The sequence below is a fragment of the Stutzerimonas balearica DSM 6083 genome, from assembly GCF_000818015.1.
GTDB lineage: Bacteria > Pseudomonadota > Gammaproteobacteria > Pseudomonadales > Pseudomonadaceae > Stutzerimonas > Stutzerimonas balearica.
In genome coordinates this window covers 4,156,083-4,270,689 of the sequence record NZ_CP007511.1, presented here as the reverse complement: position 1 = coordinate 4,270,689, position 114,607 = coordinate 4,156,083, and the positions used below count along the sequence as shown (strand labels likewise).

At 65.7% G+C, this 114,607-nt stretch carries 103 protein-coding genes, 1 tRNA gene, 1 pseudogene and 1 other annotated feature (2 of these 106 only partly in view); of the genes and pseudogenes, 57 read left to right on the top strand and 48 right to left on the bottom strand.

From position 1 onward, the window contains the following. Nucleotides 1-232: the 3' portion of a homoserine kinase gene (locus CL52_RS19770; RefSeq protein WP_041108986.1), read on the top strand. 722 nt of this gene lie to the left of the window's left edge; 232 of the gene's 954 nt are visible here — the last part of the coding sequence; the start codon falls outside the window, past its left edge; the stop codon is at nt 230-232. Between the two features lie 176 nt (nt 233-408). Continuing rightward, nucleotides 409-1,782 (top strand): nucleotide 5'-monophosphate nucleosidase PpnN, encoded by a 1,374-nt coding sequence (gene ppnN / locus CL52_RS19765; protein WP_041108984.1) that lies wholly within the window; start codon nt 409-411, stop codon nt 1,780-1,782. A gap of 123 nt (nt 1,783-1,905) precedes the next feature. On the opposite strand, the gene CL52_RS19760 is transcribed toward ppnN, so the two are convergent. The 3 genes from CL52_RS19760 to bipL form a co-directional block, all read right to left on the bottom strand. Continuing rightward, entirely contained in the window at nt 1,906-2,604 is a 699-nt protein-coding gene (locus CL52_RS19760) for a TSCPD domain-containing protein (RefSeq protein WP_043222683.1), read from the bottom strand. 68 nt (nt 2,605-2,672) lie between these two features. Next, nucleotides 2,673-4,823: an adenosylcobalamin-dependent ribonucleoside-diphosphate reductase gene (locus CL52_RS19755; protein WP_041108979.1), complete on the bottom strand. Its 2,151-nt coding sequence runs from the start codon at nt 4,821-4,823 to the stop codon at nt 2,673-2,675. Between the two features lie 96 nt (nt 4,824-4,919). Then, complete coding sequence (gene bipL / locus CL52_RS19750; RefSeq protein WP_041108977.1) at nt 4,920-5,858, bottom strand: phospholipase BipL; 939 nt, start codon at nt 5,856-5,858, stop codon at nt 4,920-4,922. 107 nt (nt 5,859-5,965) lie between these two features. On the opposite strand from bipL, the gene CL52_RS19745 reads away from it, so the two are divergent. Continuing rightward, complete coding sequence (locus CL52_RS19745) at nt 5,966-6,535, top strand: DUF6436 domain-containing protein (RefSeq protein ID WP_041108975.1); 570 nt, start codon at nt 5,966-5,968, stop codon at nt 6,533-6,535. Nucleotides 6,536-6,571: 36 nt separating this feature from the next. Here CL52_RS19745 and CL52_RS19740 read toward each other — a convergent pair whose 3' ends face one another. From CL52_RS19740 to CL52_RS19705, 8 genes are all read right to left on the bottom strand, one after another. Next, nucleotides 6,572-7,474 (bottom strand): ABC transporter permease subunit, encoded by a 903-nt coding sequence (locus CL52_RS19740; RefSeq protein ID WP_041108974.1) that lies wholly within the window; start codon nt 7,472-7,474, stop codon nt 6,572-6,574. After that, on the bottom strand, nt 7,471-8,370 hold the full coding sequence (locus CL52_RS19735; RefSeq protein ID WP_043222682.1) for an ABC transporter permease subunit: 900 nt from the start codon (nt 8,368-8,370) through the stop codon (nt 7,471-7,473). Before CL52_RS19735 ends, CL52_RS19740 begins: the two co-directional genes overlap by 4 nt. Continuing rightward, complete coding sequence (potA, locus tag CL52_RS19730; protein ID WP_041108969.1) at nt 8,367-9,518, bottom strand: polyamine ABC transporter ATP-binding protein; 1,152 nt, start codon at nt 9,516-9,518, stop codon at nt 8,367-8,369. The genes CL52_RS19735 and potA overlap by 4 nt, the downstream gene beginning before the upstream one ends. A gap of 111 nt (nt 9,519-9,629) precedes the next feature. Then, entirely contained in the window at nt 9,630-10,715 is a 1,086-nt protein-coding gene (locus tag CL52_RS19725; RefSeq protein ID WP_043222679.1) for a polyamine ABC transporter substrate-binding protein, read from the bottom strand. 195 nt (nt 10,716-10,910) lie between these two features. Continuing rightward, nucleotides 10,911-12,008, bottom strand: a complete 1,098-nt coding sequence (locus CL52_RS19720) for a polyamine ABC transporter substrate-binding protein (protein ID WP_043222676.1) — start codon at nt 12,006-12,008, stop codon at nt 10,911-10,913. Between the two features lie 217 nt (nt 12,009-12,225). Continuing rightward, nucleotides 12,226-13,584: an aspartate aminotransferase family protein gene (locus CL52_RS19715; RefSeq protein ID WP_043222674.1), complete on the bottom strand. Its 1,359-nt coding sequence runs from the start codon at nt 13,582-13,584 to the stop codon at nt 12,226-12,228. A gap of 64 nt (nt 13,585-13,648) precedes the next feature. Continuing rightward, on the bottom strand, nt 13,649-15,007 hold the full coding sequence (locus CL52_RS19710) for a glutamine synthetase family protein (protein ID WP_041108962.1): 1,359 nt from the start codon (nt 15,005-15,007) through the stop codon (nt 13,649-13,651). Between the two features lie 33 nt (nt 15,008-15,040). Then, nucleotides 15,041-15,787, bottom strand: a complete 747-nt coding sequence (locus CL52_RS19705) for a gamma-glutamyl-gamma-aminobutyrate hydrolase family protein (protein ID WP_043222671.1) — start codon at nt 15,785-15,787, stop codon at nt 15,041-15,043. 253 nt (nt 15,788-16,040) lie between these two features. Here CL52_RS19705 and CL52_RS19700 point away from each other — a divergent pair, with 253 nt between their 5' ends. The 17 genes from CL52_RS19700 to CL52_RS19625 all read left to right on the top strand — a co-directional run bounded on the left by CL52_RS19700 (nt 16,041) and on the right by CL52_RS19625 (nt 37,976). After that, entirely contained in the window at nt 16,041-17,417 is a 1,377-nt protein-coding gene (locus CL52_RS19700; protein WP_041108958.1) for a glutamine synthetase family protein, read from the top strand. Nucleotides 17,418-17,513: 96 nt separating this feature from the next. Next, entirely contained in the window at nt 17,514-18,143 is a 630-nt protein-coding gene (locus CL52_RS19695) for a TetR/AcrR family transcriptional regulator (protein WP_043223354.1), read from the top strand. Nucleotides 18,144-18,270: 127 nt separating this feature from the next. Further along, nucleotides 18,271-19,152 (top strand): N-carbamoylputrescine amidase, encoded by an 882-nt coding sequence (gene aguB, locus CL52_RS19690; protein ID WP_041108956.1) that lies wholly within the window; start codon nt 18,271-18,273, stop codon nt 19,150-19,152. 95 nt (nt 19,153-19,247) lie between these two features. Next, on the top strand, nt 19,248-20,348 hold the full coding sequence (gene aguA, locus CL52_RS19685; protein WP_043222670.1) for an agmatine deiminase: 1,101 nt from the start codon (nt 19,248-19,250) through the stop codon (nt 20,346-20,348). 281 nt (nt 20,349-20,629) lie between these two features. Beyond that, nucleotides 20,630-20,764: a hypothetical protein gene (locus CL52_RS19680; protein ID WP_041108952.1), complete on the top strand. Its 135-nt coding sequence runs from the start codon at nt 20,630-20,632 to the stop codon at nt 20,762-20,764. Nucleotides 20,765-20,778: 14 nt separating this feature from the next. Further along, on the top strand, nt 20,779-21,972 hold the full coding sequence (gene tagH / locus CL52_RS19675; RefSeq protein WP_043222668.1) for a type VI secretion system-associated FHA domain protein TagH: 1,194 nt from the start codon (nt 20,779-20,781) through the stop codon (nt 21,970-21,972). 5 nt (nt 21,973-21,977) lie between these two features. After that, nucleotides 21,978-22,454: a type VI secretion system lipoprotein TssJ gene (tssJ, locus tag CL52_RS19670; protein ID WP_043222666.1), complete on the top strand. Its 477-nt coding sequence runs from the start codon at nt 21,978-21,980 to the stop codon at nt 22,452-22,454. A 4-nt stretch (nt 22,455-22,458) separates the two neighbouring features. After that, nucleotides 22,459-23,790 (top strand): type VI secretion system baseplate subunit TssK, encoded by a 1,332-nt coding sequence (tssK, locus tag CL52_RS19665; RefSeq protein ID WP_043222664.1) that lies wholly within the window; start codon nt 22,459-22,461, stop codon nt 23,788-23,790. A gap of 2 nt (nt 23,791-23,792) precedes the next feature. After that, nucleotides 23,793-24,659 carry a type IVB secretion system protein IcmH/DotU gene (gene icmH / locus CL52_RS19660; protein WP_043222662.1) on the top strand — a complete coding sequence of 289 codons (867 nt, stop codon included), beginning with the start codon at nt 23,793-23,795 and terminating at the stop codon, nt 24,657-24,659. A 25-nt stretch (nt 24,660-24,684) separates the two neighbouring features. After that, a complete protein-coding gene (gene tssM / locus CL52_RS19655; protein WP_043222660.1) occupies nt 24,685-28,224 on the top strand; it encodes a type VI secretion system membrane subunit TssM in 3,540 nt (1,179 codons plus the stop codon). Next, entirely contained in the window at nt 28,224-28,955 is a 732-nt protein-coding gene (locus tag CL52_RS19650) for a PP2C family protein-serine/threonine phosphatase (RefSeq protein WP_041108940.1), read from the top strand. Before tssM ends, CL52_RS19650 begins: the two co-directional genes overlap by 1 nt. Further along, a complete protein-coding gene (locus CL52_RS19645; protein WP_043222656.1) occupies nt 28,952-29,929 on the top strand; it encodes a serine/threonine-protein kinase in 978 nt (325 codons plus the stop codon). The genes CL52_RS19650 and CL52_RS19645 overlap by 4 nt, the downstream gene beginning before the upstream one ends. Before the next feature lie 21 nt (nt 29,930-29,950). Then, the gene (locus tag CL52_RS19640) at nt 29,951-32,047 is read left to right on the top strand and encodes a type VI secretion system Vgr family protein (protein WP_043222651.1); all 2,097 of its coding nucleotides are present in this window, start codon (nt 29,951-29,953) and stop codon (nt 32,045-32,047) included. Then, entirely contained in the window at nt 32,044-32,892 is an 849-nt protein-coding gene (locus CL52_RS19635; protein ID WP_041108933.1) for a DUF4123 domain-containing protein, read from the top strand. Before CL52_RS19640 ends, CL52_RS19635 begins: the two co-directional genes overlap by 4 nt. Before the next feature lie 14 nt (nt 32,893-32,906). Further along, complete coding sequence (locus tag CL52_RS19630; RefSeq protein ID WP_043222648.1) at nt 32,907-36,338, top strand: T6SS effector BTH_I2691 family protein; 3,432 nt, start codon at nt 32,907-32,909, stop codon at nt 36,336-36,338. 7 nt (nt 36,339-36,345) lie between these two features. Continuing rightward, complete coding sequence (locus CL52_RS20915) at nt 36,346-37,119, top strand: hypothetical protein (RefSeq protein WP_074519937.1); 774 nt, start codon at nt 36,346-36,348, stop codon at nt 37,117-37,119. Nucleotides 37,120-37,220: 101 nt separating this feature from the next. After that, nucleotides 37,221-37,976 (top strand): hypothetical protein, encoded by a 756-nt coding sequence (locus CL52_RS19625; protein WP_200290423.1) that lies wholly within the window; start codon nt 37,221-37,223, stop codon nt 37,974-37,976. A 721-nt stretch (nt 37,977-38,697) separates the two neighbouring features. Here the strand turns inward: CL52_RS19625 and CL52_RS19620 are convergent. From CL52_RS19620 to CL52_RS19595, 6 genes are all read right to left on the bottom strand, one after another. Then, the gene (locus tag CL52_RS19620) at nt 38,698-40,653 is read right to left on the bottom strand and encodes a DUF7844 domain-containing protein (RefSeq protein ID WP_043222640.1); all 1,956 of its coding nucleotides are present in this window, start codon (nt 40,651-40,653) and stop codon (nt 38,698-38,700) included. After that, nucleotides 40,650-40,970 (bottom strand): DUF2388 domain-containing protein, encoded by a 321-nt coding sequence (locus CL52_RS19615; protein WP_041109397.1) that lies wholly within the window; start codon nt 40,968-40,970, stop codon nt 40,650-40,652. Before CL52_RS19615 ends, CL52_RS19620 begins: the two co-directional genes overlap by 4 nt. A 41-nt stretch (nt 40,971-41,011) precedes the next feature. Further along, nucleotides 41,012-41,308 (bottom strand): DUF2388 domain-containing protein, encoded by a 297-nt coding sequence (locus CL52_RS19610; RefSeq protein ID WP_041109399.1) that lies wholly within the window; start codon nt 41,306-41,308, stop codon nt 41,012-41,014. 94 nt (nt 41,309-41,402) lie between these two features. After that, nucleotides 41,403-41,720, bottom strand: a complete 318-nt coding sequence (locus CL52_RS19605; protein WP_041109401.1) for a DUF2388 domain-containing protein — start codon at nt 41,718-41,720, stop codon at nt 41,403-41,405. An 89-nt stretch (nt 41,721-41,809) separates the two neighbouring features. After that, entirely contained in the window at nt 41,810-42,019 is a 210-nt protein-coding gene (locus CL52_RS19600; protein ID WP_043222637.1) for a DUF1127 domain-containing protein, read from the bottom strand. Nucleotides 42,020-42,188: 169 nt separating this feature from the next. Continuing rightward, nucleotides 42,189-43,178 (bottom strand): YeiH family protein, encoded by a 990-nt coding sequence (locus CL52_RS19595; RefSeq protein WP_043222634.1) that lies wholly within the window; start codon nt 43,176-43,178, stop codon nt 42,189-42,191. Between the two features lie 95 nt (nt 43,179-43,273). Between CL52_RS19595 and CL52_RS19590 the strand changes: the two genes are divergently transcribed. Then, nucleotides 43,274-44,161, top strand: coding sequence for a LysR family transcriptional regulator (locus CL52_RS19590; protein WP_041109407.1), 888 nt, complete (start codon nt 43,274-43,276; stop codon nt 44,159-44,161). Between the two features lie 62 nt (nt 44,162-44,223). On the opposite strand, the gene CL52_RS19585 is transcribed toward CL52_RS19590, so the two are convergent. From CL52_RS19585 to CL52_RS19575, 3 genes are read right to left on the bottom strand one after another with little or no spacing between them, the layout of a single operon-like run. Next, nucleotides 44,224-45,660: an NAD(P)(+) transhydrogenase (Re/Si-specific) subunit beta gene (locus tag CL52_RS19585; protein ID WP_043222632.1), complete on the bottom strand. Its 1,437-nt coding sequence runs from the start codon at nt 45,658-45,660 to the stop codon at nt 44,224-44,226. Nucleotides 45,661-45,663: 3 nt separating this feature from the next. Beyond that, complete coding sequence (locus tag CL52_RS19580) at nt 45,664-45,981, bottom strand: NAD(P) transhydrogenase subunit alpha part 2 (RefSeq protein ID WP_003284152.1); 318 nt, start codon at nt 45,979-45,981, stop codon at nt 45,664-45,666. Between the two features lie 12 nt (nt 45,982-45,993). Beyond that, nucleotides 45,994-47,115 (bottom strand): Re/Si-specific NAD(P)(+) transhydrogenase subunit alpha, encoded by a 1,122-nt coding sequence (locus CL52_RS19575; RefSeq protein WP_043222630.1) that lies wholly within the window; start codon nt 47,113-47,115, stop codon nt 45,994-45,996. 521 nt (nt 47,116-47,636) lie between these two features. Between CL52_RS19575 and gspE the strand changes: the two genes are divergently transcribed. The 9 genes from gspE (at nt 47,637) to CL52_RS19530 (ending at nt 55,221) form a co-directional block, all read left to right on the top strand. Beyond that, complete coding sequence (gene gspE / locus CL52_RS19570; protein ID WP_043222628.1) at nt 47,637-49,151, top strand: type II secretion system ATPase GspE; 1,515 nt, start codon at nt 47,637-47,639, stop codon at nt 49,149-49,151. Between the two features lie 90 nt (nt 49,152-49,241). Continuing rightward, nucleotides 49,242-50,456 (top strand): GspF family T2SS innner membrane protein variant XcpS, encoded by a 1,215-nt coding sequence (xcpS, locus tag CL52_RS19565; protein WP_043222625.1) that lies wholly within the window; start codon nt 49,242-49,244, stop codon nt 50,454-50,456. Nucleotides 50,457-50,460: 4 nt separating this feature from the next. Then, a complete protein-coding gene (gspG, locus tag CL52_RS19560) occupies nt 50,461-50,895 on the top strand; it encodes a type II secretion system major pseudopilin GspG (protein WP_041109416.1) in 435 nt (144 codons plus the stop codon). Between the two features lie 3 nt (nt 50,896-50,898). Continuing rightward, a complete protein-coding gene (gene gspH, locus CL52_RS19555; RefSeq protein ID WP_043222623.1) occupies nt 50,899-51,474 on the top strand; it encodes a type II secretion system minor pseudopilin GspH in 576 nt (191 codons plus the stop codon). After that, entirely contained in the window at nt 51,471-51,869 is a 399-nt protein-coding gene (gspI, locus tag CL52_RS19550) for a type II secretion system minor pseudopilin GspI (RefSeq protein ID WP_043222621.1), read from the top strand. The genes gspH and gspI overlap by 4 nt, the downstream gene beginning before the upstream one ends. A gap of 1 nt (nt 51,870) precedes the next feature. Continuing rightward, nucleotides 51,871-52,602: a type II secretion system minor pseudopilin GspJ gene (gene gspJ / locus CL52_RS19545; RefSeq protein WP_043222620.1), complete on the top strand. Its 732-nt coding sequence runs from the start codon at nt 51,871-51,873 to the stop codon at nt 52,600-52,602. Then, on the top strand, nt 52,599-53,570 hold the full coding sequence (gene gspK / locus CL52_RS19540; protein ID WP_043222618.1) for a type II secretion system minor pseudopilin GspK: 972 nt from the start codon (nt 52,599-52,601) through the stop codon (nt 53,568-53,570). The genes gspJ and gspK overlap by 4 nt, the downstream gene beginning before the upstream one ends. A gap of 2 nt (nt 53,571-53,572) precedes the next feature. Next, a complete protein-coding gene (gspL, locus tag CL52_RS19535) occupies nt 53,573-54,715 on the top strand; it encodes a type II secretion system protein GspL (RefSeq protein WP_043222616.1) in 1,143 nt (380 codons plus the stop codon). After that, entirely contained in the window at nt 54,712-55,221 is a 510-nt protein-coding gene (locus CL52_RS19530) for a type II secretion system protein M (RefSeq protein ID WP_041109427.1), read from the top strand. The genes gspL and CL52_RS19530 overlap by 4 nt, the downstream gene beginning before the upstream one ends. Here the strand turns inward: CL52_RS19530 and trhP are convergent, their stop codons facing one another. The 8 genes from trhP to zwf form a co-directional block, all read right to left on the bottom strand. Beyond that, nucleotides 55,222-56,592, bottom strand: coding sequence for a prephenate-dependent tRNA uridine(34) hydroxylase TrhP (gene trhP / locus CL52_RS19525; protein WP_043222614.1), 1,371 nt, complete (start codon nt 56,590-56,592; stop codon nt 55,222-55,224). Between the two features lie 121 nt (nt 56,593-56,713). Then, nucleotides 56,714-56,932, bottom strand: a complete 219-nt coding sequence (locus CL52_RS19520; RefSeq protein WP_041109431.1) for an HP1242/YdcH family protein — start codon at nt 56,930-56,932, stop codon at nt 56,714-56,716. 164 nt (nt 56,933-57,096) lie between these two features. Then, nucleotides 57,097-58,527, bottom strand: a complete 1,431-nt coding sequence (locus CL52_RS19515; protein WP_041109433.1) for an aspartate kinase — start codon at nt 58,525-58,527, stop codon at nt 57,097-57,099. A 174-nt stretch (nt 58,528-58,701) separates the two neighbouring features. Next, nucleotides 58,702-59,619, bottom strand: a complete 918-nt coding sequence (thpD, locus tag CL52_RS19510; RefSeq protein ID WP_041109435.1) for an ectoine hydroxylase — start codon at nt 59,617-59,619, stop codon at nt 58,702-58,704. Between the two features lie 55 nt (nt 59,620-59,674). Continuing rightward, complete coding sequence (locus CL52_RS19505) at nt 59,675-60,079, bottom strand: ectoine synthase (RefSeq protein WP_041109436.1); 405 nt, start codon at nt 60,077-60,079, stop codon at nt 59,675-59,677. 10 nt (nt 60,080-60,089) lie between these two features. Beyond that, the gene (ectB, locus tag CL52_RS19500; RefSeq protein ID WP_041109438.1) at nt 60,090-61,367 is read right to left on the bottom strand and encodes a diaminobutyrate--2-oxoglutarate transaminase; all 1,278 of its coding nucleotides are present in this window, start codon (nt 61,365-61,367) and stop codon (nt 60,090-60,092) included. After that, entirely contained in the window at nt 61,364-61,897 is a 534-nt protein-coding gene (gene ectA, locus CL52_RS19495) for a diaminobutyrate acetyltransferase (RefSeq protein WP_043222612.1), read from the bottom strand. The genes ectB and ectA overlap by 4 nt, the downstream gene beginning before the upstream one ends. 541 nt (nt 61,898-62,438) lie before the next feature. After that, nucleotides 62,439-63,881: a glucose-6-phosphate dehydrogenase gene (gene zwf, locus CL52_RS19490; protein ID WP_041109442.1), complete on the bottom strand. Its 1,443-nt coding sequence runs from the start codon at nt 63,879-63,881 to the stop codon at nt 62,439-62,441. A 158-nt stretch (nt 63,882-64,039) separates the two neighbouring features. On the opposite strand from zwf, the gene hexR reads away from it, so the two are divergent. Together hexR and CL52_RS19480 are read left to right on the top strand one after the other, a co-directional pair. Continuing rightward, nucleotides 64,040-64,903 (top strand): transcriptional regulator HexR, encoded by an 864-nt coding sequence (gene hexR, locus CL52_RS19485; protein ID WP_043222610.1) that lies wholly within the window; start codon nt 64,040-64,042, stop codon nt 64,901-64,903. A 152-nt stretch (nt 64,904-65,055) separates the two neighbouring features. Beyond that, on the top strand, nt 65,056-65,271 hold the full coding sequence (locus tag CL52_RS19480; protein ID WP_041109446.1) for a PA3496 family putative envelope integrity protein: 216 nt from the start codon (nt 65,056-65,058) through the stop codon (nt 65,269-65,271). Here CL52_RS19480 and CL52_RS19475 read toward each other — a convergent pair. Continuing rightward, complete coding sequence (locus tag CL52_RS19475) at nt 65,216-66,175, bottom strand: LysR family transcriptional regulator (RefSeq protein WP_041109448.1); 960 nt, start codon at nt 66,173-66,175, stop codon at nt 65,216-65,218. The genes CL52_RS19480 and CL52_RS19475 overlap by 56 nt on opposite strands. Before the next feature lie 226 nt (nt 66,176-66,401). Between CL52_RS19475 and CL52_RS19470 the strand changes: the two genes are divergently transcribed. The 6 genes from CL52_RS19470 to CL52_RS19445 all read left to right on the top strand — a co-directional run bounded on the left by CL52_RS19470 (nt 66,402) and on the right by CL52_RS19445 (nt 72,735). Further along, nucleotides 66,402-67,817: an acetyl-CoA carboxylase biotin carboxylase subunit gene (locus CL52_RS19470; RefSeq protein WP_041109450.1), complete on the top strand. Its 1,416-nt coding sequence runs from the start codon at nt 66,402-66,404 to the stop codon at nt 67,815-67,817. A gap of 11 nt (nt 67,818-67,828) precedes the next feature. After that, on the top strand, nt 67,829-69,634 hold the full coding sequence (gene oadA, locus CL52_RS19465; protein ID WP_041109452.1) for a sodium-extruding oxaloacetate decarboxylase subunit alpha: 1,806 nt from the start codon (nt 67,829-67,831) through the stop codon (nt 69,632-69,634). A 103-nt stretch (nt 69,635-69,737) separates the two neighbouring features. Further along, nucleotides 69,738-70,679, top strand: coding sequence for a sodium-dependent bicarbonate transport family permease (locus tag CL52_RS19460; protein WP_041109454.1), 942 nt, complete (start codon nt 69,738-69,740; stop codon nt 70,677-70,679). 1 nt (nt 70,680) lies between these two features. Next, nucleotides 70,681-70,983 (top strand): P-II family nitrogen regulator, encoded by a 303-nt coding sequence (locus CL52_RS19455; RefSeq protein ID WP_041109456.1) that lies wholly within the window; start codon nt 70,681-70,683, stop codon nt 70,981-70,983. 67 nt (nt 70,984-71,050) lie between these two features. Beyond that, nucleotides 71,051-71,959: a glutaminase B gene (gene glsB, locus CL52_RS19450; protein ID WP_043222607.1), complete on the top strand. Its 909-nt coding sequence runs from the start codon at nt 71,051-71,053 to the stop codon at nt 71,957-71,959. Nucleotides 71,960-72,036: 77 nt separating this feature from the next. Next, nucleotides 72,037-72,735, top strand: coding sequence for a carbonic anhydrase (locus CL52_RS19445; RefSeq protein ID WP_041109459.1), 699 nt, complete (start codon nt 72,037-72,039; stop codon nt 72,733-72,735). Nucleotides 72,736-72,745: 10 nt separating this feature from the next. Here the strand turns inward: CL52_RS19445 and CL52_RS19440 are convergent, their stop codons facing one another. Together CL52_RS19440 and CL52_RS19435 are read right to left on the bottom strand one after the other, a co-directional pair. Further along, on the bottom strand, nt 72,746-73,735 hold the full coding sequence (locus tag CL52_RS19440) for an asparaginase (protein WP_041109461.1): 990 nt from the start codon (nt 73,733-73,735) through the stop codon (nt 72,746-72,748). Between the two features lie 190 nt (nt 73,736-73,925). Beyond that, entirely contained in the window at nt 73,926-75,365 is a 1,440-nt protein-coding gene (locus tag CL52_RS19435; RefSeq protein WP_043222604.1) for an alanine/glycine:cation symporter family protein, read from the bottom strand. A gap of 172 nt (nt 75,366-75,537) precedes the next feature. Here CL52_RS19435 and CL52_RS19430 point away from each other — a divergent pair, with 172 nt between their 5' ends. Next, the gene (locus CL52_RS19430; protein WP_043222602.1) at nt 75,538-76,356 is read left to right on the top strand and encodes a helix-turn-helix domain-containing protein; all 819 of its coding nucleotides are present in this window, start codon (nt 75,538-75,540) and stop codon (nt 76,354-76,356) included. A gap of 4 nt (nt 76,357-76,360) precedes the next feature. Here CL52_RS19430 and CL52_RS19425 read toward each other — a convergent pair whose 3' ends face one another. Next, nucleotides 76,361-76,801 (bottom strand): GNAT family N-acetyltransferase, encoded by a 441-nt coding sequence (locus CL52_RS19425; protein WP_043222601.1) that lies wholly within the window; start codon nt 76,799-76,801, stop codon nt 76,361-76,363. A gap of 14 nt (nt 76,802-76,815) precedes the next feature. Then, nucleotides 76,816-77,448 carry an FMN-binding negative transcriptional regulator gene (locus CL52_RS19420; RefSeq protein WP_041109467.1) on the bottom strand — a complete coding sequence of 211 codons (633 nt, stop codon included), beginning with the start codon at nt 77,446-77,448 and terminating at the stop codon, nt 76,816-76,818. Nucleotides 77,449-77,541: 93 nt separating this feature from the next. Here CL52_RS19420 and pdxR point away from each other — a divergent pair, with 93 nt between their 5' ends. After that, nucleotides 77,542-79,014 carry a MocR-like pyridoxine biosynthesis transcription factor PdxR gene (pdxR, locus tag CL52_RS19415; RefSeq protein WP_043222599.1) on the top strand — a complete coding sequence of 491 codons (1,473 nt, stop codon included), beginning with the start codon at nt 77,542-77,544 and terminating at the stop codon, nt 79,012-79,014. Nucleotides 79,015-79,034: 20 nt separating this feature from the next. On the opposite strand, the gene CL52_RS19410 is transcribed toward pdxR, so the two are convergent. Together CL52_RS19410 and CL52_RS19405 are read right to left on the bottom strand one after the other, a co-directional pair. Then, nucleotides 79,035-80,294 (bottom strand): dicarboxylate/amino acid:cation symporter, encoded by a 1,260-nt coding sequence (locus CL52_RS19410; RefSeq protein ID WP_043222596.1) that lies wholly within the window; start codon nt 80,292-80,294, stop codon nt 79,035-79,037. A 61-nt stretch (nt 80,295-80,355) separates the two neighbouring features. Further along, nucleotides 80,356-81,780 (bottom strand): aspartate ammonia-lyase, encoded by a 1,425-nt coding sequence (locus CL52_RS19405; RefSeq protein ID WP_043222593.1) that lies wholly within the window; start codon nt 81,778-81,780, stop codon nt 80,356-80,358. Between the two features lie 159 nt (nt 81,781-81,939). Between CL52_RS19405 and CL52_RS19400 the strand changes: the two genes are divergently transcribed. From CL52_RS19400 to CL52_RS19355, 10 genes are all read left to right on the top strand, one after another. Continuing rightward, complete coding sequence (locus CL52_RS19400; RefSeq protein WP_043222590.1) at nt 81,940-82,854, top strand: LysR substrate-binding domain-containing protein; 915 nt, start codon at nt 81,940-81,942, stop codon at nt 82,852-82,854. 233 nt (nt 82,855-83,087) lie between these two features. Then, the gene (locus tag CL52_RS19395; protein WP_043222589.1) at nt 83,088-85,772 is read left to right on the top strand and encodes an AMP-binding protein; all 2,685 of its coding nucleotides are present in this window, start codon (nt 83,088-83,090) and stop codon (nt 85,770-85,772) included. A 30-nt stretch (nt 85,773-85,802) separates the two neighbouring features. Then, on the top strand, nt 85,803-87,713 hold the full coding sequence (locus CL52_RS19390; RefSeq protein WP_043222586.1) for a bifunctional sugar phosphate isomerase/epimerase/4-hydroxyphenylpyruvate dioxygenase family protein: 1,911 nt from the start codon (nt 85,803-85,805) through the stop codon (nt 87,711-87,713). Between the two features lie 123 nt (nt 87,714-87,836). After that, a complete protein-coding gene (locus CL52_RS19385) occupies nt 87,837-90,707 on the top strand; it encodes a hybrid sensor histidine kinase/response regulator (protein WP_043222584.1) in 2,871 nt (956 codons plus the stop codon). Then, nucleotides 90,700-91,794, top strand: coding sequence for an HD domain-containing phosphohydrolase (locus CL52_RS19380; RefSeq protein ID WP_052264606.1), 1,095 nt, complete (start codon nt 90,700-90,702; stop codon nt 91,792-91,794). Before CL52_RS19385 ends, CL52_RS19380 begins: the two co-directional genes overlap by 8 nt. 124 nt (nt 91,795-91,918) lie before the next feature. Next, nucleotides 91,919-92,410 carry a 5-(carboxyamino)imidazole ribonucleotide mutase gene (gene purE / locus CL52_RS19375; RefSeq protein WP_041109479.1) on the top strand — a complete coding sequence of 164 codons (492 nt, stop codon included), beginning with the start codon at nt 91,919-91,921 and terminating at the stop codon, nt 92,408-92,410. A 36-nt stretch (nt 92,411-92,446) separates the two neighbouring features. Next, on the top strand, nt 92,447-93,532 hold the full coding sequence (locus CL52_RS19370) for a 5-(carboxyamino)imidazole ribonucleotide synthase (RefSeq protein ID WP_043222581.1): 1,086 nt from the start codon (nt 92,447-92,449) through the stop codon (nt 93,530-93,532). A 192-nt stretch (nt 93,533-93,724) separates the two neighbouring features. Next, entirely contained in the window at nt 93,725-93,976 is a 252-nt protein-coding gene (locus CL52_RS19365) for a GlsB/YeaQ/YmgE family stress response membrane protein (RefSeq protein ID WP_041109483.1), read from the top strand. Between the two features lie 54 nt (nt 93,977-94,030). Next, the gene (locus CL52_RS19360) at nt 94,031-94,564 is read left to right on the top strand and encodes a DUF3299 domain-containing protein (RefSeq protein ID WP_043222579.1); all 534 of its coding nucleotides are present in this window, start codon (nt 94,031-94,033) and stop codon (nt 94,562-94,564) included. A 7-nt stretch (nt 94,565-94,571) separates the two neighbouring features. Next, nucleotides 94,572-95,255, top strand: coding sequence for a uracil-DNA glycosylase family protein (locus CL52_RS19355; protein WP_043222577.1), 684 nt, complete (start codon nt 94,572-94,574; stop codon nt 95,253-95,255). 4 nt (nt 95,256-95,259) lie between these two features. On the opposite strand, the gene CL52_RS19350 is transcribed toward CL52_RS19355, so the two are convergent. Together CL52_RS19350 and curA are read right to left on the bottom strand one after the other, a co-directional pair. Then, complete coding sequence (locus CL52_RS19350; protein ID WP_041109489.1) at nt 95,260-96,267, bottom strand: zinc-dependent alcohol dehydrogenase family protein; 1,008 nt, start codon at nt 96,265-96,267, stop codon at nt 95,260-95,262. Between the two features lie 81 nt (nt 96,268-96,348). Beyond that, entirely contained in the window at nt 96,349-97,374 is a 1,026-nt protein-coding gene (gene curA, locus CL52_RS19345; protein WP_043222575.1) for an NADPH-dependent curcumin/dihydrocurcumin reductase, read from the bottom strand. A gap of 138 nt (nt 97,375-97,512) precedes the next feature. Here curA and CL52_RS19340 point away from each other — a divergent pair, with 138 nt between their 5' ends. Together CL52_RS19340 and glgP are read left to right on the top strand one after the other, a co-directional pair. After that, complete coding sequence (locus CL52_RS19340; RefSeq protein WP_041109493.1) at nt 97,513-97,734, top strand: YgdI/YgdR family lipoprotein; 222 nt, start codon at nt 97,513-97,515, stop codon at nt 97,732-97,734. Between the two features lie 15 nt (nt 97,735-97,749). After that, entirely contained in the window at nt 97,750-100,257 is a 2,508-nt protein-coding gene (gene glgP / locus CL52_RS19335; protein WP_043222573.1) for an alpha-glucan family phosphorylase, read from the top strand. Between the two features lie 21 nt (nt 100,258-100,278). On the opposite strand, the gene CL52_RS19330 is transcribed toward glgP, so the two are convergent. From CL52_RS19330 to CL52_RS19315, 4 genes are read right to left on the bottom strand one after another with little or no spacing between them, the layout of a single operon-like run. After that, on the bottom strand, nt 100,279-100,908 hold the full coding sequence (locus tag CL52_RS19330; protein WP_043222568.1) for a CoA transferase subunit B: 630 nt from the start codon (nt 100,906-100,908) through the stop codon (nt 100,279-100,281). A gap of 2 nt (nt 100,909-100,910) precedes the next feature. Beyond that, entirely contained in the window at nt 100,911-101,606 is a 696-nt protein-coding gene (locus tag CL52_RS19325) for a CoA transferase subunit A (RefSeq protein WP_041109497.1), read from the bottom strand. Between the two features lie 27 nt (nt 101,607-101,633). Then, a complete protein-coding gene (locus tag CL52_RS19320; protein ID WP_043222565.1) occupies nt 101,634-102,404 on the bottom strand; it encodes a 3-hydroxybutyrate dehydrogenase in 771 nt (256 codons plus the stop codon). A gap of 46 nt (nt 102,405-102,450) precedes the next feature. Further along, the gene (locus CL52_RS19315) at nt 102,451-103,842 is read right to left on the bottom strand and encodes a GntP family permease (RefSeq protein ID WP_041109501.1); all 1,392 of its coding nucleotides are present in this window, start codon (nt 103,840-103,842) and stop codon (nt 102,451-102,453) included. Nucleotides 103,843-104,134: 292 nt separating this feature from the next. Between CL52_RS19315 and CL52_RS19310 the strand changes: the two genes are divergently transcribed. Next, on the top strand, nt 104,135-104,644 hold the full coding sequence (locus CL52_RS19310; RefSeq protein ID WP_043222563.1) for a SixA phosphatase family protein: 510 nt from the start codon (nt 104,135-104,137) through the stop codon (nt 104,642-104,644). 62 nt (nt 104,645-104,706) lie between these two features. After that, nucleotides 104,707-105,798 (top strand): DUF1615 domain-containing protein, encoded by a 1,092-nt coding sequence (locus CL52_RS19305; RefSeq protein ID WP_043222560.1) that lies wholly within the window; start codon nt 104,707-104,709, stop codon nt 105,796-105,798. 3 nt (nt 105,799-105,801) lie between these two features. On the opposite strand, the gene CL52_RS19300 is transcribed toward CL52_RS19305, so the two are convergent. After that, nucleotides 105,802-106,416 (bottom strand): DedA family protein, encoded by a 615-nt coding sequence (locus CL52_RS19300; RefSeq protein WP_043222558.1) that lies wholly within the window; start codon nt 106,414-106,416, stop codon nt 105,802-105,804. A gap of 424 nt (nt 106,417-106,840) precedes the next feature. Between CL52_RS19300 and CL52_RS21190 the strand changes: the two genes are divergently transcribed. Beyond that, nucleotides 106,841-107,758 (top strand): hypothetical protein, encoded by a 918-nt coding sequence (locus tag CL52_RS21190; RefSeq protein WP_139048013.1) that lies wholly within the window; start codon nt 106,841-106,843, stop codon nt 107,756-107,758. Here CL52_RS21190 and CL52_RS19295 read toward each other — a convergent pair. Then, nucleotides 107,674-108,827, bottom strand: a protein-coding gene (locus tag CL52_RS19295; RefSeq protein WP_139048014.1) for an IS3 family transposase whose coding sequence is annotated in 2 segments (ribosomal slippage) — nt 107,674-108,581 and nt 108,581-108,827 — 1,155 coding nt in all. Because the reading frame shifts where the segments join, the coding sequence is not laid out codon by codon here. The genes CL52_RS21190 and CL52_RS19295 overlap by 85 nt on opposite strands. Nucleotides 108,828-108,902: 75 nt before the next feature. Between CL52_RS19295 and CL52_RS19285 the strand changes: the two genes are divergently transcribed. Next, entirely contained in the window at nt 108,903-109,757 is an 855-nt protein-coding gene (locus CL52_RS19285) for a DUF3987 domain-containing protein (RefSeq protein ID WP_342006820.1), read from the top strand. Between the two features lie 994 nt (nt 109,758-110,751). Here CL52_RS19285 and CL52_RS19280 read toward each other — a convergent pair. Both CL52_RS19280 and CL52_RS21575 read right to left on the bottom strand, forming a co-directional pair. Continuing rightward, on the bottom strand, nt 110,752-110,979 hold the full coding sequence (locus CL52_RS19280) for a helix-turn-helix transcriptional regulator (RefSeq protein WP_020306873.1): 228 nt from the start codon (nt 110,977-110,979) through the stop codon (nt 110,752-110,754). A gap of 162 nt (nt 110,980-111,141) precedes the next feature. Next, a pseudogene (locus CL52_RS21575) lies at nt 111,142-111,408 on the bottom strand (integrase); the annotation flags it as partial. Nucleotides 111,409-111,457: 49 nt separating this feature from the next. Here CL52_RS21575 and CL52_RS20910 point away from each other — a divergent pair. Continuing rightward, nucleotides 111,458-112,680, top strand: a protein-coding gene (locus tag CL52_RS20910) for an IS3 family transposase (RefSeq protein ID WP_139048015.1) whose coding sequence is annotated in 2 segments (ribosomal slippage) — nt 111,458-111,743 and nt 111,743-112,680 — 1,224 coding nt in all. Because the reading frame shifts where the segments join, the coding sequence is not laid out codon by codon here. Beyond that, nucleotides 111,736-111,852: a sequence feature (AL1L pseudoknot), on the top strand. It overlaps the preceding gene by 117 nt. 1 nt (nt 112,681) lies before the next feature. On the opposite strand, the gene CL52_RS19260 is transcribed toward CL52_RS20910, so the two are convergent. The 3 genes from CL52_RS19260 to CL52_RS19250 all read right to left on the bottom strand — a co-directional run. Further along, nucleotides 112,682-113,782 carry a tyrosine-type recombinase/integrase gene (locus tag CL52_RS19260; RefSeq protein ID WP_080773413.1) on the bottom strand — a complete coding sequence of 367 codons (1,101 nt, stop codon included), beginning with the start codon at nt 113,780-113,782 and terminating at the stop codon, nt 112,682-112,684. Nucleotides 113,783-113,953: 171 nt separating this feature from the next. Beyond that, nucleotides 113,954-114,029: transfer RNA gene (locus CL52_RS19255), tRNA-Thr, on the bottom strand. Between the two features lie 43 nt (nt 114,030-114,072). After that, on the bottom strand, nt 114,073-114,607 hold the 3' end of the coding sequence (locus CL52_RS19250) for a methyltransferase (protein WP_043222554.1). The gene runs 689 nt beyond the window's last position; the window shows 535 of its 1,224 coding nt (coding positions 690-1,224); its start codon lies beyond the right edge, outside the window — the gene reads right to left on this strand; it ends in the stop codon at nt 114,073-114,075.

Sequence of the window (114,607 nt, the reverse complement as noted above, 5' to 3'; positions counted from 1 at the left end):
CGTCGAGCCGCTGCTTGCCGCCTATTCGAGCCTGCGGCGCTTCACCCCGGCCGAGGCCGAGCTGTGGCCGACCATGCTCCGTGTGGCCTGCCTGCGCTTCTGGCTGTCGCGACTGATTGCCCAGCAGCAGTTCGCCGGCCAGGCCGAGGTACAGGTCAAGGACCCCGACGAGTTTTGCCGGCTGCTGGCCGCGCGACAGCAACCGGATTGCCCGCTGCCTTTCGCTTTCTGACGTTCTGCGCCTTTTGGTGAGCTTGCCTGAGCGCCTGGGCAACAGGTTAAGCTCATGCCATCCGCGGTTGCATCCGACGCAACCGATCCCCGCCCGCCCCGGTCAAAGCCGTACGCCATCCTCTTTCCCGATGCACGGACGCAGACGCGGCGGCATCGTTTCACATGGAATCCCGCATGACCCAACGCCATGTCATCAACGCCTCGGTCAACCCCCGTGGCAGCCTGGAAACCCTCTCCCAACGCGAAGTCCAGCAGCTCTCCGAGATCGGCTCCGGCCGCGCCCACGAGCTGTTCCGCCAGTGCGCGCTGGCGATCCTCAACACCGGCACGCGCATCGACAACGCCAAGACCATCCTCGAGGCCTACGCTGACTTCGAGGTGCAGATCCTGCAGCAGGACCGCGGCGTGCGCCTGGAGCTGTTCAACGCACCGGCCGACGCCTTCGTCGACGGCGAGATGATCGCCAGCACCCGCGAAATGCTGTTCAGCGCGCTGCGCGACATCGTCTACACCGAGAGCGAACTGGGCAGCATGCGCATCGACCTGGATAGCTCCCAGGGCATCACCGACTACGTCTTTCACCTGCTGCGCAACGCGCGCACGCTGCGCCCAGGCGTCGAGCCGAACATGGTGGTGTGCTGGGGCGGCCACTCGATCAGCACAGAGGAGTACAAGTACAGCAAGCGCGTCGGCCACGAGCTGGGCCTGCGCAAGCTGGACGTCTGCACCGGCTGCGGCCCGGGCGTGATGAAAGGGCCGATGAAGGGCGCCACCATCGGCCATGCCAAGCAGCGCCTGGTCGGCAGCCGCTACCTGGGCCTGACCGAGCCGGGCATCATCGCCGCCGAGGCGCCGAACCCGATCGTCAACGAGCTGGTGATCCTGCCGGACATCGAGAAACGCCTGGAGGCCTTCGTCCGCGTCGGGCACGGCATCATCATCTTTCCCGGCGGTGTCGGCACGGCGGAAGAATTTCTCTACCTGCTCGGCATCCTGTTGCATCCGGCCAATGCCGAACTGCCGTTCCCGGTGGTGCTCACCGGCCCGCGCAGTGCCGCGGCCTACCTGCAGCAACTGCACGCGTTCGTCGGCGCCACGCTCGGCGAGCAGGCCCAGGCGCGCTATCGGATCGTTATCGACGATCCGGCCGAGGTCGCCCGGCAGATGGTCGATGGCCTGACCGCCGTGCGCCGCTTCCGCCGCGAGCGCAATGACGCGTTTCACTTCAACTGGTTGCTCAAGATCGAGGAAGGCTTCCAGCGCCCCTTCGATCCGACCCACGAAGCGATGGCCGGCCTGCAGCTGCGCCGCGATCTGCCGCCGCACGAGCTGGCGGCCAATCTGCGTCGGGCGTTCTCCGGCATCGTCGCGGGCAACGTCAAGGACAAGGGCATCCGCCGCATCGAGCAGTACGGCCGCTACGAGATCCATGGCGATGCGCAGATCATGCAGCCGCTGGACCAGCTACTGCAGGCCTTCGTCGAGCAGCACCGCATGAAGCTGCCCGGCGGCGTGCCCTACGAGCCTTGCTACCGCGTGGTGAGCTGAAGCCGCGACGGGCGCCGGACGCTCGTCACGTCGTTTCCACCTCTCGCCTCCTCGGCGACAGGCAAAGCAAAAGGCCCGGAGCGCAAGCCCCGGGCCTTTTCGTTTCGGTCAGCTACGAGATGCTCAGCCGCACTTCGAATGGCCGCAGTTCAGGCAAGTGGCGCAGCCATCGATCTGCACCACCGCCTGGGTGTTGCACTTGCCGCACAGCTGCGCGCCAGCGGGGAAGCCGTCGCCCGGTTCGACCGCCACTGCGCCCTGACTGGCCTCGTAGGCGGCGCGCTTCTCGGCCAGGTACTTGAGCTGCGCCTCGTCCAGCGCCTGGCCCTCGAGCATGCCGATGGCGATCAGATGGCGCTCCAGCACCGCGCCGATCTCGGCGACGATCGAAGGCATGTAGATGCCGCCCTTCTTCAGGTAGCCGCCGCGCGGGTCGAACACGGCCTTGAGCTCTTCGACCAGGAAGGTGCAGTCGCCACCCTTGCGGAACACCGCGGACATGATCCGGGTGAGCGCGACGATCCACTGGAAGTGGTCCATGTTCTTCGAATTGATGAAGATCTCGAACGGCCGGCGCTGCTCGTGCGGCGTGCCGGCGTTGAGCACGATGTCGTTGATGGTCACGTACAGGGCGTGCTCGAACAGCGGCGACTTGATCTTGTAGGTCATGCCGATGAGGGTTTCCGGGCGCTGCAGGCTTTCGTCCATCTCCACCACGGTGACCTTGGTGGTCTTGCCGTCGGTGGCGGCCGCCGCCGGGCGCTCGACGGTCTCGTCGACGACCTTGAAGCCCTTGATGCGCTGGGTGATCTTGACGGTCATTGCTATCTCTCTCCAGCCAGGCGGCATGCGCCCGGCGCAAAAACGGTAACGGTCAGGCCGGCATGGCGTCAGTACTTGCCGTAGTAGCCTTCCTTGAGGGCGTCGAACAGGTTGGCGGCGGTATTCACCTCGCCGTCGTACTCCACTTCCTCGTTGCCCCGGAGCTCGACCACGCTGCCGTCCTCGAGCACGAAGCGGTACTTGGTCTTCTCCAGGTCGGCTTCCTTGACCAACACGCCCTGGAAGGCGGCCGGGTTGAAGCGGAAGGTGGTGCAGCCCTTCAGACCCTGGCGCCAGGCATAGCGGTAGATGTCCTTGAACGCCTCGAACGGGTAGTCGGTCGGCACGTTGGCGGTCTTGGAGATGGACGAGTCCACCCACTTCTGCGCCGCGGCCTGGATGTCGACGTGCTGGGTCGGGGTGATGTCGTCGGCAGTGACGAAGTACTCCGGGAGCTTCTGCCCGGGCTCGCTGGCGCCCGGCGTGGCGTTGGGGTTGATCAGCGTGCGGTAGGCCAGCAGTTCGTAGCTGAACACCTCGACCTTTTCCTTGGCCTTGCGCCCCGGGCGGATCACGTTGCGCGCGTACTGATGGGCGAAACTCGGCTCGATGCCGTTGGAGGCATTGTTGGCCAGGCTCAGGCTGATGGTGCCGGTCGGCGCGATGGAGCTGTGATGGGTGAAGCGCGCGCCCTGCTCGGCCAGCGCCTCGATCAGGTCGGGGGCGAACTCGGCGACCTTTTGCATGTAGCGCGAATATTTGGCGTGCAATACGCGACCGGGCACCCGGTCGCCGACCTTGTACCCATCCTTAGCCATCTCCGGACGCTTGCGCAACATCTCGGCGGTGACCTCGAAGGTCTCGGTCAGCAACGGCGCCGGGCCTTTTTCCTTCGACAGCTCGAGGGCCTGCTCCCAGCCGACCAGGGCCATCTCGCGCGACACCTCTTCTGTGAATACGCAGGCCTCGGGGCTGCCGTAGCGCAGCTTGAGCAGGGTCAGGGTCGAGCCGAGGCCGAGGAAGCCCATGCCATGGCGGCGCTTGGTGAGGATCTCATGGCGCTGCTGCTCGAGCGGCAGGCCATTGATCTCGACCACGTTGTCCAGCATGCGGGTGAAGATGCGCACCACCTCGCGGTACTTGTCCCAGTCGAAGCGCGCCTCGTTACCGAACGGGTCGATGACGAACTTGGTCAGGTTGACCGAGCCGAGCAGGCAGGAACCGTAGGGCGGCAGCGGCTGCTCGCCGCAGGGGTTGGTCGCGCGGATCGCCTCGCACCACCAGTTGTTGTTCAGCTGGTTGACGCGGTCGATGAGGATGAAGCCCGGCTCGGCGTAGTCGTAGGTGGAGACCATGATCATGTCCCACAGGTGCCGCGCCTTGGCCCGGCCGTAGACCTTGCAGGCGACCAGGCCGTCGTCGCGCACCAGGTAGCCGTCGTGCACCGGCCATTCGCGCCAGATCACCTGGCTGTCGTCGGCCAGGTCCAGTTCGTCGGCCTCCTTGGCGTGCACCGGGAAGATCAGCGGCCACTCGCCGTCGGCTTCCACAGCCTGCATGAATTCGTCGGTGATCAGCAGGCTCAGGTTGAACTGGCGCAGGCGGCCGTCCTCGCGCTTGGCACGGATGAATTCGCGCACGTCCGGGTGGCAGACGTCGAAGGTGCCCATCTGCGCGCCGCGGCGGCCACCGGCCGAGCTCACGGTGAAGCACATCTTGTCGAAGATATCCATGAACGACAGCGGGCCGCTGGTGTGCGCTCCGGCGCCTGAAACGAAGGAACCGCGCGGGCGCAGGGTGCTGAACTCGTAGCCGATGCCGCAGCCGGCCTTGAGTGTCAGCCCGGCCTCATGGACCTTGCCGAGGATGTCGTCCATCGAGTCGGTGATGGTGCCCGACACGGTGCAGTTGATGGTCGAGGTCGCCGGCTTGTAGTCCTGCGCGCCGGCGTTGGAGATGATCCGCCCGGCGGGAATCGCACCGTGGCGCAGTGCCCAGAGGAAGCGCTCGTACCAGTGCTCGCGCTGCTCGGCCGGCTCGACATCGGCCAGGGCGCGGGCGACGCGCTGCCAGGTGGCATCGACGCTGGCGTCGATCGGCGTGCCGTCCTTGCTGGTCAGACGGTATTTCTGCGTCCAGATGTCCTCGGAAGCCGGCTGCAAGGCGATGCCGGCGGTGGTTTTGCTGTCTGCCGCGATGGTCCCGTCCGTCTTCGCCATGGGCTTAGCATCCTCGTGCCGATGAGAGAAAAATAAAGCGAGCAATTTAGGCGAATTCGCCTGGAGGTGCACCACCTCAGATCAAGGAAGCGACGGCTACTGCAACCGTTCGCGCAGGAAGTCGAAATAGCGCTGGCGCAGCGCGTCCGATTCGTTGACCAGATGGTGCCTGGCCTCGGGCAGCAAGAGGATTTCCGGTTCGGTGAACTTGGCTTGCAAGACCGGCAGGTTGTGTTGCCAGTCCACCGTCATGTCGGCCTCGCCCTGCACGATGATCGGGCTCTGGGAGCTGCGCTCGGCGCCCTCGATCCGCGGTATCCAGCGTGCCAGCGCGCCGACCCAGCGAGTCGGCAGAATGTCCGCCTGCAACGGGTCGCGGGTCTGTACGAAACGCAGAAAGTCGGCATCGCCGGAATTGTCGGTAAAGGTCCGGCGAATCTGCCGCACGAACGGCCGCAGCAACTGGTAGCTCAGCCGCGAACGCAGCCAGGCGCGCGGGCGCACCAGCGGCGCAAGCAGGATGGTCTCGCCGAGCTCGGCCGCTGTCGGCTGGTGCAGCAGATGGTCGAGGGCGATGGCGCCGCCGGTGCTCTGGCCGAGCAGGTGCCAGGGTCGCGGCAGATCCAGTCGGCGCGCCTGCTCGAAGAGGCCGAACAGCACCGCCTGGTATTCCTCGAATTCGTTGATCGCCGCCGGCGGCCCGCTGGACAGGCCATGCCCCGGCAAGTCGCAGGCCAGTACCGCGAAGCCCATCTCCAGGCCCCAGCGCACCACATGCCGGTACAGCCCCATGTGATCGTAGTAGCCATGCAACACCAGCAGCGTTGCGTGCGGCTCGCGCGGCCACCAGGCCTGCGCGACGATCTCGTAATCGTGCACACGGAAGCGCCCGAGGCGGCTGTGAATCGCTCCGGGGCGGGCCAGGTCGAGGCCGTAGAAACGCTGGTAGTGAAGGGCTTCGCTGCCAAGGTCGCCGGCTTCGCCGAGCGGAGGCAGCTGCTGTCGCAGCCGTTCGGGTTGGATACGCGAGGACATGGGCGTGCATCGACATCGATAGGACAGAGGCGGCCGGGCCGCTGCCGGGGATATTCCGCTCTGCCACGACGCATGGCAAGCTGGCGCCCCCATCTACGGGCTGCATCATGACCAAGCGTCACAAGTATCTTCTCGCCGTGCTGATCACCCTCGCCTGGGGTGGCGCCATGCTGCTCGCGTTCTGGTGGTTCGAGGCGCGTTACCTGCGCACCTTCGAGGGCGAGCGCGCCGAACTGTTCTCCGGCGATGCGCTGCGCCTGCCCGCGTCGCTGGCAGGCCCCGGGCCGGTGCGTTTCGTGCATTTCTGGGACCCGGGCTGTCCATGCAACGTCGGCAACCAGCAGCACCTGCAGCAATTGCTCGAGCGCTTCGCCGGGCAGCCCGTGGCGTTCTATGAGGTACGCAAGCCAGGCAGCCACGGGCGCCTGCCTGGGCCCCTGGCTGCGCTGAAGCCGCTCGAAGGCCTGGTCGGCGCCGACCAGCTGCCGGCGAGCCCTGCCGTGGGGATCTGGGATCAGCAGGGCGAACTCGTCTATATCGGCCCCTACAGCGAAGGCGCGGTGTGCAGTTCGGACAACAGCTTCGTCGAACCCATCCTCGAAGCGGTCCTGGCCGGCCGCCGGGTGCGCGCCACCCATTCCCTGGCGGTCGCCTGCTTCTGCGACTGGCAGCGCTAGAAACGCAACAGGGCAGCCGAGTGCCCTGTCGCGCCATCAGCTGTGCGCCGAGGGCGGCACCATGGTTTTGCGGCTGTCGATCACCTGGCGCCAGCTGGGCGCGCTGTTGCCTTCGTCCTGGGCCTGCTGCATGGCGCGTGCACGGCGCTTGTCCGCGCGTCGGCCGAAGTACCAGGCCAGGAACGTCGCTAGCGACACGACGAGCAGGATCAGGCTGGCCACCGCGTTGATTTCCGGCTTCACGCCCAGGCGCACCGCGGAGAAGATTTCCATCGGCAGCGTCGTCGAACCGGGGCCGGAGACGAAGCTGGCAAGTACCAGGTCGTCCAGCGACAGGGCGAAGGAGAGCATGCCGCCAGCGGCGAGCGAGGGCGCGATCATCGGCATGGTGATCAGGAAGAACACCTTCCACGGCCGCGCGCCGAGGTCCATCGCCGCTTCCTCGATGGACAGGTCCAACTCGCGCAGACGCGCCATCACCACCACCGCGACATAGGCCGAGCAGAACGTGGTGTGGGCGATCCAGATCGTCACCAGCCCGCGCTGCGCCGGCCAGCCGACCAGCTGGGCCATGGCGACGAACAGCAGCAACAGCGACAGGCCGGTGATCACTTCGGGCATCACCAGCGGCGCGGTGACCAGCCCGCCGAACAGCGTACGGCCGCGGAACACCGGGATACGGGTGAGCACGAAGGCCGCCATGGTGCCCAGCGCGACCGCGGCGACGGCGGTGTAGAACGCCACCTCCAGCGAACGCATCACGGCGCTCATCAGCTGCGTATTGTCCAGCAGGCCCAGGTACCACTTCACCGACCAGCCGCCCCAGACGGTCACCAGGCGCGAATCGTTGAACGAGTAGATGACCAGGATGACCATCGGCAGGTAGATGAACACCAGGCCGAGCGCCAGGATCAGGTTGGAGAAGCTCCAGCGTTTCATAGCTTGCCCTCCAGCTCGCGCGCCTGGTTGCGGTTGAACAGGATGATCGGGATCAGCAGGATCGCCAGCATCACCACCGCCAGCGCCGCGGCTACCGGCCAGTCACGGTTGTTGAAGAATTCCTGCCAGAGTACCTTGCCGATCATCAGTGTCTCCGGCCCGCCGAGCAGCTCGGGAATGACGAATTCGCCCACCACCGGGATGAACACCAGCATGCAGCCGGCAATGATGCCGTTCTTTGACAGCGGCACGGTGATCTTCCAGAACCTCGCCAGGTTGTGCGCACCGAGGTCGGCGGCGGCCTCCAGCAGGCTCGGGTCGTGCTTGACCAGGTTGGCGTACAGCGGCAGCACCATGAACGGCAGATACGAATAGACCACGCCGATGTACACGGCGATGTCGGTATTGAGGATCTGCAACGGCGCGTCGATCAGGCCGAGGTCCAGCAGCAGCCCGTTGAGCAGCCCGTTGCTGCTGAGGATGCCCATCCAGGCATAGACGCGGATCAGGATCGCGGTCCAGGTCGGCATCATGATCAGCAGCAGGAACACCGTCTGCAGATCCTTGCGCGACCGGGCGATGGCATAGGCCATCGGATAGCCGATCAACAGGCACAGCAGGGTGCTGAAGAAGGCGATCTTCAGCGAGCCCAGGTAGGCCGCCAGATAGAGCTCGTCCTCGCCGAGGAAGATGTAGTTGCCCAGGTTGATCAGCACCTGCAGCTGCTGATCGGCGTAGCTGAAGACTTCCGTGTAGGGCGGAATCGCCACGTCGGCCTGCGAGAAGCTGATCTTCAGGACGATGGCGAACGGCAGCAGGAAGAACAGGAACAGCCAGAGGAACGGCACGCCGATGACCAGTCGGCGACCGTTGTTCAGCACGGGCCGGCGCTTCATGCCTGCAGTACCACGCCGCTGTCGCTCAGCCAGTGCAGGTAGACCCGCTCTTCCCAGGTCGGCCACTTCACGTGCCGCTCGGCGTTGGCGACAAAGGCCTGCAGCAGCATCCCGGACTCCAGCTTGATGTAATACACCGAGTGGCCGCCGAGATAGGCGATGTCATGCACCACGCCTTCGACCCAGTTGTAGTCCTCGAGCTCCAGCTCGGGTTTTTCCAGGCTCATCAGCAGCTTTTCCGGGCGCAGGGCGTAGGTCACTCGCTTGTCCTGGGCGCGGGTACTGATGCCATGGCCGACGTAGATTGGCCGTTCCAGCTGCGGACAGGCGATTACCGCATGGTCTTCGAGATCTTCCACGAGCTCGCCGTCGAACAGGTTGACGTTACCGATGAACTCGCACACCAGCCGGCTGGCCGGGGTTTCGTAGATGTCCATCGGGCTGCCGACCTGGGCGATCCAGCCGTGGCTCATGATGGCGATGCGCTCGGCCATGGTCATGGCCTCTTCCTGGTCGTGGGTGACCATCACGCAGGTCACGCCGACGCGCTCGATGATCTGCACCAGCTCGAGCTGCATCTGCGAGCGCAACTTCTTGTCCAAGGCGCCCATTGGTTCATCGAGCAGCAGCAGCTTGGGCCTTTTCGCCAGCGAACGGGCCAGCGCCACGCGCTGGCGCTGGCCACCGGAGAGCTGGTGCGGCTTGCGCTTGGCGTACTGGGTCATCTGCACCAGCGAGAGCATTTCGTTGACGCGCGCGGTGATCTCTTCCTTCGCCAACCTGTCCTGCTTGAGGCCAAAGGCGATGTTCTGCTCCACCGTCATGTGCGGAAACAGCGCGTAGGACTGGAACATCATGTTGATCGGCCGCTCGTAGGGCGGCAGGTCGGTGATGTCCTGGCCATCGAGGAAGATGCGTCCCTCGCTCGGCCGCTCGAACCCGGCGAGCATGCGCAGCAACGTCGACTTGCCCGAGCCGGAGCCGCCGAGCAGGGCGAAGATCTCACCCTGATGGATGCTCAGCGAAACATCATCGACCGCCACCGTTTCGTCGAATTTCTTCGTGACGCGGTCGATCTTCAGCAGCACCTGCTTGTTCTTGCTCTCGCCGGTGAGGGCTTTCTTGTAGGCGCTGGAGGCAACGGCCATGCGCGAACTCCCGAATTGAAGGTTTGCCCCGGCGCTGCCGGGCGATGCGTTGGGTTGGGTGACATGGCAGATGCCCGTGAACCACGGGCACGCGCCTGGCCTTGACTGCGCTTACTGGCCGGACTTGACCTTGGTCCAGCTACGCGTCATCAGCCGCTGGATCTTCGGCGGCAGCTCGGCTGACACGTAGAGACGGTCGAGCACGTCCTGCGGCGGGTAGACCGACGGGTCCTGGCGCACCTCCTGGTCCATCAACTCCCCCGCCTTGAGGTTGGGGTTGGCATAGCCGACATAGTCGCTCACCGCGGCAATCACCTCGGGGCGCAACAGGTAGTTGATGAAGGCATGGGCCTGCTCGACGTTGCCGGAGTCGGCGGGAATGGCGAGCATGTCGAACCAGAGGTTGCCGCCTTCCTTGGGAATCGAATAGGCGATTTCGATGCCTTTGCCGGCTTCCTCGGCGCGTGCGGCGGCCTGGAACACGTCGCCGGAGTAACCGGCGGCGACGCAGATATTGCCATTGGCGAGATCGGAAATGTACTTGGACGAATGGAAATAGCGTACGTACGGCCGCACTTCCATCAGCTTGGCTTCGGCCTTGCGGTAATCGGCCGGATTCTCGCTGTTCGGGTCCAGCCCCAGGTAGTTGAGCATGGCCGGGATCATCTCATCGGCGGAGTCGAGAAAAGCGACACCGCAGCTGGAGAGTTTCTTGATGTTTTCCGGCTCGAAGACCATCGCCCAGGAATCGATCTTGTCCACGCCCAGCGCAGCCTTGACCTTCTCGACGTTGTAGCCGATGCCGTTGGTGCCCCACAGGTAGGGCACGCCATAGGCATTGCCCGGGTCGTTGCGTTCGAGCTGTTTGAGCAGCGCCGGGTCGAGGTTGTCCCAGTTGCTCAGCTTGGACTTGTCCAGTTTCTGGAATGCGCCGGCACGGATCTGCTTGCCGAGGAAATGGTTGGTGGGCACCACCACGTCGTAGCCGCTGCGCCCGGCGAGCAGCTTGCCCTCGAGGGTTTCGTTGGAATCGAAGACGTCGTAGACGGGCTGGATGCCGGTCTCCTTCTCGAATGCCTCGAGGGTTTTTTCGCCGATGTAATCCGACCAGTTGTAGATATGTACGGTGGCAGCCTGGGCGCTGGCGGCTCCGGCCAACGCGACGGCAGTGATCAGCGACTTGAGGGTCGAGCGCATGGGAAGGTCCTCTTCGTTACAGGCCGTGCGTTGCCCCGTGGGGAAAGGCCGGCTGTTTATTGTAAAAACCTCTGAAAATCAACAGTTGGCACAACAAATTCGTTTCGATTCAAACACGGGGTGCGGCCATTGCAGCACCCCGTATGCGACACGCAAGCGACCGGCCAGACAGGCCCGGCCGCCGCGTGCCGACGTTCAACGCCCGGACTTGATCTTGGTCCAGCTGCGGGTCATGGTGCGCTGCGTCTTGGCGTCCAGATCCGGGAAGGTGTAGAGCTTCTGCAGCACTTCCTGGCTCGGGTAGACGCCCGGGTCGGTGCGGATCGCTTCATCCACCAGCGGGGTGGCAGCGGCGTTGCCGTTGGGGAACTGCACGTAGTTGGTGATCGAGGCCATCACCTCCGGCTTCATCAAGTAATTGAGGAAGACGTGGGCGTTGTCGACGTTCTTCGCGTCAGCCGGAATGGCCAGCATGTCGAAGAAGCTACCGGCGCCCTCCTTGGGAATCTTGTAGCTGACGGTCACGCCGTTGTTGGCCTCTTCGGCACGCGCCTTGGCCTGGTAGATATCGCCGGAATAGCCGATCGCCACGCAGATGTTGCCGTTGGCCAGGTCCGAGATGTACTTGGAAGAGTGGAAATAGGCCACGTTCGGACGGATCTGCATGAACAGCTCTTCCGCCTTCTTCAGCTCGGCAGGCTTGCCGCTGTCAGGGGCATAACCGAGGTAGTGCAGGGCGGCCGGCAGGATCTCGGTCGGCGAATCGAGGAACGACACGCCGCAGGACTTGAGCTTCTCGATATTCTCGGGCTTGAACACCAGGTCCCAGGAATCGACCGGAGCGTTCTCGCCGAGCGCGGCCTTGACCTTGTCGACGTTGTAGCCGATGCCGATGGTGCCCCACATGTAGGGCACCGAGTACTGGTTGCCCGGATCGCTCGGCTCCAGCGCCTTGAGCAGGTCCTTGTTGAGGTTGTCCCAGTTCGGCAGCTTGGACTTGTCGAGCTTCTGGAACACGCCAGCCTTGATCTGCTTGGCCAGGAAGGGGTTGGAGGGCACCACCACGTCATAGCCCGAACCGCCGGCGAGCAGCTTGGCCTCCAGCACTTCATTGCTGTCGAAGACGTCGTAGACGACCTTGATGCCGGTTTCCTTGGTGAAGTTGTCCAGCGTGTCTTCGGCGATGTAGTCCGACCAGTTGTAGACGTGCAGCACCTTGTCTTCGGCCTGCGCAGCCCCGGCGAAAACGCCGGCCAGCGACAGGGCGAGTAGGGTCTTGGCGAAGGGTTTCATCCGTGCAGCTCCTGTTTTGTCATCGTTCGTATCGGGGCAGTTGGAGCAGGCCACACAGACAACGGCGGCCTGGCGGTTCAGGGTGTGCCGGCATCGACGCACCCCGCGGTAAGTCTGGCCGTCAGCACGGGCGCAGTCTGGCAAGGTCGAGGGCGTTTTTTCAACAGCCCGAACGGCCGACTTCGCCCCTGCATCCGGCAGGCCCCGACCGGAGTCATCAACCCAGCGCGTCGCGTGCCGTCGCGTCCAGACACAGCCGGACCTTGCCGATCAGCTCGTCGATCTCCTCTTCGCCGATCACCAACGGCGGCGAGATGATCATGGTGTCGCCCACCGCCCGCATCACCAGCCCGTTGCGGAAGCAATGCTCGCGGCAGAGCATGCCTACGCCGGGGTCGGCAAAGCGTTCGCGGGTCTTCTTGTTCTTCACCAGTTCCAGCGCACCGAGCATGCCGACGCCACGTGCCTGGCCCACCAGTGGGTGTTCGGCCAGCTCCTGCCAGCGAGACTGCAAATAAGGTGCCGTATGGGCCTTCACCCGCTCGATGATCTTTTCTTCGCGCAGGATGCGGATGTTTTCCAGCGCCACCGCCGCGGCGACCGGATGGCCCGAATAAGTGAAGCCGTGGTAGAACTCGCCGCCCTCGTTGAGGGTGCGCACCACTTCGTCGCGCACGATGACGCCGCCCATGGGGATGTAGCCCGAGGTGAGCCCCTTGGCGATCGGCATCAGGTCAGGCTCGAGGCCGTAGTAGTCGCTGCCGAACCACTCGCCGGTGCGCCCGAAGCCACAGATCACCTCGTCGGCGATCAGCAGGATCTCGTGTCGCGCGAGGATTTCCTTGATCCGCGGCCAGTAGCTGTCCGGCGGGATGATCACGCCCCCGGCGCCCTGGATCGGCTCGGCGATGAACGCGGCGACCTTGTCCTCGCCGACCTCGAGAATCTTCTGCTCCAGCTGATCGGCGATGCGAATGCCGAATTCCTCCGGCTCCATGTCGCCGCCTTCGCCGTACCAGTAGGGCTGGTCGATATGCTCGATACCGGGAATCGGGAAGTCGCCCTGGCCGTGCATCGCCTTCATCCCGCCGAGGCTGGCGCCGGCGACGGTCGAGCCGTGATAGCCATTCCAGCGGCCGATGACCACTTTTTTCTCCGGCTTGCCCTTGGTTGCCCAGTAATGGCGCACCATGCGCAGCACGGTGTCGTTGGCTTCGGAGCCCGAGCCGGTGAAGAACACATGTTGCATGCCGGGCGGGGCGATTTCGGCAATGGCGCGTGCCAGCGCCAACGCCGGCGGATGAGCGGTCTGAAAGAACAGGTTGTAGTACGGCAGCTCGCGCATCTGCCGGGCTGCGGCTTCGACCAGCTCTTCGCGGCCGTAACCGACGTTCACGCACCAGAGCCCGGCCATGGCATCGAGGATGCGGTGACCTTCGCTGTCCCACAGGTGAACGCCCGAGGCACGGGTGATCACTCGCGCGCCCTTGGCGTTGAGCGCCTTGTAGTCAGTGAACGGCGGCAGGTGATGGTCCCGGCTCAGCGCTTGCCAGTGCAGGGTTTGCGAATCGCTCATCAGTCACCTCGTTGCCAGTAAGTGTGTTGTCGGTGCGCCAGCGCCTGGCCTGCGCATCGTTGTCCTATACCGAGAGCATCAGGAACTCCCGCTCCCAGGAGCTGATCACCCGGTGGTAGTTCTCCTGCTCGGCGCGCTTGACCGCGATGTAACCGGTGATGAACTTCGGGCTCAGGTACTTGCGCAGTTCGCGGCAGTTCTCCATGCGCTCGAGTGCGGTCTCCAGCGTCAGCGGCAGGCGCAGGTTGCGACGCTCGTAGCCGCGGCCGCGGACCTGCGGGCTGGGGTTGAGCTCCTCGACCATGCCGATGAAGCCGCACAACAGGCTGGCGGCAATGGCCAGGTAGGGGTTGGCGTCGGCGCCGGCCAGGCGATTCTCGACACGTCGGTTCTGCGGGTCGGAATCCGGTACGCGCAGGCCCACGGTGCGGTTCTCCTCACCCCATTCGACGTTCACCGGCGCCGAGGTATCGGGCAGGAAACGGCGGAACGAATTGACGTTCGGCGCGAACATCGGCAGCAATTCGGGGATGTACTTCTGCAGCCCGCCGACGTGGTTCAGGAACAGCTGGCTCATCGAGCCGTCCGGGTTGGAGAAGATGTTGCGCCCGGTTTCCAGGTCCACCACGCTCTGGTGCAGATGCATTGCGCTGCCCGGCTCGCCGGTCATCGGCTTGGCCATGAAGGTTGCCGCGACATTGTGCTTGAGCGCCGCCTCGCGCATGGTGCGCTTGAACACGAGGATCTGGTCGGCCAGATGCAGCGCCTCGCCGTGACGGAAGTTGATCTCCATCTGCGCGGTGCCTTCTTCGTGAATCAACGTGTCCAGGTCCAGCCCCTGGGCTTCGCACCAGTCGTACATGTCCTCGAACAGCGGGTCGAACTCGTTGGCCGCATCGATGGAAAAGGACTGCCGGCCGGTTTCCTGGCGCCCGGAGCGGCCGATCGGCGGCTGGAACGGCAGGTCCGGGTCCTCGCAGCGCTTGGTCAGGTAGAACTCCATTTCCGGCGCGACGATGGGCTGCCAGCCCTTGTCGGCGTACATCTTCAACACGCGCTTGAGAATGTTGCGCGGCGACAGCTCAATGGGGTTGCCCATCTTGTCGTAGGTGTCGTGAATGACCTGGGCGGTCGGTTCGATTGCCCAGGGCACGAGAAACACGGCGTTCGGGTCCGGCCGGCAGAACATGTCGATGTCGGCCGGGTCGAGCAGCTCGTAGTAGATCTCGTCCTCGACGTAATCGCCGGTCACGGTCTGCAGCAGCACGCTCTCGGGCAGGCGCATGCCCTTTTCGCCAAGAAACTTGTTGGTCGGCGAGATCTTGCCGCGGGCGATGCCGGTCAGATCGCTGATCAGGCACTCGACTTCGGTGATCTTGCGTTCTTTCAGCCAGCCGGTGAGCTGGTCGAGCTTGATAGTCATGATGACCTCGGTTGATGAAGTTGCGCCGCCGCCTCAGCGCCGCTCGGCGCGTGCTCGACAGGCTTCGGCGAAGCCTTTGAACAGCGCCAGGTAATGCGGGTTCTGCTGCACCTGCCATTCCGGATGCCATTGCACGCCAAGGGCGAAGCTGCGTGCGCCTTCGACGGAAAAGGCCTCGATCAGCCCGTCCGGGGCCAGCGCCTCGATACGCAGGCCGGTGCCCAGCCGCTCCACCCCCTGGCCGTGAACGGAGTTGACCTGAATCTGTGCCGGCAGGCCGAGGCGCTCGAGCAGGCCGCCCGGCTGCACGTGCAGCGGGTGACTCAACCCATACTGTACTTCCAGCGGATCGTCGGGGCGCTCGCGATGGTCTTGATAGGGCCCGGCTTCGTGCACCTTCTGGTGCAGGCTGCCGCCAAAGGCGACGTTCATTTCCTGGAAGCCGCGGCAGATGCCGAAGACCGGAATGCCCGCATCGACCGCCGCGCGGATCAGCGGCAGCGTCAGGCTGTCGCGCGACGGATCGTGATGCGTACCGGCCTCGCTGGCAGGGCCGTTGTAGTGGTGCGGCTCGACGTTCGATGGCGAACCGGTGAACAGGAAGCCGTCGAAACGTTCAAGCAAGGTGGTCTGGTCGATCAGCTCGTCCAGCGCCGGAATGATCAGGGGCATACCGGCGATCGCCGCGGCGCGCAGGTATTTGTCGCCTGCAATATGGAAACCGTGATGACCGAGTTGACGGGTGCAAGCGGAAACGCCGATCAGGGGCATGCGAGGCATCGGAAACTCTTGCTAAAAAGTAGGAAGCGCCGTTGGAGAGTAGTCTTGTTCATTTTTATAGACAATAGCCGGCCAGGCGGCCAGGCGCCTGCTGGGTTGCAAGCGCCGGAAAAGCTGCGCAAACGCCCCATAAACGCCCACGCAGCGCATAAATGGGGCATTACATGGGCGCTATTGACAGCCTATGGCCTTTCGGATTGACTCCTAGCCATGCACCCGGTGATTGAAATTTTTAACAATAAGGTACGCCATCATGCTCCCCCCGCCACGTGCCGTTCAGCTCAACGAAGCTAACGCATTTCTCAAGGAACATCCGGAGGTGCTCTATGTCGACCTCCTGATCACGGACATGAACGGGGTCGTGCGCGGCAAGCGCATCGAGCGCGGCAGCCTGCACAAGGTCTACGAGAAAGGCATCAACCTGCCCGCCTCGCTGTTCGCGCTGGACATCAATGGCATCACCGTCGAAAGCACCGGGCTGGGTATGGACATCGGCGATTCGGATCGCTGCTGTTTCCCCATCCCCAATACCCTGTCGAAGGAACCCTGGCAGAAGCGGCCCACCGCACAGCTGCTGATGTCGATGCACGAACGTGACGGCGAACCGTTCTTCGCCGATCCGCGCGAGGTGCTGCGCCGCGTGGTGGCGCGCTTCGCCGAACTGGAGCTGACCATCTGCGCCGCCTTCGAGATCGAGTTCTACCTGATCGACCAGGAAAACGTGAATGGCCGTCCGCAGCCGCCGCGCTCGCCGATTTCCGGCAAGCGGCCGCACTCGACCCAGGTCTATCTGATCGACGATCTCGACGAGTACGTCGACTGCCTGCAGGACATCCTGGAAGGCGCCAAGGAGCAGGGCATTCCGGCCGACGCAATCGTCAAGGAAAGCGCTCCGGCGCAATTCGAGGTCAACCTGCACCACGTGGCCGACCCGGTGAAGGCCTGCGACTACGCAGTGCTGCTCAAGCGGCTGATCAAGAACATCGCCTACGACCACGAGATGGACACCACCTTCATGGCCAAGCCCTATCCGGGCCAGGCCGGCAACGGCCTGCATGTGCACATCTCGCTGCTGGACAAGCACGGCAACAACATCTTCGCCACCGACAACCCGCTGGAAAGCCAGCCGCTGCGCCACGCGATCGGCGGGCTGCAGGAGACCATGGCCGCCTCGATGGCCTTTCTCTGCCCGAACGTCAATTCCTATCGCCGTTTCGGCGCCCAGTTCTACGTGCCCAACGCGCCATGTTGGGGCCTGGACAACCGCACCGTGGCACTGCGCGTGCCTACCGACAGCGCCGATGCGGTGCGCATCGAGCACCGTGTTGCCGGCTCGGACGCCAACCCCTACCTGATGCTCGCCGCGGTCCTGGCTGGCATCCATCACGGCCTGTCCAACCGCATCGAGCCGGACGACCCGGTGGAGGGCAATTCCTATGAGCAGGTCGAGCAGAGCCTGCCGACGAACCTGCGCGATGCCCTGCGCCAGCTGGATGACAGCGAGATCATGGCTCGCTACATCAGCCCCGACTACATCGACATCTTTGTCGCCTGCAAGGAAAGCGAGCTGGCCGAGTTCGAACATTCGATTTCCGATCTCGAATACAACTGGTACCTGCACACCGTCTGAAGCCGACAGCACGCCATGGCACCGGCGCCTGCCGGTGCCGGTTGCATCGGAGCGGCTGGCTGGCTTCCAATGACGGCCCCGTCCAGCGAGTTCGTCATGGCCCGTCCCGCCACCACCCGCCGCCCCCGCGCCAGCAGCCAGGCGCGCATCGACAGCATTCTTGCCGCCTCGCGCGCACTGCTTGCCGAGCAGGGCGTTGCCGGCCTGTCGATCTACAGCGTCGCCGAACGCGCCGGTTTGCCGCCGTCCTCCGTGTATCACTTCTTCCCCGGCGTCGCGCAACTGCTCGAAGCCTTGATCGGCCAGGTGCATGCGGCGTTTCGCGATTGCCTGGCTCAGCCGATCGAAGGCCCGCTGACGCGCTGGCAGGAGCTTTCGAGGGTGATCGAGTTGCGCATGCTGGCGATCTATGCGCAGGACCCTGCCGCTCGCCAGCTGATCCTCGCGCAGCATGGGCTGGCCGAGGTGACCCGGGCCGACCTGTCCCACGACATCGAACTCGGCAAGGCCATGCGAGTCCTCTTTGAACAGCGGTTCGTGCTGCCCCCGCTGCCGGATGAACCCGATGTGTTCAGCCTGGCGCTGGAGCTGGGCGACCGCGTCTATGCGCGTTCAATCCAGCAGTACGGACGGATTACCGAGCGCATGGCCGAGGAAGGCATGCGGGTATTCGACGCCTATCTCGGGCTTTATCTGCCGCCGTTTCTGCCTGCCGCGCCGAATTAATGCCGATAAATATCGACAAATCTATCTATCACAAGCAGCTGTATCGAGATTGCATGGTTTTCAGGCCGATAAACATCGACTAGAGTGCGCTCATCTCAGCGCCCTTCCGCACCCGCGAGGTATTGCCATGACCCGTAACGTCACAGTCGCCGCCACCCAGATGGCCTGTTCCTGGGATCGCCAGGCGAACATTGCCAACGCCGAAAAGCTGGTGCGCGAGGCCGCCGGCAAGGGCGCGCAGATCATCCTGATCCAGGAGCTGTTCGAAACCCCGTATTTCTGCCAGAAGCCCAACCCGGAGTACCTGCAGCTGGCGACGCCGGTGGAGCAGAACCCGGCGATCCAGCATTTTCAGAAGCTTGCCGCCGAGCTGCAGGTCGTCCTGCCGGTGAGCTTCTTCGAGCTGTCCGGGCGGGCACGTTTCAATTCCATCGCCATCATCGATGCCGACGGCTCGTTGCTGGGCGTCTACCGTAAAAGCCACATTCCGGACGGGCCGGGCTATCACGAGAAGTACTACTTCAACCCCGGCGACACCGGGTTCAAGGTCTGGAACACCCGTTACGCGAAGATCGGCGTCGCCATCTGCTGGGACCAGTGGTTCCCCGAGACGGCGCGCAGCATGGCGCTGATGGGCGCCGAGCTGTTGTTCTACCCGACCGCCATCGGCAGCGAGCCGCACGATCCGAGCATCACCTCGCGCGACCACTGGCAGCGCGTTCAGCAGGGGCATGCCGGGGCCAACCTGATGCCACTGATCGCCAGCAACCGCATCGGTACCGAAGAGCAGGACGGTTACGACATTACCTTCTACGGCTCGTCGTTCATCGCCGATCAGTTCGGCGCCAAGGTCGAGGAAATGGACGAGACCAGCGAAGGGGTGCTGGTGCACAGCTTCGACCTCGACAAGCTCGAGCACATCCGCAGCGCCTGGGGCGTGTTCCGCGACCGCCGGCCGAACCTGTACGGCCCGATCCGGACGCTCGACGGCCAAGCGCCGTCGGCCTGAACGCAGGGGTGGAAAACCGCGCAGCGTTTTCCACCTGGGACGCCACGTGGTGGAAAAGGCCTGCGGCCGTTTTCCACCCCACCAGGACCTCAGCCATGACCACCCTCAGCTCCACGCCTCGCCAAGACGGCTACCACATGCCTGCCGAATGGGCGCCGCACAGCCAGACCTGGATGGTCTGGCCGCAGCGCCCGGACAACTGGCGCGACAACGGCGCGCCGGCACAGGCTGCGTTCGCAGCGGTCGCCAGGGCCATCGCGCAGTTCGAGCCGGTGACCGTCTGCGCCAGCGCCGAGCAGTACCTCGCCGCCCGTGCGGCGCTGGACGACCCGCGCATTCGCGTGGTGGAACTGACCACCGACGACGCCTGGGTGCGTGATACAGGACCTACCTTCGTCATCGACGGCCAGGGCGGCCTGCGTGGCGTCGACTGGACCTTCAACGCCTGGGGCGGTGAAGACGGCGGGCTCTATGCCGACTGGCAGCGCGACGACGAAGTGGCACGCAAGATTCTCGAGATCGAACACTGCGACCGCTATCGCACCGAGGGCTTCGTGCTCGAGGGCGGATCGATTCACGTCGACGGCGAAGGCACGCTGATCACCACCGAGGAATGCCTGCTCAACCGCAACCGCAATCCGCATCTGTCGCGCGAAGAGATCGAGACGGTGCTCACCGAGCATCTGGGTATCGAAAAGGTGATCTGGCTGCCGTGGGGGCTGTACAACGACGAAACCGACGGCCATGTCGACAACTTTTGCTGCTTTGTGCGCCCCGGCGAAGTGTTGCTGGCCTGGACCGACGACCCGGACGACCCGAACTACGAACGCTGTCACGAGGCGCTGCGGCGGCTGGATGCGGCCCGTGACGCACGCGGCCGCGCGTTGAAGGTACATCGCATGCCGATTCCCGGCCCGCTGCACGCCACGGCCGAGGAATGCGCCGGCGTCGTGGCGCTCGATGGCAGCCAACTGCGCGATCCCGCCATCCGCCTGGCCGGCAGCTACGTCAACTTCCTCATCGTCAATGGCGGCATCATCGCGCCGGCCTTCGGCGACCCCTGCGATGGCGAAGCCGAAGCCATCTTGCGCCGGGTCTTTCCCGAGCGTGCGGTGGTGATGGTGCCAGGGCGGGAGATCCTGCTCGGCGGCGGCAATATCCACTGCATCACCCAGCAGCAGCCACGCCCCGCCTGAACGCCGGACGGGCCGCCACGTCACATCGGTGACAGGGAGCGGCCCTTGGCAAGCCGGCGAGCACGGCGAACGGATTGCCCAGCGTCCGCGCTGCGTCCTGACGGCCGTCGGCGGCCATTACCGGTCGCCAACCTGACCTTACTCTCGTTTTTGCACCGCTCAGCGGTTTTTCCGTGAACCTCGTCACCCGGTGCAGTGGCGAACTGAACTCCAATGCGGCGATCGGGTCGCGCCTGGCTGGCGCGCACCTTCTGCACACACGACTTCAAGGAGGAAATCGCGTGCTAGCCCGCTATTGCGCTCTCGTTTCACTCATCGCCACGCTTCTGCTGACCGGCTGCGCCGGCAACTACCGCTTCAACGACGCCGACTACCGGCCACTGGGCGAACCCCAAAGCGCCAAGCGCGCCAGCTGAGCGGGGGAAGTCGCATGGAATTGGTTTTCGAAATGCTCGGTGCCCAGCAGTTCGCGCCGGGCGTGAGCGCGCGCAAGTCGTTCAAACAGGCCGGCGGTTTGATCGGCCGGGCGGAAAATTGCGACTGGGTGATTCCCGACCGCAAGCGCGTGGTGTCCAGCCGGCACGCCGAAGTCAGCTATCGGGATGGCGCCTTTTATCTCACCGACACCAGCAGCAACGGCATACGCCTGAAGGATAGCGGGGCGGCACTGCGCAAGGGCGAGCCACAGCGCATCGAGCACGGTGACATCTATTGCCTGGGTGATTTCGAGATTCAGGCGCGTCTGATCCGCGATCCGGCGCTGTTCGAAAGCGAGGTGGGTCGTCCGCAGCCGGCTGGCAGCATCATTCCCGACGACGCCTTTCTCGACCTTGACCCGATGCTCGCGCTCGAGCAGCAGGAACGCATCTATGCCGAGACCGACGAGCTGACCGCGGTGCTCGCGCCGGTGAGCGCGGCGGCGCTGCAGCCCGACTATGCACAGATCGACGAGGAGAACCTGCAGGTCCCGCGACTGGTCACCGAGCCGGTCGCCGACGCACCGCCCCCGGCAGCCGAGCCGGAGCGGCTGGGGGACGATTTCTGGGCGAGCTTTGCCGAGGCGCTCGGCCTGTGCCTCGATGGGCTCGACGAGCATGCGCGGCAAGCCCTGGCGCTGCGCACGGCGCGCCTGTTCAGGCAGAGTGTCGGCAGCCTGCAGCAGGCCCTGCGCACGCGCAGCGAGCTGAAGAACGAGCTGCGTCTGTCGTTGACCACCGTACAGAGTGCTGGCAACAACCCTCTCAAGCACAGCCCCGACACCGACGCGGCGGTCCAGGCCTTGCTGCTGGCCCCCAAGCCGGGGCAGCTGCCGGCCGAGCAGGCGATCGGCCGCGGCTATCGCGATCTGCAGGCCCATCAGGTCGCCCTGCTGGCCGCCAGCCGGGCCGCGGTCAAGGGCGTATTCGAGCAACTGTCGCCGCAACAGCTGACCCTGCGGTTCGAGCAGGAGCGCAAGCCATTGCTGGCCACCGCCGGCAGTCGCTGGCGCGCCTATCGCCGGTGGCACGAGCGGCTTCAGCGTGACGACGACTGGAGCGAACGCCTGTTCGCCAGGGATTTCGCCCGTACCTACGAGGAACAGGTGCGCCTGATCGCCACCCTCGACACCGACCTTCAAGGATGAACCTCATGACCCGACTCTCCGCTCTGCTGCTCGCTGGCGGGCTGTCGCTGCTTGCCGGCTGCGCAGCGCTTTCGCCTTACTCGGAGCTGACCAAGCTCGATCTCGCATTGGTCGGCAGCGACGAGCTGAACCCCGACCTCAATGGCCGGCCATCACCCATCGTGGTGCGCCTGATCGAGCTCAGGCACCCGGTGACGTTCCAGAACGCGGACTTCTTTTCGCTGTATCAGCGCCCCAGGGAAGTGCTGTCGCCGGACATGGTGGTGCAGGAAGAGCTGGAGCTGCGGCCGGGCGAGCGGCGCGAGCTGAAGCTGCACGTCGGCACGGACAGCCGCTACGTGGGTGTGCTCGCCGCCTATCGCGACCTGCCGGAAACGAACTGGCGGCAGGTCATCGCGCTGAGCCCGAAAGCACGCAACCACAGCCGCCTGGAGCTGGGCGAGCACGGTATTCGTGAACTCGACGAGCCCGGCCAGGAGTGATGCGATGACCATGAACAAGGTGGTCTGGCAGGAAGGCATGCTGCTGCGTCCGCAGCACTTTCAGCAGAACGATCGATACCACGACTTCCAGCTGAAGGCACGCACGCGACAGCTCGGCCTCTACAGCTGGGGCTTCTTCGAGCTGGAGATCGATCGCCAGTTTCTCAACATGGGCAAGCTGGTGCTCAGCCAGGCCCGCGGCATACTGCCGGATGGCAGCCTGTTCGAAATCGGTGCCGAGCGCGAGCCACTGGCACTGGACGTGCCCGCCAACACGAGCAATACGCCGGTCTATCTGGCGCTGCCGCTGGTGACCGCCAATCACATCGAAAGCCGACGGCTCGAACAGAAGGACGTATTGGCCCGCTATGTCGCCCATGATGAAGATGTCGCCGACTCCAATGCCGGCGACACCACGGTCAGCCAGGTCAGCACCGCGCGCCCCGACTTCCGGCTGCTGCTCGGCGAGCAGGACAGCGACCAGGCCTACGTGCGACTGAAACTCTGCGACGTGCTGGACACCACGCCCGACGGCGTGATCAGCCTCGACGCCGACTACATCCCGACCTATATCGACTTCCAGGCATCCGGCTACCTGCTCTCCTGCCTGAAGGAAGTGATCAGCATGCTGGCGCATCGCGGCGACATCCTAGCCGAGCGTATCCGCGCCACCGGCAAGGTCGGCGGTGCCGAGGTCGGCGACTTCATGATGCTGCAGCTGATCAACCGCTACGAGCCGGTGCTGCGGCACTACCTGGGCCTGGAGCGCGTGCATCCCGAACAGATCTACCGCGAGCTGCTCGGCCTGCTCGGCGAGCTGGCGACCTTTTCCAGCGAGACCAAGCGGCCCAGGCTCGATGGCCGTTATCTGCACGGCGACCAGGGCCAGAGCTTTCGCAGGCTGATGGATGCGATTCGCCAGGTGCTATCGATGGTGCTCGAGCAGCATGCCATCGAGATGCTGCTGCAGCAGCGCCAGTACGGCATCCAGGTCTCGCCGCTGCACGACCACAAGCTGCTCGGCAGCGCGTCCTTCGTACTCGCCGCCAGCGCGCAGTGCGACTCCGAAGAGCTGCGCCAACGTCTGCCGGCGCACCTGAAGGTCGGCCCGGTCGAGCGCATCCGCCAGTTGGTCAATCTGCACCTGCCGGGCATTCGTGTCCGCCCGCTACCGGTGGCCCCGCGGCAGATTCCCTTCCATTCGGGCAAAACCTACTTCGCGCTGGAGCTGAGCTCCGAGGAGCTGGCGCAGCTCGAGCGCTCGGGCGGCTTCGCCTTCCACGTGTCCGGAGAATTTTCCGGGCTCGAGCTGAAATTCTGGGCTATCAGGAACTAGCTATGACCACCAGGGACATGGACTACGGTCAGGACGACCGCACCGTCATCCTCGACCGCAACGGGGCAGCACCGGCGCAGAGCCCGCTGACCGACTTCAGCGAACCGCCGCGTTACGAGCAGCTGGAAGAGCGGATGATCTATGCCGCGCGCCTGCGCCCGGCGGAGTCCTTCAATGCCAGCCTCAACCCGCTGGTCGCCGCCGCTTCGGCGTTGCTCTCCGAAGTCGTGCGCCTGAAGCACAGTTTCGAGGCCGAGGACCTGCAGGCGCTGCACCGGCGCCTGTCGGCGGACCTCAAGCTGTTCGAGCATCGGTCGCTGCATGAGGGCGCCGAGAGCAGCCAGGTCATGGCCGCGCGCTACGTGCTCTGCACCGTGCTCGACGAGGCGGTGGTGACCACGCCCTGGGGTAACGAAAGCCAGTGGTCGCAGATGAGCCTGCTGTCGTCGTTTCACAACGAGACCTTTGGCGGTGAGAAGTTCTTCCAGCTGCTCGAGCGGCTCTCGCGTAACCCGGTCAAGCACCTGCCGATGCTCGAGTTGATGTACCTGTGCCTGTCGCTCGGTTTCGAGGGCAAGTACCGCGTGCTGCCGCGCGGCATGCTCGAGCTGGAGGCCGTGCGCGACAGCCTGTACCGGCAGATTCGCCAGTTGCGTGGTGATGTACCGCGCGAGGTATCGCCGCACTGGCAGGGGCTGAAGGACACCCGCCGCCGACTGGTGCGCATCGTGCCCTGGTGGCTGGTTGCGCTGTTCACGCTGGTCTGCCTGGGCGTCATGTACGGCGGCTTTGCCTGGGTGCTCGAACAGCAGCGCACCGCCGTGCTGCAGCCTTACCAGTCGATCGAGTCGGCGCTGCCGCTCGAATGAACGCCGTATACAAGGACGTAACGCCATGAAGGACTTCTTCGGCAAGCTTGCCGTGCTTTTCCGCAAGACCTGGGTCTGGAGCCTCTGCCTGCTGTTGGTGCTGGCCTTGCTGGTGTGGTTTGCCGGCCCGCTGCTGGCGGTGGCCGAGCACCGCATCTGGGCGTCGGCTCCCAGCCGTCTGCTGACCATCGCCACGCTGTGCCTGGGCTGGGGGCTGTTTCTCGTGTTCAGTAGCTGGCGCGCCAGCCGGCAGGCCGCAGCCGACGCGAGTGACGAACAGCTGCAGGAGCGCTTGCGGCGCCAGGGCCTGATCGGCGAAGAGCAGGCCGAGCTGCGCCAGCGCTTCAAAGCCGCGCTGCGCACCCTCAGTACGTCGTCGCTGTATCGCGGACGCAGCGAGAAATGGCGCAACGAACTGCCCTGGTATCTGCTGATCGGTCCGCAGGGCAGCGGCAAGACCAGCCTGCTGGACTTTTCGGGCCTGGAGTTCCCGCTCAACCGCGGCGAGGCCAGCCGCCTGACACGCGATGTGTCCGGAACTCGTTTCGCCGACTGGTACTTCGCCGAGCATGCCGTACTGATCGATACCGCCGGCCGCTACCTGACCCAGCCGGACCCGGCGGTCGATGCCAGTGGCTGGAACGCGCTGCTCGGCCTCTTGCGCCGGCGCCGGACGCGCCCGCTCAACGGCGTGCTGGTCAACCTGCCGGTCGATCAGCTGCAGCAGCTGAGCGAACTGGAGCTCGAGGCGCTGGCGCGGCAGACCCGGCAGCGCCTGCATGAAGCCCGCGAACGTCTGGGCGCCGAGCTGCCGACCTACCTGGTGCTGAGCAAGGCGGACAAGGTGATCGGCTTCGACGAGTTCTTCGACCAGCTGTCGCGCGAAGAAAGCGACCAGGTGCTCGGTGCGACCTTCCGTCGGGAGCAGAACGGTACCGACGCACAGGTGGTCCGCGAAGCATTCGAGGCGTTGCTGCAACGCCTGAGCAGCCAGGTCATCCTGCGCATGCATCAGGAGCGCGACACCCAGCGCCGTGGTCGCATCCTCGACTTTCCGCACCAACTGGGGCAGCTCGGGGAGCGCCTGAGCCTGTTCATCGAGCTGGCCTTCGCCGGCAATCGCTACCAGCGTGCCAGCCACCTGCGCGGGTTTTACCTGACCAGCGCACCGCAGCTGCAGGACTCGCTCGATCCGCTGACCTCGGGAATCGGGCGCCAGCTGGGCCTGGCCAGTGGCGCCTTGCCGGCATTCCGCCAGGGCCGTGCCCGCTTCATCCACCACCTGCTCAGCCGGGTGATCTTCGCCGAGGCGGATCTGGCCTCGCTCGACCAGAAGGAAATTCGCCGCATCGACTGGGGCCAGCGTGCCGTTTATGCCATCGCGCTGGCCTGCCTTGGGCTGTTCGGCATCCTCTGGGCGCAGGGCTTTTCGGCCAACCATGAGCGCCTCGAGCAGTTGCGCGAACTTGCCGAGCGTATCGGGCAGGAAAACCGGGTGCTCGGTCCGACCGACGATGCGCGTCGCACCCTGGCGGCGCTGGACGCCAGCTACGCCGCCACCGAGGTGTTCCCCGCACCGCGCGATGCCGCCTGGTCCGAGCGCAGCGGTCTATATCAGGGCGAGGCGGTCGAACCGGCGGTCGTCCAGGCTTATCGCGCGCAACTGGAGCGACTGTTGCTGCCGCGGGTGACGCGCCAGCTCGAAGGGCAGATCCGCGCCAACCTCGACGATCGTGAGGAGTTGCTCAACAGCCTACGCGCCTACCTGATGCTACGCATCGAGGCACGCCGCGATCCGGCATTCCTCAAGCAGTGGCTGGCGGCCGACTGGTCGCTGCGCTACGCCGGCGATGCGCTGGCGCAAAACGGCCTGAATACTCACTTCTCCCGTCTGCTGGAGCAACCGTTCGCCGCGCCGACGCTGGATGACGACCTGATCGCGAAGGCGCGCCAGACGCTGCGCAGCGAGTCGCTCGCTCAGGTGGTCTACCGCATGCTGCGCGAGCAGGCGCGTGCGTTGCCCGACTATCGCCTCGACCAGCACCTCGGCCCGCAGGGCGCCCTGCTGACCGGGGCCGACTACCGGATTCCCGGTTTCTACACACAGCAGGGCTACCGGCAGTACTACCTCACGCAGGGTGGCGACTTGGTCCGCGAGATCCTGCGCGACAACTGGGTACTCGGCGAGGGCGAGAGCCTGAGCAGCCAGGATCTGGCGCGCCTCATGGTGGAAATGGAGCAGCTGTACTTCCGTGACTACGGCAACCTCTGGGGCGAAGCGCTAGCCCAGCTCGCAGTGATGCCGCTGCCTCAGGGCAGCCAGGGCGCCGCTCAGCTGGCAGGGCTGGCCGGTGCCAATTCGCCGCTGCTGCAATTGCTGGTGCAGATCCGCGACAACACCCGCTTCGCCGGCATAGCCAACGCCGCCGAGCAGGCCGAGGGTGCAGCCGCTGCCGTCGCGTCGGCCGACGGCGAGCTCGGCAAGGCCGCGCGCCTCGCCACGGCGGCTGCCGAGCGGGCCCAGGCAGTGCTGGCCAAGGAGCTGCCGGATACCGCACGCAAGGCGCTGGAGCGCCGCTTCGCCACTCTGCACCAGTTGCTCGACGATGTCGGCGGCCCTGGCGCCGAGCTGGCTCCGGCATTGCAGGCGATCGATGCGCTGCAGCTGCAGCTGGCCGGCCTGGCGCATGCCGGCGCGTCCGATCAGGCGGCGTTCGAATGGGCGCGGGCGCGCATGGGCGGACAGCGCGACGCCATAAACGAGCTGCGCAGCGCGGCCGCCCGCCTGCCACAGCCGCTCGGCAACTGGTTGACCCTGCTCGCCGAGGACAGTTGGATGCTGGTCCTCGATGAGGCGCACCGCTACCTCAACAGCCGCTATCGCAGCGAGCTCTACGCCTTCTACAAGAACTCGCTGTACAAGCGCTATCCGTTCGATGCGCATAGCCAGAGCGAGGTGGCGATCGCCGATTTCCGCGAGTTCTTCAAGGCTCAGGGCGTGGCGGACAGCTTTTTCGAGCGCTACCTCAGGCCCTTCGTCACCGGTCCGGACGGCAACTATCGGCCTCGTCGCCTGGATGGCCGCGGCCTGCCGCTATCCAGCGCGTTTCTGGGCCAGATGAGCCGCGCGCGCACCATTCAACGCAGCTTCTTCGCCGAGAACCCCGGCGAGCCGCTGATCCGCTTCAAGCTCGAACCCTACTCGCTGGATCCGAGTCTGGGCCGCGCCGACTTCCGTTTCGGCGATCAGCAGCTCGAGTACCGTCATGGCCCGATCGTGCAGACCGCCTTCACCTGGCCGGCACCAGCCGATGATGGCCGTACCAGCCTGGTCGTAGAGGAGCTCGGTGGCCGGCGCGTTGGTATCGAGAAGAACACGGGGCCCTGGTCGCTGTTCCGTCTGGTCGATCTGATGGAGGTGGACTATCACAGCGGCCGCGATGTGCTGATGCTCAAGGCCAACCTGGCCGGCCTGCGGGCGAACTATCTGCTGCACAGCCAGCGCTCGCCGAATCCGTTCGACATCGCCCTGCTGCGCGACTTCAAGCTCCCGGCGATGCTGTGATGACCGCGCTGACCGTAACCTGGCGCAGCGCCGGGCGTTCGGAGGCCGGCAAGGTCCGCCCGCGCAACGAGGATGCCTTTCTCGACTGCCCGGAGCGGGGCCTCTGGGTCGTCGCCGATGGCATGGGCGGGCACCATAACGGCGCCCTGGCCAGCCGGCTGGTGGTCGAGCGGCTCGCCGAGCTGCCGGAGAGCGGCGATCTGGACGCGCGCCTACTGGCGGCGCGGCAATGCCTGCATCGCCTCAATCGACAGCTCAGCCAGGCGCTCACGGTTACGGCCGATCGCCCCGAACCGCTGATGGGCAGCACCGTGGTCGCCCTGCTGAGGGAGGACGATCGCGCCGTCTGTCTCTGGGCCGGCGACAGCCGCTGCTATCTCTGGCGGCGTGGCAGGCTCTACCAGCTGTCGCGCGACCATTCGCTGCTGCAACAGTTGCTCGACGGTGGGCAATTGAGCCCGGCTCAGGCGGCCGCCCACCCCGGCGCCCATGCGCTGACCCGTGCGATTGGCGCCAGCGAGCAGTTGCAGCTCGACGTGTTGGAATTCAGGGTCCACCCAGGCGATGCGCTGTTGCTCTGCAGCGATGGCCTCTATGGCAGTCTCTCGCCAGATGCCCTGGGCGCCGCGCTCAGCCTGCCCTCGGCTGCCCTGGCCTTGCGCTGCCTGTTCGATGCGGCGCTGGACGGCCCGGCACGCGACAACCTCAGCGCCGTAGTGGTGCGCCCATGAGCAGCCAGGCCCAGGCCATTCCGGCGAGCGACCAGACCTATTTCGCCTTTGCCCCCTCGGCCGCGGTGATCGCCCCCGTGACAACCTCGGTCGGTCCGCTGCCCGACGTGCTGCATGGCCGTTATCGCATCGAGCGCCTGCTCGGCGTTGGCGGTATGGGCGCGGTGTATCTAGCGCGAGATCTGCTGCGAGAGCAATTCGGCGATCCGGAACCGTGGATTGCGCTGAAGACGTTGTCGGAAGAGTTTTCCGAATATCCCGACGCCCACGCGCTGCTCTACAGCGAGTTTGCGCTCACCGCGCGCCTGCGGCATCGACACATCGTGCGGCTCTTCGGCTTCGAGGTAGACCAGGACAGTCGGCGTGCCTTCATCACGCTCGAAAGGCTGAATGGCCCGACGCTGGATCAGGTGCTCGTCGAGCATCCCACTGGCGTGCCGTGGCCGCTGTTGCGCGAGATCGCCGTACCGCTGCTCGAGGCGCTGCAGTATTCACACACCGCCGGAGCCCTGCATGGAGACATCAAGCCGAGCAACATCATCCTTACCGAGGATGGCCTGCGGCTATTCGACTACGGGCTGGGTCAACCGCTGCATGATCTGCTGCCCGGCCTACCGCGTCTGGCGCGCCACCGCTTCGCCGCCTGGACGCCACGCTATGCCGCGCCGGAGCTCCTCGATGGTCACGAGCTCACCGCGACGGCGGACGTCTTCGCCGTCGGCTGCGTGCTGCACGAGCTTGCCGCCGGCGAGCATCCGTTCCGCCGGCTGAGTGCCAAGCAGGCCAAGGCCCTCGCGCTGGACGCCGCGCTAAAGTGCCCGCCCGGCCTGCCGGCCGCCTGCTGGAAAGCGCTGCGCCAGGCGCTCAGGTTCGAACCCACGGCGCGCCCGGATAGCGTTACCCCTTTGCTCGAGGCCTTTCGCCAACCGCAGCCCAGTCGCTGGAAGCGCTGGCTGGGCCTTCACCATGGATGATCACCGGACAGGATGTCGCCTATGTTCAACCCGGCCAACCACCCCCATTTCAGCCTGCAGCTGCCTGTCGCGCATGACCTGCAGGTGCTCGAATTCCGCGGCCGCGAGGCGCTCTCCACGCCCTTCGCCTTTGAGGTCGAACTGGTCAGCGAACGCCCCGACCTGGAGCTGGAGTCGCTGCTGCACCAACCGGCGTTTCTCGCCTTCGCCCCAGACGGGGCCGGCATTCACGGCCTGGTCCATCGCATCGCCCAGGGCGAGTCCGGCCAACGCCTGACCCGCTATCGCCTGACGCTGGTGCCGCAGCTCGCCTACCTCGCCCACTGCAGCAACCAGCGCATCTTCCAGCACCTGACCGTGCCGCAGATCGTCGCCCGGGTGCTCGAGGAGCACGGCATCCTCGCCGGCGTCGGCCATCGCTTCGACCTCGGCCCGGTGGTCTATCCCGAACGCGAGTACTGCGTGCAGTACGACGAGAGCGACTTGCATTTCATCCAACGCCTCTGTGAAGAAGAAGGCATTCACTACCATTTCCAGCACAGCCCGGACGGCCATGTGCTGGTGTTTGGCGACGACCAGACGGTGTTCCCCACGCTGGCGCCAGTGGCCTATCAGCAGGATTCCGGGCTGGTCGCCGATCAGCCGGTCGTCAAGCGCTTCGGCCTGCGCCTGGAGACTCGCACCAGCCGCGTGACCCGTCGGGATTACGACTTCGAGAAACCGCGCCTGACGATGGAGGCGGCGTTTCAGAGTGACTTCCAGCCGGACCTGGAGGACTACGACTACCCCGGCCGCTTCGTCGACCGCAGCCGCGGCAAGCACCTGGCCCAACGGGCGCTGGAAAGGCACCGCCACGACTACGAACGGGCCGAGGGCGAGAGCGATCAGCCCTCGCTGGTCAGCGGTCACTTCCTCGAGCTGACCGAGCATCCGAGGGCCGACTGGAACCAGCTCTGGCTGCTGGACGAGGTGCTCCACGAAGGCAAGCAGCCGCAGGTGCTGGAGGAATCGATCACCAGCGCGCCCAACTTGCACAGTCCAACCCCCTCGCCCCGCCGGGGAGAGGGCTGGGGTGAGGGGACCCTGGCCGCCACCGAATTCCACCAGGGTTACCGCAACCACTTCACCGCCACGCCCTGGACCGTTCCCTACCGCCCGGCCCTGCGCCATCCGAAACCCAAGGCCCTCGGCAGCCAGACCGCCGTCGTCACCGGACCTGCCGGCGAAGAGATCCACTGCGACGAGTACGGCCGGGTAAAGGTCCAGTTCCACTGGGACCGCGAGGGCCAGGCCGACGACAAGACCAGCTGCTGGCTGCGCGTCTCCTCCAGCTGGGCCGGCGACCGCTACGGCGGCATCGCCATCCCGCGGGTCGGCATGGAAGTACTGGTGACCTTCCTCGAAGGTGATCCCGATCAACCGCTGGTGACCGGCTGCCTGTATCACGCCGAGCACGTCGTGCCCTACGAGCTGCCGGCGAACAAGACCCGCACCGTGTTCAAAACGCTGAGCTCACCCGGCGGTGGCGGCTACAACGAACTGCGCATCGAAGACCGTAAGGGCCAAGAGCAGATCTACCTCCACGCCCAGCGCGACTGGGACGAGAACATCGAGCACGACCAGAAGATCCGCGTCGGCCACGAACGCCACGACACCGTGGAAGCCAACAGCTACAGCGAATTCAAGGCCGAAGAACACCGCACCACCCACGCCGACCGCAAGACCGAAGTCCGCGCCAACGACCACCTCACCATCAGTAACAGCCAGCACCTGAAGATCGGCGCCGGGCAATTCGTCGAAGCCGGCAACGAGATTCACCTCTCAAGCGGCCTCAAAGTCGTCCTTGAAGCGGGCAGCGAACTGACCTTCAAGGCCGCGGGCAGCTTTATCAAGCTGGATGCAGGCGGCATCACGATGGTCGGGCCGCTGATCAAGATGAACTCAGGAGGGAGCCCGGGAAAAGGATCGGGCGCGGCGCCGGTATTGCCGGGCGAGGTGAAGGCTGCGGATGCAGACAAGGCCGGAGAAGTGCTTGTACCTGCTCAGCGACAAGCGCTGTTACGCGCCACACCGCGCTGTGAAGTTTGCGAACAGGCTAAACAGGAGGCCAAAGCATGAGCCGAGACTTCCTGCTCCTAGACGGCGTGCTTCGTCAGGACGCGCTGCGGTGGCTTTATGGGGCCGGCGAGCCTATCGAGGTCATTCCACTCTACAACGGCACCCGCTGGGACGGCGTCAAAGAACTCGGTCCAATTCTGGTTGGGCTGGACAGCCATTCGTCCTTGCTGGGTGAATGGCGAAGCAGCCTCAACCTTCAGCGCCAGGCCAGCAAACTACAAAGTTCGGCAACGCTGAACGATGTCGCCGATCACCTGAGCCAGTTCATTACCATTACGGACAATTTAGGCAGCTACAGCCTCTTCCGTTTCGCTGATCCGCTGGTGAGCTCGTACTGGCTGGGCAGCTATTCCCCATCTGCTTATGAAAGCCTTCTGGGCCCCATAAGCGAATGGCTCGTAGCCTTACCCCCGCCTAACTGGGCTCCCTCGCAGTCCGGCGAATGGCAGTCCTATCGCCCACAGACCAACAGCCACAAATTGAAGGGCAAGCTCAACCATCTCGCCGATGATCAGGTTCAGGCACTCGAACAGGCCTATCGGCGCAGCTTCAAGGAGCGGCTATACGGTTGGTTGATCGAAGATTACCCCCAAACCCTCTCAAGCCTCGGCGAACAGGAGCGAGGCCAATGGTTGGAACAACGCTTGTTCGATGCCGAAGCCTGGGGGTTGGTCAGCGAGCGGAGCATCGCGATCTGGCTCGAGCGCTGCGCCTGCTGGGGCGACGACTTCGCTACGCGCTCCGATAGCCCTTACCAGGCGTGGTTAGCCAGGACACCAGGAGTCCAGAACCTAGCGCCAGAACAGCGTATCCAGGCCCTGGATGAAGACTGCCTTGCCGGCTAAAGGAACGGATTTCCATGAGCGCGACGACCTCGGACAAAACCCTGCAACAAGCCAAACGCAATCAGGCCTTTGAAAACAAGCCGGCTACTGCGAATGGTCAGTGCCCGCTGAAAGCGGGTGAAATTGCCATCCACCCTGTTCGCTATGCGATAGACGAGTCACCAGCTCGCGGCAGCGCCCAAGGCCCAAACCCGTTACCCAACGGCTGGAGCGCCGGCCATCTACCGAAGCTCAAGACGCGCAGCTATACCCTGCGCCAACTCCGAGATGGCTGGCTGTACGTGTGGGATGAAACGGATCGCACGCTTCACGAGTACCAGGTTGAGGGCCACCAATTCACTCGCCACAAGTGGGGCAGTGCGCAACTGGGCGAGGATGAACGAAACAACCCTGGTGACAGCAAACCTTACCTGCTGTATCCGAAACGCAGCCGCCTGCTGATCGCTTACTCTCCCGTGCAGTGGACCTGGCGTCTATGCGAAAAAATGCGCAGCAACCCCCAGGAGCAAAAGCGCTGGATGCGCGCATTGAACCTGCCGCAATACTGCACCCAGATGCAGGCAGCACATGCCGCGCCTATCCGCGAAATAGGCAGCGCGGTCGCCGATATCCTGGCAGGAGGAGAAGCTCCGACCTTCAAGAGCTGCCTGGTGGCGGCGAACAAAGACGATTCGTCCCGCCCCTGCAAGCAGCCAATCGACCAGGCCCTCATACTCGGCAGCGTACCCGATCAGGACAGCGCCCTCTTCGTTGCCCTGGACGATCCCATGGCCATCGTCGATGACCTGGCCATGAATCTGCAGGGCCGCTGGCTGGAACTGGCAGCAGCAGACAAACAGCACGCTAACAAGATCAATAGCGCCACGCTCATTCAGGGGATTTGCGGTGTCAAACTGGACCCCTTCATCCCCAAGTCGGTGCTAGCCAACCCGAGCCGCAAACAAGCTTTCATCAAGGATGCTCACAATCTGCTCGATAGCGAAGCGCAGCTACTCAATCACAGCGGCAGTGACGCGACCCTGACACTCAAATCGCTGCAAGTGCAGCGGGCTCAACAGCAATTTCGCACGAATTGGGGCAACCCACCCTCGGGGCCTAAATGGCGCGCACTGGTAGAAGAATGGCAGCAGAAAAAGACCTGGCGCGAGGACGTTCGCTTCGATGAGGCCTGGAGTTATCTGCAAGAGCGCTCCGATGAAACGGAGCGTCTCAATGCCCACATCCAACGCAGCGAAAGCGACCTGCTCGCCTGGCTGAAAAGCCTCAGCCCGAAAGCGGAAGAGGTTTTCTACGACCCCTGCCACCCGCAGCAATCGACCGATCTGCTGGACACCATGGCCAACCTGTACGAGCAATTGGGCGCGAGCGACACGGGCAAGCAATGGCTCTGCGAGCAGTACGGCGAACCCACTACGCTGGCAGGCCTGGCGCTGTTCAATTTCAGCGCCGAGCTTTCCGCGTTGATCGACAAGATCTCCGCCAATTTCACCACCTACGGCGCCATCGACAACCAGGGACGTCAGGCCGACGGCAGCGGCCAAGCCCACGGCGGGCTCTCCGACACCACCAGCGAAGTCAGCCGTGCCAACGAGGTGAAATCGGTACTCGACTTGCCGAGCGTACAAGCCAGCAACCTGTACAAGAACCTTTCCGAACCCGGCAAGCGTGCTTTCGAAACCCTGCGCAACGTAGTGGGGCAAAAAGCCAAGGACAGCTGGAACCTGATGGCCTTTGTTCTGCTGCCTGCGTTGAGCACGAAATTTGCCCCGAAGGTTCGAATCTTTGCCTTCAGCGTCACTCAGGTCTTGGTCTCCACGGAAATCTCCACGCAGACGCGTTTGATTCTGGATTCCGAGTTCGCGAAGAAGAACCGTCAATGGCAGATACAGGTTGCCCAGCTCGAGAAGAACATCAAGGGCCTGCAACGCACTCTTGCTCTACCCGGCAAAGGCCCCGACAAACGCTCGGCCCGCATACAGTTGCTCGAGCTGGAACAAAAGCGTGGGACGCTGAACCTGCAAAGGCCTAACGAGGTAATCGGTAGCGTCGTCACCGAAACCAGGATCACCAAGGTACAAACCCGCCAAGTGAACGTGTGGCTCGCGACACTGGGCCAGTCAGAGCTGCTCGATCAATTGCAGCTCAAAGCAAAGAGCGCGACAGGCTACGCAGCCCGCAGCCGTCAGTGGATCAATCAGGAGCTTGGCGGCAGCTTGCCCGTACTGGTTGCAGGGCTGAATGTCTGGAACTTCATCAATAGCCTGGACAAGGCACGCAATGACGGCATTTTCAGTGCGGATGAGCTGCGCACGGTCGGAGCCAATGCCGCCTACACCGCCAACGCATTGATGGCGCTCTGGACGGTACCAGCGTGGAACAAATGGGCAAGCCTAAAGGCCGTAGTGAACGAAAAGACCGTTCAACTTGCTCAGGTTGGAGTAAAAGCTTGGGGCATTAACACTCAATATAGAAGCCTCGCACGAAGTCTCGCTCTTCGTACTGCAGGCATGGCCGCATTCGGCGCTATCGCTGCGGGGGTGGAGGCCTGGCAGGTTTCCAAAGATATCGATAAGGCCACAAGTGCTGGAGAAACTTACGCACTGCGTACGAAGCAGATCACTCTAGGCCTTATGTCAGTTGTCGCAGGCGTCCAGCTCGTTGGCAGTGCGTTGGGGTTCTGGTTCGGCTTTGCCTGGGTCATGTCCAATCCGGCGACCATCATCATCGCGTTACTTGGCGTGATCTACCTGATCGCCAGCATGGTCGCCAACCAATACAAACGCGAAGGTCTGCGGCTCTGGCTGTATCGCAGCAGTTGGGGCAAATCCCCCACCTGGACGCACAGCGACGAGCATCATAAGGAGGAACTGCGCACCCTGAAGGAAATCTGCCTGCGCCCCAGCCTGGCGGCTCGCGCCTCCACCTTGCCTTACTATGGACGTGGCCCACGCATCTATACCGGTTTCTGGCTACAGCTCCTGCTACCGTCCGAACTGGCGGGAGCAAGCGTAAAACTACAACCGGCCATGGTCGACAGCGGCTGGTTCTCCGACAGCCTGATGCAAGGCATGGCAGACAAGTTCTACGACCAGTTCCTCGAAGGCCACTGGGCGCCCATCGAACAATTTGGTCAGCCGCCCGCACAGCGCCCCAATGGGCCACTGCCTGGTGACACCCTCTACCCCGATGGAACACAGCACCGCCTCTGGCAAACCTGGATTGCTTACCAGCGTCCCCCCGTGCTGGAGCTGGAAGTTCGCTACCCGGAGCAGGTTCTGGAAAGCACCAACGGCCAAGGCTATATGTTTCGCGTGGATATAGGCACCTCGTCCTCCGAGGCGGATCTGAAAAGCGATGCGTTCAGCAAGGAACCCAATAGCGATATGGTTCTCTCTTCACAAAGCACCCGCTGGCTCTCCTTGCAGGTACCACATACGAGTAAATGATTTATTTATGAGCAGTCCATTCAGAAAATTCTTACAGGCTCTCCCCTGGAACCAGCCCATCGAGCTTCCAGCAAACCACCAGTGGAAGCACGCCAACCAACGTGCCTTACTGGAATGGAGGATCAAAGCTCGACCTTACAACACAACCGTCGCCAATGGGATGTTTATCTTCCTATTATGCACAACTCTGATATTTAGTTACTTTTTACTCTATAAGAACGCAAACTTCGCGCTAATTGAAACCACATTTATTGCAGTGCCGGGTTTTTTTCTTTTCTTCTTGGCTTTATATGGCACAACACATCAAAAAACAAAATTCGCTTATCGCCTGACCGAAATAGGCATAGAAGTCTGCGAGTGGAAAGCACCAGGTAAAGGCTGGATGATCGCCTTGAAATGGCTGACGGTTATTGCCGCTATCGCCGTTCTATTCATTGTCGCACTTGACCCATCGGCCTTTTGGGTAGCACTCGCCGGGCCTGGCGGCATGGGCTTGCTTTATCTAGGCCTGGCTAACTCAAAGCAATTCCAAGAAATGCACAGCCTATATAGACACAATGTATTTACCTGGAATGAAATAAAGCACATCTACATAGATAAATCACGTCATCTAATCAGCTTGGAATATGAATGGCTCAACGAAAGTTTCAACAAGACACTACCGTGGTGGACATATATTTTCTGTCACAAAAAAGATTTTGAAACCACTACTGAAACCATACTTTCAAAAAACACAGGAACTCCCCACGCACGCGAAAAAGTAGAGGTCTTACAATTCTAAAAATATAAATTCAATGCCGACATGGCGCCATGTTTACAGAGCGCGCAGCTGCTCCCTTGCAAGTACCACGCGCGAGCAAATAATTGCCTATGAACAGCACCTTGAACAAACTTATCCAGGCTCTTCCTTGGAACCAGCCCATCAAACTTCCAGACCACCACAACTGGAAGTGCGCCAATCAAAACGCACTGTTAGAATGGGAAATCAAGGCAAGGCCTTATAACACAACAGTTGCCAATGGCATGTTTTGGTTCATGATGAGCATAGCCTTAGGCGCCTGCTATTTAATGTTTTTCAAGAACGACAACTCTCCTTTGATTGAAAAGCTGTCCTGGAGCGCAATATTTCTTTCTGTTTTCTTTTTGGCTCTATATGGCACAACTCATCAAAAAACAAAATTTGCTTATCGCCTGACCGAAACAGGGATAGAGGTCTGCGAGTGGAAAGCGCCAGGTAAAGGCTGGTTGATCGCCTTGAAATGGCTGACGGTTATTGCCTCTATCGCCGTTATATTCGTTGTTGCACTTGATCCATCGGCCTTTTGGGTGGCACTCGCTGGGCCTGGTGGTATGGGGCTGCTTTATCTGGGGCTGGCTAACTCCAGCAAATTCCAAGAAATGCACACCGAGTATCATCATCGTGACCATGAGTGGGAAAGGTATAAAAAAATCTCTATCCATACAGGTCGCCCAGTCATAGGGCTGCAGTTCGATTACTTCAACACACATCTCCAAACTATGGACAAAGGCATTCTGTTCTTATTCTGCAGAAAGCAACAGTTAGCAACCGCTCTACGAGAACTATCTCGAAAGCGACCTGATCTGAAACCGATCAATGAACCATTTGACATCTACTAATGTACTCTGGTCGTGACTGCAGCAGAGGCAGAACGGAATTTACAAAGGTACGAATACTCCATCTGGGCAAGCGCCAAAAGCGAGTAATGATTGCTTTTTGGCAGGACCTTTAACAAATTTACCCGGGATCTCCTTGGAACCAGCTAATTAGGCTTTTAGACTACTATCAGTGGGGCACGCAAATAAAGATAAAATGTTTGAATGGAGAGTTAAGGCAAGGCCTTATATGTGGTCGCGAATGGTATCTTTTGGTGCATGATGGTCGTCGCGCTAGGTGCCTGTTATTTTTATGTTTTTCAAGAGCGCCAGGTCCTTTATTCGAAAAGTTATCTTGGGATGCATTATTTATAGCTGTTATCTTTTTTGCATCAGTATGCGGGTTGGCCGTTTATGTTTTCTCGGGCAAGCGAAATTTCGAGTAACACGTTAGTCTCATCCGGAAACGGCTAAAAGGGATGCCCCTGAAAGAAGAAGTACTTTAGTGCTGCAATGCTAGTTTCCGAATTCAAAACTTCTGTTTTTTTTCTTCACGCACTCGCGATCATCCTTTGCAGCCGCCAAATACTAGGGGCGCTGGTTTATAGAATCTTCCGCCTCCGCTGAATGCAGAGATTGGTTGGTCGTTGGCCTCAACTCGTCACCCGGCGGCCCGGCGATACGATTGATCGATCCGGCGCGTGGGCCTGATATGGAGGTGTAAGCAGGCATCGGCAGATCGGCCTTACGGCAACTCCAACCCACCCCCAGCCTTGTGCAACCTACGCAGACGCTCGCCGATCTGGGCCAGGTTCACTTCGATCGCTTCGAGTTCCTCGCGTCGCTCATCGCCCAGCAGCAGGCGGACTTCCCGGTCGAGTTCTTCGCTCAGTTCGTTCAGCCGTAGCTGGCGTTCCTCGCTCTCGCGTTCCAGTCGGGTCCATTCGCTGGGCTGGGGCAGGCCGTAGCCATTGCCGTCGAGCAGTTCGGCCGGGCGGCTGAGGTAGCCGCTGCTGGCGAGGATTTCCTTCAGGGCGCTGTCGGCTCGCTCCAGGCTGGCGTCCTGACCACGCCCGCTAAGGTAGCGATTTTTCAGCTCGTCCTGAGCCAGCAGCAGGTGGCGGCGCAGGGCGGCCTGTTCCACCAGCAGCATCGCGGCCGCGGCCCGCAGGTCGGCTGAGTCGATCCAGCGGCTGCGTTCGCGTGCCGGCAGGTCCAGCCATTGTTCGACGTCCTGCTGCGTTAGCGCCAGGCGCTCGCGCAGCACGGCGAACATGGCCTGGTAGCGATCGCGGTAGGAGTCGAAGCGATAACCCAGGCGCAAGGCTTCGCGAGGATCTTCAAGCACGCTGGCGTCAGCAAGGCCGCGATGGATCAGCAGCTCCAGCAGTCCGTTGGGCAGGATGCTGTCCAGTGCGACCAGCTCGCTACGTGCCGTGCCGCTGCGCAGCAGCTTGAGCGTTTCCACCGCGCAATTGTTCGACAGGAAGTAGTAGTCGCCGTCATAGCTCCAGTGCAGTTCGGCGCTACGCGCGACGAGCTGGGCGATCTGCTTGCGGGTGAGCTTCAGCGGCACCGAGGCCAGGCCGCGCAGCTCGACCTTGGTGTATTCCTCGATGACTTGATCCAGCGGCAGAACGAACAGGCGTGATGGATAGACGCCAGTCAGCCCGTCCCAGCTCGACAGCTGCACATCGTCGACAAAGGCGCGGAACGACAGGACCAGGTGCTGATCCAGGTCCAGCCGGCACTCCGGGCCGGGCACGCGCCCGGGCTTGCAAATCACCAGGCGCAGCATGCTGTGGCCCCAGCGGCTGACCCAGGCATCGTTGGCCTCGGCGAACAGGTAGTCGACTTGATAGACCCGCTCCGGGTCCAGGCGCAGTAGCGGCGTGCGGCCGAAGTCGCGGCCGGCATTGAGGATCGGATAGCCCGTCTCGCAGGGCTGGGCTGTTACCGGTTGCCAGCCGAAGTGCTTGCGGAAATAGCCATGCAGCGACGGGCGGCGGCAGGCATAGCTGGGGTCGAGCAGGAAGTATTCGAGATTTACCGCGACGAACTCGCGCGGGTTGCTCAGCTCGTAGCGGTCGGGGCTGCGGGCGATTTGCGCGTTGGTCTGTTCTCGCGCGCCGCGCCGGCCGACCTGCTGGGGCCAGCCGGCGAGGTCGAGCAGGCGAGGGTCGTCGCTCAGGGTAAAGCGGCGTGCGGTCTGGCCCCGGCAGCCGTCCCGCAACCCGACCAGGCCGAGGCCTGCGGCCTGCTGGCGACAGCGGGCCTGCTCCAGCGCCTGGTCGGCAGGCCAGAGGCGGGCGCGGTCATAGAGGTGGGCAATTTCGTGAATGACGGTGGCCAGCAATTCCTGGCGTACCGTGCCATGCGGACGGGCGGTGGCCTGGTGCGCCGCGCTGCCGTCGGCGAGTGACGGCAGCAGGCGTCGATTGAGTTCCAGCACATCCGGCCCGGCGCGGCCATAAGTTGCGGAGGGGAGGCCATCGAGCCAGCGCACCTGCACCTGGCGGTCGAGGCTGGCGACCAGTCGCGGCGGCAGGGCGGATGCGGCTTCGTCCAGCAGTGCCGTGCTGGCGCTGCGTTCGGTCGGCCGCAGATCGGTTTCGTCGAGAATCAGCCGCAGCCCAGCCTGGGTAGCGTTGCTGGCGAGCGCCAGCAGGCTGACCAGCAGCCAGGCGCAGCGTCGTTTCACAGGGCGAGAATGGCTTCGGCCAGCTGCAGGTCGCTGGCCTCACGCGCTTCGGCGAAGCGCTCGCGCAGGCTACCGAAGGCCGCCTCCAGCTGGGCGCCACGAACCGCGCCGGCGCTGGCGACAAAGCTTGCGGCGTCGTCACGGGCTTCGCTGACCACCTTCATGTCGCGAATCGAGGTCGTGGTATCGGAGGTGAAGTCGATGCTGCGGTCCAGCGCTTTCACCACGATGTTGCTGGTGGCCACCAGGGTCTGGGCCTGGGCGGCACCAGCGAGAAGGGCAATGGCCAGCGGGGCGGCTATCAGGAGTCGGTTCATGTCGATGATTCTCGGAGTTGGCGCCGGCCTCGGCCGGCGGGTCATTGGACGAGTATGGCCTGGGCCAGTTCCAGATCGCTGGCGTCCAGCTCAGGATGGGCGTGGCGTAGCTCGCGGATGGCGGCCTGCAGGCGTACACCGAGTCGTTGGCCGTTGCTGGCAACGAAGCTGGCGGCGTCTTCGCGGGCGGCGAGTATGAGCTTTCGGTCGAACGGGGCGCTGGTCAGGCGGCTGCTGACATAGCTGGTCTTGACCAGGGCGCCGGTGGTGGTTTCCAGCGCCTGGGCCGGGCCGGCCAGCAGGCAGGCCAAGGCAACGGGCAGGTAAAGCGATCGCATGGTACTTCCGGTACGGATTAATCCGGTCGCAAAGGCTAGCGAAACCCGACGGCCCCGGCCAGCCTAAGGGCTGCGACCGCGGCGATCATGCGGCTCAACGGGCGAGGATTGCCTCGGCCAGTTCCAGATCGCTGCCGGTGAGCGCCGGCGCCTGGCTGCGGATATGCACGAGGGCCGCCTCCAGCCGGGCGCCGCGTTGCTCGCCCTGGCTGGCGACGAAGCGTGCTGCGTCCTCGCGCGCCTCGACCACCAGCTTGTCGTCACGTAGCGAGGACGTCATGTCGGAAGTCGCGTCCACGGTGTTGGTCACGCCGCCGACCACCATGTCGGTGGTGCCGGTGAAACTGGCCGCCGAGGCGGTACCGGCGGTCAGCAGGGTAGTGGCAAGCAGTAGGGGCAGGTGGCGTGGCATGGCGGTTCTCCTGTCTGGTTCGGCTCTGGACAGCCGGAGCGCCTCGGCGTTCCGTTACCGGAAGATTAGTTCCGCCCACGCGAGCCGAGCTAGCGCCAGAACGGCTTGTCCAGCTCGGCACTGCGCTCGCTGCGACTGATGCCGATATCGGCGAGCTGACGATCGTCCAGCTGCGCGAGTTGGCGCCGGGTACGCAGGCGCTGCCGCCAGAGGCGCAACAGCGGCAGCAGGTGCAGGCGGGCGCGCAAGCCAGTGGCGGGGCGAGCAAGCGTCTGCAGGCGGATGATGGCGCGCTCCATGGGGCGCTCCTTTCCCTCTTCGCAAGGGGGCTGTAGGGGGTCTACAGCTTCGCGCCTGCCACTGTTACGCAACAGTCACAGGGTCGTGCGCTTGTACCGGTACAGTGTCGTCAGAACGGCAAACTGTGCTGCTCTGGGCGTCGCCAACTGTGCCGCCGGTGGATGATCGTCAGCCGCCTAGCAGGCCGCGGACCGACAGCAGCCCGCCCCCGGTCAGCAGCAGGAACAGGCCGAGGGCGAGGAGAAATGGCCGCAACCCCAACGCAGCCAGCCGTTCAAGGCGGGTTTCATAGCCAAGTGCGGCCATGGCCATGGTCATACCCAGCTGGCCGATGACGATAAGCGCGCTGTGCAGCTGGGGAGGCAGCTGGACGAGGCTGTTGAACAGCACCATGCCGAGAAAGCCCAGGGCGAACCAGGGAATCGTCAGCCGGCCCGGCTCGCCGCCCGTGTCTCGCGCAGCCCACCAGCGGCCTACGATCAGCAGGAACGGTACCAGCAGCATCACCCGGACGAGCTTGACGATCACCGCAGCATCGAGCGCGGCCGGGCCGACCGCATCGCCAGCTGCGACGACCTGCGCCACCTCGTGCACGGTGGCGCCGATATAGATGCCGAACAGCCCCTCGTCGAGCCCGGTCAACGGGTAGAGCAGGGGATAGACCAGCATCGCCAGGCTGCCGAACAGCACCACCGTGGCCACTGCCATGGCGGTCGAAGCGGGCCGTGCGCGAATGGTCGCCTCGGTGGCGAGCACGGCGGCCGCGCCGCAGATCGCGCTGCCGGCACAGGTTAGCAGTGCCGTTTCGCGATCGAGCCCGAGCAGGCGGGTGCCGACCTGGTAACCGATCAGCATTACCGCTGCGACTACCAGCGCATCGAGCAGCAGGATGCGCGGGCCCAGGGCGGTGATCTGCTGCCAGGTCAGCGACAGGCCGAACAGCACGATGCCGCCGCGCAGCAGCCAGCGCGTGGAGAATTGCAGGCCCGCACGTGCACGGGTGGCCAGGGCGGTGCCGCCGGGCAGGTTGCCGGCGACGAAACCGAGCAACAGGGCGCAGACCAGCGGGCTGATGCCCAGGTCGTGGACGCCGGGCAGCTGGGTCAGGATGTAACCGGCGCCGGTCAGCGCCGCGCAGAGGATGAGGCCTTGCCACATGGTTGCTTGCTCCTGCTTGTGGTTCGCGCAGGCTAGGGGCAAGGTAGCGTCTTGTAAAAATGGTTATAACGATATAACTCAACGGAAAAACCGACATGCATCCCGCCGTCAGCTTTCGTCAATTGCAGGTCTTTGTGGCCGTCGCCCGCGGAGGCAGCCTGGCCGCCGCGGCGGACCGGCTGAACCTGTCGCAATCGGCGAGCAGCGGTTCGCTGGCCGAACTGGAGCGGCGCCTGGAGGTGCCGCTGTTCGATCGTTTCGGCAAGCGCCTGCAGCTCAGTGAGGCTGGGCGCCGGCTGCTGCCGCGTGCCGAGCGGTTGTTGGACGAGCTGGAGGCCTTCGTCGAAGCGGCACGCGAGCCCGATGGCGCACTGCACGGCGAGCTGACGCTGGTGGCCAGTGCGACCATCGGCACGCACCTGGTGCCCTCGCTGGTCGGGCGCTTCACCGAGCGCTATCCCGGTGCGGAGGTGACCACGCGGCTGCGCAACACGGGGGAAGTCATTGCCGACCTGCTGCATCTGGAGGCTGATCTCGGCCTGATCGAAGGTCCGTGCAACGACCCTCGGCTGAGTGCAGAGGTTTGGCGCGAGGATCGCATGCTGATCGTCTGCGCCCCGCAACATCGGTTGGCTGCGCGCGGCTACCTGAGCGACGAGGACCTTGCCGGCGAAGCCTGGATCCTGCGTGAACCGGGCTCCGGCTCGCGGGCGGTATTCGAGGCGGCTGCCCGGATGCGCACGCCACGGTTGCGGGTACGCATGGCGTTGAACCAGCATGAGGCGATCAAGCAGGCGGTGCGTGCGGGGCTCGGCCTGGGCTGCCTGTCGCAACTGTGCGTTGCCGAAGAGATCGCGCGCGGCGAACTGGTGGCATTGGCCAGCGACCTGCCGCTGAGTCGCAGCTTCTCGCTGGTCTGGCATCCGCAGCGCTACCGCAGCCCGCTGTGGCAGGCCTTCAAGGTATTTCTCGGCGAAGCCTGAGCGGACAAAAAGAAACCCCTCGCGGCGGCGCCGGGAGGGGTTTGCTGGCGCGGCCGGGCGGCTTAGTCCACGGCCTTGACCATATCCTCGACCACCTTCTTGGCGTCGCCGAAGACCATCATGGTCTTGTCCATGTAGAACAGCTCGTTGTCCAGGCCCGCATAGCCGCTGGCCATGGAGCGCTTGTTGACGATGACCGTCTTGGCCTTGTACGCCTCGAGGATCGGCATGCCGGCGATCGGCGACTTCGGGTCGGTCTTCGCCGCCGGGTTGACCACGTCGTTGGCGCCGAGCACCAGCACCACGTCGGCCTGGCCGAATTCGGAGTTGATGTCCTCCATCTCGAAGACCTGCTCGTAGGGCACCTCGGCTTCGGCCAGCAGCACGTTCATGTGCCCCGGCATGCGCCCGGCGACCGGGTGGATCGCGTACTTCACGGTCACGCCCATGTGCGTCAGCTTCTCGGCCAGCTCCATCAGCGCGTGCTGCGCGCGGGCCACCGCCAGGCCGTAGCCGGGCACGATGATCACGGTGTCGGCGTTGGTCAGCAGGAAGGCGGCGTCGTCGGCCGAGCCGGACTTCACGTTGCGCTCCTGCTGCGCGCCCGCCGGGCCGCCGGCATCGGCGTCGGCACCGAAGCCGCCGAGGATGACGTTGAAGAACGAGCGGTTCATTGCCTTGCACATGATGTACGAGAGGATCGCGCCGCTCGAGCCCACCAGCGAGCCGGCGATGATCAGCATCGAGTTGTTCAGCGAGAAGCCGATACCGGCTGCTGCCCAGCCCGAGTAGCTGTTGAGCATCGACACCACCACCGGCATGTCCGCACCGCCGATGGGGATGATGATCAGCACGCCGATGACGAAGGCCAGCGCCACCAGCAGGGCGAAGGCACTGAGGTTGCCGGTGAAGGTGAAGATCAGGCCGAGCGCGACGATCGCCAGGCCCACGGCCAGGTTGACCATGTGCTGGCCCTTGAACACCACCGGGGCGCCCTGGAACAGGCGGAACTTGTACTTGCCCGACAGCTTGCCGAAGGCGATCACCGAGCCGGAGAAGGTGATGGCACCGATGGCCGCGCCGAGGAACAGCTCCAGGCGGTTACCCACCGGAATCGCGTAGCCGATCTGCTCGACGATGCCCAGCGACTGCGGCTCGACCACCGCGGCGATGGCGATGAACACCGCGGCCAGGCCGATCATGCTGTGCATGAAGGCGACCAGTTCGGGCATCTTGGTCATCTCGACGCGCTTGGCCATGATCGAACCGGCGGTGCCGCCGATCAGCAGGCCGACGATCACGTAGCCGATGCCGGTGACCGCCAGCTCGCTGCCGAGCTTGAAGATCAGCGCCACGGTGGTGAGCACGGCAATCGCCATGCCGATCATGCCGAACAGGTTGCCGCGGCGTGACGTGGTGGGGTGGGACAGGCCCTTCAGCGCCTGGATGAAGCACACCGAGGCGATGAGGTAGAGCAGGGTAATCAGGTTCATGCTCATGGCTTACTTGCCCTCCGCCTTGGCTGCGCTGCGGTCCTTCTTCTTGAACATTTCCAGCATGCGGCGGGTGACCAGGAAGCCGCCGAACACGTTGACTGCGGCCAGCGCCACGGCCAGCGTGCCCATGGCCTTGCCCAGCGGGGTGACGGTGAGCGCGGCGGCGAGCATGGCGCCGACGATGACGATCGCCGAGATCGCGTTGGTGACCGCCATCAGCGGGGTGTGCAGGGCCGGGGTGACGTTCCAGACCACGTGGTAGCCGACGTAGATGGCCAGCACGAAGATGATCAGGTTGTAGATGCCGTCGGAAATCAGATCCATGTCGGGGCTCCCTTAAGCGTTGGTCCGCACGACCTGGCCGTCGCGGCACATCAGGCACGCGGCGACGATGTCGTCGTCGAGATCGAGGTGGAACTGGCCGTCCTTGTCGATGACCAGCTTGAGGAAGTCGAGCAGGTTGCGCGCATAGAGCGCCGACGCATCGGCCGGCACCAGCGCCGCCAGGTTGCTGTAGCCGACGAGGGTCACGCCATGCTTGACCACCACCTGGTCGGCTTCGGTGAGCGGGCAGTTGCCGCCCTGGGCTGCGGCCAGGTCGATGACCACCGAGCCCGGCTTCATCTCCGCCACCGTGGCCTCGTGCAGCAGGGTCGGCGCCTTGCGCCCGGGGATCAGCGCAGTGGTGATGACGATATCGGCCTGCTTGGCACGCTCGTGCACCGCCTTGGCCTGGCGCTCCATCCACGAGGCCGGCATCGGCCGCGCGTAGCCGCCGACGCCTTCGGCGCACTCACGCTCCTCGTCGGTCTCGCAGGGCACATCGACGAACTTGGCGCCGAGCGACTCGACCTGTTCCTTCACCGCCGGGCGTACGTCCGAGGCTTCGATCACCGCGCCCAGGCGCTTGGCCGTGGCGATGGCCTGCAGCCCGGCGACACCGGCGCCGAGGATCAGCACGCGCGCGGCCTTAACGGTACCGGCGGCGGTCATCAGCATCGGCATGAAGCGCGGGTAATGGTTGGCCGCCAGCATCACCGCCTTGTAGCCGGCGATGTTGGCCTGCGAGGACAGCACATCGAGGCTCTGCGCCCGCGAGGTACGCGGCGCGGCTTCGAGGGCAAAGGCGACGATGCCGCGTTCGGCCATGCGCGCGATGTTGGCGTTGTCGAAGGGGTTGAGCATGCCGACCAGCACGCTGCCCGGCTGCATCAGGGCCAGCTCCGCTTCGTCCGGCGCGGCGACCTTCAGCACCAGCTCGGCGCCGAGCGCCGCGGCGGCATCGCCGATGGCTGCACCTGCCGCCTCGTAGGCGCTGTCCGGCACGCTGGCCTGCGCACCGGCACCGCTCTGCACCGTGACCCGGTGCCCTTGGCCGATCAGCTTCTTGATGGTCTCCGGGGTCGCGGCGACGCGCGTCTCCCCGGGATGGGTTTCGAGAGGTACACCGATGTGCATTGTTGTTGTTCTCCTGCGTGATCCGACCCAGCCCGCTCGCGCCAGGCGATGCAAGCTGGTGTTTTGTCCGGCCACTACGTTGGCGGCCGGTTTTTCTGATCCGATGAACAAGTGCCGCAGGCCCCTGAAGGCATGCGGCGGCCTGGCATTCTGCAAGCGCCAAAAAAATCAAACAACTGTTTTAATGCTGAATACTTCCCTGGCGGATGGTCAAAACGTGACTGGGATGGGCTCTTTCGGTCTGTAGCCCGCATCATTGCTGGGCTACAGACGAGCAGCCCTGGCGCGCGACTTTTTGTCCGGCCGGATCATGAATGACGCGGCATCAACCGGCTATTCGTCTGGCGAAGGTGGCAGGTTCGACCTTGGTGCCGGTCCGGATGTTCGCCGTTTCGCCTGAAAGGTGGGGAAAAAAGTCGCAACGCATGAAATGTCATGCAGTCCTTGTAGTCAAACCACTCTGAAATGCCGTCCGGCAACTGGCCGATGGCGCGGATGCAGTGCAGCCAGGAGCGACATGCATGGCCGAAACGGACGCCGATCTCCTTTCTCCCCTGCTGGACGAGCCGGCACAGCGAAGGCTGCCCTTCGCCTTCGCTCGCCGGCATGGGGTGATCGTGCTCGATCGGGAAGACCCGCCGCGGCTGGGCCTGCGCCAAGGGGCGGCGCTGACCGCGGTACAGGAGGCACAGCGGGTGCTCGGGCGGCGCCTGCCGGTGACCTGGCTGGCACCGGAGGCGTTCGACCAGGCCCTCGGCGCGGCCTATCAGCACGATTCTTCCGCGGCGATGCTGATGGTCGAGGGCATCGGCAACGACCTCGACCTGCACAGCCTGGCCGATCAGATTCCAGAGACCGAGGACCTGCTTGAGCAGGAGGATGACGCGCCGATCATCCGCCTGATCAACGCCATCCTCGGCGAAGCCATCGCCGAGAACGCCTCGGATATCCATATCGAAACCTTCGAAAAGCGCCTGGTGATCCGCTTCCGCGTCGACGGCATTCTGCGCGAGGTGGTCCAGCCCAAGCGCGAGCTGGCCGCGCTGCTGGTCTCGCGGATCAAGGTCATGGCGCGCCTCGACATCGCCGAGAAGCGTATCCCGCAGGACGGGCGCATCTCGCTCAGGGTCGGCGGCCGCGAGGTGGACATCCGCGTGTCCACGCTGCCCTCGGCCAACGGCGAACGCGTGGTGCTGCGTCTGCTCGACAAGCAGGCCGGACGCCTGACCTTGCGCCACCTGGGCATGAGCGCACAGGACCGGCGCCTGCTCGAACAGACGGTGAAGAAGCCGCACGGCATCATCCTCGTCACCGGCCCGACCGGTTCAGGCAAGACCACCACGCTGTATGCCGCGCTGACCACGCTCAACGACCGCACGCGCAACATCCTCACCGTCGAGGACCCGATCGAATACAACCTCGAGGGCATCGGCCAGACCCAGGTCAACACCAAGGTCGACATGACCTTTGCCCGCGGCCTGCGCGCGATTCTGCGCCAGGACCCGGACGTGGTGATGGTCGGCGAGATCCGCGACCAGGAAACCGCCGACATGGCGGTACAGGCCTCGCTGACCGGCCACCTGGTGCTCTCCACGCTGCATACCAACAGTGCCATCGGTGCGGTCACGCGGCTGGTCGACATGGGCGTCGAGCCGTTCCTGATCGCCTCGTCGCTGCTCGCCGTGCTCGCCCAGCGTCTGGTGCGGGTGCTTTGCGACGACTGCAAGCGGCCCTACGTCGCCGACCCCGCCGAATGCGCGCTGGTTGGCGCCGATCCGGCCACGCCGCCCACGCTCTATCACGCCGAGGGCTGCGAGGTGTGCCGCAATCTCGGCTACCGCGGGCGCACCGGCATCTACGAACTGGTGGTCTTCGACGACCGCCTGCGCAGCATGGTGCACACCCGCGCCAGCGAGCAGGACATGCTCCGCCACGCCCGCGAGCTCGGCCCGGGCATCCGCGAGGACGGCATGCGCAAGGTGCGCGAAGGTGTGACGACCATCGAGGAAGTGCTGCGGGTGACGCGTGAGGAATGAGTGGATGAGCGCTTGCCCGAGCCAGGCAAGCAGCGCCGCGCGGCACGGCGATGACCGCCTGGCTGAGCCGCGGGCGGCGAGGGCAGCCTGATGGCCGCGTTCGAATACCTCGCCCTCGACCCGCGCGGGCGCCAGCAGAAGGGCCTGATCGAGGCGGACAGCCCGCGCCAGGCGCGCCAGCTATTGCGCGACAAGCAATGGGCGCCGCTGGAGGTGAAGCCGGCCCGTGCACGCGAGGACAGCACGCGGCCCGGGCTGAATTTTGGCCGCGGGCTATCGGCGCGCGATCTGGCGCTGCTGACCCGTCAACTGGCAACACTGGTACAGGCGGCGTTGCCGATCGAAGAAGCGCTGCGCGCGACGGCAGCGCAGTCGAGCTCGGCGAAGATCAAGTCGATGCTGCTGGCCGTGCGGGCCCGCGTCATGGAAGGGCACAGCCTGGCCGCGGCGCTGCGCGAATATCCGTCGGCGTTTCCCGAGCTGTACCGCGCGACGGTCGCCGCGGGTGAGCATGCCGGGCATCTGGGCCTGGTGCTCGACCAGCTCGCCGACTACACCGACCAGCGCCAGCAGTCGCGGCAGAAGATCCAGCTGGCGCTGCTCTACCCGGTGATCCTGCTGGTCGCCTCGCTGGCGATCGTCTCGCTGCTGCTCGGCTACGTGGTGCCCGACGTGGTCAAGGTCTTCGTCAACACCGGCCAGGAGCTGCCGGCGCTGACCCGCGGGCTGATCGCCGCCAGCAATCTGGTCAAGAGCTGGGGCTGGCTGATCGTCCTCGTGCTGGTCGCCGGCGTGCTGGGCCTGCGCGCCGCGCTGCGCGACACGGCGCTCCGGCGACGCTGGGATGCCCTGCTGCTGCGCCTGCCGCTGGTCGGTCGGCTGAGCCGGGCAACCAACACCGCGCGGTTCGCCTCGACCCTGGCGATCCTCACGCGCAGCGGCGTGCCGCTGGTCGAGGCGCTGTCGATTGCCGCCGCGGTGATCGCCAACCTGCGCATCCGCGAGCGCGTGGTCGAGGCGGCGCAGAAGGTGCGCGAGGGCACCAGCCTGACCCGTGCGCTGGAGGCCACCGGAGAATTCCCGCCGATGATGCTGCACATGATCGCCAGCGGGGAGAAGTCCGGCGAACTGGACCAGATGCTCGCGCGGACGGCGCGCAATCAGGAGAACGACCTGGCCGCGCAGATTGCCTTGCTGGTCGGCCTGTTCGAGCCGTTCATGCTGGTGTTCATGGGGGCGGTGGTGCTGGTGATCGTGCTGGCCATCCTGATGCCGATCCTCTCTCTCAACCAACTGGTGGGGTAACGACATGAAGTTGCAACGATACAGGCAGGGGGGCTTTACCCTCATCGAGATCATGGTGGTCGTGGTCATCCTCGGCATCCTGGCGGCGCTGGTGGTGCCGCAGGTGATGAGCCGGCCGGACCAGGCCAAGGTCACCGTCGCCAAGGGCGACATCAAGGCGATCGCCGCGGCGCTCGACATGTACAAGCTGGACAACTTCAGCTACCCGAGCACCCAGCAGGGCCTCGAGGCGCTGGTCAGCCGGCCGAGCGGCAGCCCGCAGCCGCGTAACTGGAATGCCGACGGTTATCTCAAGCGCCTGCCGAAGGACCCCTGGGGCAACGAGTACCAATACCTGGCGCCCGGTACCAAGGGGCCCTACGACCTGTTTTCCTACGGTGCCGACGGCAAGCCCGGCGGTTCGGAGCTGAATGCGGACATCGGCAACTGGGAACTCTGAACCATGCGCCGGCGAGCCCGCGCCTTCACGCTGATCGAACTGCTGGTGGTGCTGGTGCTGCTCGGCATTCTTGTCGGCCTGGCGGTGCTGGCCAGCGGCAGCTCCAGTAGTTCGCGCGAGCTGCGCGACGAGGCCCGGCGCCTGGCGGCGCTGATCGGCGTGCTGTCGGACGAGGCGGTGCTCGACAGCCGCGAGTACGGCCTGCTGGTCAGCGACGCGGGTTACCGGGTGCTGCGTCTGGACGAGGCGACCGGGCGCTGGGACGAACCCGACCGTTCGCGTGGTCGGCAGCTGCCCGAGTGGATGCGCCTGCAGCTGGAGCTCGACGGCACGCCGCTGCGCCTGCTCGACCCGGCAAGGGGCGAGAGCGACCGCGCCGGGCTGTCGCGCGAAGACCAAGCGCCGCAGCGCTCCAAGCGGCGCCCGCGGCTGGAGCCGCAACTGCTGATCCTCTCCAGCGGCGAACTCTCGCCCTTTACCTTGCGCCTGTCCGAGCGACGCGCCGACGGCAATGCCTGGCGCCTGAGCAGCGACGGTCTGCGGCTGCCGCAGGCCGAGCCGCTGGAGTCGCGGCGATGAGGCGCAGGAGCGCCAGGGCCGGCGGCTTCACCCTGCTCGAAGTGCTGGTGGCACTGGCCATCTTCGCCATGGTCTCGGCGGTGGTGCTGACCGCGGCCGGGCGCAGCACGCTGAACGCCGCCCGGCTGGAAGAGCTGACCCTCGCCAGCTGGATAGCCGACAACCGCATCACCGAGCTGCAGCTGCAACGCACGCCGCCGACGCCGGGGCGCGAGACGACCGAGCTGGAGTACGCCGGGCGCCAATGGCAGACGCTCAGCGAGATACGCGCGGCGGCGGACCCCGGGCTGTTGCAGGTCACTGTCTGGGTCGCGCTGGACGAGGGGCGGCGCCGCAACCGACCGTTGCCAGAACGCGCCGTGACCAGCCTGTCCGGCTTCATCGGGGTGCGCTGAGATGCCCGTTCGCCGGCGCACCGCAGGTTTCACCCTGCTCGAACTGCTGATCGCCATCGCCCTGTTCGCGCTGCTCGGGCTCGGCACCTACCGCATGCTCGAGGCGGTGCTGCGCAGCGACCAGGCGACCGCCGAGCAGGAGCAGCGGCTGCGTGCGCTGAGCCGGGCGGTCTGGCTGTTCGAGCGCGACCTGCAACAGGTGTCGCCGCGGCCGATCCGCGATGCGTTCGGTGATGAAGCCAACGCCTTCATCGGCCAGACCGCCGGCGAGGACGGCGCACCGCTGCTGGAGCTGACCCGCAGTGGCTGGCGCAACCCGACCGGGCTGCGCCGGGCGAACCTGCAGCGCGTGCGCTGGCGGCTGGCTGGCGGCCGGCTCGAACGGCTCTACTGGGTCGTGCTCGACCGCGACCTGGACAGCGCGCCGCGCGAGCAACGCGTGCTGGACGATGTGACGGCGCTGGAACTGCGCTACCTCGACGAGAACGGCGGCTGGCATGAGGAGTGGCCGCCGTTCGAATTCGGCCGTGGCGGCACCGAAAATGCTGCCGAGCGCCTGCCGCAGGCGGTCGAACTGATCCTCGAGGTGCCCCGTTACGGGCGCCTCAGCCGGCTGGTGCGGCTGCCCGACCCGCCGTCGCAGCAGAGTCAGGTGGCGTTGCCGGGCGCCGAGGGCGTCCCCGGCTCGCCGGACGAGGGCGCACCCGAGCCGCCCGGAGTGGTGCCGCAATGAAGGCGCAGCGCGGCGTCGCGCTGATCACCGTGCTGCTGGTGGTGGCGCTGGTCACCGTGGTCAGTGCCGGCATGGTCGCCCGCCAGCAGCTGGCCATCCGCTCGGGCAGCAACCAGCTGCAGGCGCGCCAGGCGTGGCATTACGCGCTGGGTGGCGAGGCGCTGGCGCAGGCCATCCTCAGGCGCGACCTGCGCGACGGCGGTCAGCAGCAGGCCGCCGTCGATCATCTTGGCGAAGCCTGGGCACAGCCGTTGCCGGCCTACGCCATCGAGGGCGGCGAGATTCGGCTGCGGATCGAGGACATGGCCGGGCGCTTCAATCTCAACAGCCTGGTGAAGAACGGCCAGGCCGAGGCTGCGGGTGTCGACCAGTTCCGCCGTCTGCTGGCCCGTCTGCAGATCGGCGAGCCCTATGCCGAGCGGCTGGTGGACTGGCTCGATATCGATCAGGAACCGAGCGGTGCCCAGGGGGCCGAGGACGGCGCCTACCTGCTCGCCGAACCGCCGTACCGTGCCGCCAACCGCCGGCTGTTCGACCTTTCCGAGCTGCGCCTGTTGCTGGGCATGCGCGAGGAGGACTACCAGCGTCTGGCGCCCTATGTCGCCGCGCTGCCGGCGGACGCCGCGCTGAACGTCAACACCGCCAGCGCAGTGGTCCTGTCGACCCTGAGCGACAGCCTCAGCCTGGGCGCGGCCGAGGCGCTGGTGCTGCAGCGGCAAGGCGCGCCCTTTACCGATACCGCCGCCTTTCTCGCCCAGCCGGCCATGGCCGGCACCACCTTGCAGGGCACCGCGATCGCCGTCGGCAGTCAATTCTTCCAGGCGACCTCGGAAGTGCACCTGGGCGATCGGCGCCTGGCGCTGGTCAGCCTGTTGCAGCGCGAGCAGGACGGCAGCGTCCGTGTGCTCTGGCGCAACCTCGGCCAGCTGCCGCGCCTGCCCCCGTCATCCGTTGAAGGAGAACCATGACCATGGATTGCCTGTTCCTGCCGGCCGATTGCCCCGCGCAGCTGACGCCGGGCCTGCCGGTCGTCTGGCTGCCGGCCGAAGGGCCGTCGCGCGAGGTGCCGCTGGCCGAGGTCGCCGCGGCGGAGCCCGGGGCGATCAGCCTGATTCTGCCGGCCGAATGCTGCAGTGCCTTCGCCGTCGCCCTGCCCACCCGCAAGGCCCGCTGGCTGGCACAGGCCCTGGCCTATGCCGCCGAGGAGCTGCTCGCCGAGAGCGTTGACGAGCTGCACCTGAGCCTTGGCGAGCCGCTCGACGATGGCCGTCATCGGGTGATCGCCATTCGCCGCGGGCTGCTCGCCGGCTGGCTTGCCGCGCTGCGTGAGATGGGCCTTGCGGTGGTCGCCATTCATGTCGATGCGGACCTGCTGCCGCGTGAGGGCACGCAATTGCTGCTGCTCGGCGGGCGCGGCCTGCTCGGCGGCAGTCCCGAGCCGCGCCTGGCGTTCGCCATCGAGCAGTGGCCGGCGCTGGCCGAGGGCTGCCCGGCGCCTCGCCACGCGAGCGGCGATGCCGAGCAGGCGCCGCCGATGGTCGACGACTATGCGCGTGTCGACGAACCCTACCGCCTGCTCGCCTCCCAGCGGGCGGCAGCCGTCAACCTGGCGCAGGGTGAGTTCGCCGTCGAACTGGGCGGTAGCGGGCTGGCCTATTGGAAGCCGCTGTTGGCTACGCTCGGGCTGATCCTCCTGGTGCAGCTGGGCTTCAACCTGGCGCAGGGCTGGTATTTCGGGCGTCAGGCCGAGGCCTATGCCGAGGCGAGCCTGGCGCTGTACCGCGAGCTGTTCCCAGAGGACACCCGGATCGTCAATCTGCGGGCGCAGTTCACCGATCACATTGCCCGTGAGGGTGGCGGGCAGGTGGGGTTCATGCGCCTGCTCGGGTACGTCGCCGACGCACTCGCCCAGGGTACTCCGGTCACGGTCAGCGGGCTCGACTACAACGCCGACCGTGGCGACCTGGCGTTGCAGGTGCAGGCGGGGGATTTCGCCGCGCTCGAACAGCTGCGCCAGCAGCTGGCACAGACCGGGCAGACCGTGCAGCTCGGCTCGGCCAGTCGCGATGGCGCCGGTGTCAGTGCACGGCTGGTGATTGGAGGTGAAGCATGAATCTGCGCCAGCAGCTGGGTGTGCGCCTGGCCGATTCGCCGCTATGGCAGCGCTGGCAGCGGCTGGCGCCGCGCGAACGCCTGGCGCTGGGGCTGCTGGCGGCGTTTGTCGTCTGCGTGCTGTTCTGGCTCTGGCTCTGGCTGCCGGCCGAGCGCGCCGCGCAGCAGGCGCGTGAGGCCTACCTCGAGCAGCGCGAGCTGCATGCCTACCTCGAGCAGAACACCGACCTGGCGCGCCAGCTGGGCGGCGGGGAGAGCCCGAGCCTGGCCCCCGACCAGCTGCAGGGGCTGATCACGCAGAGCGCGCAGCAGAGCAACCTCTTGATCGAGAGCTTCGAGAATGGCGCCGACGGCAGCCTGCAGGTCAGCCTGCCGGGGGCCTCGGCAGCGCTCTTGCTGCGCTGGTTCGACGAGCTGCAGGCGCTCGGCGTGCGCCTGGCGGAGGTTAGCCTGGAGCGCGTCGGCGACGGCCAGGTCAATGCCCGGGTGCGCTTCGCTGCCGGCTGATCAGCCGCGCGTGCTGCCGCCGTCGAGTTCGCGCATCAGCAGCCCGTAGGCCAGTTCGACATCGTCCGGTACCGGCAGGTACACGGTGTGGCCGTCACCGGGGGCGACCTCGGTGTGCTCGCCGCGGCTGTTTTCCAGGGTTTCCAGGCGGAAATTGAGATTGCCCTGCGGAGTCATCAGCTCCAGCCGGTCGCCGACCGCGAAGCGGTTCTTCACCTTGACCTCGGCCAGCCCGTTGCGCCGCTCGCCGGTCAGTTCGCCGACGAACTGCTGGCGCTCGGACAGCGAGAAGCCGCGCTCGTAGTTCTGGTATTCGTCATGCACGTGGCGGCGCAGGAAACCCTCGGTGTAGCCGCGGTGGGCGAGCGACTCGAGGGTGTCCATCAGGCTTCTGTCGAACGGCCGGCCGGCCACCGCATCGTCGATGGCCTTGCGGTACACCTGGGCGGTGCGCGCCACGTAGTAGTGGCTCTTGGTGCGGCCCTCGATCTTCAGCGAATGCACGCCCATCTGCACCAGCCGCTCGACATGCTGCACGGCACGCAGGTCCTTGGAGTTCATGATGTAGGTGCCGTGCTCGTCCTCGGTCGCCTCCATGAACTCGCCGGGGCGCGAGACATCCTCGAGCAGGAACACCTTGTCGGTCGGCGCGCCAGCACCCAGGGTCGGGTTGCCCTGCGCCTCGACCGGCTTCACGGCGATGGGCTCGTAGAGGTGAACCGAGTTGCCCAGTTCGTCCTCCTTCGCTTCGTGGGTCTTGTATTCCCAGCGGCAGGCGTTGGTGCAGGTGCCCTGGTTGGGGTCGCGCTTGTTGATGTAGCCCGACAGCAGGCAGCGGCCGGAATAGGCCATGCACAGCGCGCCGTGGACGAACACCTCCAGCTCCATGCCCGGCACCTGCTCGCGGATCTCGCCGATCTCCTCCAGCGATAGCTCACGGGACAGGATCACGCGGCTGACGCCCTGGCTTTCCCAGAACTTCACCGTCGCCCAGTTCACCGCGTTGGCCTGTACCGAGAGGTGGATGGTCTGCTGCGGGAAGTGCTTACGCACCAGCATGATCAGCCCCGGGTCGGACATGATCAGCGCATCCGGGCCCATCGCCACCACCGGCTCGAGGTCCTTGATGAAGGTCTTCAGCTTGGCGTTGTGCGGCGCGATGTTGACCACCACGTAGAACTGCTTGCCCAGCGCGTGGGCCTCGTCGATGCCGCGCTTGAGGTTGGCGTGGTCGAACTCGTTGTTGCGCACGCGCAGGCTGTAGCGCGGCTGCCCGGCATACACGGCATCGGCGCCATAGGCGAAGGCGTAGCGCATGGATTTCAGCGTGCCGGCGGGCGACAGCAGCTCGGGGCGAAAGGTGGTGGACATGGTGCGGTGACTCGGCGAGGCGGAAAAGCGGCGATTCTACCGCCGAACGCCGTCGAGTGCGCCATGCCCGGGCGAGCGGTGGGGCGTGTCACCCCGCCGCAAACCGGCGGGGTGCGACGACTCAGGCGCTGGCGGCCTGCTTGAGGATGGCGTACAGCTCGTCCTTGATGCGCAGCTTTTCCTTCTTCAGGTTCTCGACCTCGGTTTCGGTGCCGTGGACGATGTGCGCTTCCATGTTCTTGATGCGCTGGTCGAGCGCGTTGTGATCGTCGAACAGGCGGGTGAAATGCGGGTCCTGGTTCTTCAGGCGGGTGATCAGCTCACGGTATTCGGGAAACATGCGGACTCCTGTGATGGCAAGAGCGCCGGTCCCGGCGCCCGATTCCATACTGGTCCGCCGCGCCGCGCGGTTTATTGATCGACATCAGGCCGCCGACGCGGCCGGCAGACGGCAAAACGCCGGGCGCGGCATTACCGGGCCCGGCGTCTGTGCGACAGCGAAGATCAGGCGGCAGCGATCACGTCGCCATGATTCTCCGGCTCGATCAGCGCGCGGTGCAGCGCAGCAACCGCGGCGTCGTAGTCTTCCTCATTGACCACGCACTGCATTTCCACCTGGCGGATCGACTGGTGCACCGCCTGGATGCTGATGCCGGCCTCGGCCAGCGCGGCGACGGTCTTGGCGAGGATGCCCTTGACCTTGAGGTCCGAGCCGATCGCCGAGACGATCGCCACGTTGTGCACGCTGACCTCGGCCGCCGGGTACTGCTCTTCGATCAGCTTGGCCGCGCGGTTGATCAGCTTGCGCGAACCGGAGGCGTAGTAGGTGATGCTGTTGGCGTCCGAGTCCTTGTTCACCACGTAGAGCTTGAGCTGCTTGAGCAGCTTGGTGATCTCGATGTCGTAGGCCACGTCGCCGAGCATGTCCTGATCGAACACCTCGATGCCGAAGACGTCCTTGCGCCCGGCGATGATCTCCACGCAGGGCTTTTCCGACTTGTAGTCCTGGCTGATCAGGGTGCCGGCGTGGTGCGGCTCGAAGGCGTTCTTGATGCGCAGCTCGACACCGGCACGGCGCAGGGTCTTGGCCGCGCGCGGGTGGATCGCTTCCATGCCGAGGTTCGACAGCTGGTCGGCGACGTCGTAGTTGGTACGGCCGATGGTCACCACCTTGTCGGCCCCGACCAGGTTAGGGTCGGCCGAGGAGAGGTGGAATTCCTTGTGGATGATCGCCTCGCGCGCGCCGGTGGCGGCGGCGATCTGGGCGAAGGTGATCTCGCTGTAGCCGCGGTCGAAGGTGTTCATCAGGCCTTCGCTGCAGTGCGTGTAGCCGGTGGCGACGACCAGTTCGCGGTTGAAGTCGATGCCGGCGAAGCTGTCGCGGATCATCTCTTCGAACGGCAGCGGCGTATCGCGATGCCAGCCGGTGAGATCGGCCAGGCGGGCGTTCACGCCGCGCTGCTTGAGCGCCAGCACCGAGTTGAAGGCGCTGTGCGCCTCACCCAGCGAGGCGAGCATCTCGCGCACCTTCATCAGGTGCTCGGACAGCTGGAAGTGCCCGTAGCTGCACAGCTTGTGCAGGCTGTACATGCACTCGGCGGCATCGTCGATGCGCTTGTTGATGAACTGGTTGGCGGCATGCAGCTCGTATTCGCTGGCAAACAGCTCGGCGTTCTTTTCCAGCATGCGCTGGCGAACCTGCTCGAGGCTCTCGCGCCAGGCTTCCTCGTTCTGCGCGTCGGCAAAGCGCTGGTAGACGCCTGGCTCGCCGGTCTTCTTGTGCTCGAGCAGCAGGTTGGTCATGCCGCTGTAGGCCGAGACGACGAACACGCGCTGGTACAGCGCGTCGCCCTCACGCTGGCCGATGAAGATGTTGTCGAGGACTTCCTCGAAGCGGCTCATCGAAGTGCCGCCGATTTTTTCTACGGTATGCATCGTTTCGTTGCGTCCCATTCTGCAGGCCGTGGACGGGCCGGGCGCAGGGTGGCGCTCGCGCGGTCGACAACCTTGGTGAGAGTCATCCCTGGGCCGGACCCTTCGTCAGCGAATGGCGAAGGGCATATGGCCGGTAGGGGAGCCGGGTTCGTCGATCAGACGACCCGGCAGGCATCAGAGATACTGTTGCGGCTGAATTCGCAGCGGGGTGAAGTCCTCGCGCTCGGCAACGAAGGCCGGGCGGGGTGCCTGCTGGCAGAACGGCGCCTGCACGGCATTATCCACGTGGTTGTACACGTAGAACAGATTGCTGCGTGCGCTGGGTGTGATATTTCCGTTCGAGCCGTGCATGGTGTTGCAGTCGAAGAACACCACGCTACCGGCCGGGCCGGTGGCGCAATCGATGCCGAAGCGGCTGGCCAGCTCGGTCAGGCTGTTTTCGTCCGGCACGCCGATCTCCTGCTTGCGCAGGGACTTCTCGTAGTGGTTCTCCGGCGTTTCACCGACGCAGCGCACGTAATGGCGTTGCGAACCGGGCATCAGCATCAGCGGGCCGTTGTGCGGCGCGTTGTCGGTCAACAGGATCGAGCAGGACAGGCAGCGCATGCGCGGCATGCCGTCTTCGACGTGCCAGGTCTCGAAATCCGAGTGCCAGTAGAACTCCTTGCCGCTGAAGCCGGGCTTGAAGTTCATCCGCGACTGATGGACATAAATGTCGCCGCCGAGGATGAAGCGGGCGATGCCGGCAATGCGTTCGTCCGCCGCGACGCGGGCGAACAGCGCGTTGTCCTTGTGGATGGCGAACACCGAGCGGATCGCGCCGCTGTCGGGTTCCTTGATGGTCTTGCCGGAGCTGGCGACGGCCGGGTCCTGCCGTACGCGGTCGAGTTCGGCGCGAAACAGCGCCACTTCCTCGGCGCTGAACAGGTTGGGAATGACCAGATAGCCGTCACGCTCGAAGCGCTGGATCATCTCGGCCGCGATCGGCGCGTTCTCCAGGTCGCTGCGGTACACGACCGGGTCCAGGCGCTCCTGCCAGCGGGGCTGGTCTTCGTGGCGCGATGGATACTGGTCGTCTCGTGCGGTGCTCATGTCGTCCTCCTTTCGGTTGGGAATGCGGGGCGGCGCGCGCCCCGCGGGTCCTGGGTCAGGCGATGGTTTCGGCCTCCAGCGGATAGACACCGCTTTCGTCGTGGACTTCGCGGCCGTTGAGCGGCGGGTTGAACACGCAGGCCAGCTTCATGTCCTCGCTGCCGCCGCGCAGCAGGTGCTCGTCGTGCTTGTCGAGCACATAGAGCGTGCCCGGCTCGATCCGGTAGATCTTGCCGTCGGCAGTGGTCTCGATCTCGCCGTTGCCACTGATGCAGTACACCGCCTCGAAGTGGTTCTGGTAGTGGATGTGGGTCTCGCTACCGGCGTAGATGGTGGTGATGTGGAACGAGAAGCCGACGTTGTCGTCCTTGAGCAGCATGCGCGTGCTGTTCCAGGTGCCGGTCTGGCTGTGGACCTTGCGGTCGGTGGCTTCGCATTCGGCCAGGGTTCTTACGATCATCGCGGGGTCCTCAGGAAGCTTGGTTGGCGGCCTGCTCGCCCATCACGGCGGCGAAGGCCTTGTCCAGAATGTTCAGCGCCTTGTCGATCTGCTCCTCACTGATCACCAGCGGGCAGAGGCACTTGACCACTTCGCTGTGGGCGCCGCTGGTCTCGACCACCAGGCCGTCGGCGAACGCCTGGCGGCACACCGCGGCGGCGATGTCGCCATCCGGGCAGCTGATGCCGAGCATCATTCCGCGGCCCTTGAGGAACAGCGAATCCGGGCCATGTCGGCGGATGATGCGCTGCATGCCGTCGGCGATGCGCTTGCCCTTGGCGCGCACACTGCTGGCGAACTCATCGTTCTGCCAGAAATGCTCGACCGCAGCGGCAGCGGTGACGAAGGCGTGGTTGTTGCCGCGGAAGGTGCCGTTGTGCTCGCCCGGCTTCCACTGGTCGAGCTCCTCGCGCAGCAGCACCATGGCGAACGGCAGGCCGTAACCGGAGAGCGACTTGGACAGGGTCACGATGTCCGGCTTGATGCCCATTTCCTCGAAGCTGAAGAAGGTGCCGGTGCGGCCGCAGCCGGCCTGGATGTCATCGACGATCAGCAGCATGTCGTGCTTGCGGCAGAGCTTTTCCAGCTTGCGCATCCATTCGGTCGAGGCGACGTTCAGCCCGCCTTCGCCCTGCACCGTCTCGACGATCACCGCCGCCGGCTTGTCGATGCCGCTGGACGGGTCGGACAGGAGTTTGTCCATCATGCCGATGGTGTTGGTCTTGTCGCCGAAATAGTTGGCGTAGGGCATGCGGCTGACGTCGGTCAGGCCGGTGCCGGCACCGCCGCGGTGATGGCCGTTGCCGGTGGCCGCCAGTGCGCCGATGCTGCAGCCGTGGAAGCCGTTGGTGAAGCTGATGATGTTGTTGCGGCCGGTGACCTTGCGCGCCAGTTTCAGCGCCGCTTCCACCGCATTGGTGCCGGTCGGCCCGGTGAACTGCATGCGGTAGCTGCCCATGCCGCGCGGCTCGAGGATCACGCGGTTGAAGGTTTCGAGGAAGCGCTCCTTGGCGGCGGTGTACATGTCCAGGCCGTGGGTCACGCCGTCCTGCTCGATGTAGTCGAGCAGCGCCTGCTTGAGCAGCGGGTGGTTGTGCCCGTAGTTCAGCGTGCCGGCACCGGCGAGGAAATCGATGTAGTGCTTGCCGTCCTGGGTGATCAGTTCGGCGCCCCGGGCCTGCTTGAAGATGACCGGGAAGGAACGGCAGTAGCTGCGAACCTTGGATTCATTGAGTTCGAAAGTTTTCATGCTTGCTCCTTGATCTCTTCTTCTAGACGGGAAGCGTCGAAAGGACCGGCGCGATACAGCACCTCGTCTTCGTGCTTGCCAGCGAAATGGGTCTGGCGCGAGAACAGCGTGCGCGTTTCGGCTTCGACGCCGAGGCGGGCGAAGGCGCGCTGGAACAGCGCCTGCGAGGCCGCGTTGTCCGGCGAGATGGTGGTTTCCAGGTAACGCACGCCCTGTTCGCGGGCAACCCGGCCGATCAGCGCGAGCAGCATGCGCAGGGCCAGGCCCTGACCGCGCATCGAGGCGTCGACCGCGACCTGCCAGACGAACAGGGTGTCGGGCCGCTGGGGCGGGCGATAACCGGAGATGAAACCGACCAACTGACCATCGGACGTCTCGGCGGCGATGGCCGTGTCGGCGAAGTCCGAACACTGCAACAGGTTGCAGTACACCGAGTTGGTGTCGAGGGGCTGGCAGCGCGCCACCAGCTGATGAAGGTTGTAACCGTCGCCGTCGGTTGGGCGACGGAGCTGTACGGTGGAGAAACTCAAAACAAAGCCTTTTGGGTTGTTGATTGAATTCCTTTTTAGGGTAGGCACATCGGGAAAAGTTTCTCAACCCCGAACTTCCCGAGCGTCTTGCAGTTGCCGCGCTGATATCGCGCGATATCGGCGAAGTTTCAAATACTTCCGCGGGTTAGTTCGAGCGTGCTGTTTGCCCAAGGTTCCCGACGAATGTTCGTCGCGCCGTGCGGCGCCTCCTGCGCGTCCTGCCGGGGCGTGCAGAGGTGGCCTGGAAGCCGCGAATTTGCTGGGTTGCGCAGCCGAAATGGCTGATGCCGCGTGCAGCGGAACGGGCCGGCGTGAGGGGTGCTGAAGATTGGCCAATTGAGCGTGCGAGAACTACGCCGTGAACTTCCTGTGCAGGCGGAAGTTCACGGCATAGTTCATCGGTAGATTCAGCGGACAAAATCCTGCAACAAAAGTCTGATCCGGCGAAGTTCAGGTGGCGCTGTCCGGCGCATGCGCAGGAAGTTGCAGGCCGTCTGGCACGGGAGTTCACGGCGATATGCTCGGAAGTTGTCCGGCAAGTTCAGCGCCACCACTGGTGGCCATGCCGTTCGACGAGCTGGCGCGCCTGTTCGGGGCCGTCCTCGCCCGCCGGGTAGGGGCGCGGCTTGCGGTAGTGGCCCTGCCAGCCTTCGAGAATCGGATCGACCCAGCGCCAGGCCGCCTCCACCTCGTCGCGGCGCATGAACAGCGTCGAGTCGCCTTCGATCACGTCCAGCAGCAGACGCTCATAGGCCTCCCAGCGGCGGGTGCTGCTGAAGGCATGGGCCAGGTTGAGATCCAGCTCCACCGGCTCGAGCTGCATGCCCTTGCCCGGTGCCTTGGCCATCAGCTGCAGGCTGATGCATTCCTCCGGCTGCAGGCTGATGACCAGGCGGTTGACCTCGCCCTTCTTGAACAGCAGGTGCGGCACCTGCTTGAAGGTGATGATGATCTCCGAACGCTTGCGCGCCATGCGTTTGCCGGTGCGCAGGTAGAAGGGCACGCCAGCCCAGCGCCAGTTGTCGACCTCGGCCTGCACCGCGACAAAGGTTTCGGTGTCGCTGTCGTTGTCGATGTTCGGCTCGAAGTAATAGGCCGGCACGTCGTGCCCGCCAATGCGCCCGGCGCCGTACTGGCCGCGCACGGTCTTGTCCAGCACGTCGTTGCCGGTGATCGGCTTGAGCGCCTCGAGCACCTTCACCTTCTCGCCGCGGATGTGCTTGGCGTCGAAGCGCACCGGCGCCTCCATCGCCACCAGGCAGAGCAGCTGCAGGAGGTGGTTCTGCAACATGTCGCGCATGGCGCCGGCATGGTCGTAGTAGCCGCCGCGGTTCTCCACGCCGAGGGTTTCGGCCACGGTGATCTGCACGTGGTCGATATGCCCGGCGCGCCAGATCGGCTCGAACAGCGCGTTGGCGAAGCGCAGCGCCATGAGGTTCTGCACCGTTTCCTTGCCCAGGTAGTGGTCGATCCGGTAGATGCGCGATTCGGGAAATACCGCGCCGATCGCCTCGTTGATTTCCAGTGCCGAGTCCAGCGAGTGGCCGATCGGCTTTTCCAGCACGATGCGTGCATCGTCACCGGCCAGCCCTGCGCTTTCCAGGTTGGCGGCGATGGGTTCGAACAGGTCCGGCGCGGTGGCCAGGTAGTGGACCCGCACGCGCTTGCCGGCTTCGCCGAGGTGATGCGCCAGGCGGACGAATTCGCTGCGCTGGGTGGCATCCAGCGGCAGGTAGTCCAGGCGGGTGGCGAAGGCCTGCCAGGCCTCGCTGGTGAAGTCGCCACGGGCGACCTGGGCGCGGCAATGCCGTTCGGCCAGGGCCAGGTAGGCGGCGCGATCGAGCTTCTTGCGTGCCAGCGCGAGGACGCGCACGTCGCGGTGCAGTCGGCCTTCACGATGCAGGTGGTAGAGCGCGGGGATCAGCTTGTGCAGAGCCAGGTCACCGGTTCCGCCGAACACGAGCATGTCACAGGAAATCGACACGGCATCACTCCAGGTGCGTAAGTGGGCAAAAAATGGCCGGATTGTTGGGCGCCGGCAGAGGGCTTGTAGTATAACTACCGACCCACTACAACCCGCTGGCCGGGTGGCCGGACGCTCTGCATCCGGCGGTCGCCAGCCGATCATAGCGAGTCAGCCCCGTGAATCTGCTGCAACACATCGCCCAATCCCGAAGCCTGCTGCGCAAATCGGAACTGAAGGTCGCCGATCATGTGTTGCTCGATCCGGCGGCGGTCATGCACAGCTCCATGGCCGATCTGGCCCATACGGTTGGCGTCAGCGAGCCGACCATCGTGCGTTTCTGCCGGGCCATCGGCTGCCTGGGCTTCCAGGACCTCAAGCTCAAGCTGGCGCAGAGCCTGGCGGCGGGCGCCAGCTTCGGGCAGTTCTCGATCAGCGAGCAGGACGCCATCGGCGACATCAGCCAGAAGATCTTCGACACCACCCTGCACACCCTGATGGAAGTGCGCGAGCGCCTCGACCTCCAGGCCCTGGAGCGCGCCGTGGCGGCCATCGCCCGCGCCGAGCGGGTGGAGTTCTACGGCTTCGGCGCCTCCGGCGCGGTGGCCACCGACGCGCAGCACAAGTTCTTCCGCCTGCTGCTGTCGGCGGCGGCCTATTCGGACCCGCACATGCAGGCGATGTCGGCGGTGACGCTCAAGCCTTCGGACGTGGCGATCTGCATCTCGCAGTCCGGTCGCTCCAAGGACCTGCTGATCACCGCCAACGTGGTCCGCGAGACCGGCGCCACGCTGATCACCCTGTGCCCGAGCCAGACCCCGCTGGCGGAGCTGGCGACCATCAACCTGGCGATCGACGTGCAGGAAGACACCGAGATCTACACGCCGCTGACCTCGCGCATCGCCCACCTGGTGGTGATCGACGTACTGGCGATGGGCGTGGCGATGGCGCGCGGGCCGAGCCTGGTCAACCACCTCAAGAGCGTCAAGCGCAGCCTGCGCAGCCTGCGCCTGTCGCCCAAGACGGTGAAGCACGACGACTGAGGCGCGCTCGGCAGGCGGGTGCCGGGCCAGGTCCGCTGCGACCGCCGGTCCGGCCACGGCTGCCGTCATCGGCCTGTCGACAAGCTGCAATCACCCGGTCATCTCGCCGGTGGAAGCTGGAACTCCCGAAACCTCTCGCCGGGAGACACGCCATGCTGCCGAACATCGACGAATCCGTTTCGCCACTCGACGCCAAGGCCCGCCGCAAGGCCCAGGATGTGCGTCGCATGCGCTATCGCCGCGCCATCGAGAGCTATGCCGAGCAGCGCCGGCTGCAGGCGCTGCTCGATCCCTTCGCCGAGCCCTCGGCGCTTACTGCGCAGCAGGCCTGGGTGCAGAACCGCCAAAGCGTGTCGCCAGCGCACTGATCTGCGCGCGCCGGTCGCGGATGAAGGCAAAGAACGCCTGCGCCACCGGCGTCAGGCGCTTGCCGCGCGCATGCGCCACGCACCAGCTGCGGTACAGCGGCAATTCCTCGACCGGCAGTTCACGCAGCAGGCCGTGACCGAGTTCGAGGCTCGCCGCGTGGCGCGGTAGCAAGGTCACGCCGAGGCCGGCGATGGCCGCCTCGCGCAGCGCGTCGAGCGAGGCTATCTCCACGGTCTGGGCGAAATGCGCGCGCTTCTGCTGGAAGTACTCTTCGCATGCCTTGCGCGTCCCCGAGCCCTGCTCGCGGATCAGCAGCGGATAGGCCGTCAGGTCCTGCAGGGTGAGGCTGGTCGCGCTGCACAGCGGATGTTCCGGCGGTGCCACCGCGACGATGGGGTTGTTCAGGAACGGCAGGAACTCCAGCGCGACCTCGGTGGGCATCAGCGACATGATCACCAGGTCGTCGCGGTTATCGGTCAGGCGCTTGATCACCTGGGCGCGGTTGACCACGGTCAGTTGCAGGCCGACGTCCGGGTGCTGCTGCTTGAAGGCGGCGAACAGGTGCGGGACGAAGTACTTGGCGCTCGATTCGACCGCCAGCTTGAGCTGGCCCTGCAGCGAGCCGCGCAGGTCCGAGAGCTGCATGTCGAGGCTCTCCAGGCGGCCGAAGATGTCGCCGCTGGCGCGTCGCAGTACCTCGGCCGCCTCGGTGAGGTAGAGCTTGCGGCCGACGTATTCGAACAGCGGCTGGCCGACCAGCTCTTCGAGCTGGCGGATCTGCGAGCTGACCGCCGGCTGGGTCAGGGCCATGTCCTCGGCGGCGCGACTGTAGGAGCGCGTCTCGCAGACCGCGTTGAAAACCTGCAGCTGGCGCAGGGTCATGCGCATCAGCGACTTTCGCATTTGGCTCGCCTCCCGGCGTTGAAACGCTGACCGAACGATCAGGAAATGGCTCGTGAGCGGCGCTTCAGGCACCGTCGTTGCGCTTGTATAAGTCTTTTCTTATGGTCGGGCAAACAATTATTCATTTTCGCTGATCGCTGCCCTCGGCGTAGGGTGAAAAAACGCTCCTACGCGTGCCTACCGGCCCTGCACGGGCCGCCTGATCATCGATCCGAGGGAAGACAGCGTGATCAAGAAGCTGCTGATCGCCAACCGAGGGGAAATCGCCGTACGCATCGTGCGTGCCTGCGCCGAGATGGGCGTTCGCTCGGTGGCGGTATTCTCCGAGGCCGACCGCCATGCGCTGCACGTCAAGCGTGCCGACGAGGCCCACTTCATCGGCGAGGACCCGCTGGCCGGCTACCTGAACCCGCGCAAGCTGGTGAACCTGGCCGTGGAGACCGGTTGCGATGCTCTGCACCCGGGCTACGGCTTCCTCTCCGAGAACGCCGAGCTGGCGGAAATCTGTGCGCAGCGCGGGATCAAGTTCGTCGGCCCGAAGGCCGAGGTGATCCGCCGCATGGGCGACAAGACCGAGGCCCGGCGCAGCATGATGGCCGCGGGCGTGCCCTGCACGCCCGGTACCGAAGGCAACGTCGCCGATCTCGAGGAAGCGCTGCGCGAAGCCGAACGCATCGGCTATCCGGTGATGCTCAAGGCGACTTCCGGTGGCGGTGGCCGTGGCATCCGTCGCTGCAACTCGAAGGAAGAACTGACCCAGGCCTACCCGCGGGTCATTTCCGAGGCGACCAAGGCGTTCGGCAGTGCCGAGGTGTTTCTGGAGAAGTGCATCGTCAACCCGAAGCACATCGAGGCCCAGGTGCTGGCCGACTCGTTCGGCAACACCGTGCACCTGTTCGAGCGCGACTGTTCGATCCAGCGGCGCAACCAGAAGCTCATCGAGATCGCGCCGAGCCCGCAGCTCACGCCCGAGCAGCGTGCCTATATCGGTGATCTGGCGGTGAAGGCGGCGAAGGCGGTCGGCTACGAGAACGCCGGCACCGTGGAGTTCCTGCTCGCCGACGGCGAGGTGTACTTCATGGAAATGAACACCCGCGTGCAGGTCGAGCACACCATCACCGAGGAAATCACCGGCATCGACATCGTCCGCGAGCAGATTCGCATCGCCTCGGGCCTGCCGCTGTCGATCAAGCAGGAAGACATCCAGTACCGCGGCTACGCGTTGCAGTTCCGCATCAACGCCGAGGACCCGCGCAACAACTTCCTGCCCTGTTTCGGCAAGATCACCCGCTACTACGCCCCGGGCGGCCCGGGCGTACGCACCGACACGGCGATCTACACCGGCTACACCATCCCGCCGTACTACGACTCGATGTGCCTGAAGCTGATCGTCTGGGCGCTGACCTGGGAAGAGGCGCTGGCGCGCGGTTCGCGTGCGCTCGACGACATGCGCGTGCAGGGCGTGAAGACCACCGCCACCTATTACCAGCAGATCCTGGCCAACCCGGAATTCCGCAGCGGGCAGTTCAACACCAGCTTCGTCGACAACCATCCGGAACTGCTGAACTACTCGATCAAACGCAAGCCGGGCGAACTTGCCCTGGCCATCGCCGCCGCCATTGCCGCCCACGCAGGCCTGTGAGGACCACACCCATGAGCAAGAAAATCAGCGTTACCGATACCATCCTGCGTGATGCCCACCAGTCGCTGCTGGCGACCCGCATGCGCACCGAGGACATGCTGCCGATCTGCGACAAGCTCGACCGCGTCGGCTACTGGTCGCTGGAAGTCTGGGGTGGCGCCACCTTCGACGCCTGCGTGCGCTTCCTCAAGGAAGACCCCTGGGAGCGCCTGCGCCAGCTGAAGGCGGCGCTGCCCAACACGCGCCTGCAGATGCTCCTGCGCGGGCAGAACCTGCTCGGCTACCGCCACTACAGCGATGACGTGGTCGAGGCGTTCGTCGCCAAGGCCGCCGAGAACGGCATCGACGTGTTCCGCATCTTCGATGCGATGAACGACGTGCGTAACCTGGAAACCGCCATCCGCGCCGTGAAGAAGGCCGGCAAGCACGCCCAGGGCACCATCGCCTACACCACCAGCCCGGTGCACACGGTCGAGGCGTTTGTCGAGCAGGGTCGGCAGATGGCGGCGATGGGCATCGACTCGATCGCGATCAAGGACATGGCCGGCCTGCTGACCCCCTACGCCACCGGCGAGCTGGTCAAGGCACTGAAGCAGGCGCTGCCCGAGCTCGACGTGGTGGTGCACTCGCACGACACCGCCGGTGTGGCCAGCATGTGCCAGCTCAAGGCCGTGGAGAACGGGGCCGACCGCATAGACACCGCGATCTCGTCGATGGCCTGGGGCACCAGCCACCCGGGCACCGAGTCGATGGTCGCCGCGCTGCGCGATACCCCGTACGACACCGGGCTGGATCTGGAGCTGCTGCAGGAGATCGGCCTGTACTTCTATGCGGTGCGCAAGAAGTACCACCAGTTCGAGAGCGAATTCACCGGCGTCGACACCCGCGTGCAGGTCAACCAGGTCCCCGGCGGGATGATTTCCAACCTGGCCAACCAGCTCAAGGAGCAGGGCGCGCTGCACCGCATGGACGACGTGCTGGCCGAGATCCCGAAGGTACGCAAGGACCTCGGTTACCCACCGCTGGTCACCCCGACCTCGCAGATCGTCGGTACCCAGGCCTTCTTCAACGTGCTTGCCGGCGAGCGCTACAAGACCATCACCACCGAGGTGAAGTACTACCTGCAGGGCCGCTACGGCAAGGCGCCGGCGCCGGTCTGCGAGCGCCTGCGCTTCATGGCCATCGGCAGCGAGGAGGTCATCGACTGCCGTCCGGCCGACCTGCTCAAGCCCGAGCTGGACAAGCTGCGCAAGGAGATCGGCGAGCTGGCCAAGAGCGAAGAGGACGTGCTGACCTACGCCATGTTCCCGGACATCGGGCGCAAGTTCCTCGAAGAGCGTGAAGCCGGCACCCTGCAGCCCGAAGTGCTGCTGCCGATGCCGGGCGCGGCCGCGGCGCCGGCGCAGGGCGGCGTGCCGACCGAGTTCGTCATCGACGTGCACGGCGAGAGCTACCGCGTCGACATCACCGGCGTCGGCGTCAAGGCCGAAGGCAAGCGCCACTTCTACCTGTCCATCGACGGCATGCCCGAAGAAGTGGTCTTCGAGCCGCTCAACGACTTCGTCGGCGGCAGCGGTGGCGGCCGCCGCCAGGCCAGCGCGCCGGGCGACGTCAGCACCACCATGCCCGGCAACGTGGTCGAGGTGCTGGTCAAGGAAGGCGACGTGGTCAAGGCCGGTCAGGCCGTGCTGGTCAGCGAAGCGATGAAGATGGAGACCGAGATCCAGGCGCCGATCGCCGGCACCGTGAAGGTGGTTCACGTCGGCAAGGGTGACCGGGTCAACCCCGGCGAAGTCCTGATCGAGATCGAGGCCTGACGCCGACCGGAAAGTCCCCTCGGGAGCCCTTGTGGCTCCCTTTTTTCGGGCCGGAATAACGCCACGGAAGGTCGCCTTGCAAGTTCGTCTAGCGGAGTGAGCGATGGGAATCGACCCAGTCGTGTTGTTCTTTGTGTTCGGCCTGCTGGCCGGTCTGGTCAAGAGCGAGCTGAAGCTGCCGCCGGCGCTCTATGACACCCTGTCCATCGTCCTGCTGCTGGCCATCGGTCTGCATGGCGGCGTGGAACTGGCCGAACAGGCCAGTGCCGCGCTGCTTGGCCAGTCGCTGCTGGTGCTGCTGCTCGGCATCGTGCTGCCGGTGATCGCCTTCGGCCTGCTGCGCGGGCTGCGCTTCGACCGCATCAACGCGGCGGCGGTGGCGGCGCACTACGGTTCGGTGAGCGCCGGTACCTTCGCGGTGGTGGTGGCCTACCTGGCGGCGCGGGAGGTCTTCTTCGAGAGCTACATGCCGCTGTTCGTGGCGATTCTCGAGATTCCGGCGATCCTGGTCGGCATTCTGCTGGCCAAGGGCGTATCGAAGGACACCGACTGGAAGGAGCTGGGGCGCGAGATCTTTCTTGGCAAGAGCATCATGCTGCTGCTCGGTGGCCTGGTGATCGGCGTGGTCGCCGGCAAGGAAGCGATCAAGCCGCTCGAGCCGCTGTACACCAGCATGTTCAAGCCGGTGCTGGCGTTCTTCCTGCTGGAGATGGGCCTGATCGCCTCCGGCCAGCTCGGCTCGCTCCGGCGCTACGGCATCAAGCTCGCCGCCTTCGCCCTGCTGATGCCGCTGCTCGGGGCGCTGATCGGCGCGCTGCTGGCGCGCTTCATGGGGCTGTCGCTCGGCGGCACGGCGATGCTCGCCACGCTGGCGGCCAGCGCCTCCTACATCGCGGTTCCGGCGGCGATGCGCCTGGCGGTGCCGGAGGCCAATCCATCGCTGTCGCTGACCGCCTCGCTCGGTATCACCTTTCCATTCAACATCCTGATCGGCATTCCGCTGTACCTGGCCCTGGCCGAACAGCTGATCGCCTGGGGGTTCTGACATGCCTGGCCATACCCGCACCCTGCTCACCGTGATCTGCGAGGCCGCACTGGAACACAAGCTGGTCGCCGACCTGCAGGCGCTCGGCGCGCCCGGCTGGACCCTGTCGGACGCACGCGGCAGCGGCAGCCGCGGCGTGCGCAGCGCCGGCTGGGATACCGACGGCAACATTCGCCTGGAGGTCATCTGCAGCCGCGAGATCGCCGAGCGCATCGCCGCGCATCTCGAACAGCGCTACTACGAGGACTTCGCCATGGTCTGCTACCTGGCCGAGGTCGAAGTGCTGCGCCCGGAGAAGTTCTGAACGGCCTGTGATGCCGGCCGGGCCACCGGCGTCCACACCCAGAGCCAGGACCGATGGGAGCTGCCTGATGCAAGCCCTGCTTGAACAGATACTTGACGAGGTACGGCCGCTGCTCGGCCGCGGGCGCGTCGCCGACTACATCCCGGCGCTGGCCGATGTGGCCGCCGACCAGCTGGGCATTGCCGTGTGCAGCGCCGAGGGCGAGCTGTTCGAGGCCGGCGATGCGCGCACACCGTTCTCGATCCAGAGCATCTCCAAGGTCTTCAGCCTGGTCCAGGCCATCGGCCACCGTGGTGAATCACTGTGGGAGCGCCTCGGGCACGAGCCGTCGGGGCAGCCGTTCAATTCGCTGGTGCAGCTGGAATTCGAGCGTGGGCGGCCACGCAATCCGTTCATCAATGCCGGCGCACTGGTGATCTGCGACATCAACCAGTCGCGCTTCGCCACCCCGGAGATCTCGCTGCGCGACTTCGTCCGGCGTCTGTCCGGCAACCCGCACGTCGTCTCGGATGCGCGGGTGGCCGAGTCCGAATACCAGCACCGGGCGCGCAATGCGGCCATGGCCTACCTGATGCAGGCGTTCGGCAATTTCCACAACGATGTCGAGGCGGTGCTGCGCAGCTATTTCCACCATTGCGCGCTGCGCATGAACTGCGTCGACCTGGCCCGCGCCTTCGGCTTTCTCGCGCGCGACGGGCATTGCCTGTCGAGCGGCGAGGCGGTGCTCACGCCGCGCCAGGCGCGCCAGGTGAACGCAATCATGGCCACCAGCGGTCTGTATGACGAGGCCGGCAACTTCGCCTACCGCGTCGGCCTGCCGGGCAAGAGCGGCGTCGGTGGCGGCATCGTCGCGGTGGTCCCGGGGCGCTTCAGCATCTGCGTCTGGTCACCGGAACTCAACGCCGCCGGCAATTCGCTGATCGGCATGGCCGCGCTGGAGGCCCTGTCGCAGCGCATCGACTGGTCGGTGTTCTGATGCGCGGCGGCACGGCTGTGTCTACGCGTGCCGCCGCCACGTCCCACCCTTTGAACAAACCCTTGGAGAGAAACGAAATGAACGATGACAGGACGAGCGAAACCGCGCAGGAAGCCCTCGACGCCATCGTCGGGGGCGTCAAGCGCTTTCGCGAGGAGATCTATCCGCAGCAGCGCGAGCTGTTCAAGAAGCTTGCCCACGAGCAGACGCCGCGGGCGATGTTCATCACCTGCGCCGACTCGCGCATCATCCCCGAGCTGATCACCCAGAGTTCGCCGGGCGACCTGTTCGTTACCCGCAACGTGGGCAACGTGGTGCCGCCCTACGGCCAGATGCTCGGCGGCGTGTCCACGGCGATCGAGTTCGCGGTGATGGCGCTCGGCGTGCAGCACATCATCATCTGCGGTCATTCGGACTGCGGCGCGATGAAGGCGGTGCTCAACCCGGTGACGCTGGAGAGCATGCCGACGGTCAAGGCCTGGCTGCGCCATTCCGAAGTCGCCAAGACGGTCGTCGCGCAGAACTGCGGCTGCGCCAACGAGCACACCCTGGGCATCCTCACCGAGGAAAACGTGGTGGCCCAGCTCGACCACCTGCGTACCCACCCGTCGGTCGCCGCGCGGCTGGCCAGCGGCCAGCTGTTCATCCACGGCTGGGTCTACGACATCGAGACCAGCGCCATCCGTGCCTACGATGCCGAGCGCGGCGAGTTCCGCCTGATCGGCGATGGGCCGCTGCCGATGGCCACGCCGAAGCCGCGTTACCCGCAGGCCTGAGCAGGCGGGCTCAGCCCGCCATCTCGCCGCACAGGTCGTGGCCGAACCAGTACTCGACGTCGGCCTGGTCGAGGCCGGCGGCGAGCAGCGCGAAGAGCTTGCCGAGGGCGGCTTCGCGGGTCATCCCGCCACCGGACACCAGGCCGGCATCGCGCAGGCCGCTACCGGCGGCGTAGACGCCGAATTCCACATGCCCGCCCGGGCACTGGCTGATCGCGCCGAGCACCAGCCCGCGCGCATGCGCCTCGCGCAGGGCGGCGACAAAGGCCGGGTCATCGGCCGGGCCGGTTCCGCTGCCGTAGCACTCGAGCAGCAGCGCCTGCACCCCGCTGTCGGCCAGGGCCGTCAACTGTGCGGCGGCCACGCCGGGATACAACGGCAGCACTGCCACGCCGCGCGGCTGCCAGGCGCTGCGGTAGCTCATCGGCAGGCGCCGATCGGCACGTGGCCCCTGGCGCTTGCGCGGCGCCTCGGCAAAGGCATCGAAGTCGTCGCTGCGCAACTTGCTGACCCGGGCGCCGTGCAGCAGCGCACCGTTGAAGAACAGGCACACGCCTTCGACCCGGTGTTCCTGCAGGGCACGCATGGCGCCGAACAGGTTGTCCCAGGCGTCGCTGCCGGGCGCCGCCGCCGGCAGCATGGAGCCGGTCAGCAGCACCGGTGCCGGCAGCTCGAGCAGCAGAAACGACAGGGCCGCCGCGCTGTAGGCCAGGGTGTCGGTGCCATGCAGGACCAACACCGCATTGCAGCCGTCGTGGTCCACCGCCGCACGGATCGTGGCGGCCATCTGCAGCCAGTTCGCGGGCTGCATGTTGGCGCTGTCCAGCGGCGGGACGAACTCACGGAAGATCCAGTCCGGCAGGGCCTCGCCCGTCTCGGCCTGGCGCTCGCGCAGACGTGTCTCGAAGCCGGAGGCAGGCATCAGGCCGGCGGCACTCTGCTGCATGCCGATGGTGCCGCCGGTGTACAGCACCAGCAGACGTGTGGGGGATTGCGTCACGCGCGGTCCTCGCTCACGCGGCGTAGCGCCGCAGGAAGTGGGAAGGGGAGCTGGCGGGCGCTGTGCCCGCGCCGGCGCGTAACGCACCGGGCGGCACAGACCCTAGCCGGTTTCCTGGCCGGAGCCAAGCCGAGCGGGCCGCGCGAGCGGCGGCCCGGCTGCAGCCCGGCGCGTTGGCCGGGCAGGGCGGTCAGCTGCGTGCCGGCACGGCCGAGGCAGGCGCAGGCTGGCTGACCGTGGCGTCGACGGCGGGCCAGGCGGCCGGGTCGATGTCGAGGTCGGCGTACTGGCGGGGGTCGAACACCGGCTCTTCGACGCCGGCACGCACCTGGCTGTCGTAGTCGCGCATCAGGCGCAGGCCGACCTTGAACAGCAGCGTCACGGCGATCAGGTTGGCGATCGCCAGCAGGCCCATGGTGACGTCGGCGAAGGCGAATACGGTCCCCAGATCCTGCATCGAGCCCCACAGCACCAGAGCGATCACCAGCACGCGATAGATCGCCACCGGCATGCGCTTCTCGGTGAAGAAGCCCAGGGCGTTCTCACCCAGGTAGTAGTTGTAGATCAGCGTGGTGAACACGAACAGCAACAGGGCGATGCTGATGAACACCCGGCCCCACTCACCGACCACGGCGGCCATGGCGGTCTGCGTCAGTACCACGCCGGCCTGGTCCATGCCCGGCTCGTAGACGCCCGAGAGCAGGATGATCAGCGCGGTGCAGCTGCACAGGATGATGGTGTCGATGAACACCGACAGCAACTGCACGATGCCCTGCGCCACCGGGTGCTTGACCTCGGCGACGGCGGCGACGTTCGGTGCGCTGCCCAGGCCCGCCTCGTTGGAGAACAGGCCGCGCTTGACGCCCATCAGGATCGCCGCGCCGATGCCGCCGGCGAAAGCCTGCTCGAGGCCGAAGGCGCTGCGGAAGATCAGGCCGAAGGTCTCGGGTACCGAGCCGATGTTGCTGCCGATGACGAACAGCGCCATCGCCAGGTAGGAGAACGCCATCACCGGCACCAGCACGTCGGCCCACTTGGCGATACGGCGGATGCCGCCGAAGATGATCAGGCCGATCACCAGGGTCAGGGCGATGCCGCTGGCCACGGTGGGCACGCCGAAGGTGTCGTGCAGCGAGCTGGCGACGGTGAAGGACTGCACGGCATTGAAGCCGAAGCCGAAGGTCATCAGCAGCAGGATCGAAACCACGATGCCGAGCCAGCGCTGGCCCAGGCCATGCTGGATGTAGAACGCCGGGCCGCCGCGGTAGGTGCCGTCCGGCTCGCGGCGCTTGAACAGCTGCGCCAGCGAACATTCGAAGTAGCTGGTGGCCATGCCGACGAGGGCTACCACCCACATCCAGAACACTGCACCGGGGCCGCCGAGCATGATCGCCACCGATACCCCGGCGATGTTGCCGGCGCCGACGCGCCCGGCGACCGAGAGCATCAGGGCCTGAAAGGAGGACAGCTGGCCGGGCTGGCGTTCGAAGGCATGGCTGAAAATGCTGAACATCCGCCCGAAGTAGCGGAACTGGACGAAGCCGGAGCGGATGGTGAAGAGCAGGCCCAGGCCGATCAGCATCACGATCAGCACCTTGCTCCAGATGAGGTCATTCAGAAGGTCGAGCATGGCAATGTTCACCTTTTTGTCGTTGTTGTATGCAGGGCCCCGCCGGGGCGGGGCGAGCCAGGCAGGGATGGTCGATCAGGCACGGCGCGCCGGGCAATTTCGCGGGCGGCCGCGAACTGGCGCGACCTGATGCTATATTTGCGTCACTCGCGTCAGCTATCCGGGCCGTGCCGTGACTTCCCATCTAAGCGAAAACCTCAAACTGCTGTGTCGGCATTACCGCTCGATCGCCGAGGTCTGCCGGCGGCTGTCGATCAACCGCGCGCAGTTCAACAAGTACCTCAGCGGGCAGAGCCGGCCGACGCCCTACAACCTCAAGCGCATCGGCGACTTCTTTGGCGTCGAGCCCTACGAACTGGAGCTGCCTGCCGAGCAGTTCTCGCGCCTGGTCGGCGCACGCAACCCGGACGCGCAGAAAGCGGTCGTCGGTGATCCACTGCTCGAGCTGATGGCGCCGCTGCGGGCGCAGTGCGCCGACCTCACCCGCTACTGCGGCTACTACTTCGAATATGCCAACTGCATGTCGGTGCCGGGCAGCGTGCTGGTCTCGCTGCTGCAACTGCGCGAGGAAAACGGCCTGTACCTGTTCGAGCGCCAGGAGCGCCAGGAACGCGCCAGCCCGACCCTCGGGCAGGCCGAGGACTGGGTGCGCTGTCGCTACCTGGGCGCGGCCTTCGGCCTGCAGGACCGGCTGTTTCTGATCGACTACGAATCGCTGACGCTCAACGAGATGAGCCAGACCATTCTCATCCCCAGCTTCAAGAGCCGCATCACCCGGCTCAACGGCCTGAAGACCGGCGTCTCCTCCGGCGACCGCCGCACCCCGGCCTGCACCCGCGTGGTCTGGGAATTCCTCGGCAGGGAGATCAACCGCGTCAGCGCCTATCGCCAGGTGATGCTCTATGCGCCGGACGACCCGCGCATCGATCCGGAGATCCGCGAGCGCCTGGCGACACCCCATGTGGAGAACGGGCTGTTCGGCTTCGCGTGAAGCGTCAGAGCAGCCTGCGGTACTGGATGAAGCCCGAACGTTCGGCGATGCGGTCGTAGAGCATGCGCCCGGCGTAGTTGGTCTCCTGGGTCAGCCAGTGGACGCGCGAAGCGCCGGCGGCGGCCGCCTGGGCGTAGACGTGCTCGATCAGCGCGCGACCGATGCCCGCGCCGCGGACGTCCTCGGCCACGTAGAGATCCTGCAGGTAGCAGTAGTCGCCAGGGGTCCAGCAGCTGCGATGAAAGATCCAGTGCACCAGGCCGACGGCGCGGCCCGCCTGCCAAGCCAGCGCCGCATGCATCGGTTCGGCCGGGTCGAGCAGGCGCTGCCAGGTGAGCTCGCTGGTGGGGCGGGGAATCTCGGCGGCATAGAAGCGCTGGTAGCCCTGCCAGAGTTCGTCCCAGGCGGCGTGGTCGGCGGCGGCAATCGGGCGGATCTGAAACACGTTGCGGTCCTCTCTCAGTCGGTGATCGGCATCTGTGTGGCCAGCGCCTGCCCGTGCGGGTCGGGCGAGGTGGCCAGGCCCTGGCGAATCCCGGCCTGGTCTGCCGGCGAGCGGTTCTGGCCGAGTTTCCATTTGCCCTCCAGGCGCCTGATCGGCAGGGCGAAGCCGACAATCGCGCGCAGCATGGCGTCCAGATAATCATCGGGCGCATCGCTGACGGCCCAGGGCTGCGGTCGGCCGGCTTCATGCCGGTCGCTGAGGCGGCTGACGATGCGTAGGAGGCTGTCGCGCTCCTCGATCAGCTGTACCGGGCCACGGGCGTGCACGGCGATGTAGTTCCAGGTCGGCACGACCTTGCCGTGCGCTGCCTTGCTCGGGTACCAGCCCGGGCTGATGTAGGCGTCGGGGCCGCTGAACACCGCGAGCGCCTCGCCACCATCGTGCAGCGCGCGCCAGTGCGGGTTGGCCCTGGCGAAGTGGCCGTAGAGCGTGCCCAGCTCGCCTTCACCCGGCTCCAGCAGCAGCGGCAGATGGCTGGCCTGCACGCCAGCGGCGGTTGCACTGGCGAGCAGGGCGAACGGCGTGGCGTGAATCTGGCGGTGCAGTTCGCCGAGATCGTCCTGGCGGAAGGCGGCGGGCAGGTACATGGCGTGGATCTCTGGTGCGATGGGGCCATGCTAGGCAGGATATTGGTCCGCTGTAAGATCCATTGGCGACTACTTCGATAGAGCCAATTCACCATGCCCACGCTACCCCCATTGCCGGTCGATCTGTCCGGTATCCGCCTCGATCCGGGCCAGGGGCTGGCGCGTCAGCTCTACCAGGCGCTGCGCGAACGCATCCTCGACGGGCGCCTGCGCGGCGGCAGCCGGTTGCCGGCCAGCCGGGACCTCGCCGCCCTGCTGGGCATATCGCGCAATACCGTGACGCGCGCCTTCGACCAGCTGTATGCCGAGGGTTACGTCGCGGGGCGGGTCGGGGCCGGCACCTTCGTGGCGCAGCTGGACGGCCAGCGACCACAGGCGCGCCCGGGCGCCGGCGCGGCCCTTGCCACCGAGCCGCTGCGGCGGCTCGAGGTGCATCATCTGGCGCCGCCGCTCGGCGGTGCGCCGCGGGCCTTTCGCATCGGTGTGCCGGCGTTCGACCTGTTTCCCTTCGAGACCTGGGCACGCCTGTCGGCGCGCTTCTGGCGCCGGCCTTCGCCGGCGCGCCTGGGCTATGGCGACCCGGCCGGCGATCCGACCCTGCGCGAACTGGTGGCAGCCTATCTGCGCAGCAGCCGTGGCCTGAATTGCGACGCGAGCCAGGTGGTGATCACCTGCGGTGCGCAACAGGGCATCAGCCTCTGCGCCCAGCTGCTGGTGCAGCCGGGTGATCGGGTGGCGGTGGAAAATCCCGGCTATCGCGCCGCCGGCCATGCCTTCGCCGTGGCCGGTGCCCAACTGTGCGGCGTGGCGGTGGACGGCGAAGGCCTGGACAGCGCCGCCCTGGCGCGAATCGAGGGTTGTCGGCTGGCCTACGTGACGCCCTCGCACCAGTACCCCAGCGGTGTCACGCTGTCGTTGGCGCGGCGCCTGGAGCTGCTGGCGTGGGCCGAGCGTCGCGATGGCTGGATCGTCGAGGACGACTACGACAGCGAGTACCGCTACAACGGCACGCCGCTGGCGCCTCTGGCCGCGCTGGATCGGCAGGGGCGGGTGCTCTACGTCGGCACCTTCTGCAAGATCGCCTTTCCCGCGCTGCGCCTGGGCTACCTGGTGCTGCCGCCAGCGCTGGCCGAGGCCTTCGCCCGCCGCCGCGCGCTCGATATGCGCCATTCGGACATCGGCAGCCAGGCGGTGATGGCCGAATTCATTGCCGCCGGTCACTTCCAGCGTCACGTGCGGCGCATGCGCCAGGCCGCGCGGGCACGCCGCGATGCGCTGTTGCGGCATTGGCCGGCGGAGATTCCCGGCTGCGCGGCGCTACCGGCCGTGGACGCCGGCTTGCACCTGTGCGTGCCGGTGCACTCGCCGACACGGGAAGCCGAGCTGGTGGCCAAGGCGCGGGCGGCCGGCGTGGAAATGAACGGGCTGGCCGACTACTGGTTGGACGGCCAGGCGCCGCCAGGTGCAGGCGGCGGGCTGGTGCTGGGCTTCGCCGCGGTGCCGGAAGGTGAGATCGTCGCCGCGCTGCAGCGCCTGCGACGAGCCTGGAACCTGCCGCCCGAATAGCGACAGGCTCCAGGGGGCCATCACACCTTTTGCCGGCTGTCGTAGCGTTCGCGGTCGAGCTCGCCTTCGCTGCGGCCGACCAGGGTCGTGGTCATCAGGTCGCCGGCGACGTTCACCGTGGTGCGCGCCATGTCGAGGATGCGGTCGATGCCGGCGATCAGCGCCACGCCTTCCAGCGGCAGGCCCGCGGCGCTGAGCACCAGGCCGAGCATGATCAGCCCGGCGCCGGGAATGCCGGCGGTGCCGATCGAGGCCAGCGTCGCGGTGAGGATGATCATCGCGTACTGCCCGGCGCCCAGCTCGATGCCAAAGGCCTGGGCGATGAACAGCGCCAGCACGCCCTGGTAGATCGCGGTGCCATCCATGTTGATCGTCGCGCCCACCGGCAAGACGAAGCCCGCGACACCCTCGGATACGCCCAGATTGTTGCGCGCGCACTCGATGGAAACCGGCAGCGTGCCGGAGCTGCTCGAGGTACTGAAGGCCACTGCCAGCGCCGGGGCGATGCCCTGGAAGAAGCGCAGCGGGTTGAGTCGCGCCAGCCCGCCGAGCAGCCCGCCGTAGACCAGCAGCACGTGTGCGAGGCTGGCCAGGTAGATCACCCCGATGACGCCGGCCAGCGGCAGCAATACGTCGGCGCCATGGCTGCCGACCACGCCGGCGGTCAGGGCGAAGACGCCGATCGGCGCGACGCGCATCACCAGGTCGGTGAGCTTGTAGAAGCTCTCGGCCAGTGCATCGAACAGGCGCACCGCCGGCGCACCGCGCTCGCCGATCAGGTTGATGCTCACACCCAGGGCGATGGCGAAGACGATGATCTGCAGGATATTGCCCTCGGCAAAGGCGCTGACCGGGTTGGGCGGCACCAGGCCGACCAGGATCGACACCAGCGAGGGCGCCTGCCTGGCCTGCTCATGGCCGCTGGCGACCAGCTGCATGCCCTCGCCAGGGCTGAACAGGGCGCCGAACAGCAGGCCGATACTCACCGCGAAGGCGGTGGTTACCAGGTAAATGGCGATGGTCTTGAGGCTGATGCGGCCGAGCTTGGCGCTGTCGTGCATCGAGGTGATGCCGGCGACCAGCGAGACGAACACCAGCGGCACGATGAGCATCTTGATGGCATTGAGAAACAGCGTGCCGAGCGGCGCGAGGGTCTGCGCGCCTTCGCCAAAGCCAAGGCCGGTGGCGATGCCGAGCGTCAGGCCAATGAGAATCTGCTGCCAGAGCGGCAGGCGGACGAGCAGGCGCAGGGGCGCCGCAAGGGTCGTACTCGGGGTCATGGTCGTTCCTGTTGTTCTTGTTCTGCTGCACCGGGCCGCGTGACGCGGCCCGGCGCTGGGGTCAGGCGGTCAGCGGCGTCAGGCGGGGCGCAACCATGTTTTCCGGCCGCATGATGTCGGCCAGGATGGCTTCGTCGAGCAGGCGCTCCTCGCGCACCAGTTCCAGCACGCTGCGCCCGCTGAGCAGCGCCTCGCGGGCGATGCGGGTGCTGTTCTCATAGCCGATGTAGGGGTTGAGCGCGGTGATCAGCCCGATGGAGTTTTCCACCAGCTCGCGGCAGCGTGCCTCGTTGGCGGTGATGCCCTCGATGCAGTGCTCGCGCAGCATGTCCATGGCGCGGTGCAACAGGCGGATCGAATCGAACAGCTTGTAGGCGATCAAGGGCTCCATCACGTTGAGCTGCAGCTGGCCGCCCTCGGCCGCCAGGGTCAGCGCCAGGTCGTTGCCGATCACCTCGAAGGCGACCTGGTTGACCGCTTCGGGAATCACCGGGTTGACCTTGCCGGGCATGATCGAGCTGCCCGGCTGGCGCGGCGGCAGGTTGATCTCGTTGATCCCGGTGCGGGGCCCGGAGGAGAGCAGGCGCAGGTCGCTGCAGATCTTCGACAGCTTTACCGCCAGGCGCTTGAGCATGCCGGAGAAGAGCACAAAGGAGCCCATGTCCGAGGTCGCTTCGATCAGGTCGGCGGCCGGGCGCAGCGGTTGACCGCTGATCTGCGCCAGGCGCTGCACGGCGATGGCCTGGTAGCGCGGGTCGGCGTTGATGCCGGTGCCGATCGCGGTGCCGCCGAGGTTGACCTCCAGCAGCAGCTCGGGTGCGAAGCGGCGCAGGTGGCCGAGGTCTTCGCCAAGCGTGGTGGCAAAGGCGTGGAATTCCTGGCCGAGGGTCATCGGCACCGCATCCTGCAGCTGGGTGCGGCCCATCTTCAGGACCTGGGCAAAGGTCTCGCCCTTGGCAGCGAGCGACTGGCAGAGGCTGTCGAGGCTGGCCAGCAGGGTGTCGTGGCCGAGCAGCAGGCCGAGGCGGATGGCCGTCGGGTAGGCGTCGTTGGTCGACTGCGCCATGTTCACGTCGTTGTTCGGGTGCAGGTGGCGATAGTCGCCCTTGGTGTGGCCCATGGCCTCCAGGCCGAGGTTGGCGATCACTTCGTTGGCGTTCATGTTGGTCGAGGTGCCGGCGCCGCCCTGGATCATGTCGACGACGAACTGCTCGTGGAACTCGCCGCGGATCAGCCGTGCGCAGGCCTGGCTGATGGCCTCGTGCTTGCTCGGGCTGAGGTAGCCGAGCTCGCGGTTGGCGTCGGCGGCGGCCTGTTTGACCATTGCCAGGGCGGTGACCAGTTTCGGGTAGTGCGACAGCGGCACGCCGGACAGGCGGAAGTTGTTCAGCGCGCGCAGCGTCTGGATGCCGTAATAGGCGTCGGCGGGCACCGGAAGGGTACCCAGCAGGTCTTTCTCGATACGGAATGATGCAGGTTCGGACATGATGGTCGCTTGGTTCGGGTTGGCGCAGGCTTGGCTGCAGTGGCGCTACGATAGGGCTTGCTGCCGTCCGGCGGCCAATGCCGTTGCTTGCTGCCCTATGCAGGAACGGCATAATGGCGGCGTGACTTGCCGGTCGTGGCGAGCGTGGCGGAGGGGCCTGTGAATCTGGAAACCAAATGGCTGGAAGACTTCATTGCGCTGGCCGCCACGCACAGCTTTTCCCAGGCCGCGCAGCGGCGCTACGTCACCCAGCCGGCCTTCAGCCGGCGCATCCGCTCGCTGGAGGAAGCGCTGGGGCTGACCCTGGTCGACCGCAGCTGCACGCCGGTCCAGCTGACCGAAGCGGGGCAGCTGTTTCTGGTCACCGCACGCAGCCTGGTCGAGCAGCTCGGCGATGTGGTGCGCCATCTGCATCACCTCGAAGGCCAGCAGGGCGAGGTGCTGCAGGTCGCCGCGGCGCACTCGCTGGCGCTGGGCTTCTTTCCCGGCTGGGTCGCCGGGCTGCGCCGCGAGGGCCTCAACCTGGCCACGCGCCTGGTTGCGGCGAACGTCGGCGATGCGGTGCACCTGCTGCGAGAAGGCGGCTGCGACCTGATCATCGCCTACTACGACCCGGACGCCGCGCTGCAGCTGGACCCGGAACTCTTCCCGTCGCTGCACCTGGGGCGCACCGAAATGCTGCCGGTCTGTGCCACGGGCGAGGACGGCCGCGCGCTGTACGACATCGACAGCGGGCAGAGCGTGCCGCTGCTGGCCTACAGCGCCGGCGCCTTTCTCGGGCGTTCGGTGAACCTGCTGTTGCGCCAGCGTGCGTTGCGCTCGACCACCGTCTACGAGACGGCGATGGCCGACAGCCTGAAGAGCATGGCGCTGCAGGGCCTGGGCATCGCCTGGGTGCCACGCCTGTCGGTGTGCTCCGAGCTCGAGCGCGGCGAGCTGGTGGTCTGTGGCGGCGAGCAATGGCGGGTGCCGCTGGAAATCCGCCTGTATCGCTGCGCGCTGATGCGCAAGGGCGCGGTGCGACTGCTCTGGCGGCGCCTGGACGAACGCGCGCGTACCGCCAGCGAGGTGTGAAACAGGTCTGCGGCGAATCTCGGCGAATGCCGGGAATCGCGCCGACTCCTGCCAGACCAGGCTGGCTTTTCCCATGGCCCCGGAAAAAATTCGCCGCCTCGGGCAACTTCCGTCTCGCTTGCTGTCTTAGCTGAGCAACTCGTGCCATGGCCAGGCCGAATCTCGCCCAAGGAAAGACAGCCTTGAACACTGAACTTCTCTCGACCGGGCCCTGCTCAGGGCCGGTCTCGCCCATGTTCGATGGGCCGGACGCCTGCGGACGGGCGATCACCCTGCATGCCGCCTTCGAGCATCTGGCTCGTCTGTTTCCCGAGCATCCGGCGGTCTGCTCGACGCGCTTTGCGACGCTCGATTTCCGGACCCTGCAACAGGCCATCGAGCAGTCACGCAGCCAATTGCGCCAGGCCGGCCTCGGTCGCGAGGCGCGAATCGGCATCCTCCTGCCGGAGCCGGCGCAGGCGGCCGTGACCATCACGGCCATCGCCTGTTCGGCAGTGGCGGTGCCGCTGGACCCGCGCCTGGGCCCGGTGGAGCTGGAGCAGTTTCTCGAGCAGCTCAGCCTCGATGCCATGCTGGTCAGCGAGGAGGGCAGGCAAGCGCTGGCCGCCGCGCGCCGCCGCGGGTTGCCGCTGATCATGGCCGAGGCTGCCGAAGACGGCACGCCGGCCATGCGCCTGCGTGCACCGCGTGCGCCGCGTGCCGCCGCCGACGAACTGCCGCTGGCCGATGCGCCGGCCTTCATCCTGCGCAGCTCGGGCACCACGGCACTGCCCAAGCTGATTCCGTTCAGCCATCGCAGCATGCTGGCCGCCGCCCGCAAATGGCAGAGCTGGTTTCGCCTGCCGACCGGCAATCGTTGCCTGTGCATCTCGGCGCCCTATTACTCGCACGGACTGAAGGTCACCATCCTGACCCCGATGCTGACCGGCGGCAGCGTCGCCTTTCCGCTGAGCCCGGCGGTGATCGACCTGCACGAATGGTTCGACACGCTACAGCCGAGCTGGTACTCCGCCGGCCCGGCGATGCACCGGGCGATCCTCGAGGCGGCGCAGGCGCGCGCGGACGACCCCGAGCAGCACCGGCCGGACTTCGCCTCGTCCGGTGGTGCGCTGCTGCCGCAGGACATCATCGCGGACTTCGAGCGCGTGCTCGGCTTTCCACTGGTCGAGCACTACGGCTCCAGCGAGGCCGCGCAGATCGCCGTCAATACGCCGTTCGCCGGCGAGTTCCGCGCCGGCACCGTGGGCCGGCCCTGGCCGGGAACGCTGAGCATCGTCGACGAAACCGGGCAGCCAGTGACGCCAGGCGAGCGCGGCGAGATCCGCGTGCGCGGCGCGACCGTCATGCCCGGCTACCTGGGCAATGAAGCGCTCAACCGCGACGTGATGCGCGACGGCTGGTTCCATACCGGCGACATCGGCAGCCTCGATGCCGATGGCTTTCTGCACCTGCATGGGCGCCTGCGCGAGGTGATCAACCGGGGCGGCGAGAAGGTCAGCCTGCCGGAGGTCGATGCCGCGCTGCTGCGTCACCCGGCGGTGGCCGACGCCGCCGCCTTCGCCGTGCCGCATCCGCGTCTGGGCCAGGACGTCGCCGCCGCGGTGGTGCTGCGTGCCGGCGCAACGGCATCGGCAAGCGAGCTGCAGGCCTTCCTGCGCGGCGTGCTGGTGTACTTCAAGGTGCCGCGGCGGGTGCTTGTCGTCGACCAGTTGCCGCGCGGCCTGACCGGCAAGGTGCTGCGCCATCGGCTGGCCGAACAGTACGCCTCGCAGCGCGAGGAGCGCGCCCAGGCCGCGACTGGCGAGCCGGTTTCGCCCCTGGAGCAGGAGCTGCTCGGACTCTGGCGCCGCTTGCTGAAGACCGACGCGGTCGGCCCGGACGACAATTTCCTCGACTGCGGCGGTGATTCGCTGCTGGCCACCGAGATGCTCGCCGAACTGGAACGCCTGCTGGGCCGGGTGATCCCCGAGTCGGTGCTGGTCGAGGCGGAGACCGCCCGCGAACTGGCCGCGCAGCTGGAAAACCTGGCTGCCGACGCGATCCCGGTGATCGATTTCAACCCGCAGCCCGGGCAGACCACGCTGTTCTGGTTCCACGGCGATTTCGCCCATGGCGGCTACTACATCCGGCGCCTGGCCCGGCTGCTCGGCCAGCAACAGCCGCTGACGGCGATCGCGCCGCACGGCATGGGCAGCGAGCCGATTCCGGCTTCGGTCGAGGCGATGGCGCGCGAGCGCCTGCCGCTGATCCTGCAGCGCCAGCCAAGCGGGCCCTATCGCATCGGCGGGTACTGCAACGGCGCGCTGGTGGCCTTCGAGGCGGCGCGCCTGCTGATCGAGGCCGGGCACAGTGTCGAGATCGTCGCGCTGATCGACCCGCCGACCGCCAATGTGCGGCCCTGGTCGCGGGCGATCCTGCGCACGCTGGACCGGGTACTGCCCGATGCGCGTCTGGCGCAGGCCTACGAGGCGCTCAGCCGCTTCGGCGAGACCAGCAAGTGGCCCTATCCGAAGCGCCTGGCCAATCTCGCCGGCAAGCTCGGCCGCAAGGCCGCGCATGGCCTGCAGCAGCGCCTGGCCGGCAAGCGGCCGGAGCCGCCGTCGGAGCGCGATCAACTGGTGCGCGCGCGCTTCCTGCGCTACTCGCTGGTGATGGCGCGCTATCTGCCGCAGCGCATCGCCGCGCCGGTGGTGTACTTCTCGGCCGACTACACCAGCCGCGCCTGGCGCAACATGGGCACGCAGTTCGAGAGCTACGACGTCGAGGGTGGCCATCACCGCTGCGTGAAGGACTACACCGCATCGATCGCCACGCCGCTGCGCGCGCTGCTCGAGCAGTCCTCCGGTGCTGCCGGCGAAGCGAACGGCCTGATGCCGCTGGCCGATGCCAGCGAACGGGACGCAGCGGTGCGTCGCTAGTGACCGGGACACAAGTCGCAGGATGACCTTATGAAGCGCTCGATCGCGACCGTTTCCCTCAGCGGGACCCTGCCGGAAAAGCTCGAGGCTGCCGCGGCGGCCGGCTTCGACGGCATCGAACTGTTCGAGAACGATCTGCTGTACTACTCCGGCAGCCCGCGCAACATCCGCCGGCGCTGCGAGGAGCTGGGCATCGCCGTGACGCTGTTCCAGCCGTTCCGCGACTTCGAGGGCTGCCCGCGTGAGCGGCTGTCGCGCAACCTCGAGCGCGCCGAGCGCAAGTTCGACCTGATGCAGGAACTGGGCTGCGACCTGATGCTGCTGTGCAGCAATGTCCAGCCCGATGCGCTGGGCGACGAGCAGATCCTGCTCGACGACCTAGCGCGGATCGCCGAGCGCGCCGGTGCCCGCGGCCTGCGCGTTGGCTACGAGGCCCTGGCCTGGGGGCGCCATGTGCGCACCTGGCAGCAGGTCTGGTCGCTGGTGCGCCAGGTCGATCATCCGGCCCTGGGGGTGATCCTCGACAGCTTTCATACCCTGGCGCTGCGCGATGACCCCAGCGGCATTGCCGCGATTCCGGGCGAGAAGATCTTTTTCGTGCAGCTCGCCGATGCGCCCCTGCTGGCGATGGATGTGCTGGACTGGAGCCGGCATTTCCGCTGCTTCCCGGGGCAAGGCGAGTTCGATCTGGCCGGGTTTCTCGCGCCGGTGCTGCGCGCCGGCTACGCCGGGCCGCTGTCGCTGGAGGTGTTCAACGACAGCTTTCGCGCCGCGCCGCCGCTGGGCATCGCCGGTGACGGCCTGCGCGCGCTGCAGTATCTGGAGGAACAGACCCGCGTGCGCCTGCGCGCCGAGGGCCGCTTTCCGCCGCGCGTGGACGCCGCGCTGTTCGCGCCGCCGCCACCGGCGCGCTACGAGGGCATCGAGTTTCTCGAGTTCGCCGTCGACGAAGCGCACGCCACGCGTCTGGGTGGCTGGCTGCAGCGGTTGGGCTTCGTGCGCGCCGGCCTGCACCGCTCCAAGGACGTGCAGCTGTATCGCCAGGGCGGCATCAACCTGGTGCTCAATGCCGAACCCTATTCCTTTGCCCACAATTACTTTCTCGCCCACGGTCCCTCGGTCTGCGCCACCGCCCTGAAGGTCGACCGCGAGACGCCGATTCTCGAGCGTGCCTGCGCCTTCGGCGCACAGCCCTACCGCGGGCTGGTCGGCCCGAACGAGCGCCGGGTGCCGGCGGTGCGTGCGCCGGATGGCAGCCTGATCTACCTGGTCGAACCCGGTGCGCCGGGGCAGACCTTGTATGACGTGGATTTCCGCCTTGAGCCTGCGCGGCATGAGGGGGGTGGCCTGCGCCGCATCGACCACATGGCCACCGCCCTGCCGGCCGACAGCCTGGCCAGCTGGGTGCTGTTCTATCGCAGCCTGTTCGATTTCGAGGCCGACGACGAGCTGCTGGTCCCCGACCCCTACGGCCTGATGAAGTGCCGCGCGGTGCAGAGCCGCTGCGGCCAGGTGCGCCTGCCGCTGAACACCTCGCAGGACCGCAACACCGTGATCGCCCAGGCGCTGTCGAGCTATCGCGGGGCCGGCGTGCACCATGTCGCCTTCGCCTGCGACGACATCTTCGCCGAGGTCGCCCGTGCCCAGGCGGCCGGCGTGCCGCTGCTGGAGATCCCGCGCAACTACTACGACGACCTGGCGGTGCGTTTCGACCTGGACGACCGGATGCTCGCCGAGCTGGCGCGCAACAACGTGCTGTATGACCGCGACCCGCGCGGCGGCGAGCTGTTCCACGTCTATACCGAGTCGTTCGAAGGGCGCTTCTTCTTCGAGATCCTCCAGCGCCGCGGTGGCTACAGCGGCTATGGCACGGCCAACGTGGCGGTACGTCTGGCGGCCATGGCCAAGCGCAGCAGGCGCCCGGCCGCGCTCGAAGCCTGAGCGCCTGCAGCCCGTCCGATTGGCTGATCCGGGGGCTTTCCGGGCGTGGCTGCGTGCTATCATCGCGCGCCCAATCTAGCCATGCCGTTCAGCGTGTCGTCCGTGGTTCGCTGGAGCCCAGCCGTGTCAACGAAAAGCCCCCTCGGGTTGCGTCAATGGATCTGGCGAGCCTTCGTACAGAGTGCCCTGATCCCGCTGGTGCTGGTGGAAACGGCGCTCATCGCCATCTATCTGCTGACCAACAATGCGATCCGCGATGCGCAGATCGAGCACCTGCGCGAGACCGCGCTGACCGACCTCAAGGTCGCGGCGAACCTCGAATCGCGCGTGATCGATGAGCAGCTTGGCCAGATCTCGGCGCTCACCGAGCTGTATCGCAACCTCACCGCCCGCGCCCTGGAACAGGAGCCGCCGGCCCAGCGGCCAGGCCTGGCGCTGAGCGCCGATGGCGTGCGCTACACCCCGCGCGACGAAGGCGGCGCCGCGGTGTTCTACGCCAACTCCACGCCAGCCGAGCGGCAGGACCTGGACAAGGTCGCCCGGCTCTCGCGGCTCGATCCGCTGATGAAGGAGCTGCAGGCCCGTCATCCGCTGGTCGCCAGCCTGTACTTCAACAGCTGGGACAGCCTCAACCATATCTACCCCTGGTTCCTCACGCCGGACCAGTACCCGCACGATATGGTGATCCCCAACTACAACTTCTATTACCTCGCCGATGCCGAGCACAATCCGGCGCGCGAGGTGGTGTGGACCGACGTCTATCTCGATCCGGCCGGCCATGGCTGGATGATGTCGGCCATCGCGCCGGTCTACCGCGGCGACTTCCTCGAGGGTGTGAGCGGCGTCGACATCACCGTCAGCGGCATTCTCGAGCAGATCGGCCAGCTCCATGTGCCCTGGAACGGCTACGCCATGCTGGTCAGCCGCGATCTGAACATCATGGCCCTGCCGCAGGATGGCGAAGCCGACTTCGGCCTCAACGAACTCACCGACCACTCCTATGACGAGGCGGTGCGCCGGGAAATCTTCAAGCCCGAGGACTTCAACCTCGAGCGCCGCCCGGAGACCCGCGAGCTGGCCACGGCGATCGCCACGCAGGCTTCCGGCGTGCTCCGCGTGCAGCTCGGCGGTCGGCCGCAGCTGGTGGCCTGGAACACCGTCGGCCAGACCGGCTGGCACCTGCTGGCGGTGGTCGACGAGGCGCAGGTGTTCGCCCAGACCAACCTGCTTGCCTCGCGCTATCAGCAGATCGGCTATCTGCTGATCGCCGGCCTGGCGCTGTTCTACCTGCTATTCTTCGGCTTCATGTGGCGGCGCGCGCGCCAGCTCAGCCAGTCGCTGCTGACGCCGATGCGCGGCGTATCGCGGATGATGGGCGAGATCGGTCTGGGCCACTGGCGCCCGCAGCCGATTCGCGCCGAGATCCGCGAGCTCGACGATATGTCGCGCCACACCCAGGCCATCGGGGCCCAGCTCGAGCACAGCGAGGCGCAGCGCGAGCGCGCCCAGCAGCGTCTCGATCTGACCCTGGAGAGCGCCACCGAGAGCCTCTGGGAGCACGACCTGCGCACGCACACCGTGCGCCTGCGCGGGCGCCTGGTGCAGCGCTTCGGCCTGCCCGCCTCGACCCTCGCGACCGACGAGTTCCTGCAGCGCGTGCACCCGGACGACCTGCCGGGCATGCATGACGAGCTGGAGCGCGCCGGCGGCGGCAAGATGCTGCGCTACGAGACCGAATTCCGTTTCGCCGATGCCCTCGGCGAATACCACTGGCTGCTCAGCCGCGGCCGCGTGCTCGAGCGCGACCCCGAGAGCGGCGCGGCGCTGCTGATCGTCGGCACCCACGTCGACATCGATGCGCTCAAGCGGGTCGAGGCGGAGCTGCGCGTGGCCTCGGTCGAAGCCAATGCCGCCAGCGAAGCGAAGAGCCGGCTGATCTCCAGCATCAGCCACGAACTGCGCACGCCGCTCAACGCGATCCTCGGCTTCGCCCAGCTGATGCGCATGGAACATCCGGAGAACGAGCAGTCCGATGCCGCCGACTACCTCGACGAGATTCTCCTGGCCAGCCGTCACCTCAACCAGCTGCTGGGCGACGTACTCGACTGGTCGAGCCTGCAGTCGGAAAAACCGCGGCTGACCCTCGAAGCGGTCGAGGTCGGCAACCTGATGCGCGGCTGTGCCGAGCTGGTCGCGCTGGAGGTCCGCCGCCACGGCCTGAGCCTGGAGCTGGACCTGCCCGACGGCGAGCTCTACGTCACCGCCGAACCGCGCCGCCTGCGCCAGGTGCTGCTCAACCTGCTGTCCAATGCGATCAAGTACAACACGCCGTCAGGCCAGGTCACGCTCAGCTACGACCTGCTCGGCAGCCAGGTACGCCTGCTGGTCGAGGACACCGGCATGGGCATCGAACCGGGCCTGCAGCAGCAGCTGTTCGAGCCTTTCCAGCGGCTGGGCCGGGAAAACTCGGCGATCCAGGGCACCGGCCTCGGCCTTTCGCTCAGCCAGGAGCTGGCCGGCCTGATGGGCGGGCGCATGGGGCTGCGCAGCGAGCCGGGCATCGGCAGCAGTTTCTGGATCGAGCTGCCGCGCGTGACGCAGCCCGGCGAAGCGAACGGCGAGACGCGGCCGCACGTGTTCTACGTCGAGGACGATGCCGCCAGCCAGCTGCTGGTGCGCCGCGCGCTCGGCGACCTGGCCCAGGTGAGCGTGGTCGGCAATGGTCGCGTCGCGCTCGAGCGCCTGCTGGCCGTGCCGCCGGCGCTGGTGCTGCTGGACCTCAACCTGCCGGGAATGGACGGCGTCGAGGTGCTGCGCCAGTTGCGCCAGCATGAGCAGACGCGCGACGTGCCGGTGCTGATCCTCAGTGCCGTGGCCGAGGATGCGCGGCTGGTCGGCCTCGACTGCCAGGGCCTGCTGCGCAAGCCGCTGGACCTCGAACAATTGCGCGCGCTGGTCGGCGCCTTGCTCTCGCGGGAGTACTGCGATGTTTGACGAAACCCTGCGTGACCTGACGGTGGTCGTCATCGACGACGTGCGCGCCAACCTGCGCCTGCTGCAGGCCAGCCTGCGGGCGTTCGGCATGCGCCGCATCGTCGGCTTCTCCGATTCGGGCGAGGGCCTCGACTGGCTGCAGAGCAACCCCTGGGACCTGCTGCTGCTCGATCTGGACATGCCGCAGCCCAACGGCTTCGAGCTGCTCGCGCAGCTGGCCGGGCGCGATCCGAGCTGCTCGCCGGTGATCATCGTCACCGCGCTGAGCGACGTCGAGAATCGCCGCAAGGGCCTGGAACTCGGCGCCGACGACTACGTCAGCAAGCCGCTGGACCTGACCGAGCTGATGCTGCGCGTGCGCAGCAAGCTGCAGCTCTGCCATGCCAGCCGCGCGCTCAAGCACGAACGTGCCGAGCTCGAGCGCAAGGTCGCCAGTCGCACCGAGCAGCTGCGGCAGAGCTACGAAGCGATGATCCACAGCCTGTCGATGGCGGCGACCTTTCGCGACAACGAGACCGGCAACCACATCCTGCGCATCGGCGAGTCCGCCGCGATGATCGCCGAAGCCCTCGGCCAGGCGCCGTCGTCCGTAGAGCTGCTGCGTCTGGCGGCGCCGATGCACGACATCGGCAAGATCGGCATTCCCGACCACATCCTGCTCAAGCCCGGGCGGCTGAGCGATGACGAGCGCGTGGAGATGAACCGGCACCCGGTCATCGGCTACGAGATCCTGATGGCGGCCGGACAGTCGCCCCTGCTCAAGCTGGCGGCGGAGATCGCCATGCACCATCACGAGAAGTGGGATGGCAGCGGTTACCCGGGCGGTCTGGTCGGCGAGGCGATTCCGCTGTCGGCGCGCATCGTGGCGCTGTGCGATGTCTACGACGCGCTGCGCTCGTCGCGGCCGTACAAGCAGGCCTGGAGCAGCGAGCGTGCGCTGGAGCTGCTGCGCGAGCAGGCCGGGCGGCATTTCGACCCGGCCCTGGTGGAAATCTTCTGCCGCCTGGTCGAGCCGATCGAGCTGCTGCTGCAGCGGCTGCCGGACGAGCCGCCCGCCGGCGCCGGGGATCGCGGCCTGCTGGCCTAGGCGCTATACTGCGCGGCCCGCGAAACGGCAGGCGCTGCCGCCGCGACACTTCCCCGAACCACGCCTTTCTGCGTGGTTCGTCGTTTATTGACGCGCCCTCGGGCGCCCGACGAGAGGCACGACGATGAGCGCACTGGTAGGCGTGATCATGGGCTCCAAGTCCGACTGGTCCACCCTCAGCCACACCGCCGACATGCTCGAGAAGCTGGGCATTCCCCACGAGGTGACGGTGGTTTCCGCCCACCGCACGCCGGACCTGCTCTTCCAGTACGCCGAGCAGGCCGAGCAGCGCGGGCTGCGCGTGATCATCGCCGGCGCCGGCGGCGCGGCGCATCTGCCGGGCATGTGCGCGGCCAAGACGCACCTGCCGGTACTTGGCGTGCCGGTGCAGTCGTCGATGCTCTCGGGCGTCGACTCGCTGCTGTCGATCGTGCAGATGCCCGCCGGCGTGCCGGTGGCGACTCTGGCCATCGGCAAGGCCGGTGCGATCAACGCCGCGCTGCTGGCGGCGAGCATGCTCGGCCACGAATTCCCCGAGTACCACGCCGCGCTCAAGCGCTTCCGCGACGAGCAGACGCGTACCGTGCTCGACAATCCGGACCCGCGTCAGCCCTGAGCCGATCGGCTCGTCATCGACAAAGCAGGTGGAACCATGAAAATCGGTGTGATCGGTGGCGGCCAGCTGGGCCGCATGCTGGCCCTGGCGGGGACTCCGCTGGGCATGACCTTCGCATTCCTCGACCCGGCGCCGGATGCCTGTGCCGCGGCGTTAGGCGAGCACCTGCGCGCCGATTACGACGACAAGGACCACCTGCGCCGGCTGGCCGACGAGGTCGATCTGGTGACCTTCGAATTCGAGAGCGTGCCGGCCGAGACCGTGGCCTTTCTCTCGCAGTTCGTGCCGGTCTACCCGAGTGCCGAGTCGCTGCGCATCGCCCGTGACCGGCTGTTCGAGAAAAGCATGTTCCAGGAGCTGGGCATCCCCACCCCGGCGTTCGCCGACATCCAGTCGCAGGCCGACCTCGATGCCGCGGTGGCCAGCATCGGCCTGCCGGCCGTGCTCAAGACGCGTACCCTCGGCTACGACGGCAAGGGCCAGAAGGTCCTGCGCAGCGCGGCCGACGTGGCCGATGCCTTTGCCGAGCTGGGCAGCGTGCCCTGTCTGCTGGAAGGCTTCGTGCCCTTTACCGGCGAGGTCTCGCTGGTGGCCGTGCGCGGCCGCGATGGCGAAACCGCCTTCTATCCGCTGGTGCACAACACGCACGAGACCGGCATCCTGCGGCTGTCGGTGGCCAGCAGCAATCACCCGCTGCAGAAGCTCGCCGAGGACTACGTCGGGCGGGTGCTGGACAAGCTCGACTACGTCGGCGTGCTGGCCTTCGAGTTCTTCGAGGTCGACGGCGGCCTGAAGGCCAACGAGATCGCGCCGCGGGTGCACAACTCCGGGCATTGGACCATCGAAGGCGCCGAGTGCAGCCAGTTCGAGAACCACCTGCGCGCGGTGGCCGGCCTGCCGCTGGGCTCGACCGCCAAGCTCGGCGAGAGCGCGATGCTCAACTTCATCGGCGAAGTGCCGCCGGTGGACAAGGTCATCGCCATCGAAGACTGCCATCTGCACCACTACGGCAAGGCCTTCAAGGCCGGGCGCAAGGTCGGCCACGCCACCCTGCGCTGCCCGGACCGGGCCACCCTGGACCGGCAGATCACCGCCGTCGAGTCGCTGATCGGGCGCGGCTGAGCGCAGGCCGCGGGGGTGGAGGCGCGCCGGGGCGCGTTCTTCCACCCTACGGGAACGGCCAGTGCGTGTACCGGCGGCCAGGCGCAGCCGTGCCGGGTCCGCCCGGTCGTCAGGCCTGCAAGTGCCGTCGTAGAACTGCCGGTGCCGGGGCGGGGTCCACTGCTTACCTTTTCGGACCTCGGAGACTGAGCCATGGGCATCATCGGAACCATCATCATCGGCCTGATCGTCGGCCTGATCGCACGCTTTCTCAAACCCGGCAACGACAGCATGGGCTGGATCATGACCATCCTGCTCGGGATCGGTGGCTCGCTGCTGGCGACCTACGGCGGCCAGGCGCTGGGCCTGTACGAGGCGGGCGAGGGCGCCGGCTTTATCGGCGCGGTGGTCGGTGCGATCATCCTGCTGGTGATTTACGGCGCGGTGACCAGCCGTAAGCACTGATTTCGCCGGGGCCGCTCCCGGCGGCCCCCTTTACGCCAGCCAGCCTTTGCCGCCATGCGCCGATTCCTTGCCTGCCTGCTCTTCTGCTTCGCCTCGCTGACCCACGCCGCCCCGGCCGAACTCGACTGGCTCGAACTGATGCCCGCCGAGGACCGCAAGGCGCTCGAGGAGATGCCCGAGATCGAGCACGACTCGCCCGAGAACCTGGGTTTCAGCGATGCCGGCGGGCTCAAGCAGGGCGCCGGGCTGCCCGAGGTGATGTATTCGGCGCGGACGGTGCCGGCGCTCGCCGGGCGTGCCATTCGCCTGGGCGGCTACCCGGTGCCGCTGGAGACCGATGCCGCCGGGCGCAGCACCGAGTTCTTTCTGGTGCCCTATCCGGGGGCCTGCATCCACGTGCCGCCGCCGCCGCCCAACCAGATCGTGCTGGTGCGCCTGGCCAAGGGCATCGAGCTGGGCGACATCTACGCGCCGCTCTGGGTCGACGGCGTGCTGCGCATCGAGCCGGTGAGCAATGCGCTTGCCGAGGCCGCCTACGCCATCGATGCCGACGCCGTGGTCCCGGTCGACGAAGCGGACCTGGAGTAAGCCCCGCGTGCCGCTCGCTGCGAACCTGCGCCAGCGCCTGCGCGAGCTGGCCGCGACGATCGAGGGCATCGACCGGGCGGTCTATGCGCAATTCGACAAGGACCCGCTGGAGCCGATCATCGGCCTGGGCGATGCGCAGGCGCCGCTCGCCTTCTTCGGCCGCGACCCGGGGCGCGAGGAGGTACGTCACGGCGAGCCGTTCGTCGGCGCCGGCGGGCAGCTGGTGCGGGGTGGGCTGCATCGGCACCTGTACGGCACGGAACTGCCGGATTTCGCCGCCTCGCTGGCGGTCGGCCGGCCGTTCTTCTGGGCCAACACCGTGCCCTACAAGCCGCTCGGCAACCGGGCCTGGTCGATGGCGGTCAAGCGGCGCTTCCACCCACTGATGCGTGAGCTGCTGATCGAATCCTGGCAGGGGCGCGACATCGTCACCCTCGGGCGCGAAGCCTTTCTCTGGTTCGGCATCGATCAGCCGCGCGAGGAGCGTCGGCGCCTGGAGGCCTTCTGGGCCGACGAGCGGCGTTTCGAGCGCAGCCTGCCGGTCCGCCTGGCAGACGACCGGGGCGGCAGCCGCGAATTCGTCCTGCACCCGCTGCCGCACCCTTCGCCGCGCAACCTGGCCTGGTACGGGCGCTTCGCCGAGCTGCTCGAGGCACGCCTGCAGCAGCTCGGCGTGGCGCGGCCGGGCTGAGCGCTCAGAACGTCAGGCAGATCTTGCCGAAGTGGCGGTTGCTCTCCTGGTAGCGGAAGGCGTCGCAGATCTCGTCGAGGGCGAAGCAGCGGTCGATCACCGGGCGCATGCCGTTGGCGTCGATCGCGCGGATCATCTGCTGCTGCTGGGTGCGGCTGCCGACCAGCACGGCCTGCAGGCGTAGCTGGCGCACCAGGGCCTCGACCAGAGGCAGCTCGCCGCCGACCCCGGTGAGGATGCCGATTACCGCGATATGCCCGCCGATGCGCGTGGCGGTCATCGACTGGGCGAGTGTCGCCGGGCCGCCGACTTCGATCACGTGGTCGACGCCGCGGCCATCGGTCAGTTCACGCACCCGCTCGCCCCAGTTCGGCGTGCTGCGGTAGTTGATCAGATGGCTGGCGCCGAGCTCGGCCATGCGCGCCAGCTTGTCGTCGCTCGAGGACGTGGCGATCACCGTGGCTCCGGCCATGCGGGCGAACTGCAGGGCAAAGATCGATACGCCGCCGCTGCCCTGTACCAGTACCGTCTCGCCGGGCTTGAGCGCACCATCGGCCATCAGCGCGCGCCAGGCGGTCAGCCCGGCGGTGGTCAGGGTCGCCGCCTCGGCGTGGCTCCAGCCCCTGGGTGCGTGGGTAAAGGCGGTGGCCGGCGCGGTCACCTGTTCGCGTGCATAGCCGTCGATGCCATCGCCGGGCACGCGGACGAAACCTTCGACGCAGGGCTCGCCGTCCAGCCAGTCGGGAAAGAAGGTGCTGACCACCGCATCGCCGACCTTGAAGCCCTCGACCCCGGAACCGACGGCGATCACTTCGCCGGCGCCATCGGCCATCGGAATGCGCGGCTCGCTCGGTCCCCACATGCCGCTGACCACGGCGAAGTCGTGGTAGTTGAGCGAGTTGGCGTGCAGGCGCACGCTGATTTCGCCCGCGCCGGGTGCCGGCGCCTCGTGGATGCCGACCACCACCTGGTCGTAGCCACCACCGGGTTGAACGTAGATCGCCTTGCTCATGCTGCTGCTCCGTTGCAGTTATCGATACCGAATTCTGGACCCTTGCCGCGCACGCGGCAGTAGGCCCTTGGTCGCGGCAGGCTACGACTCGCCGAGCGCTACCACCAGCTTGCCGAAGTTGCGCCCCTCGAGCAGGCCGATGAACGCCTCGGGTGCGTTTTCCAGGCCCTGCACCTGTTGCTCGCGGTACTTGATGCGGCCATCGGCGTACCAGGCGCTCATGTCGCGGTAGAACTCGTCGTAGCGGTGCCCATAGTCGTCGAAGATGATGAAGCCCTGCATCCGCAGGCGCTTCTTCAGGATGGTTTCGAGCAGCAGCGGCAAGCGGTCCGGGCCGTCCGGCAGGCCGGTGGCGTTGTACTGGGCGACCACGCCACAGACCGGCACGCGGGCGCGACTGTTGAGCAGCGGCAGCACGGCATCGAACACCGCGCCGCCGACATTCTCGAAATAGATGTCGATGCCCTTCGGGCATTGCCGCGCGAGCTGGTTGGCGAAATCCTCGGCGCGGTGGTCGATGCAGGCGTCGAAACCGAGCGTCTGCACTGCATGCAGGCATTTGTCGCGCCCGCCAGCGATGCCCACCACGCGGCAGCCCTTGAGCTTGGCGATCTGCCCGACCGTGGCGCCGACCGGGCCGGTGGCGGCGGCGACCACCAGGGTTTCGCCGGGCCTGGGCTGGCCGATGTCGAGCAGCCCCATGTAGGCGGTGAAGCCGGGCATGCCGAGCACGCCGAGCGCATGCGAGGGGTTGGGCATGTCCGGCGCCAGGCGCAGCAGGCCCTTGCCGTCGGACAGCGCGTATTCCTGCCAGCCGCTGGCGCCCAGCACCAGGTCGCCCGGCTGGTAGTCCGGGTGCCGCGACTGCACCACGCGCGACACGGTGCCGCCGACCATCACCTCGCCGACGGCCATCGGCGGCGCGTAGGACGGCCCTTCGCTCATGCGCCCGCGCATGTAGGGGTCGAGCGAGAGGTAGAGCGTGCGCAGCAGCAGCTGGCCCTCGGCCGGCTCCGGCAGCGCTGCGCTCTGCAGGCGGAAGTTCTCCGGCGTGGGCGCGCCGTGCGGGCGCGAGGCGAGGTGGATGCTGCGGTTCTGCTGGCTCATCGGTGGCTCCTGCGAGGGGTCATCAGCTTGGGAACCCGTCGGCCGGCGCATGTTCCCACCGCCCTGCGGCATTGCCGACTGGCGCCCGCCCGGCGGCGTGCCACACTTTGCGCATGACCCCCTGCGTGAGGTGCCGTCATGTTCCGGACATTCTCCTTCGCCATGCTCGCCCTGGGCATGGCCCTGCTCGGCGGCTGTGCCTCGCCGAGCCAGATCACCCTTACCGATGGCCGGCAGATGCAGAGCCTGGATACGCCCGAATACGACGAGGACACCGGCTTCTATGAATTCGAGCAGGCCGATGGCCGGCGCATCCGCGTGAACCGCGACCAGGTGCAGAGCATCCAGACCCTCGACTGACCACATGAGGTGCCCTTGGCCCAACGCAACGGACTACCGCCGATCACGCCGCATACGCTGCGCGAGCTGGCCTTCGATCAGTCGATCCGCTGGTCGAGCCGCAATGACGACATCTGGCAGGCCATCGACGAGGACCTCTGGGACCTGACGCACAACCCCTGCCTGGTCCTGAGCACGGTGCCCGACCGGCAGCTGGCCGAGCTGCTGCGCCGGCCGGAATTCCATGGGCGGGTGCGCGAACTGGTAGAGCGCCGCCGTGCCGAGGCCGCGCAGCCGACCTGGTTCGCCGAGCGCGCCGTCGATGATGCGCTCGCCTGCGTCGCCTACTTCTCCATGGAATACATGCTCAGCGAGGCGCTGCCGATCTATTCCGGCGGGTTGGGCAACGTCGCCGGCGACCAGCTCAAGGCCGCCAGCGACCTCGGCCTGCCGGTGGTCGCGGTGGGCATGCTCTGGCAGCACGGCTACTTCCGCCAGGGCATCGATGCCGACGGCCGGCAGCAGGCCCTGTACCCGGTCAACGACACGCGGCAGTTGCCGGTCGAACCGCTCACCGACCTGGCCGGCCGGCCGCTGCGCCTGGCCTTTCGCCTGCCCGGGATGCAGCTGTGGATTCGCGGCTGGCAGGCGCGCGTCGGCCGTTGCCGATTGCTGCTGCTCGACACCAACGAGCCGGCCAACCCACCGCAGGTTCGCCTGATCACCAGCCAGCTGTACGGCGGCGACCGGGAGATGCGCCTGCGTCAGGAGATCGTGCTGGGCATCGGCGGCTGGCGCCTGCTCGAGGCTGCCGGGCTGACCCCGGAGGTGTGCCATCTCAACGACGGGCATGCCGCCTTTGCCGTGCTCGAGCGGGCGCGCAGCTACATGGCGGCGCGCGGCGTGCCCTTCGAGGTGGCGCTGGCCGCGACCCGTGCCGGCAACCTGTTCACCACGCATACGCCGGTCGAAGCCGGCTTCGACCGCTTTCCCGCGGCCCGCGTCAGCCAGTACCTGGGCCGCTATGCCGAGGCGGAGCTGGGCATCGCCGCGCGCGAGCTGCTCGCATTGGGCGGGGCGGCAGCGGACGACCCGCAGGCGACCTTCAACATGGCCTGCCTCGCCGCACACGGCTCCGGCGCGGTGAATGCGGTCAGCCGCCTGCACGAGGCCACCAGCCGCTTCATCTTCCGCGGGCTGTACCCCCGCTGGCCGCTGGCCGAAGTGCCCATCGGCCACGTGACCAACGGGGTGCACCTGCCGACCTGGCTGTCGTCCGACGCCGAGCAGCACTGGTTCGAGCTGCACGGCGACGAGATCCCCTGGCGCGGTGGCGACAGCGTGGTAGCCGACCTGCTGGCGCGGGTCGACGATCACTGGCTCTGGCAGATCCGCCAGCACGCGCGGCATGAGCTGCTCGCCTTTGTCTGCGGCTACCTGGCGCGCAGCCTGGCGGTGCACGGGGCGACTGCCGAGTGCATTGCCGCGGCCGGCTGCGGGCTGGATGCCGAACGCCTGACGATCGGCTTCGCGCGGCGCTTCACCGCCTACAAGCGGCCCAACCTGCTGCTGCAGGACCCCGATCGCCTGGCGCGCATCCTCGCCGACCGCGAGCGCCCGGTGCAGCTGCTCGTCGCCGGCAAGGCGCATCCGGCCGACCGTGCCGGGCAGGCGCTGCTCGCCGAGTGGCAGCGCTTCATCGCGCGGCCGGACGTCGGCGGGCGCGTGGTGTTTCTCGAGGACTACGACATGCGGCTGGCGCGGCACCTGGTGCAGGGTGTCGACGTCTGGATCAATACGCCGCGGCGCCCCTGGGAGGCCAGCGGCACCAGCGGCATGAAGGTGCTGGCCAACGGCGGGCTGAACCTGTCTCAGCTCGACGGCTGGTGGGCCGAAGCCTATGCGCCGGACCTCGGCTGGGCGATTGGCGACGGCCTGGAGCACGACGAAACGCACGATGCGCGCGATGCCGAGCAGCTCTACAGGCTGCTCGAGCAGGAGGTGATACCGGAGTACTACAGCCGCGACGAGGCCAACCTGCCGCGTGCCTGGGTGCAGCGCATCCGCCGCAGCATGGGCGAACTGGTGCAGCGCTTTTCCGCCGACCGGGTGGTGCGCGAGTACACCGAGCAGTTCTACTTGCCGGCGGCGCGCGCCTACCGCGAGCGCAGCGCGGACGGCTCGGCCCGCGCCTACGCGCTGGCCGGCCGCATCCACCGGCTGCAGCGCCACTGGCCGCGGCTGGCGTTCGTCCGGGTCGCACTGGAGCCGCTCGGCGAGGGCTACCAGGCCAGCGTGGAGCTGGACCTGGGGCAGCTGTATGCCGACGACCTGCTCGTGCAGCTGTACGCCGATGCCTGCCAAGACTGGCCGGCCGAGTGCCTGACGCTGACTGCGCGCAGCGGTTCGGGGCCGCACTGGCTGTTCAGCGGCTCGCTGCCGGCCGGCCGCCCGGCGGCGCACTACACCGCGCGGGTGATCCCGGCGGCCTATGACGGCCTGCGGGTGCCGCTGGAACTGCCGCTGATTCTCTGGCAGCCCTGAGCGGCGCCCGCTGCGCCGGGCTCAGCGAACGATCGGGCAGCCGGTCGCCGCCTGCAGTTCGTCGAAGCTCACGCCTTCGGCCAGCTCGACGAGCGTCAAGCCCTGCTCGGTGACATCGAGCACGGCGAGGTCGGTGATGATGCGATCGACCACGCCGACCCCGGTCAGCGGCAGGTCGCAGGCCGGCAGGATCTTGTGCGCGCCGCCCTTGGCGGTGTGCTCCATCAGCACCACGACCTTTTTCACCCCGGCCACCAGATCCATCGCTCCGCCCATGCCCTTGACCATCTTGCCGGGGATCATCCAGTTGGCCAGGTCGCCCTTTTCCGAGACCTGCATGGCACCGAGGATGGCCAGGTTGATGTGGCCGCCGCGGATCATCGCGAAGCTCTGCGCGTTGTCGAAGAAGCTCGCCCCGGGCAGCGCGGTGACCGTCTGCTTGCCGGCGTTGATCAGGTCGGCGTCGACCTCCTCTTCGCTGGGGAAGGGGCCGATGCCGAGCAGGCCGTTCTCGCTCTGCAGCCAGACATCCATGCCTTCGGGAATGTAGTTGGCCACCAGGGTCGGCAGGCCGATGCCGAGGTTCACGTAGAAGCCGTCTTCCAGTTCCCGTGCGGCGCGTTGTGCCATCTGTTCGCGTGTCCAGGCCATGTTCAGCTCCTCACCGTGCGTTTTTCGATGCGTTTTTCCGGGTTCGGGTTGTGCACGATGCGGTGCACGTAGATGCCGGGCAGGTGAATCTGATCGGGGTCCAGCTCACCGGTCTCGACGATCTCCTCGACCTCGACGACGCAGACCTCGCCGGCCATCGCTGCCAGCGGGTTGAAGTTGCGCGCGGTCTTGCGGAACAGCAGGTTGCCGGCCTTGTCGGCCTTCCACGCCTTGACCAGCGCGAGGTCGGCGGTCAGCGATTCTTCCATGACGTACCACTCGCCGTTGAACTGGCGGGTCTCCTTGCCTTCGGCGACCAGCGTGCCGTAGCCGGTCCTGGTGTAGAACGCCGGGATGCCCGCGCCGCCAGCGCGCAGCTTCTCGGCCAGGGTGCCCTGCGGGGTGAACTCCAGCTCCAGTTCGCCGGAGAGGTACTGGCGCTCGAACTCCTTGTTCTCGCCCACGTAGGAGGAAATCATCTTGCGGATCTGCCGCGTCTCCAGCAGCAGGCCAAGGCCGAAGCCGTCGACGCCGGCGTTGTTGCTGATTGCCGTCAGGCCCTTGCGGCCGCTGTCGCGCAGCGCGGCGATCAGCGTCTCGGGAATGCCGCACAGGCCGAAGCCGCCGACGGCGACCGTCATGCCGTCTTCAACCAGCCCGTCGAGGGCGGCTGCGGCGTTGGGGTAGAGCTTGTTCATGGATCTCCCTCTTTGTTGTTGTCTTGTTCAGCGGGCGGCCCAGCCGCCGTCGATGTTCCAGGCGACGCCGCGGACCTGCGCGGCCGCGTCGCTGCACAGATAGAGCGTCAATTCGCCGAGCTGTTCGGGGGTGACGAATTCCAGCGAAGGCTGCTTCTCGGCCAGCAGGTCGTGGCGCGCGCGCTCGAGGTCGCCGTCGGCGCGGGCGCGCTCGTCGATCTGCTGCTGCACCAGCGGCGTCAGCACCCAGCCGGGGCAGATGGCATTGCAGGTGATCGGCTCCTGCGCGGTTTCCAGCGCGACCACCTTGGTCAGCCCGACCACGCCGTGCTTGGCCGCGACATAGGCGGCCTTGCCGGTCGAGCCGACCAGCCCGTGCACCGAGGCGATGTTGACGATCCGCCCCCAGCCGCGGCGCCGCATGCCCGGCAGCGCCAGGCGCGTGGTGTGGAACACCGAGGACAGGTTGATCGCCAGGATGCTGTCCCAGCGCTCGGGCGGAAATTCGTCGACCGGCGCGACATGCTGGATGCCGGCGTTGTTGACGAGGATGTCCAGTGCGCCGAATTCGCTTTCGACGAAGGCCACCAGCTCGGCGATCTGCTTGGGCCGGGCCATGTCGGCGGGGTGATGGCGCACCTGGCCGCCGGCGGCACGCACCGCGGCCAGCGCCGGCTCGGCATCGCCGAATCCGTTGAGCACCAGGTTGGCGCCGGCTTCGGCCAGGCGCTTGGCAATGCCCAGGCCGATGCCGCTGGTGGAGCCGGTGACCAGAGCGGTCTTGCCTGCGAGGTTCATGTTTGGCTCTCCTTGACGGCGCCGGCCCGGGCCGGCGCGCTGCACGTCAGACGATACCGGTAGCGTAGAACACACCGATGATGAAAAAGGCCGCGGTGGTGGCGATCAGGGTGATCGCGAAGATGTCCTTGTAGGACTCGCGGTGGGTCAGCCCGGTAACCGCCAGCAGGGTGATCACCGCGCCGTTGTGCGGTAGCGTGTCGAGGCCGCCGGAGGCCATCGAGGCGACCCGGTGCAGCACTTCCAGCGGAATCTGCGCGGCGTTGGCGGCGGCGACGAAGCTCTCGGCCATGGCCGCCAGCGCGATGCTCATGCCGCCGGAAGCCGAGCCGGTGATGCCGGCCAGCAGGTTGACGGTGATCGCCTCGTTGATCAGCGGGTTGGGAATCGCCGACAGCGCATCGGCCAGCACCATGAAGCCGGGCAGCGAGGCGATGACTGCGCCGAAGCCGAATTCCGAGGCGGTGTTCATCGACGCCAGCAGTGAGCCGCTGACCGCGCTCTTGGTGCCCTCGGCCAGCTTGCCGCGCAAGGTGGCGAAGCTTGATGCCAGCACCAGCAGGATGCCCAGCAGCAACGCGGCCTCCACCGCCCAGATGGCGGTCACCTTGCTGACATCGGTGGTCAGCGGCGCCGCCATGCCGGCGAGCTGCAGCACGTGGCTGTTGCCGTAGAGTTCGGGGATCCAGCGGGTGAACAGCAGGTTGGCCAGCAGCACCAGCAGCAGCGGCGAGAGCGCCAGCCAGGGGTTCGGCAGGGCGATGTCGTCCGGCGTCTGCGGTTCGTTGCGCAGGTTGGTGCCGTAGCCTTCGCCAGCGTGGCGGGCCTTGTTCGCCTGGCGCTTGAGATAGAGCATGCCGAGGCTGAAGACGAACAGCGTGCCGATCAGCCCGAGCCAGGGTGCAGCCCAGGTGGTGGTGTTGAAAAAGGTGGTCGGGATGATGTTCTGGATCTGCGGCGTGCCGGGCACCGCGGTCATGGTGAAGGTGAAGGCGCCGAGGGCGATGGTGCCGGGGATCAGCCGCTTGGGGATGTCGCTCTGGCGGAACATCTCGGCAGCGAACGGGTACACCGCGAACACCACCACGAACAGCGAGACGCCGCCGTAGGTCAGCAGCGCACAGACCAGCACGATCACCAGCATCGCCTGGCCGCCGCCGAGCAGGCGGATCGCCGCGGCGACGATCGAGCGCGAGAAGCCGCTCATCTCGATCAGCTTGCCGAACACCGCACCGAGCAGGAACACGGGGAAATACAGCTTGATGAAGCCGACCATCTTTTCCATGAAAATGCCGGTGAAGGCGGGCGCGACCGCACTGGGGTCGGTCAGCAGCACGGCACCGAGGGCGGCGATGGGGGCGAACAGGATGACGCTGTAGCCGCGGTAGGCGGCAAGCATCAGAAGCCCCAGAGCAGCAAGGGCGATGACTACACTCATCGTTCGATCTCCTGGCCTGACCACGGCGGGGCAATGGCAGACCTTCTTGTTGTTGTGGTTTGCGCAGGGCGCCTGGCGGAATAGCCAGTTTCGTGCCAATGATCTAACTTATTGTTTTTAAAGGAATTTTGCACGAATGCTGGATGCCCACTGGCATGCTGCGTCCCGTTTGTGGGATAGAAGCAGCCGGAGTCAGCGGCGGTGTCCATGAATCCGGGATAGATAGCTCATTCCCAGTTATGGGATTTGATCTCCTTATCGAGACCGGCGTTAACGCGAAAAGAGGCAATCGATGAAAACGCTCTATCTGGTGCGGCATGCCAAGTCGTCCTGGGACGACCCGACCCTGGCCGACCATGACCGCCCGCTGGCCAAGCGCGGCCTGCGCCAGCTCGAGGAGATCGGCCCCTGGCTTGCGGCGCGCGGCGTGCGGCCGCAGCGCCTGCTGTGCAGTACCGCCGCGCGCGCCCAGGCCACGGCACGTCCGCTGGCCGAGGCGATGGGCTATCCGCCGGAGGCCATCGACTACCAGGCGCGCCTGTATGCCTGTACGCCGGACGCGCTGCTGGCGGTGATCGGCGAACAGCCGGACGACCTGCAGAGCCTGATGCTGGTCGGCCACAACCCGGAGCTGACCGAGCTGGCCACGCGCCTGGGCGCGGGCATCGAGCATATGCCGACCTGCGCCGTCGTCGAGCTGGTCTTCGCATCCGGTCGCTGGGCCGGGATCGAGAGCCAGGCGCCCGTGCAGCGGCTGTTCCACCGGCCGACTCGCAAGCGCGAGCGCAAGGCCGGCGACTGAGCGGCGGACCTTCCACCGCCTGGCAGGATCAAACCCAGCGAACACCCGACCAGGATGGCCCCGTGCGCACACCGCTTCCTCTGCTCTTCAGCCTTCTCGTAACCCTGCTGCTCGCCGGCTGCGGCCTGCGCGAGCCGCAGCCCGCCGGGCCGACACCCGCCGAAGTGCGCGCCGAGCTCATGCGCCTGTTGCCGGGCAACCTGCGCGATCGCCAGGGCTGGGCGCGGGACATCCAGGCGGCCTTCACGACGCTGGAGATCGAGCCGAGCCGCGAAAACCTCTGCTCGGTGATCGCCGTCACCGAGCAGGAGTCGACCTTCCAGGTCGCGCCGCCCGTACCCGGGCTGGCGAAGATCGCGCGCGCCGAGATCGACCGCCGAGCCGCGCGCCTGCATATCCCGCAGTTTCTCGTGCGCGGCGCGCTCAGCCTCGGTTCGCCGACCGGCAAGACCTACGCCGAGCGGCTGAGCCGGGTGCGCACCGAGCAGGAACTGAGCGCCATCTTCGACGACTTCACCGGCATGGTGCCGCTCGGCCGCCAGCTGTTCGGCAGCCTCAACCCGGTGCGCACCGGCGGGCCGATGCAGGTCAGCATCGCCTTTGCCGAAAGCCGCGCAGGCGACTACCCGTACCCGATCGAAGGCAGCGTGCGCGACGAGGTGTTCAGCCGCCGCGGCGGCATGTACTTCGGTATCGCCCACCTGCTCGGCTACCCGGCCCATTACGACAAGTCGCTGTATCGCTACGCCGACTTCAATGCCGGTTGGTACGCCAGCCGCAACGCGGCCTTCCAGAACGCCGTGACCCGGGCCAGCGGCATCAAGCTCGCGCTCGATGGCGACCTGGTCATTCATGGCAGCAGCCGCGTGGGGGCCACCGAACGCGCGGTGCGCACACTCGGCAAGCAGCTGGATCTCGATGAAGACGAGATCCGCCGTGCCCTGTTGCAGGGCGACAGCCTGGCCTTCGAGGAAAGCGAACTCTACGAAAAGGTGTTCGCCCTGGCCGACCGGCGCGCCGGCAAGCGGCTGCCACGTGCGCTGGTGCCGGGTATCAAGCTGGAAAGCCCGAAGATCACCCGCAACCTCACCACCGCCTGGTTCGCCCAGCGGGTCGACGAGCGCCGCCGCCGCTGCCTCGCCCGCGGCGGCTAAGGCTCAGCGCTGTCGCTCGCCGGCCCTGCGCCCGTTGCGCAGCAGCCGGTACAGGTAAATCGCCACGATCGTGCCCAGCACGATGTTCGAGCCCGGGTCGAGGTAGTCGGCCACGCGATCGTACTCGGCATGCAGCAGATAGCCGGCGAGCGTCAGCACAAAGGTCCAGATCGCCGAGCCGGCAAGCGTGTAGAAGGCAAAGCTGGCAAAGGGCATCTGCGCGATCCCGGCCGGCACCGAAATCAGCGTGCGGATCGCCGGCACCAGGCGGCCAAAGAACACCGCCTTGCGGCCGTGCGCACGAAACCAGACCCCGGCCTCCAGCACATCGTCGCCCGACAGGGTCAGCCAGCGCCCATGCCGCGCGGCAAGCCGGCGCATGCGCTCCTCGCCGAGCCGCGCGCCGGCGTAATACCAGGGCAGCGCACCCAGAAACGAACCCAGCGTACCGGCCACCACCACGCCGAACAGATTGAGCTCGCCGCGCGCAGCCAGAAAACCGGCCAGCGGCATGATCACTTCCGAGGGAATCGGCGGGAACAGATTCTCGAGAAACATCAGCGCCAGGATGCCGAAATAGCCTCCCTGCTCGATCAGCCCGGTAATCGATTCGAACATGCTCGGTCACTCCAATGCGCCAGCCACACGGGCGCGCATTGCACCACGAAGGCGCCGGAGCGCACAGCGGATGGATGCATCTGGAAACAGGTGCGCTCGGCCGGGTGCCGTCCGCGCGATAACAAAAAAGGCCCGCATCGCTGCGAGCCTTTGGAAAGGATGGTGCGGCACCAGGAGTCGAACAGTAGGGCTTAAGACCGCGTAGATACGGCGATAAAGACTGTTTATGTCGTTCATGTATACCCAAACGTATACCCATCGGTTGACGCACATCAGTACTCGAAGGATCCGGCGTCCGGATTAGATAAAGGGACTTGAGTGGTGTCATTGTGCCGCTATTAGCATTTGTATATAAGGGCGCGGAACTGTCAATCGAAGTGGCCTAAGGCCTACGTACTGACAAATATGCCAAGGAGGCGATCCGATGAAATGTTTCACCATCCTATGTGCACTCGCAGCGGCCATGCTGCTTTCAGGATGTGTCTCCGACCCTTGGATGAAAGACGTTTCGGTGAGGTTGCCGGCGACTTCGTTTGATAACCAAGACGAGCAAATTCGCATTGGCTACCTAGCACGGTATCTGGCGGACGCGGATGCGCGGGCCCGCTTAGAGAGCCGTGTCTTAGAAACGGAGTATGTGCGGCAATGGGATGCAGTTGATCATTCAACATTCACATCCATGTCGGCAGATTTGGCTGTGGGGCAGTTTGGCTCGGCAGCAGGTGATGCGTTGGGCGCCTCTGTTCTAGTGCTCGGAATGCTGAGCGGAGACGGAAGCCTGAAGTATATCAGCCAGGCATTTATGCCTGATGAATTCGATGGCAAGCCGTTACGTACCTCTGAAGAGGTACGGGGCGCGCTGATGACAATGATGGATCGCCGCCTGCAGTCGGTTGCTGGAGCGCTGAACGCTAAGCTCGCTTGCTTCTACGGGTGTGAATCATCAAGCCGGATTTACCGCATGGTCCTCGGTGGGCAAGTGTTGGCGAGCCGTTATCCGTACCTGCCAGAGCAATTTCTTGTGGCGGTGAATATCGGAGAAGTTGAAGCTGTTACGTCGACCGACCCTATCAGCGCATTGGTCGGCTTCCCTGTGAAGTGGAAGACCCAGCAGGGAAACAGTGCTTCTGTTCGGATGTTCGACAAACCGGCCTTGCTGACCAGGGGGGCTCTCGAAATCGCTAGGGACAGTAATGGGTTTGTTAGTCCAGTAGGTTGGCGATCCATGGACCATACGACGATTGGCACGCAAGGGTTCTACCCCATTTCCACGGACGGTTTTGAAAAGGCTGAAAACTTCAAATCTTGCCGGGCGACTCTACGACGCATTCGTGGGTTATGAAACCGCTCGATGTAGTCGAATAAATCCGCCCGAGCTTCGTCACGTGTTCGATACGACTGATGGGAAACGCGCTCCCTTTTCAGCTGACCGAAGAAACCCTCACAAGCAGCGTTGTCGCCGCAATGACCGACGGCACTCATGCTGCAGACCAGCGTGTTGCGATTCAGAAAGCGCTGGTAGTCAGCACTGGTGAATTGGCTGCCGCGATCCGAATGCAGGATCACTGACCAGTGACCCTGGCGCTGCCAGACCGCCATCTCCACTGCTCGAATCACCATCTGCCGATCCTGTCGGTGATGCATCGACCAACCGATCACCAGCTTGCTGTACAAGTCGAGCACCACGCATAGGAAGAGTTTGCCTTCCAGCGTGGCTATCTCCGTGATGTCCGTGACCCACTTGCGCTCCGGTTCCGGCGCGCTGAAGTCGCGCTCCAGCAGGTTTTTCACGCCTGCTGGACGACCGCTGGCGGCTCTTCCAAAGCCACGTCGTTTCCGGCGTGGCCAGCCTTGAATCCGCTCAGCCGCCATCAGGCGAGCAACGCGATTCAGGCTGACGGTTTCGCCCTCGTCGCGCAGATCCTCGTGCATGCGTGGCGCTCCGATCACACCACGGCTGTCTTCGTGAATCTCCCGAATGCGCCTCACCAGGCGCGCATTCTCTTGAGCACGTGAGCTTGGATCGCGATCCTGCCAGGCGTAGTAGCCACTGGCAGAAACCTTCAGGCAACGGCACATCAGTCGTACCGGGTACTCGTTGCGGCAGCGCTGGATCACCGTGTACCGCTCGATGACTCCTTGGCAAAGTACGCTGCCGCGTCTCTTAAAAAATCACGTTCCTTGGTGACCCGGGCCAACTCGCGCTTGAGGCGGGCAAGCTCCTCATCCCGCGGGCTTCCCGTTCCAGGGAAGGCTTTCTCAGTGCCTGGTTGCGCCTCCCGCACCCAGCGTGTGAGCAGGTTGGGGGCAACGCCAATCTCCAGGGCTACCTGCCGGCAGCTCGCCCCTGAACGACGAACCAGCTCGATGGCTTCCCGCTTGAATTCGGGGCTGTATTTCTTGCGCTTCATGAACACTCCTTCAGCTCGACATGAGCTTACTCGAAAGTGTCCGTACTAACGGGGTAGAACCCCAAGCCGGAGAACCTGCTGAAGAGCGTCGCGGGTCTGTCGAAGCTTTGGGACGGTGCGCCAATTAGCAGGATGCGCGCGGCTGAAGGCGAGAGCGCAGCCCGTTGTGGATGTCGGCTAAGCGCTCATTTGATGATCCAGCCAATCGTGGCTGAGAGCGTGCTGCGTAACCCCGTAATGCGAGGGCAAGGCTTCTTGGCTCGCTTTTTGATCGCTTGGCCGCAGTCGTTAGCGGGGACTCGGCTTTACCGCAGTGCTGACCCGAACAACGACCCACGCTTCGTGCGCTACTGGGAGCGTATGAATCAGCTTTTGAGCCTAGGCCCTCGCATCGATAGTCGGGGGGATCTGGATCCACCAACGCTAACGATGGATGCGCCGGCAAAAAGAGCTTGGGTCGAGGCTCATGATGAGATCGAGACTGCTCTCGGGCGAGGAGGTGACTTCCAAGAAATAAAAGGCACCGCTGCGAAAGGAGCAGAGCACATTTTGCGTATCGCAGGAATTCTGGCGATCGTTGAAAACACCACTCTGCTGGCTGAGCCGCATTTGAGCCAGGCTACCGAACTCGTTCGCTGGTATCTGACCGAGGCACTACGCCTGACAAGCCCGGTGGTCATCGACCCTGATCTGCTGCTATCGCAGCAGCTGCTCGACTGGTTGCTTGAAAAAAACTGGCTAATGTTCGACGCAAGAAGTTTGCAGCGCGATGGACCTCGCTTCGTTCGGAAGAGCGCAAAAAAGCGCGACCTTCTGCTGACCGTGCTGGCACAACACCGCCAGGTTTTAACGGCGGATGGTAAGCACTTCCGAGTGAACCCACTGGCGACTTTGGCGACATCGGCGACTGAACCGCGAACGGTGGTCTAATGATGGCGACGCGCTGGCGACCTACTGCGACAGGGACACGGCCTTACCCATATGTCGCCGGGTGTCGCAGCTATCTCGCTCACGATGCCCGCCGTAAAAGGGGGCTTGTCGCCGCCGTCGCCGCCGTCGCCGCTGTCGCAGGACTGTCTGGTGTGCCGAATGCGTGCTCCACGTGCGTATTCCACGCCATTCAGTCACCCGTTCCACGGCCATCCGGCCAGGCAGTCGGGGCGCAACGACGCAGCGGCGGCATCGTAGGCCCGGGGTGGCTACGCGATTACTTAGCCATGGATTCCCAGGGAACCATCGATTCGCCCTACAAGTTGTTCCGGCAAGCGTCGTACGGCAGCCGGTCGAGATGGCATAGGTAGAGTCGGATCGTCTGTCGGGCCTGTTAGTTGTTCGCCAGCATTCAGCTGGCCGCCTAGGTGAAGCGCTGGCTATAGCGATTACACGATTATTCAGCGCGTTGCCGCTTTGTGTGTCCGAGGCAAGAGGATTCGGCCCCGGCCCTTGCGGATAACCAGATCGGTTTTTGGTGTGGCGGCTCATAAACTTGGAGAGAACGCCCAGTCGGATAGTAGAAACTATGCGGTGCTGTCTGTCTGAAGCAGACCGGATGGCTGCTCGGCGAGCGAGATCGTGACGCAACTGGCCAGCTTCCAGAGCCGCTCTTGCTACAGCTGCGAGTTCCGATAAATTGAGCGCAATTGCAGCCGAAGTCGCCGGTTAAGCGGCTGGGCCAGCCGGCGGTGCCCTTAACACCGGCAGCGCGCCATGAGTTTAAACCTGAATGGTTTGCCTCCGACTCAGGGGCGCGCGCACTTTTCGCGATATGACGAGTCGTTATCGACTGACGTGACCGAAAGCCCAGCTACGCCGGCAGACAGCGTTGCTCGTTCGCAACCATGGACTCAAGGCGCATCAACGTCCAATTCAATACTGCGTTGGCGGTATCCCTGGGTAGAATCTCCGGGCAACCAGAAACCATGCTTCAGTTCGCCGAATCCCGCTCCTTGATCTTACCGAGCAGCCAGGCGTCAAGTTCGCGAGCGACGTAGTAGCACGCGGCTTGGCGAGTATCACCGAACTTGATGCGCTTCGGGAAGGAGGGGTCGTTTTTGCGAAGCGTTTTAATACGGCCGGGGGTGAGACCGTAAATTTCTTTCAGCTGCGCTTGGGGAATCAGAGCCTGCTCGTGGTAAGCGATCGGTGATGACATTTGAACGTCTCCATAGTGATGACGCTCGTTATTTTCCGCATGCGCAGAGGCTCAGAGTCACGGCTAATTGCGCATCTCACGAAGTTTCCCCCCTTGCTTTTCTCAGCATGCTGAGCCTGTTTGCATGCGACTGACTTGCGATGAGCTGCCGGCAATTCCATATCACGCGCCTTGGCGAGGGATCTTGAGCCTCACTACGTTTCGAGAAACTGTCGCCTGGTTGGCAAAGTCATAGGGCGTTATGAAACCTCCCTGGATGGCATCCAGATAATCAGACCACCACTGGCACATTAGCCTCCGCTCCTCCAAGTGTTCCGCCTTATGGATATAGGCAGCACGCACCCCGTTGCGCTCCTGGTGACTCATCTGTCGTTCTACTGCATCACGGCTCCACAATCCTGACTCCATGAGTGCCGAGCAAGCCATAGTGAATCGCCCCGGGTTTCGTGGAGGCCTCAACTCTTGAGAAGATGAGGCCATGAGAAAGACTACGACCTACTCCCCTGAAGTCCGTGAACGTGCCGTGCGCATGGTTCTGGAGCATTTGAACGACTACGCCTCCGAGTGGGCCGCCATTGAAGCCATCGCGCCGAAGATTGGCTGTGCAGCGCAAACGTTGCATGGCTGGATTCGCCGTCATCAGACCGACGCAGGTCAGCGTCCAGGCCCGACCACCGAAGAGCGTGAACGCATCAAGGCGTTGGAGCGGGAGAACCGGGAATTGCGTAAGGCCAATGAAATTCTGCGTCTGGCCAGTGCGTATTTTGCCCAGGCGGAGCTCGACCGCCGCACCAAGTCCTGAGGGCTTTTGTCGATCAGTACCGTGACCGTCTCGGGGTCGAGTCGATCTGCCGTGTCTTGCAGATCGCCCCGTCCGGTTACCGCAGACATGCGGCCCAACTGCGTAATCCGGCACTGCGTTGTTGCCGTGCTCAGCGCGATGAGGCGTTGAGCTTGGAGATCCAGCGCGTGTGGGACACCAACATGCAGTGCTATGGCGCGGTGAAGATTTGGAAGCAGCTCCGGCGAGAAGGTATCGAGGCAGCCAGATGCACGGTGGAACGGTTGATGCGTCGAGCTGGATTGCAGGGCATAAGGCGCGGTCAGGTCGTGCGGACAACGGTGGTCGGCGACAAGTCGCTCTGTCCGCTGGATCGTGTCCAGCGCCAATTTCATGCCGACCGCCCCAACCAGCTGTGGGTGTCGGATTTCACCTATGTCTCGACTTGGCAGGGCTGGCTGTATGTGGCGTTCGTGGTGGACGTTTTTGCGCGGCGCATCGTCGGCTGGCGAGTCAGTACCAGCATGAAGACCGACTTCGTGCTCGATGCCCTGGAGCAAGCGCTGTACGCCCGACAGCCACATCGTATGGGTGGCCTGATTCACCATAGCGACCGTGGCAGTCAGTACGTCTCAATCCGCTACACCGAGCGACTGGCAGAGGCCGGTATAGAGCCCTCAGTTGGGAGCAAGGGCGACAGCTACGACAACGCCTTGGCCGAGACTATCAACGGGCTGTACAAGGCTGAACTGATTTACCGTCAGTCATGGAAGAGTCGTGAAGCTGTTGAGATGGCGACCTTGAAATGGGTGCACTGGTACAACCACCAGCGGCTGTTGAGCTCAATCGGGTATATCCCGCCTGCGGAGGCTGAGGCAAACTTCCACCAGCAACAAACAGGTCAGGCCATAGCGGCCTGACTTAAACGAAACAGCCTCCACGAAACCCGGGGCGATTCATAGCTCGGAAACCATGACCACAAACCTCGGATCCGGTGTCATACCCCATGCGCCGCAGGGCAGCATTTACCGTGTTCTCGCTCATCGGTTTCCAGTACGAATGGTCACCTGGGAAGATCAACTCGAAACGCCCGGTAAGCTGATGAACACGTTCCAGCAGCGCCAGTGCTTGCCGGCTCAGGGGCACAAGATGTGGAGTACCCATTTTGGCTCCTCGGCCGGAATGTTTTACGCCCTCGATAGCCTGGCGCTCGGCGGGGATCGTCCACAATGCGCGTGCAAAATCAACTTCATCCCAACGCGCAAAGCGCAACTCACTAGAGCGGATGAATACCTGCAGAGTGATCTGAACAGCCAGGCGTGTTAGCGGTCGCCCGCGGTACGTATCCAAGCGCGCTAGCAACTCAGGCAGTCGCTCCATCGGCAGAGCGGGTCGGTGAACGGTTTTGCGGGTCGCAGTAGAGCCGTGCAAATCGTTGGCAGGATTAGTATCGATAAGTCCTTGTTGTACGGCCATACGCAAGATACTGGTGATGTACTGACGGAGTCGGCTGGCCGTTTCCAGGGTATCGCGACCCTCAGCTACCTTAAGTGGCGCCATCAGGTCCCGCGTTTTCAGTTCCGAGACAGGGCGCGCTCCGAGAGTGGGGAACAGGTGCTGCTCCATCCGACGTAAAACGGTGGTGGCGTGGTGTGGCTTCCATTTCCGAGCGCAGACGCTGTGCCAGGCTCTGGCTACGGCCTCGAAGGTATTGATACGGGCATTAGCTGCCTGAATTTTTGCTTCCTTGGCCGCTTCCATGGGGTCATGCCCGGCCGCCAGCAACCCCAGGGCTTCGGACCGACGAGCACGAGCGGCTTTCAAGCCAAGGGCAGGGTAATTGCCAAAGGTCGCCAGCCCTGCACGGCCATCAGGCCGTCGGTACTTGAAGCGCCACACCTTCGTGCCATTTCTCCTGACCAGCAGGAAAAGTCCCTGTCCATCGAACAGGGTGTAATCGCTGTCGCGGGGTTTGGCAGCTTCGCATTTGGGATCGGTTAGCGGGGTTACAACACGTGCCATAGGTATATGAATCCTTGTCGAATCGACATATACCCACTCGTATACCTTAGTCGGCGCGCTGTACAACCCCATATGAACGCTTACAGACCTACCTAGAAACGACAAGCCCCGCACATGGCGGGGCTTTGAGCACGCTTTCGGATCATACGAACCCATCTGAAAGCATAGAGATGGTGCCGGCACCAGGAGTCGAACCCGGGACCTACTGATTACAAGTCAGTTGCTCTACCAGCTGAGCTATACCGGCAAACCGGGCGCCATTATAGCCATTGGCGTCGGCGAGTAAACCGTTATTGGCCAGGTACTTGCGTGGCCGGGCGTTCGGCGAGCAGGAGCAGGTTGCGTGGGGTTAGGTCGCTGGGGCAGAAGGTGCCGAGGCGTACCCGGTAACCCGCTTCTTCGAGGAACAGCGCGCGGTCGAGCAGCAGCCAGATTTCCAGCGGGCGGCGGAACAGGGCGCGAACCAGTTCGAGGTTGCGTACTTCGGCCAGGCGTTGCCAGCCGAGCTGTTCCAGCGCTGCCCAGTCCTGTTCGCCGGGCGCGTTCAGGCCCTTGAGCGTGGCGAGGTGGCGGCAATAGTCGGCGAATGGCTTGCGCAGCCAGGCGGTTGATAGCGAAGGAGTCGGCAGGTAGGCATCGACGCCGCGCAGTCGGCGCTGCAGTTCATCGAAGCCCAGCCGCCAGGCCATCGACTGGTCGCGGTCGCGACGCTCGCGGGCGCCGGCGGTTACGGTTTCGCTCAGCGGCAGGCCGAGGTCGTCTCGGCTCAGGCGCAGGGCCGAATCGCGCGCCAGCTGCGACAATGCGTGGTAGGTCGGCGCCTGG

Bases quoted from the DNA above. Each gene is read 5' to 3' on its own strand.
- ppnN (WP_041108984.1), top strand. From the start codon at position 409: ATGACCCAACGCCATGTCATCAACGCCTCGGTCAACCCCCGTGGCAGC.
- CL52_RS19760 (WP_043222683.1), bottom strand. From the start codon at position 2,604: ATGACCGTCAAGATCACCCAGCGCATCAAGGGCTTCAAGGTCGTCGAC.
- CL52_RS19755 (WP_041108979.1), bottom strand. From the start codon at position 4,823: ATGGCGAAGACGGACGGGACCATCGCGGCAGACAGCAAAACCACCGCC.
- bipL (WP_041108977.1), bottom strand. From the start codon at position 5,858: ATGTCCTCGCGTATCCAACCCGAACGGCTGCGACAGCAGCTGCCTCCG.
- CL52_RS19745 (WP_041108975.1), top strand. From the start codon at position 5,966: ATGACCAAGCGTCACAAGTATCTTCTCGCCGTGCTGATCACCCTCGCC.
- CL52_RS19740 (WP_041108974.1), bottom strand. From the start codon at position 7,474: ATGAAACGCTGGAGCTTCTCCAACCTGATCCTGGCGCTCGGCCTGGTG.
- CL52_RS19735 (WP_043222682.1), bottom strand. From the start codon at position 8,370: ATGAAGCGCCGGCCCGTGCTGAACAACGGTCGCCGACTGGTCATCGGC.
- potA (WP_041108969.1), bottom strand. From the start codon at position 9,518: ATGGCCGTTGCCTCCAGCGCCTACAAGAAAGCCCTCACCGGCGAGAGC.
- CL52_RS19725 (WP_043222679.1), bottom strand. From the start codon at position 10,715: ATGCGCTCGACCCTCAAGTCGCTGATCACTGCCGTCGCGTTGGCCGGA.
- CL52_RS19720 (WP_043222676.1), bottom strand. From the start codon at position 12,008: ATGAAACCCTTCGCCAAGACCCTACTCGCCCTGTCGCTGGCCGGCGTT.
- CL52_RS19715 (WP_043222674.1), bottom strand. From the start codon at position 13,584: ATGAGCGATTCGCAAACCCTGCACTGGCAAGCGCTGAGCCGGGACCAT.
- CL52_RS19710 (WP_041108962.1), bottom strand. From the start codon at position 15,007: ATGACTATCAAGCTCGACCAGCTCACCGGCTGGCTGAAAGAACGCAAG.
- CL52_RS19705 (WP_043222671.1), bottom strand. From the start codon at position 15,787: ATGCCTCGCATGCCCCTGATCGGCGTTTCCGCTTGCACCCGTCAACTC.
- CL52_RS19700 (WP_041108958.1), top strand. From the start codon at position 16,041: ATGCTCCCCCCGCCACGTGCCGTTCAGCTCAACGAAGCTAACGCATTT.
- CL52_RS19695 (WP_043223354.1), top strand. From the start codon at position 17,514: ATGGCCCGTCCCGCCACCACCCGCCGCCCCCGCGCCAGCAGCCAGGCG.
- aguB (WP_041108956.1), top strand. From the start codon at position 18,271: ATGACCCGTAACGTCACAGTCGCCGCCACCCAGATGGCCTGTTCCTGG.
- aguA (WP_043222670.1), top strand. From the start codon at position 19,248: ATGACCACCCTCAGCTCCACGCCTCGCCAAGACGGCTACCACATGCCT.
- tagH (WP_043222668.1), top strand. From the start codon at position 20,779: ATGGAATTGGTTTTCGAAATGCTCGGTGCCCAGCAGTTCGCGCCGGGC.
- tssJ (WP_043222666.1), top strand. From the start codon at position 21,978: ATGACCCGACTCTCCGCTCTGCTGCTCGCTGGCGGGCTGTCGCTGCTT.
- tssK (WP_043222664.1), top strand. From the start codon at position 22,459: ATGACCATGAACAAGGTGGTCTGGCAGGAAGGCATGCTGCTGCGTCCG.
- icmH (WP_043222662.1), top strand. From the start codon at position 23,793: ATGACCACCAGGGACATGGACTACGGTCAGGACGACCGCACCGTCATC.
- tssM (WP_043222660.1), top strand. From the start codon at position 24,685: ATGAAGGACTTCTTCGGCAAGCTTGCCGTGCTTTTCCGCAAGACCTGG.
- CL52_RS19650 (WP_041108940.1), top strand. From the start codon at position 28,224: ATGACCGCGCTGACCGTAACCTGGCGCAGCGCCGGGCGTTCGGAGGCC.
- CL52_RS19645 (WP_043222656.1), top strand. From the start codon at position 28,952: ATGAGCAGCCAGGCCCAGGCCATTCCGGCGAGCGACCAGACCTATTTC.
- CL52_RS19640 (WP_043222651.1), top strand. From the start codon at position 29,951: ATGTTCAACCCGGCCAACCACCCCCATTTCAGCCTGCAGCTGCCTGTC.
- CL52_RS19635 (WP_041108933.1), top strand. From the start codon at position 32,044: ATGAGCCGAGACTTCCTGCTCCTAGACGGCGTGCTTCGTCAGGACGCG.
- CL52_RS19630 (WP_043222648.1), top strand. From the start codon at position 32,907: ATGAGCGCGACGACCTCGGACAAAACCCTGCAACAAGCCAAACGCAAT.
- CL52_RS20915 (WP_074519937.1), top strand. From the start codon at position 36,346: ATGAGCAGTCCATTCAGAAAATTCTTACAGGCTCTCCCCTGGAACCAG.
- CL52_RS19615 (WP_041109397.1), bottom strand. From the start codon at position 40,970: ATGAACCGACTCCTGATAGCCGCCCCGCTGGCCATTGCCCTTCTCGCT.
- CL52_RS19610 (WP_041109399.1), bottom strand. From the start codon at position 41,308: ATGCGATCGCTTTACCTGCCCGTTGCCTTGGCCTGCCTGCTGGCCGGC.
- CL52_RS19605 (WP_041109401.1), bottom strand. From the start codon at position 41,720: ATGCCACGCCACCTGCCCCTACTGCTTGCCACTACCCTGCTGACCGCC.
- CL52_RS19600 (WP_043222637.1), bottom strand. From the start codon at position 42,019: ATGGAGCGCGCCATCATCCGCCTGCAGACGCTTGCTCGCCCCGCCACT.
- CL52_RS19595 (WP_043222634.1), bottom strand. From the start codon at position 43,178: ATGTGGCAAGGCCTCATCCTCTGCGCGGCGCTGACCGGCGCCGGTTAC.
- CL52_RS19590 (WP_041109407.1), top strand. From the start codon at position 43,274: ATGCATCCCGCCGTCAGCTTTCGTCAATTGCAGGTCTTTGTGGCCGTC.
- CL52_RS19585 (WP_043222632.1), bottom strand. From the start codon at position 45,660: ATGAGCATGAACCTGATTACCCTGCTCTACCTCATCGCCTCGGTGTGC.
- CL52_RS19580 (WP_003284152.1), bottom strand. From the start codon at position 45,981: ATGGATCTGATTTCCGACGGCATCTACAACCTGATCATCTTCGTGCTG.
- CL52_RS19575 (WP_043222630.1), bottom strand. From the start codon at position 47,115: ATGCACATCGGTGTACCTCTCGAAACCCATCCCGGGGAGACGCGCGTC.
- gspE (WP_043222628.1), top strand. From the start codon at position 47,637: ATGGCCGAAACGGACGCCGATCTCCTTTCTCCCCTGCTGGACGAGCCG.
- xcpS (WP_043222625.1), top strand. From the start codon at position 49,242: ATGGCCGCGTTCGAATACCTCGCCCTCGACCCGCGCGGGCGCCAGCAG.
- gspG (WP_041109416.1), top strand. From the start codon at position 50,461: ATGAAGTTGCAACGATACAGGCAGGGGGGCTTTACCCTCATCGAGATC.
- gspH (WP_043222623.1), top strand. From the start codon at position 50,899: ATGCGCCGGCGAGCCCGCGCCTTCACGCTGATCGAACTGCTGGTGGTG.
- gspI (WP_043222621.1), top strand. From the start codon at position 51,471: ATGAGGCGCAGGAGCGCCAGGGCCGGCGGCTTCACCCTGCTCGAAGTG.
- gspJ (WP_043222620.1), top strand. From the start codon at position 51,871: ATGCCCGTTCGCCGGCGCACCGCAGGTTTCACCCTGCTCGAACTGCTG.
- gspK (WP_043222618.1), top strand. From the start codon at position 52,599: ATGAAGGCGCAGCGCGGCGTCGCGCTGATCACCGTGCTGCTGGTGGTG.
- gspL (WP_043222616.1), top strand. From the start codon at position 53,573: ATGGATTGCCTGTTCCTGCCGGCCGATTGCCCCGCGCAGCTGACGCCG.
- CL52_RS19530 (WP_041109427.1), top strand. From the start codon at position 54,712: ATGAATCTGCGCCAGCAGCTGGGTGTGCGCCTGGCCGATTCGCCGCTA.
- trhP (WP_043222614.1), bottom strand. From the start codon at position 56,592: ATGTCCACCACCTTTCGCCCCGAGCTGCTGTCGCCCGCCGGCACGCTG.
- CL52_RS19520 (WP_041109431.1), bottom strand. From the start codon at position 56,932: ATGTTTCCCGAATACCGTGAGCTGATCACCCGCCTGAAGAACCAGGAC.
- CL52_RS19515 (WP_041109433.1), bottom strand. From the start codon at position 58,527: ATGCATACCGTAGAAAAAATCGGCGGCACTTCGATGAGCCGCTTCGAG.
- thpD (WP_041109435.1), bottom strand. From the start codon at position 59,619: ATGAGCACCGCACGAGACGACCAGTATCCATCGCGCCACGAAGACCAG.
- CL52_RS19505 (WP_041109436.1), bottom strand. From the start codon at position 60,079: ATGATCGTAAGAACCCTGGCCGAATGCGAAGCCACCGACCGCAAGGTC.
- ectB (WP_041109438.1), bottom strand. From the start codon at position 61,367: ATGAAAACTTTCGAACTCAATGAATCCAAGGTTCGCAGCTACTGCCGT.
- CL52_RS19480 (WP_041109446.1), top strand. From the start codon at position 65,056: ATGCTGCCGAACATCGACGAATCCGTTTCGCCACTCGACGCCAAGGCC.
- CL52_RS19475 (WP_041109448.1), bottom strand. From the start codon at position 66,175: ATGCGAAAGTCGCTGATGCGCATGACCCTGCGCCAGCTGCAGGTTTTC.
- oadA (WP_041109452.1), top strand. From the start codon at position 67,829: ATGAGCAAGAAAATCAGCGTTACCGATACCATCCTGCGTGATGCCCAC.
- CL52_RS19460 (WP_041109454.1), top strand. From the start codon at position 69,738: ATGGGAATCGACCCAGTCGTGTTGTTCTTTGTGTTCGGCCTGCTGGCC.
- CL52_RS19455 (WP_041109456.1), top strand. From the start codon at position 70,681: ATGCCTGGCCATACCCGCACCCTGCTCACCGTGATCTGCGAGGCCGCA.
- glsB (WP_043222607.1), top strand. From the start codon at position 71,051: ATGCAAGCCCTGCTTGAACAGATACTTGACGAGGTACGGCCGCTGCTC.
- CL52_RS19445 (WP_041109459.1), top strand. From the start codon at position 72,037: ATGAACGATGACAGGACGAGCGAAACCGCGCAGGAAGCCCTCGACGCC.
- CL52_RS19435 (WP_043222604.1), bottom strand. From the start codon at position 75,365: ATGCTCGACCTTCTGAATGACCTCATCTGGAGCAAGGTGCTGATCGTG.
- CL52_RS19420 (WP_041109467.1), bottom strand. From the start codon at position 77,448: ATGTACCTGCCCGCCGCCTTCCGCCAGGACGATCTCGGCGAACTGCAC.
- pdxR (WP_043222599.1), top strand. From the start codon at position 77,542: ATGCCCACGCTACCCCCATTGCCGGTCGATCTGTCCGGTATCCGCCTC.
- CL52_RS19410 (WP_043222596.1), bottom strand. From the start codon at position 80,294: ATGACCCCGAGTACGACCCTTGCGGCGCCCCTGCGCCTGCTCGTCCGC.
- CL52_RS19405 (WP_043222593.1), bottom strand. From the start codon at position 81,780: ATGTCCGAACCTGCATCATTCCGTATCGAGAAAGACCTGCTGGGTACC.
- CL52_RS19395 (WP_043222589.1), top strand. From the start codon at position 83,088: ATGTTCGATGGGCCGGACGCCTGCGGACGGGCGATCACCCTGCATGCC.
- CL52_RS19390 (WP_043222586.1), top strand. From the start codon at position 85,803: ATGAAGCGCTCGATCGCGACCGTTTCCCTCAGCGGGACCCTGCCGGAA.
- CL52_RS19380 (WP_052264606.1), top strand. From the start codon at position 90,700: ATGTTTGACGAAACCCTGCGTGACCTGACGGTGGTCGTCATCGACGAC.
- purE (WP_041109479.1), top strand. From the start codon at position 91,919: ATGAGCGCACTGGTAGGCGTGATCATGGGCTCCAAGTCCGACTGGTCC.
- CL52_RS19370 (WP_043222581.1), top strand. From the start codon at position 92,447: ATGAAAATCGGTGTGATCGGTGGCGGCCAGCTGGGCCGCATGCTGGCC.
- CL52_RS19365 (WP_041109483.1), top strand. From the start codon at position 93,725: ATGGGCATCATCGGAACCATCATCATCGGCCTGATCGTCGGCCTGATC.
- CL52_RS19360 (WP_043222579.1), top strand. From the start codon at position 94,031: ATGCGCCGATTCCTTGCCTGCCTGCTCTTCTGCTTCGCCTCGCTGACC.
- CL52_RS19350 (WP_041109489.1), bottom strand. From the start codon at position 96,267: ATGAGCAAGGCGATCTACGTTCAACCCGGTGGTGGCTACGACCAGGTG.
- curA (WP_043222575.1), bottom strand. From the start codon at position 97,374: ATGAGCCAGCAGAACCGCAGCATCCACCTCGCCTCGCGCCCGCACGGC.
- CL52_RS19340 (WP_041109493.1), top strand. From the start codon at position 97,513: ATGTTCCGGACATTCTCCTTCGCCATGCTCGCCCTGGGCATGGCCCTG.
- CL52_RS19330 (WP_043222568.1), bottom strand. From the start codon at position 100,908: ATGGCCTGGACACGCGAACAGATGGCACAACGCGCCGCACGGGAACTG.
- CL52_RS19325 (WP_041109497.1), bottom strand. From the start codon at position 101,606: ATGAACAAGCTCTACCCCAACGCCGCAGCCGCCCTCGACGGGCTGGTT.
- CL52_RS19320 (WP_043222565.1), bottom strand. From the start codon at position 102,404: ATGAACCTCGCAGGCAAGACCGCTCTGGTCACCGGCTCCACCAGCGGC.
- CL52_RS19315 (WP_041109501.1), bottom strand. From the start codon at position 103,842: ATGAGTGTAGTCATCGCCCTTGCTGCTCTGGGGCTTCTGATGCTTGCC.
- CL52_RS19310 (WP_043222563.1), top strand. From the start codon at position 104,135: ATGAAAACGCTCTATCTGGTGCGGCATGCCAAGTCGTCCTGGGACGAC.
- CL52_RS19300 (WP_043222558.1), bottom strand. From the start codon at position 106,416: ATGTTCGAATCGATTACCGGGCTGATCGAGCAGGGAGGCTATTTCGGC.
- CL52_RS21190 (WP_139048013.1), top strand. From the start codon at position 106,841: ATGAAATGTTTCACCATCCTATGTGCACTCGCAGCGGCCATGCTGCTT.
- CL52_RS19280 (WP_020306873.1), bottom strand. From the start codon at position 110,979: ATGTCATCACCGATCGCTTACCACGAGCAGGCTCTGATTCCCCAAGCG.
- CL52_RS19260 (WP_080773413.1), bottom strand. From the start codon at position 113,782: ATGGCACGTGTTGTAACCCCGCTAACCGATCCCAAATGCGAAGCTGCC.